Below are 115,343 nucleotides of genomic sequence, written 5' to 3' on the forward strand. Positions count from 1 at the left end.
TGGATGGCTTCCCGAGTGGCCAAAGGGGACAGACTGTAAATCTGCTGCAAATTGCTTCGGTGGTTCGAATCCACCGCCATCCATTCAATTAAATATCGCGGGGTGGAGCAGTCTGGAAGCTCGTCGGGCTCATAACCCGAAGGTCATAGGTTCAAATCCTGTCCCCGCTACTCAATTTGCCTAGATAGCTCAGTTGGTAGAGCAGAGGACTGAAAATCCTCGTGTCCTTGGTTCGATTCCGAGTCTAGGCATCTTTTTTATTAATTTATTTAGCAGTTCGCATTTATTTCAAGTTAGTTTTAATAGTTTAGTTATTGCCTGAGAAATATAGGACAAAGGTATCAAATATCGGAATAATTTTATTAGGTTTAAAGTTTTAGAATGAAAAAAAATATTTTATAGCATGCAAATTTATTATTTTTTTGTTGATATATCTATAAAACCCTTATAAAATTAAATTCGGATTTACTTAAAGGGGCGGTATTTTAAATGACTAGACAGGAAAAATTTGAAAGACATAAGAAAATCAGAGAATTACTTCATAAACATGGGAAGGAAATTCTTTCATCAAGATCTTTTATTTTATCACATGGGTTTATTCAACATGGAGACATGTCAGTATATGAACATAGCATAAATGTTGCTGATCGGGCATTACGTATAAATAGATTCTTACATGTAAAATGTAAAGAAAGAGAATTGGTACGAGGTGCACTTCTCCACGATTACTTCTTATACGATTGGCATAAGGATGGTAAGGATAAGGGTAATGTACATCCAAAATTGCATGGATTTTTTCATCCGGGAACGGCTCTAAAAAATGCTAGTAGGGATTTTGTATTGACACCTCGTGAGAAGGACATAATCAAGAAGCATATGTGGCCATTGACTATCGTTCCACCTCTTTGCAGGGAGGCATGGGTAGTAACCTTAGCTGATAAGTATTGCTCTACTATGGAGACACTCGGTCTTCATAAGGCTAAGATTAAAGTGAAATATATAGATATTCCTGAGCAAGATTAAATATAATAATCTCTATCAGGCTCTCTTTAGATGGGCTTGGTAGAGATTTTTTGTTGTTTTCTTATAATTTAAGACTGAAAAAATGGATGATACTTTATTACTTACAACAAGCTCCATTAGATGTCATTAAAACCATGCTAGGTCTAGTATAAGACCTGAAAATACGTTGACAAATATTCTGCCTAAAACAAAAAATAATATGAGGAGGGGATCAGGTCAAGATTTATGTCTAAACAAAAATCGATTTGACAAGATAACCAAGACAAGGCTTTTACTCAAAAAACAATATGATGGAGGTAACAAAGTCAAAATCTCTGCTGAAACCAAAATCAATTAGACACGGTAATTAAAACAAGATTTCTGTTCAAAAAAAATCCACTTGACGAGGTAACCAGGTCAAGTGGATTTTGTAACTTATGAATTCTTACTTATGTTATAAGTAAATAATATTAAAGCTTAGGGCCAGCAGCTACAAGAGCCTTACCAGCATCGTTGCCTTCATATTTCTTGAAGTTCTTTGTGAATCTCTCTGCAAGATCCTTAGCCTTAGCTTCCCATTCAGAAGCATCTGCATAAGTATCACGAGGATCAAGGATTGCAGGATCAACACCCGGAAGAGATGTAGGTACTTCGAAATCGAAGATCGGGATCTTCTTTGTCTCAGCCTTGTTTACATCGCCATTAAGGATTGCATCGATGATTCCACGAGTATCCTTGATGGAAATTCTCTTACCTGTGCCGTTCCAACCTGTGTTAACAAGGTATGCCTTAGCACCAGACTTCTGCATCTTCTTAACAAGTTCTTCACCGTACTTTGTAGGATGAAGCTCAAGGAATGCCTGGCCGAAGCAAGCTGAGAATGTAGGTGTGGGCTCTGTGATACCACGCTCTGTACCAGCAAGCTTAGCTGTGAATCCTGAAAGGAAGTAGTACTGTGTCTGCTCAGGTGTAAGAATTGATACAGGAGGAAGTACACCGAATGCATCAGCTGAAAGGAAGATAACATTCTTAGCGTCAGGACCTGCAGAAATCTTATTAACCTTCTGAACAATATTATCAATGTGGTTGATAGGATAAGAAACACGAGTATTCTCTGTAACGCTCTTATCATCAAAATCAATCTTACCATCATCAGCTACAGTAACGTTCTCAAGAAGAGCATCTCTCTTGATTGCGTTGTAGATGTCAGGTTCAGCATCCTTGTCGAGGCCGATAACCTTTGCATAGCAACCACCTTCAAAGTTGAATACACCGTTGTCATCCCAACCGTGCTCGTCATCACCGATAAGAAGTCTCTTAGGATCTGTTGAAAGAGTTGTCTTACCTGTTCCGGAAAGACCAAAGAAGATAGCAGTGTTCTTACCTTCCATATCTGTATTAGCTGAGCAGTGCATGGAAGCCATGCCCTTAAGAGGAAGGTAATAGTTCATCATAGAGAACATACCCTTCTTCATCTCTCCGCCGTACCATGTGTTAATAATAACCTGCTCACGGCTTGTGATATTGAAAGCTACGCAAGTCTCAGAATTAAGACCAAGCTCCTTATAGTTCTCAACCTTTGCCTTTGAAGCATTGTATACTACAAAATCAGGCTTGAAATCAGCGAGTTCTTCATCTGAAGGCTGGATGAACATGTTCTTAATGAAATGTGCCTGCCAAGCTACTTCAACGATGAAACGAACTGCCATGCGAGAATCTTTGTTTGCACCGCAGAATGCGTCAACAACGAAAAGTCTCTTATCGCAAAGCTCTTTCTTAGCGATTTCCTTAACTGTATTCCAAGTCTCTTCAGTCATAGGGTGGTTATCATTCTTATATTCTTCAGATGTCCACCAAACTGTATCCTTAGAGTTAGCATCCATAACGATGTATTTATCTTTAGGAGAACGTCCTGTATAGATACCAGTCATTACGTTAACGGCGCCAAGCTCAGTCTCCTGACCCTTTTCATAACCTGTAAGATCTGACTTCATTTCTTCTTCGTATAAAAGCTCATAAGAAGGGTTGTGAACAATCTCAGTTGTTCCGGTAATACCGTACTGTGTTAAATTGATTTCTGCCATTTCTTTAACTCCTTTTCTTTTTCTATTGTGATAGCTGATGTTAAGTAATAATCAGCTAAACGCCCATACACTACATTATACAATATTCTGTTAGAAAAATAACAAAAATAATAGAAATTTAACAAATACTTTAAAATATGGATAAAGTGATAGAAAACTTAAAAAACTTAAAACAGAGCAATTTATGAAGATACATTGGAAACTGAAATAGGTTATAATATTAGAATAGCGGAGAGTTTGTGAAAATTTTTCTCTTTTAATCTAAATCTTTAGGAATCTGCTCGCTATATGAACTATTTCTTCCGGGAGTTAATAAATGCTTGAACGAATTTCGAAATATCTGAAGCATCGACCTCTTCTAAGGAGGTGGCTTTTATTTGGGCTGATAATCATTCTTCTTACAGGCATTGGAATGATTTCTTCAGCTTTTTTTCTGGTACATGAATTATATACAAAAGAGAAAGATCTTCAGGAAAAACTGGTAAGAGAAAAGGCATCAGGAGTGGAAAGTGTTTGTGAGGAGGTTGTACTTGGCGCTCAAACTTTTATATCAAATAGTATGATCAAGGTGACTGCTAAAAGGCATGATGAGACAGTAGAAGACAGGATGAGAATATCTGAACTGTCAAAACTTATGGATGAGTATAGCGCAATTCACAAAACATTTGGAAAGATGTTCCTGTTTTTCCCGGGAGGCCGTCCTTCTGCGTTAACCATGGGGGAATTCATTTATCTTGATAAGGGGATTCATGTAATTTCTGGTCTGGATATTGATGCTGATATTAATAAAAAATTATTTGAAGATGATCTTTACAGCAAATTTAAAATTGTTGGAGTAAAAGATGACAAGCAACTTTATTACTCAATGTCTACACAGTATGCAGATTCATTTGATAATCAGGAAGCAGTACTATTAATTAAACTAGATAAAAATGAAATACGCGGTATCTTGAATGACGTACAAAAGGTGTATCTTGTTGCTGATGATGGAGATTATATTTCCTTTGGTGATGAGGAATATAGCGATGAGTTTATCTCAAAATGTTTTTCATCAGATGGGCAGAGCATAATAGATAAAAAACTCGTGTATTCCTATGAAATAGGAAAGTATGGACTTAAATTCGTTGCTGTTAATGATATAGAGACTGCAAGAGCTTCAATTCAACCTTTCATAATAGGTGTTATTGTATACGGATTCGGACTGCTATTACTTATCGGAATTGCACTGACTCATATGATGAGGGCTCAGTACAGGCCGATTGAATCCCTGATAGAGTTTATGGAAGATCATGATATGGGTGAGAATTCAGGGCAGAACGATGAATTTCAACGAATAGAGAGTTGGATAAGTAATGCAATTAATAGTCTTGAGGTGTCGGAAAATGAATTCAGGAAATTCAAGAGTGATAATGAAACAAGGCTTATCAAGTTACTTAATTATGGAGTTGATACAATTGAAGGTAATAATGAAGAAAACAGATATCTGGTCATAAGTTATGATATAGATAATCCTACTGATAAGCCGATGGAGCAAAAGGAAAGAGATCAGATATGGTTCATAATACACAATGTATCAGAGGAACTTATAGGAAAAGAGCATCTCTTGATTACGGGCGGTTTGGCTCATTGGTTCTATAATATAGTAATGCTTACCGGGGAAAATGATATATCATTTTCTGAACTGACCGAAAAGCTTAATACAGTATGCAGCTTTATTAGAGAGAAATTTGATATAGCTCTTGTTGCAAATGTTTCTGATATTCATCATGGAATTAATTCTATTCCCGCAGCAAACAGAGAATCCATGATTGTAAGAGAGTATAGAATTTATGTAGGTGTACTTAAAAATGTAGCATTTTATAAAGAATTGTCTCTTGATGATGATGGCAAAGCTACTCTTACAAGCTGGGATCAAATGGAACAGATCCAAAACATGTATCGAATGCATAGAGGAATTGAAGCCCAGAGTATGCTGGACGAAATTGTTAATGCAGCGGTAGAGAGCAGTAAAGATATAAATAATAATGAAGTATTGGAACATGAAAGTAACGGAAAGACTATCCAGCTTGTGGAGAAAGCAAGAGAATATGTGGATAAGCAGTTTTCAGATAAAGATATGAATGTTAACAGTGTTGCGAATGAACTTAATGTCAACAATTCATATCTTTCAAGAACATTTAAGCAGGTTTATGGTATTGGAATGCTTGAATATATAAATAATGTAAGACTCGAAAATGCTGAAGCACTGATGGAAAAGGGATGCACAGTTAAAGATGCAGCTGACAAGGTTGGATTTACTACGCCAAGACCACTAATCAGATGCTTTAGGGAAAAGCATGGGACAACTCCCGGAGATTATTATAAAAGTAAATAATTGAAACGGAGGCATCATAAGACTTCTCAGATGAAACAGATAAAATCATATATAAGCAATGTGGTTAAGTATCAGAGAGACAACATAATAAAGCTTGTAGGATGAAGTAAGCAAAAAGTGAATATGTAAAGTTAGGTAATCGATATTCGTGAGGGTTTCCTAAAGTTTGAAACAGACCAGGGGTTGTTAAATCTTTGGTCTGTTTTGATGTTGAGCAGGATACTTGGCGAGGTTTTTCACGAGCTTAGTGCGAGCCAGGCAAGTCCGCTTGACGAGGTATTATCGAATCTGGTGGACCATGTAGAGCAGGGCACGATTTCTGATAAAAAATGCAGGGAAAATGCCTAATTATTGCTATCTTTTTAGCTATTATTGTCTTTTTTTTGCAGATGTACCATTTTTTACTTTATGCCAAAAATCGTACATAAGAGTAAAAAAGAGGTTCTTTTGCCAAAAGTACTACAACAGTATACTTACAATAAATTTAGGGCTAAGGCCCGGGAGAGAACGGAGAAGAAGAGGAAAGGAAAAGGAGTTTATAAGTTATGGAGCAGGTAATGGGTAAAGAAAAACTTATATATTCTGAAAGAGGGCAGAATCGTAAAAAAGAAAAAAATGCTATTCCCTCTACAGGATATGTTGAGCATGCAGGGTTCGCGGGGTTTGTTCATAATTTGAAAACGGACATCACCAGAAACAAGGTTATATACATTATGTGTATACCAATAGTAGTCTGGTACATTATTTTTCATTATATTCCAATGGCAGGAATCATGATGGCATTTCAGAAATACACTCCTGCGCTTGGGATAACAGGAAGCCCCTGGGTGGGACTTGATAATTTTACAAGATTTTTTACAGGACCTTACTTTTTTAGATTACTTAGAAATACAGCAATGATAGGTGTCTTGGATGTAGTATTTGGTTTTCCTGCACCGATCATTTTTGCACTTCTTCTTAATGAGGTAAGAACAAAATTTTTCAAAAAGACAATTCAGACAGTATCTTATATGCCTTACTTCATATCAATGGTTGTTGTATGTGGACTTATAGTTGATTTCACACAGAGTGGGGGACTTATCTCTAATGTAATTGCAAAGCTTACACATACATCAGTACAGAATCTTTTAGCTGACCCGGCAAATTATTGGGCAATTCATATCGCATCAAATATTTGGCAGGGAATGGGATATGGATCAATTATCTATATAGCTGCTCTTTCAGGAGTAGATCAGCAGCTTTATGAGGCAGCAGTACTTGATGGAGCATCCAGATGGCAGAGATGCATCCATATTACAATACCTTCAATTTTACCGACAATTATGATCATGCTCATCTTGAGAATGGGATCACTACTGCAGGTAGGAGCAGATAAAATACTTCTTCTTTATACACCTGCAACTTATGAAACTGCAGATGTTATAAGTACTTATATTTATCGTTGTGGTCTTCAGCAGTATGATTACGGATTTTCAACAGCAGTTGGTTTGTTCAATTCAATAATTGGAACTACATTCCTTTTAGTAACTAACGCTATTTCAAAGAAATATACAGAATCAAGTTTATTCTGATAAAGAACATTAGATCAGTAAGAAAAATTTAAGTGGTCATTATAGAAACTATCTATATCATGACTTTGATTGGAGGATTCAAAATGGTAGTAAAAAAGACAATTGGTGATTGGATTTTTGATTCACTGAACTACTTGCTTCTTGCATTTATAGCATTCTTATGTGTGGTTCCGATTATCCATGTATGCTTTGCATCAATTTCAGAGCCGGCTCTGGTAGATAAGGCATCAAGTTTTATATTGTTGCCACTGGGTAAGCCTTCACTAAATGCTTACAAGATCATTATGAGGTATAAGAACATCTGGATTGGATATAGAAACACAATTTTTTATGTGATAATGCAGTGTCTTATCACAAGCGTACTTTCGGTAATTGCGGGATATATTACATCAAGAAAAAGATTCCGTTACAGAAATGCACTAATGATGTTTCTTGCTTTTACAATGCTTTTCAACGGTGGAATGATCCCTACATATATGGTAGTAAACAGGCTTGGACTTCTTAATACAAGAGCTGCACTTCTTATTCCTCAGGCGATGGGTGTTTTCTACATAATCATCATGAGAACAGCGATTCAGGCTATACCGGATTCTTTGGAAGAATCAGCAAGAATGGATGGTGCTGGTGAATTAACAATCATGTTCAATATTATTTTGCCTCTTTGTAAGGCGACTTTTGCGGTAATAATACTGTTTATCGCTGTAGGAAAGTGGAATGAATGGTTCTCAGCACTTTTGTATTTACCGACAGCAAGGGATAAATATCCTCTTCAGATGTTCATGAGAGAGATCCTTATTTCCGCACAGAACTCTACTAATTCTGTTACAGCAAATGCAGGTGACCTTATGGATAATGCTCAGATGTATAAGACGCTTGTTAAGTATGGTTCAATTGTAGTTTCAACACTTCCTATACTGATGATTTATCCTTTCTGCCAGAAATATTTTGTATCAGGTGTAATGGTTGGATCTGTAAAGGGATGACGCAACGAAAATCTAATATTTGATGAAAAAAGAAAACATTTTAAGTTAAAATATGAAAGAGAGGTTTATGTTTATGAAAAAGAAAGTATTAGCAATGATTCTGACAACAGCGATGCTTGTGGGAACCGTTACAGGATGCGGCAAAGGGGGAAGTGCCGCATCAGCAGAGTCAGCAGGAACTACTGCGGATGCAGCTACAGCAGATGCCGGAGAGTGGACATGGCCACTTTCTGAAAAGAAAGAACTTAGCATATGGATTGTCTGGAGTAATGATTATGTAGAAAATCCTAATGATCTGAAAGCAATCCAGAAGCTTGAGGAACTCACAAACGTTCATGTTAACTGGCAGGTAGTTGACGCAGCATCAGCTCAGGAACAGTTTGGACTTATGCTTGCATCAGGAGAATATCCGGATATCATTCGTGATTGCGGAACATACTATCCCGGTGGAACTGAAAAGGGAGTACAGGACGGCGTTCTTTTAGATCTCACAGAACTTTCTGAAAAATACATGCCTACATATACGGCACTTCGTAAGAGCAGCGAAGCTTTGGAAAAAGATACAGTTACTGATGAAGGCAAAATTGTTGGAACACGTACAATTGCATCATATTTTGGTGATGTAAGAGGTGAAAGAGTTTGGGCAGGTATGGCTCTTCGTGGTGACTGGTTAAAGGATCTTGGACTTGAAGTACCGAGAACCATAGATCAGTGGGAAACAGTTCTTACAGCTTTCAAAGAAAACTATCCTGATTGTGAAGCTCCTCTTATGATTGGTACAAATGGTTATGATTACTTTAGTCATTTCCTTTCAGCTTACGGAGTTCTTGGCGAATTCTATAAGGATGGCGATAAAGTAAAGTATGGTCCCCTGGAAGATGGATATAAACAGTGGCTTACACTTTTCCACGATTGGTATGAGAAAGGACTTATTGATCCTAACTTCATGACAAATGCAGCAGACATGATGAGCCCTGCAGACTATATGGGAACAGGTAAAGCAGGTGCAGGTATCGAACTTTGGGGATTCACAGCAGATGTACTTAAGCAGCAGGGTTACACAACAGATGAGGATTTCAATATCGTAGCTACATCATCACCTGTTCTTAAAGAAGGTGACACACCGGAAATCGGTTTTGCAACATCAGAAATCGTTAAGGAAGAGGTTGGTATTTCCACATCCTGTAAGGATCCCGAGCTTGCATGCAGATACCTTGATTTCTGGTATTCTAATGAAGCTATGATGCTTGATTCACTTGGTATTGAAGGCGAGTCTTACACAAAGGATGGTGACACATATCACCTTACAGATGCTATGCAGGCTATGGTTGATGAAGGAAAAGTTAATACTCTTTCAGAAGCTGTTTACACATACTCACTTGGAACATCTGATTTTGGTCTTTACAACTGGGGAATGTTTGATCCTATTTATGAAGGACAGGATGCGCTTAAAGCTTATGATGAGTTCGATAAGGACAAATTTGATTTAATGCTTCCAAGCTGCATGACAATGACAGATGCTGAGAATTCAGAATATGTAACACTTTATACAGATATTCAGACACTTGTTCAGGAAAATACTGTTAAGTTCATAACAGGTGAGCAGTCACTTGATCAGTATGACAGCTTTGTAGAGCAGTTAAAGACCTATAACATTGATCGCTGCATTGAACTTAAGCAGGCAGCTCTTGACAGATATAACGCACGCTAATAATCGGGGAACTTTAATAGTTGATATAATTCTTGAATCTCAGATTTAAGAATCATAGAAAAAAGTGAAGCGGTCAGTATTATACTTGACCGTTTCACCTTGTATATGGGATGGTAAATAATTATAAAGGGTAAAAATCCAAACACTTGAAGACAAATGACTAAAAGAATGGAGAAGGGATTATGAAATACTTTAAGCAGGATGAATCGACAATTGTAAGTACAAAAAAGGGAAAACTTCAGGGATATTTTTATGATGGCACCTATATTTTTAAGGGAGTACATTACGCAGAGGCTGAGCGTTTCTGCCAGCCAACAGAGGTTGAAGCCTGGGAAGGGGTAAAGGATGCAACAAGTTTTGGCATGGTCTGCCCTCTTATGCACCAGGATGTACCGAGAGGAGAATTGATGGTTCCTCATGCTTACTGGCCTCAGGATGAGCATTGCCAGAATCTGAATATCTGGTCAAAAAAGCTCTGTAAAAACGCAAAAATGCCTGTAATGGTATGGCTACATGGCGGCGGATTTTTTGCGGGATCATCAATAGAGCAGCTTTGCTATGACGGTGCAGCGATGGCTAAGGAAGGTGATGTGGTTGTAGTAACAATTAACCATAGACTGAACCTTCTTGGATATCTTGATCTTTCACCATTTGGAGAAAAGTATAAGAATTCCGGAAACTGCGGAAATGCGGATATGGTTGCAGCGCTTAAGTGGGTTAAGGAGAATATCGCTGAATTTGGCGGTGACCCTGAAAATGTAACTATCTTCGGACAGTCAGGCGGTGGAATGAAGGTTTCTTCACTTATGCAGACACCTGAAGCAGATGGACTTTTCCACAAGGGTATCATCATGAGTGGTGTTCTTGGAAAAGATTTCATGGATACGGGAAAAGGAGATGGAAAACCGATAGTTACGGCTATGCTTAAAGAACTCGGACTTAAGGAGGAAGGGGTTGATGAACTTCAAAAGCTTCCGTACGAAAGACTTGTTGAGGCATATGAAAAGGTAGCTCCCAAGATTAAAAAGCAGGGACTATATACAGGAATGTCTCCCATGATAAATGACTGGTACAAGGGAGAGCCTCAATTTGTAGGCTTTACAGAGAATGCTTCCAGGATTCCTCTTATGATAGGAAGTGTCTTTGGAGAGTTTGCTTTCATGCCGCTTGATTTTGACAAGACAACCATGTCAGAAGAAGAGATGAGTGAGAGAATAAAGAAAGTATATGGCGATAAGGCTGATGAACTTATTGAGAAATTCAGAAAAGCATATCCTGATAAGAAGATCATAGATCTTTTATCTTATGATTCAATATTCAGAGCACCTACAAAAGTGCTGATAGAAGAGGCAAGCAAGAGAACAGAGGCAAATACATATTCATATCTCTTTGCCCTTGAATTCCCTATTCAGCACAACAAACCAGCATGGCACTGCTCAGACATAGCATTTTTCTTCCATAATATTGATCTTGTGCCTGTAGCAAATGTACCGGGAGTATCAGACAAACTTCAGGAACAGATCTTTAAAGCAGTAATTAATTTTGCAAAAACAGGTGATCCTAATCATGAAGAGCTTCCTGTGTGGGATGCTTCAAAGCCCGGTGATGAGGCTACCATGATTTTTGACAGAACCTGTGAGGTCAGACACAATTTTGACAATGAACTTATTGATCTTCATAAATCTATTGTACCGAAGTTTGAATTTGGTGGAGATGTTGAGATCCAGCATTAAATTACATAATTATTTACAGAAAGAGGCTTGTTTTCAGGCCTCTTTTTGAGTAGAGCACTTAGTGAGGTTTTTCACGAGCTTAGTGCGAACCATACAAGTCCACTTAGAGAGGTATTGTCGAGCTTAGTGGAGCTTGTTTGAGTAGAGCACTTAGCGAGGTTTTTCACGAGCTTAGTGCGAACCATACAAGTCCACTTAGAGAGGTATTGTCGAGCTTAGTGGAGCTTGTTTGAGTAGAGCACTTAGCGAGGTTTTTTACGAGCTTAGTGCGAACCATGCGAATCTGCTTAAGGTGTTGCCAAGCTTGTTGTAGCATAAGGAGCGCAGGCGAATTATAATAAAAGCCTAAATGTATTTAAAAGAAAGGCAGTTAAATGGTCAATAAAAATCCTAAGTCTATTAAGAGCAGGCTGGATAGCTTAAATGGAAATGAGCTATATCCGTTTCATATGCCGGGACATAAGAGAAATCCTGATGCAACAGATATGGCAGGCTATATGGATATTGATATAACGGAGATTGATGATTTTGACAATCTTCATGATGCGGATGGAATTATACTTGAGGCTGAAAAGCGTGCAGCAAAGCTATATGGTGCTGATGAGACACATTTTCTTGTTAATGGGAGTACATCAGGCATTCTGGCAGCGGTGTCTGCGGCTGTTCCTGACGGAGGAAAGCTTCTTGCATCCAGAAATTCCCACAAGGCACTTTATCATGCGGCATATATAAGAAGATTAGAGCTTGAGTACTTAAAGCCGGGAAGGATACCTCTGGATAACGACAGAGCTCTATGGGGAAAAACTGATCCAGTCGAGGTATATGAAAAATTAAGAGATGACTCTGATATAAGTGCTGTATTTATAACATCTCCTACTTATGATGGAATATCGTCGGACATAAAGAAAATTGCACAGATATGCCATGAAAAGAACAGAATTCTGATAGTTGATGCGGCCCATGGTGCGCATTTCGGATTATATGAGGACTTCCTCGAAAGTGCAATTACACAGGGAGCGGATCTGGTAATCAATAGTGTTCATAAGACCCTTGCATCTATGACACAGACGGCTCTTATACATGTACAGGGCAATCTTGTTAACAGAGAAAGGTTAAGGAGATTCCTTAGGATTTATCAGTCAAGCAGCCCCTCATACGTATTAATGGCATCCATTGATTCAGCAATAGAAGACATCAGAGAGAGAGGCAATGTAGTTTTTAAGAAGCTTGTGTCATATAAAGAAAGAATTCTTGCTAAAACAGCTGATTGTAAAAAACTTTATGTTCCGGGGATAGATATTATTAATGATCCCTGTAAGATCCTTATCAGCGCTCGGGATGAAGCTATCACAGGGCAGCAGATATATGATATACTTCGATTAAAGTATAAGCTTCAACCTGAGATGGCAGGGGATCATTACGCTCTTTTGATAATTACAGGATATGACACCGAGGACGGTATTAATCGGCTTATTGATGCGATACTTGATCTGGACAAATGCCTATCCGATATAAGAAATGGAGACAATTTAAATATTGGCGAAGAACTCAAAGAGTCAGAAATATCCTGCGATACAGTATCTGAAAATGAGGGTATATGCCATGAAAGTGCTCCAAAAGGTTCAGAATTCTTCCAAGATATGCAGCATAAAAAGACGAACTCTGACATAGAGATACCTGAACTGTCTGAATTTCCGGTAGCTGAACTAACATTGCATAATGCCTGGGATGAGGTACAGAAAGATATTCTATTATCAGAGGCACAAGGGCGTATTTCAGGTGATTTTATTAATTTGTATCCGCCCGGAATTCCCCTTATAGCACCGGGAGAAGTTTTTTCTGAAAGACTTATTTTAAATATAGAAAAGTACATTAATGAAAAAATGAATATCCAGGGAATAAACATTAATGATAATGGAGACATATTCGTTAAGGTAATATGCCGTAGAGATAAATAATATAAATCGAAAGTTGTAAGAGTTGTTTATGGGAAAAATATTTGTGATCATGGGCAGAAGTTCATGTGGTAAGGATACGATATATAAAAATATACTTGAAAGAAAAATAGTTGATTTAAAAAATGTAATCATTTACACCACGAGACCAATGCGCGAAAAAGAACAGGATGGTGTTCAATATTATTTTTGCAATATAGATCGATATGAGGCATTTAAAAAGGACAAAAAGATTATTGAAGAAAGAACATATAACACCATGTATGGACCATGGCACTATTTTACTGTCGATGACGGCCAGATAGATCTTGAGGATGGGAATTATCTTATCATAGGAACTGTAGATATGTATGTTTCCATGAGAAAGTATTTTGGAAAAGAGAAGGTTGTTCCACTAATGATCAGTGCGACGGACGGAGTATTAATGCAAAGAGCTATGAGCAGAGAGCTTAAGCAGGAGGAACCAAAATACGATGAAATGTGCAGGCGTTTTTTGGCGGATAAGGCAGATTATTCTGATGAGAGGCTTAAACAGGCAGAAATAGACAGGACATTTGATAATAATTCTGATCTCATTGATTGTATCGAAGAGATCGAAAAATACATTATAGAAAATAGTTGATTTGGCATAACCATCCTAATTTAAGAGGTGCTTATGGATATCAGGATTGATAATGTTCAGCAAACTTCACAGGTGCAGCAGACAGGTGCCACTCAGGAGGCAAACGGAGATTTTAAGTTTACTCTTACCAGTAAAATAGAGGATTCTACTCTTGCAGAGCGCCTCAACATTATGATGCAGGATATTGTTCAGCAGGGAAAACAGATATCCAAAAAGAATGATATCAGGGATATGCAAAGATACAGGCTTTTAATTAAGGATTTTCTCAATGAGATAGTTACCAGATCCCATGCCTTTTCAAGAGAAAATTTTCTGGACAGACGCGGAAGACACAGAGTTTACGGAATAATAAGGCTTATAGATGAAAATCTTGATGATCTGGCGCAGGAGCTTGTAAAGGACGAGAAGGATAATATCAATATCCTGGCAAAGATAGGACAAATAGAAGGACTTTTGCTTGATATTTTTACATGATAAATGGAAACAGCATAAGTCATAGTACAACATACAGGGGAGGAATTTGCGCTGATGGCGCGTTTTTCAGATATAGTAGATCAGAACCAGATTAAAGAGCATATGCAAAATGCTCTGAGAACAGATAAAATATCCCATGCTTATATAATTTCCGGAGATTCCGGCAGCGGTAAAAAAATGATTGCAGGGGTCTTTGCCCGGACAATTTTGTGTGAGGATAAGCGGGAAATAGACGGTTATATAGAAAGCTGCGGTGAGTGTCATTCCTGCAAGCAGGCAGAAAGTGGATCACATCCGGATATAAGGATGGTCATACATGAAAAACCGACTTCTATTGGTGTAGATGAGATCAGGCAGCAGGTCTGTGATGATGTTTTTATAAAACCCTATTCAGACCATAAAATATATATAATTCCGGACGGAGAACTGATGACACAGCAGGCACAGAATGCTCTATTGAAAACACTGGAAGAACCGCCTGCATATGCTACGATTATTATACTTACTTCCAATATAGATGCATTTCTTCCGACCATTCTGAGCAGATGTATAGTATTCCCCATAAAACCTGTGAGAGATGATTTAATAACCAGGTTCCTTATGGAAAAGAAAAAGGTGGTTGACTATAAGGCACAACTTGCAGTTTCTTTTGCACAAGGGAATGTGGGAAAAGCTATTCTTTTAACTGAAAATGAAGATTTTGAACGTCTGAAAAACGGAGCAATCGATCTTATTTCAAGACTTGAAAGAATACAGATAAGTGAAATGACGGAACGTCTGCAGATGCTTTTGTCACCTCAGGAAGGATCTGACAAAAAAACAGATGTAATACTCATTAATAATTTTCTTGATGTACTGACTTTTTACGTGAGGGATATCCTTGTATATATGGCGGAGGGAAGCGCTGATCACTTGATTTTCGCGGATAAACTGTCGTATATTAGTAGTGTTACGGAAAAATGTTCTTATAAAGAAATTGATAATATGTTAAAGGCAATTGAAAGGGCAAGAGGCAGGATAAGAGCAAATGTTAATAACCTTATGTCCCTGGAGATGCTGATGCTTGATATAAAGGAGAATTTATAATTTATGACCAGAGTTATCGGCGTAAGATTCAGAACAGCCGGCAAGATCTATTATTTTGATCCGGGTAACTTTGATATAAAAAAGGGTGACCACGTTATTGTTGAGACCGCCAGAGGCGTAGAGTACGGAACGGTTCTCTCAGATCCCAGAGATGTGGATGACAGCGAGGTTACAAAGCCGCTCAAAGCTGTTTTAAGAATGGCTAATGAGAAGGATGATGAGCAGGAAAAAAGCAATAAAGTAAGAGAGAAGGAAGCCTTCAGAATCTGTAAGGAAAAGATCATAAAGCATGGTCTTGAGATGAAGCTTATAGATGCTGAATATACTTTTGATAATAATAAGGTACTTTTTTATTTTACCGCTGATGGAAGAATTGATTTCAGAGAGCTGGTCAAAGACCTTGCTTCAGAATTCAAGACAAGGATAGAGCTTAGACAGATTGGTGTTCGTGATGAGACGAAAATAATAGGTGGCTACGGAATTTGCGGTAGACCACTTTGTTGTCATTCATATCTTTCAGATTTTATACCTGTTTCCATTAAGATGGCTAAGGAGCAGAATCTATCACTTAATCCTACAAAAATATCCGGAGTTTGCGGACGACTTATGTGCTGCCTTAAAAATGAAGAGGATGTTTATGAGGAGCTTAATCGCAAAATGCCCGGAATTGGCGATATAGTTCGTACAAACGAAGACCTTGAGGGTGAGGTTGCAAGTGTAAATATTCTGAGGCAGACTGTAAGAATCCTTGTTGATGTTGATGATGAGAAGGAAGTTCACGAAGCCAATGTGGATGATCTTACAGTGGTAAGAAAGAAACAGAAGCATAAGCAGAATGCCTCTAGAGAGAAGGATGCTGATGAAGAGGCAGCAAAGGCACTTGAGCAGCAGGATAAAGACCAAAGCATCTCTGAGAAGCCTGGAAGAAACAGAAACCAGAATAATCAGGCTGGTTCAAATAATCAGAACAGACAGAACAACCAAAACAGGCAGAACAATCAGAATGCTCAGAATAATCAGGGGGCTGAAGGTAAAAAGGAAGATAATGTAAATCAGGCAGCAGCTAACAACAGTAATACTTCTTCAAATCAGACTAATAAAGAGCAGGCCGGTCAAAACAACAAAGAACAGAATGGCCAGAATAATAGAGAACGTGGTCAAAACGGTAAAGACCAAAACGGTCAGAATAGTAAGGAACAGGGCAGCCAGAATAGCAAAGAGCAGAATGGTCATGGCAACAGGGATCAAGGCAGCCAGAACAATAAAGAGCAGGGTGGTCATAATAACAGAGAGCAGGGTGGCCAGAATAGCAAAGAGCAAGGCAATCTGAGCAATAATGGTGACCAGAATAACAATCAGGGAAAAGGCCAGAAAAACTTCGATAAAAAGAATAATAAGAAGAGAAACTTCAATAAGAACAGGAACAGAAATAAAGATAGCAGAAATCGGGATGACAGAAACCAGGACAATAAGGGCCAGGACAACAGAAACCAGGATAAAAGAAATCAGGACAACAGAAGACAGAACCGTGAAGAGGGAGTAAATGGACAAGGCGGAAAACAGGAATGAACTCTTAAAGCCGGGAGAGAGGCTCGATGACCTGCAAAGAAACGGACTCATGATCATTCAGGATCCTGAGAGATTCTGTTTTGGAATGGATGCTGTTTTGCTTTCAGGATTTGCAAGTGCTTCTGATGGAGACAATGTTCTTGATCTTGGAACAGGGACGGGTATAATTCCCATTCTGATGTCTGCAAAAACAAAGGCTAAAAGTCTGGTTGGGCTTGAAATTCAAAAGGATAGTGCGGATATGGCTATGCGCAGCGTAAGGATCAATAACCTTGAAGAACGTGTGCGCATAGTACATGGCGATATAAAAGAGGCGGATAAGTTATTTGAACCTGCCTCTTTTGACGTTATAACGACCAATCCTCCGTATATGATAAAAGGGCATGGATTTACAAACCCCGATAATCCTAAGGCAATAGCCAGGCATGAAGTTCTTTGTGATCTTTCAGATGTCATGGTATGTGCGAAAAAACTACTCCGTCCCGGCGGTAGATTTTATATGGTGCACAGACCTTTCAGACTTGCAGAGATTTTTAAATGTATGTGTGAAAACCGGATTGAGCCTAAAAGAATCAGGATGATCCATCCATATATTGATAAGGAACCGAACATGGTACTTATTGAGGGGCTAAGGGACGGCAAACCAAGATTATCGGTGGAGCCACCACTTATAATATATGATGCTCCGGGGGAGTACTGCAGAGAGATTAAGGAAAATTACGGGTTTTAGAATCTTGCCTGACATGACAATGAGGTTAATGAATATGATAGAAAATAAAGATCAGGGTATGCTTTACCTTTGTGCTACTCCTATTGGAAATTTGAATGACATAACAGCCAGGGTTTTGGAGACGCTTAGCAATGTAGATATAATTGCTGCCGAGGACACCAGAAACAGTATAAAGCTTTTAAATCATTTCGATATCCATACAGAGATGACCAGCTATCATGAGTACAATAAGGTTGAAAAGGCAGAGTATCTGATTGATCTTATGCGTAGCGGCAAAGATATTGCACTGATTACGGATGCCGGAACACCTGCGATATCGGATCCCGGAGAGGTATTGGTGCGTATGTGCCACGAAGCAGGAATAAATGTGACTTCGCTTCCAGGTCCTGCAGCATGCATAACAGCGCTCACTCTTTCAGGACTTAACACCAGAAGGTTTGTTTTCGAAGGCTTTTTACCGGGACAGGATGATAAAAAAGAGAGAAGACGTATTCTGGACCTTTTAAAAGGTGAGCACCGAACAATAATAATGTATGAAGCGCCGCACCATCTGAAGGGAACCCTCAGGGATCTTGGAGAAGCACTGGGGGATAGAAAGCTTACTGTCTGCAGAGAGCTTACAAAGAAATTTGAAGAAGTTATGCCAACTACGATTGACGGGGCAATTTCCTATTACGAGGAGAACGAACCCAGAGGAGAGTACGTACTTGTTATTGAAGGCGTCAGTCTCCAGGAGATAGACAGAAGGCAGCAGGAAGAATGGTCGAAGATGAGCATCGAGGATCATATGGATTATTATGAGAAAAACGGTATGAGCCATAAAGATGCCATGAAGCAGGTTGCTGCTGACAGAGGCGTAGGAAAGCGCGAGATTTATCAGGCGCTTTTACAGAATAAGTGATTTAAGGACATAGGATGATTCAATTAAATAGTACGTTTATAATAGTATCAACGATTATAGCTGTTATAGCTCTGATCGCTCTGCTTACAGTTATAGTGATACTGATAAGAAGAAGAAAACCTCCTCTTATGGATGAACTTGAAGGACATGATTTTGAGTATTACTGTGCGGATCTGCTAAAAGAGAGTGGTTTTACGAATGTGAAGGTTACCAGAGGAAGCGGAGATTTTGGTGCGGATATTCTTGCGAATAAGGATGGCATAAGTTATGCGATTCAGTGCAAATGTTATGATAAACCAATAGGGGTAAAGGCTGTACAGGAGATTTATGCGGGGCGTGATTACTATGACTGCATGGTAGGTGCTGTCATGACAAATCAGTACTTCACTGATCCTGCTGCAGAGCTTGCGAGAAAACTTAAGATCATGCTCTGGGACAGAGATTATGTAGATAACATGGAAAATAAGACAAAATAGTAAAGGCTGACGCATATTTGCGCAGCTTTATTTGAAGCAATGGAGGAAACTTGGGAAGGTATTATCTGGCCTGACAGAGCCCTCGGTGGGTTTAATAAAAACTTTATCCTTTTTATATCGGATTTTTATTAATATCGGTTATGATTCTGTGTAGTTGAAGTATAGTTCTATCATTTAAACAATTCTATTATGTAGGAGGTAACGTAAATGAGGAAAATTCTTTCTGTACTTATGGCAACAACACTATTTTGTGCACTGACAATTACAGCTGGTGCTGCACCGCAGTGTCCTGACAGAATTGTACCCGGTGAGCTGGAGAACAATGCAGTTCTCGGCGCTGAATGGGTAGAGTCAGATACTTTCATTCCTGTTTCCACAGGCGTTGGCGATGTTAAGCGTAGTCGTGATGATGTAACCGGAATGACAGCAGTTATTACACATGTAAATCCTGTTTACACAGGAACTGCTCAGAAGATTGCAAGTAAGCTTGGAGCAAATATTGTTGGTGGTTTCCATATTGTACTGCCTACAGGACTTACTGAAGCAGGCGTTACATTTGATGTAAAGGAAGGCTTCACATTGCCTGAGAATCCTGTATTCATTTCTTTACATGGAAAAGTATTCTGCACACCTAAGATGATTAGAAGAATAAATGACAGAAAGTTTGTTATGATATTCAATGCTTCTGATACAGATTTCTATATGCTTGATGGTGGTTCACTTGCTCTTGACCAGCATACTTCATATAGAGACTTCTTCCAGAATCAGTAATAGTCATAAGACTTTTCTGGTGGAACTTGCTTAATTACAAGTGAGATTATAAAAAAGGGAACCGCAAATATGTCGGTTCCCTTTAAATAATTAATTATCTTATGCCATAGAGTAGTCTTGCCAGTTCTGAATCTTTGTCGAGAATGATGGTCTTTTCTCCTCCTTTTAAGGAGTTCTCAAGTGCATCAAGAGATCTCATAAAGTTGTAAAATTCTGCTTTTTCCGGAGTGTTATAGGCTGCAGAGAGAGTTTTCATATATTCAGCTTCTCCTTCACCCTGAAGGGCAGCAGCCTGCTTTTCTGCGTCAGCTTTCAAAATTGCTACGGTCTTATCGGTCTCGTTCTTTATTTTCTGAGCTTCAGCCTTTCCTTCTGCCTGATAAGATGCGGCGATATTGTTTCTTTCAGAAGTCATTCTTTCATATACAGCTGTTCTGTTATCATCAGGAAGATCAAGTGCTTTGATTTCGGCTGTGACAATCTGAACACCATAACTTTCCATATCTGCATTTGCGTCTTCTGTGATTATTTTTGTGAGTGCCTCACCTCTTGCTTCTATTACTTCATCCTGTGACATGGAAGAAATTGCCGTTTTTGTAGCGTTATAAACCGCAGCTTCGATTCGTTCCTGAGCTCTGGTATCCAGTGCGTTCAAGGTTTGAATGTACTTGATTGGATCTGTTACCTTCCACAGTACATAGGTGTCAGTTATCATTGACTTTTTATCCTTAGTGATTACGTCTGAAGCAGGTATATCATAAATATTTGTTTCTGCTCCGATGATCTGAGTATTCTGAACAAAAGGAGTAATAAACTTAAGTCCGGGTTCTGATTCAACTCTGACGATTTTACCAAACTGCCTTACTGCAACAAATTCCTTTTGGTGTACGGTATAGAATGCATTATTTGCAATTATGATAGCTGCGGCTAATATGACCAGGCCGAAGCTGCCAAATATCTTTTTCTTCATGTATGTTCCTCCAATTAATGTAAGTTCATATGGATAGTTTAATCAGTTTCTATAAAATTGTTTATTTTTATAGATCATGTCATGATATCAGTTTTCTTCTGAGTTCTCAGTAGCTGCAGAAGTTTCTTGTGAAGAATCATTATTTTCTGATACGGATGCACCGGCTATTCCCGCTGCTGCATCGCTAAAACTTTCAATTGGCATTATTTCCTGAGTTTTGCCATCAGTAATTATGAGTTTGGTATCAGGAAGCACATTCTCAATTGCCTCATAGAACATACGCTGCTTTGTTATAAGAGGATATTTGCTATATTCCTCATACATGCTGTTGAATTTTGCAACCTGACCTTCCGCCTCAGCAATACGTGAAGCTTTTTCTGCTTCTGCATTCTGTATGATACGGTCAGCTTCTGCTTCTGCAGCAGGAACCTGCTCGCTTTGATATTTCTTTGCGTTGTTCACGGCAGTTTCTTTGCCCTGTTTTGCAGTTTCAACAGCTTTGAATGCCTGCTTTATTTCATTCGTCGGCGGCTCTGCATCCTGAATTGAAAGGTTTACAGCAACAAGACCTACATCCTCTGTCTGGAGCTTCTTCTGAAGTTTTTCCTTCACATCAGCCTGAATCTGTCCTTTTGCAGTGGTGATGACTTCATCAACAGGATAATTAATTACTGTGGATCTGATACATGAGAGTGCCATGTTTTTCATTATGCTCTCAGGATCGCCTGTGTTGTAGTAATAAGCCACCGGATCACTAACCTTGTATTCAAGATAAAAGTCGATATCTACGAAATTGAAATCTGAAGTGATCATGATTCCTTCGTCTTCTACTGTGATATTCTGGCCATTGTTGTCTATTACGTAACCAATTCCAATGCCATGTGTGGTCATATCTACCTTATGAACTGCCTGGATAAATGGAATCTTAAAATACAACCCGGCGGAATTAGTGGCAACAACCTTGCCGAATTGGGTTACTATTGCCTGTTCCTGCTCGCTGACATTGTAGAATGATCCCATAGCGATAAACAGAACGAATATCCCGATTATGATCGGCAGGATCATTTTTCCGAATCCACTTGCCGTATCTTTTAGTTTACCTGACATATAGATGTCCTCCTCTTTTTGATGGTTTTTGTACCGTTAAGTTTTTGTCATTTAGAATACTATCATATATTGTGCAATATTTTTATAACAAATTGGGCAAAATGGGGATATCTAATTGGATGTTAAGGGAAATAAAAAGTTAAATTGGCAACTTGTACATATACAACTTTTAAAACTTGTACAAAATCACAATACAAATCCGGTTGACCATGGTGTACAACTTGGATATGATAAATAGGTAATTGTACGAAGGACTGCTGTTCAATCTAAAAAAAATTAAAGGCAGAAATTCCTTTCGGAGGGGAGAATTTGGCTAAATATCAGGAGGTCATAGACTGGATTCAGAAGCAGGTGAGCAGTGGAGCGCTGGCACCGGGAGACAAGATTCCGTCAGAGAATGATCTATGTATACAATTTAATATAAGCAGACAGACAGCCAGACATGCCATAGGGATTCTTGTTCAGGAGGGGATACTTACTGCTGAGCGTGGAAGCGGAACATATGTTACCGATGAAAGGGCAAGGAATGGTGAGCGTAGCAGAATTGCTGTAATTACAACTTATGTGGACAGCTATATTTTTCCCAGGACTATTCAGGGAATTGAGAATAAACTTCGTGAACTGGGATATTCCGTACAACTTTTTTTTACCAATAATTCATCTGTGCGAGAGCGGGAAATTCTGACTGAAATTGTTGAGAAGGATGAAGTTGCCGGAATAATTCTGGAACCTACAAGAAGTGCTTTGCCGACGCCGAACACGGATCTTTTAACGAAGATTTCAGGGATGAGGATTCCTATTCTTTTTATGAACAGCTATTATCCGGAGATGTCAAATAAATGGAATCCTGATGATACAAGGAAAATACCGCATGTTTCCATGAATGATGAAAAGAGTGCATATAAAGCTGTAAAAAGCCTTTTGGATAATGGGCACAGAAACATAGGGTGTGTTCTTAAGCTGGACGACAGGCAGGGACTTGACAGATACAGCGGATATCAGGAGGCAATTGCTGAGAAAGGTCTTTCACCGGAAGCGTCCAAAATAATCTGGCTTGATACAGAGGATTTAAAAAGGCAGGACCTGGTAAAGGATAAGATAAAGGAGAGATTATCGGGCTGTACAGCTGTATTTTGTTATAACGATGAGATGGCTGCTCTTGTCATGCAGATTTTGGATGAAAGCGGCATAAAGGTTCCGGAGGATATTTCACTTATCAGCATGGATGACTCGGACCTTGCGAAGCTGACCAGACCGCCGATAGATTCCATACCTCATCCCAAGGAGAAGCTTGGGGAGAGAGCGGCAGAAAATCTGGTAAGACTTATACATCATCCGGGATTTTCTGCAACCTATGAATTTGAGGAAGAAATCAGTGTCAGAGGATCGGTAAGAGCTATAGAACAGCTTTGAAAAATAAAAAAAGATAATAAGATAAGTAACTAAAGTTTATAGAGTTCGGAACCGTTCCGACCGATAGGGCAGGATTACAAAGTAATTGTGCCGGTAAAATAATAAGAGGAGAAAAGGAGAAGGTAATAACATGGGAAATGCAAAACAAGCGATTGCAGAAGGGAAAACTCTTTTAGGAATTGAATTCGGTTCAACCAGAATAAAGGCTGTCCTTACAGATATGGATAATAATCCTATCGCTCAGGGTTCACACAGCTGGGAGAACAGATTGGATAACGGAATATGGACATATACTCTTGAGGATATCTGGGGTGGACTTCAGGATTGCTACAGCAAGCTGGTAATTGATGTTGAACAGCAGTATGGAGAAAAGCTTAAAAAGATCGGAGCCATGGGATTTTCAGCAATGATGCATGGATACATGGCATTTGATAAGGAAGGGAATCTGCTGGTTCCTTTCAGAACCTGGAGAAATACCATCACAGAAAAAGCTTCAGACGAACTTACAGAATTGTTTGGATATCACATTCCCCAGCGTTGGAGTATAGCCCATCTTTATCAGGCAATGCTTAATGGAGAGGAGCATGTGGCAAAGGTTGATTTCTTTACAACACTTGCAGGCTATATTCATTGGCAGCTCACAGGGGAAAAGGTACTTGGCGTAGGCGATGCATCAGGTATGTTTCCGATTGATTCATCAACCTGTGATTACAACGACAAAATGGTTTCACAGTTTGACGAATTAACTGCAAAGAAGGGATATTCATTTAAACTCCGTGATATTCTTCCCAAATCACTTCCTGCAGGAGCAGAGGCAGGAAAACTCACAGCTGATGGAGCAAAATGTCTTGATCCTACAGGCACACTTGAGGCAGGAATCCCTGTATGCCCTCCTGAAGGAGATGCAGGTACTGGAATGGTTGCAACAAATTCTGTTGGAGTAAGAACCGGTAATATTTCAGCAGGAACATCTGTATTTTCAATGGTAGTTCTTGAGCATGACCTTTCAAAGGCATATCCGGAACTTGATCTTGTAACAACACCTTCAGGTGAACAGGTTGCAATGGTACACTGCAACAACTGCACATCTGACCTTAATGCTTATGTTGGTCTTTTCAGAGAGTTTGCAAAGGCTACAGGTTCAGATATTGATGATGACACACTTTATGGAACACTTTATCAAAAAGCCATGGAGGGAGATGCTGATTGTGGCGGACTCCTTGCTTACAACTATTTTTCCGGTGAGAGCATTACAGGATTCAATGAAGGAAGACCTTTGTTTGTAAGAAAGCCTGATGCAAAAATGAATCTTGCAAACTTTATGAGAACTCACCTTTATACAGCACTTGGTGCCCTTAAGGTAGGTAACGATATCCTTATGAAGGAGGAAAATGTTAAGGCAGATTTCTTCTTTGGACAGGGTGGATTTTTCAAGATTAGAGGAGTTGGTGACAGAGTTATGGCAGCAGCTCTCGATACACCTATTAAGCTCATGGAAACTGCCGGTGAAGGCGGCCCTTGGGGACAGGCAATTCTTGCAGGATTCATGCTTAATAAAGAAGATGGTGAGACTCTTGAACAGTACCTTAACAATAAGGTATTCAAGGAAGGCAAGGTTGAGACCTTTGAGCCTGTGGCTGAGGATGTAAAGGGCTTTGATAAGTTCATGGAGGACTATAAGGCTGGACTTAAGATAGAGAGAGCTGCAGTTGACAATCTTAAATAATGAATAAAAACATTTGTTTATAGGTGAGGAGAGAAAGATGCTTGAAGAATTAAAAAAGAAGGTCTATGAAGCAAATATCCTGCTTCCAAAATATGGCCTTGTAACCTTTACATGGGGAAATGTAAGTGAGATCGACAGAGAATCAGGACTTTTTGTAATTAAGCCCAGCGGCGTTGATTATGAGACAATGACTCCGGATGATATGGTTGTTATGGATCTTAATGGCAATAAGGTTGAGGGAAAACTTAATCCTTCTTCCGATACACCCACCCATGTGGAAATCTATAAGGCATTTAAAGAGGTTGGAGGTGTGGTACACACCCACTCATCATATGCTACAAGCTGGGCACAGGCAGGAAGATCAATACCGTGCTATGGAACAACTCACGCAGATTATTTTTACGGTGATATTCCCTGTGTAAGATGTCTTAATAAGGAAGAAATTGAAAATGCCTATGAGGAAAACACCGGCCATCTCATTGTAAATGAATTCAACAGAATGGGAAAAGACCCGGTAGCAGTTCCTGCTGTATTATGTAAAAACCATGGAGTATTTTCATGGGGCAAGGATGCACATGAAGCTGTGCACAACGCAGTAGTAACTGAGGAAGTGGCAAAGATGGCATACAGATGTGAGGTAATAAACCCCAGAGTTATGCCTGCTCCCCAGGAACTCCAGGACAAACACTACTACAGAAAACACGGCGCTAATGCATATTATGGACAAAAGTGAGTACTTGACGAGGCATTATCGAGTCTAGTACGAACTTTGTTCTGGCGAGCGAAGCGAGAGCAGAACTTCCGCCAGTATGGAACCAATGGGGTTTGGTACAAACATTCTCATGGCGAGCGAAGCGAGAGCAGAACTTCCACCAGTAAGAAACCAATGGGTTTTGGTACAAACATCCTCATGGCGAGCGAAGCGAGAGCAGAACTTCCACCAGTATGGAACCAATGGGTTTTGGTACAAACATTCTCATAGCGAGCGAAGCGAGAGCAGAACTTCCGCCAGCGAGGTGTTAGTGAATCTGGTAATAATTTAGTTAACAATATTTAATAACAACACCGCAAAAATGGAATAGTCAGATATTGCGATTTGTGTTACATTTTAACTGCGCTTATGGCGCGCCTCAAAAACGAGGAAAACTTCATATCAATTTAGAAAAGGAAGTGGAGGAATTATGACGAACAAAGAATTGCAGAAGATTGCAAACGAAGTCCGCAAGGGCATTGTCACAGCGGTTCATGCAGCAGGTGCAGGACACCCGGGCGGATCACTGTCAGCAGCAGATATCTATACATATCTGTATTTTGAAGAGATGAATATTGATCCTAAGGATCCGGTTAAGGCAGATCGTGATCGTTTTGTACTTTCAAAAGGACATACAGCACCGGGCCTTTATTCAGTAATGGCTCAGCGCGGATATTTCCCGGTAGAGGAGCTTAAGACTCTTCGTAAACTTGGATCAAGACTTCAGGGACATCCCAGCATGCAGTATCTTCCTGGCCTTGATATGTCTTCAGGTTCTCTTGGACAGGGCATTTCAGTTGCTTGTGGAATGGCACTTTCTGCAAAACTTGATAATAAAGATTTCAGAACATATACACTTTTAGGTGATGGTGAGATTGAGGAAGGACAGGTTTGGGAAGCAGCTATGTTTGCAGGCTTCAGAAAGCTTGATAATCTTGTTGTTATTGTTGATAACAACGGACTCCAGATCGATGGACCTGTTGATCAGGTTTGCTCACCTTATCCTATCGATAAAAAGTTTGAAGCATTTAACTTCCATGTAATCAACATTGATGCACATGATTTTGATGCTATCAGAGCTGCCTTCAAGGAAGCAAGAGAGACAAAGGGTCAGCCTACTGCAATCATTGCACACTCAATAAAGGGTAAGGGCGTATCCTTCATGGAGAATCAGGTTTCATGGCATGGTGTAGCACCTAATGACGAAGAATATGCAAAGGCTATGGAAGATCTTGAAAAGATCGGACAGGCTCTTGAAGCGTAAGTAGGAGGTTAAAATGAGCGAAGTTAAGAAGATAGCTACCAGAGACAGCTATGGTAAAGAACTTATAGAGCTTGCAAAGGTTAATGACAAAGTTGTTGTACTTGACGCCGACCTTGCAGCAGCAACAAGAACAGGCTGGTTTAAGAAGGAATTCCCTGATCGTCACATCGATTGCGGTATTGCAGAGTGTAACATGATGGGTATCGCAGCAGGTCTTGCAACAACAGGTAAGATTCCTTTTGTAAGTACATTTGCTATGTTTGCTACAGGACGTGCTTTTGAGCAGGTTCGTAATTCAATCGGATATCCTCATCTCAATGTAAAGATCGGCGGAACACATGCCGGAATCACAGTTGGTGAAGACGGTGCCAGCCATCAGTGCAACGAGGATCTTGCTCTTATGCGTACAATCCCCGGAATGGTAGTAATGTGTCCTGCAGATGATATCGAGGCAAGAGCTTGTGTTCGTGCAGCAGCTGAGCATGAAGGCCCTGTTTACATCCGTTTTGGTCGTGCAGCTTGCCCTGTAGTTAATGACAGACCTGATTACAAGTTTGAACTTGGTAAAGGAACAGTCCTTCGTGAAGGTACAGATGTCAGCATTATTGCTACAGGTATTGGTGTTGGATCTGCTCTTGAAGCAGCTGAAAAGCTTGCAGCAGATGGAATTAGCGCTGAGGTAGTAAATATCTGCACAATTAAGCCTATCGACAGAGAACTTGTTGTTGCAACAGCAAAGAAGACCGGTAAGGTTGTAACAGTTGAGGAGCACTCTGTAATCGGTGGCCTCGGCAGTGCTGTTTGTGATGTTCTTGCAGAAGAGTGTCCTACAGTAGTTAAGAAGATTGGTATGCAGGATCGTTATGGTGAATCCGGAAGTGCCGCAGATCTTGTAAAGAAATATGGTCTTGATGGTGAAGGCGTATACAATTCTGTTAAAGAATTCCTTAAGTAATTCTACTTTTTAAATGACATTGGTTTTTGATCATATATTGGCACTGCAATTATCTAAGGATAGACGATTGCAGTGTCAACGTGTTATAATATCCATCATTTGAGGTCGTTTCGAACGATAGGGCAGGATTACGAAGTAATCGTGTCGGTTCATTATATAAAAGGAGATGGAAATATGGATTTAATACCTAGCTTTTCAGTTGATCATACTAAGATTGTTCCAGGCATCTTTACCAGCAGAGTAGATGTTCTTGGAGATGAGAAGATTACAACTTATGACATAAGAGTTACAAAGCCCAATGTTGAGCCTGCTGTTGATGTAGCTTCAATGCACTCTCTTGAGCACATCATAGCTACATATTTAAGAAATGATGAAGAGTGGAAGGATCAGGTAATCTATTGGGGCCCTATGGGTTGCCTTACCGGATTTTACCTTATATTAAAGGGAAACCGCGAGCCTAAGGAGATTTATGATCTGCTTCTTGCAGCTTTCAGATCAGTTGAGGATGCAGATGAGGTTCCCGGTGCAACAGCAGAGAACTGCGGAAACTATCAGATGCACAATCTTGAGATTGCTAAGTGGCATGCCCGCAAATTTGCAGATTATCTTGCAAAAAATGCCGGTAAGTCTGAAATCTTTGAATATCCTAAGTCTGAGAGACTTGTAACTGAGGATGGCCGCCAGTTCTTTGATTCATAATTAATAGAAGCTTAAAGAGGATTTTGAGATGAATATCTTGGCACCATCAATTTTGTCTGCTGATTTTACAATACTTGGAAAGCAGATAAAAGAAACTGAGGAGGCAGGAGCAGGATATCTTCATTTTGATGTAATGGATGGTATATTTGTGCCTTCTATTTCCTTTGGACTTCCTGTTTTAAAGACTATTCGCAAAGCTTCCAATCAGATTTATGATGTACATTTAATGATTGAGGAACCAATCAGATATATCGAACAGTTTGCGGAAAGTGGTGCAGACATCATCACTTTTCATGTAGAAGCAGCGTCGGATCCAAGGGAAGTTATAGATAAAATACATAGTTGTGGAAAAAAGGCCGGAATGTCCATAAAACCAAAAACATCAGTTGATGCTCTAAAGCCGTATTTAAAGGATCTTGATATGGTCCTTATAATGACAGTTGAGCCGGGATTTGGTGGACAAAAATACATCGAAGAATGTACTGAAAAAATACGCAAAACAAGGGAAATGATAACAGATATGGGGCTTAATACCGATATTGAAATAGATGGAGGTGTTACCATAGATAATATCAATGTCCCTCTGGAGGCCGGTGCAAATGTAATTGTTGCCGGATCGGCGGTATTTAATGGGGATATAACAGAAAACACACGCAAATTGCTAGAAAAAATGTGAGTGTGTTGGCGTAAATATTTATTGCGCCTGATGATAAATTGTTAAAATATTTGTATGAAAAAATAAAGGGGAGAAGCATAAAGTATGCTTTTCTCCTTAATTTTTTCTAAACTTTCCCTTAATATCGAAATTCAATAATTTCAATATCGTATAATATTATTGTAATCTAGCCATTTTGTGAAAGTATGGGTGACAGCATGGCACATAATGTAAGAAATATATGCATAAATTGTGGAAGAATGTTTACTGCCAGAGAAAGTAATCATGCTTTCTGTTCGCTGGAATGCAAGAAAATGTACTCAAATCATTCAGGATACAGATGCAGAGATTGTAGAAATGCAGGTTGTAAAGTACGTAACGATTCTCTTGTGAATTCACCGCCTAACTGTGAAAATCTTGAGTTACACAAATCTTACAAGGTTCCAAGCGGAAAATAGTACATTGTTTAATATGTCTGAAAATTTCCAAGAATAAAAATATTATAATAAACGTAAAAAATAGTAATAAAGTTTCATAAATTGATACAAAAAAGCAATAATTAACTTGCAATTATCCGAAATAGCGTTATACTATTGTTTGGCTTTAGTTAAAGTTAAACAATGTGATGAAGAAAGGGGAACTATTTATGAAACTCAACAAACATGTAATGGCTATGAATTTAGCCGCAGTAATCGCTTTCGGTGCTGTTGCAGGCATCGTAGCACCTTCAGTAACAGGTGAAAGCGTTGTTTACGCTGCTGTATCTGATGGTGATGCAGCATCTAATGGTAATGCTGAAGATAAGAAGGCAGATGACAAGAAAGCAGATGATAAGAAGGCAACTGAAGATAAGGCTGCTGAAGAAAAAGCTGCTGCTGAAAAGGCTGCTGTAGAGGAAGCTTTCAAGACAGCTGGTAAAGAAGTAAAGGTTGCTGAAAATGATCCTGCTGCTGCAGATCTTAAGGACACAAAGCTTGTATCAAATGGTGATGGCACAGCTACATATGCAGCTGCTAATAAAGAAGCTGAGAAGGTAGTTATACCCGGATCATTTAAGGATGCTAATGGCAATGAGATCAAGATCACATCTATCGATCCTAAGGCATTTGAGGGTTCAAAGGCTAAGTCAATTGATGCTTCTGCTGTAGCACTTACAAAGCTTGTTTCTAAGCAGTTTGCTGGTGCTAAGAAGGCTACATCAATCAAGATAAATGGTAACCAGCTCAAAGCTAAGGACATCAGCACAAAGTTCTTAAAGGGCAACAAGAAACTTAAGAAGCTTACTGTAGTAGCTAAGAGCAGGCAGTTCAAGAAGATTAAGTCAAAGCTTCAGAAGGCTGCTAAGAAGACAGGCTACAAGAAGGGTACAAAGGTTAAGAGAGTTTCAAAGTAATTGAAACATAACCGAAATTATTACAGGCAGGGAGAAATCTCTGCCTGTTTTTAATTTCTTAGGAAATTCTTATTTTATTTAGAAAAAATATGTAATAAATCTCCTTGACATTTGACAATAACTGAGCTTGAAGGCATACTAGATAATAGACTCTATTTATATGTAGTTAGTGTAGAAAGGTCGAATTCATACAATGTATAAAAAGATGGATAGAAATGCACCATGCTGGTGCGGGAGCGGTAAGAAATATAAGGCTTGTCATGAAGCTTTTGATGAGAGAATAATAAGTCTTCAGAGAGAAGGGAAGATCGTTCCTAAAAGGTCTTTATTAAAGACTGAGACAGATATTGAAGGAATCAAGGCCAGCGCCAAGATTAACATGGCATGTCTTGATGAAGTTGGTGCCAGAATAAAGGCAGGCATGTCTACTCAGGATATCGATGATATAGTTGCTGATGTAACCAGGAAGATGGGTGGTATTCCGGCTCCTTTGAATTACGAAGGATTTCCTAAGAGCGTCTGCACTTCAATTAATGATATGGTTTGTCATGGAATACCATCTCCGGATGATATTTTACAGGACGGAGATATTATTAATGTAGATTGTTCTACTATATTAAATGGATATTTTTCAGACTCTTCACGAATGTTTTGCATAGGTGATGTGGATCCTGCATGGAAAAAGCTGGTTGACGTAACTAAAGAAGCTGTGGAGATAGGTGTTAAAAATGTAATTCCATGGACACCTCTCGGAGATATGGGAGATGCTGTACATCAGCATGCACTTAAAAACGGATACACAGTTGTACGTGAGATTGGCGGACACGGCTGCGGAAATGAATTCCATGAGGAGCCCTTTGTCAGCTTCGTAAGTAAGCCGGGTACAGAAATGATCATGGTTCCCGGTATGGTATTCACAATTGAGCCTATGATAAACATGGGAACAGATGAGATTTTTGTTGATGAAGAAAATGACTGGACAGTTTACACAGAGGATGGAGCACCTTCCGCTCAGTGGGAGGTAGAGGTCCTGGTTACTGAGACCGGTTGTGATATATTATGTTGGTAAGGAGACTTAAAGTAAATGCAGAATAAAGGAAAATATTACATTACTACTGCGATAGCCTATACTTCCGGTAAACCGCACATTGGAAACAGTTATGAAATTGTGCTTGCTGATGCTATTGCAAGATACAAGAGAAAAGATGGATATGATGTTCATTTCCAGACTGGATCTGATGAACACGGACAGAAGATTGAGACAAGAGCAATTGAGGCAGGTTGCAGCAGTCCTAAGGAATTTGTAGATGGTGTAGCAGGAACCATTAAGAGCCTTTGGGATATGATGGATACTTCCTATGACAGATTTATCCGAACAACAGATGAGGATCATGTACAACAGGTACAGAAAATATTCAAAAAGTTCTATGATCAGGGTGATATTTATAAGGGATCTTACAAAGGAATGTACTGTACAGAGTGTGAAGCGTTCTATACAGAGTCACAGCTTGTAGATGGAAAATGTCCTGAATGTGGAAGTGATGTACATCCTGCTGAGGAGGAAGCATACTTCTTTAAAATGAGTAAATATGCGCCTCAGCTTATTGAGCATATCAATTCACATCCTGAATTTATTCAGCCTGTTTCCAGAAAGAATGAAATGATGAACAATTTCCTTCTTCCGGGACTTCAGGATCTGTGTGTATCAAGAACCTCATTTAAATGGGGTATACCTGTAAGCTTTGATGAAAAGCATGTTGTATACGTTTGGCTTGATGCACTTACAAACTATATAACCGGAATTGGTTATGATGTTGATTCAAGCAGCGAAGACTATAAAAAGTGGTGGCCTGCAGATCTTCATCTTATAGGTAAAGATATTATCAGATTCCATACTATTTATTGGCCTATTTTCCTTCTTGCACTTGGTGAACCACTTCCTAAGCAGGTATTTGGTCATCCATGGCTCCTTCAGGGCGGTGAGAAGATGAGTAAGTCCAAGGGTAATGTAATTTACGCAGATGATCTTGTAAGCCTTTTTGGAGTTGATCCTGTAAAGTACTTTGTACTTCATGAAATGCCTTATGACAATGATGGTGTAATCACATGGGAGCTCATGGTTGAGCGCTATAACTCAGATCTTGCAAATACACTTGGTAATCTTGTAAACCGTACAATTGCTATGTCTAACAAGTATTTTGATGGTGTTGTTGCAGATAAGGGTGTTGAGGGAGGCGTAGATGCTGATCTTAAGACTGTATGCACAAGTGCATATGAGAAAGTTGAAAAGAAGATGGATGAGCTCAGGGTTGCTGATGCTCTTACAGAAATCTTCACAGTATTCAAGCGTTGCAATAAGTATATAGATGAGACTGAACCGTGGAATCTTGCAAAGGATGAGGCACAGTCAGACAGATTGGCTACTGTACTGTATAACCTTGTAGAAGGTATAACTATTGGTACAAGCCTTCTTGAGCCTTTTATGCCAAGGACAGCAGAGAAGATTTTCAATATGCTTAATACTGAAAGCCGTGATTTCGATACACTTTCTGAGTTTGGTAAGTATGTAAGCGGTACAAAGGTAACTGATGCTCCCGAGCAGACATTTGCGAGAAAGGATCTTAATGAGGTTCTTGCCGAAGCAGCTAAGATTACAGAAAAGCAGAAGGCTGACTTTATTGAGTCTCAGAAAAAGGCCAAGGAAAATCTCACAAAAGCAGGTATGCTCAAGGAAGCTAATGCAATTGTGATTGGTGGTGCAGAGGAGACAGATGAGTCTGTTAATGAGGCTGACGGAATTGATATTCCTGCAAAGGATGAGATCACATTTGATGACTTCATGAAGATGCAGTTCCAGGTTGGTGAGATCATTGCCTGCGAAGCAGTTCCGAAGTCAAAGAAGCTTCTTTGCTCACAGGTTAAGATTGGTAGCCAGACAAGACAGATTGTTTCTGGAATACGTAAATACTATTCTCCTGAGGAAATGGTAGGCAAAAAGGTTATGGTTCTTGTTAATCTTAAGCCTGCAAAGCTTGCCGGTGTACTGTCAGAAGGTATGCTTCTTTGCGCTGAAGATGCTGAGGGGAATCTTGCACTTATGACTCCTGAAAAGGCTATGCCTTCAGGCGCAGAAATTTGCTAATCAGATAATTATAAAGACGGATGTAGTGGAATAATCTGCTACATTCGTTTTTTTTATCTTACAGGAAAATCCTCCGGATTTCCTATAAGATAAAAACACTCCGTGAGGATGCGCACTCGCGCGATAGGAATATGTTGCTTGAAGCAACCGCGCTCGGCGCGAGAATTTTGCTAGCAAAATTCTTATTTTATTGGACAGGAAAATCCTCCGGATTTCTCACTCAAATATGTGTCAATATAACGAATTTACGATTTTTTTACAACTATGATTAGGATATTGTGGTAAAATTGAATAGGAGGAGACGGAATTATCATCCTCTTTTTGAAATATTATAGAATTGTCTGTTTTTAACATTAAATTTTGTGTATAGCACGGAGGGGTTATCATGGCACGTAAAGAGGAAATTACCTACAAATCCAGAGACAGAGAGACGACCATTCATGCAATAAGATGGATTCCTGATGAGAAGCCAATAGCTATTTTGCAGATTATTCATGGAATGCAGGAATATATAGACCGTTATGATGAATTTGCTAATTACATGGCAGGTAATGGTGTCCTTGTTATTGGAAATGATCATCTGGGACATGGCGACTCTGTTTCTACAAAAGTGCCATATGGTTATTTTTGCAAAAATGACCCCGCGACAGTTGTACTTAGGGACGCTCACAGGCTTAAGAAAATGACTCAGGAAGAATATCCTGAAATTCCGGTTGTTCTTATGGGACATAGCTTTGGATCCTTTGTTGCAAGGGAATATCTGACAAGATATGGAACAGGTATACAGGGAGCAATCATACAGGGAACAGGCTGGCAGTCTCCGGGAACCATTAAATCAGGAAAGACAATGTGTGCAATTCTTAGTGCTTTCTTTGGTGAAAAGCATCGTTCGAATTTTCTGAATAACATGGCTTTTAAAGCATACAACAGCAGGATTTCAAGCCCAAGAAGTAAGTTTGACTGGCTATCACACAATGAAGAGAGTGTAAAAAAATATGAAAATGATCCTAAGGACAATTTCGTATTTACCGTAAATGGCTTTGAAACCTTATTTGAGCTACTGTCAAGAGTTCAGGATACCGGAAAAATGGAGGATATTCCAAAGAAGCTTCCTATCCTTCTTACAGCTGGTAAGGAAGATCCCGTAGGTGAGTATGGTAAGGGGGTAGAGCATCTTTACAGCATTTGGAAGGATCAGATAGGACTTCAGAATCTCGAAATAAAATTATATGACGGAATGAGACACGAGCTTCAGCAGGAAATAGGAAGAGAGACTGTATTTGCTGATCAGCTTGCCTGGATAAAAAAGACAATACTTCTCTAAAATTTATAAAATGAAATGCATTTAGCGCTCAAGCATGTTATAGTAATGCTTGAGCGCTTTTTTTGAGCAGAGCACTTAGCGAGGTATTTCACGAGCTTAGTGCGAGCCATGGGTGAACACTTGACGAGGTACTATCGAGTCTAGTGAGAATCCCAAGAGCAGAGCACTTAGCGAGGTTCGTTGAGCTTAGTGCGAGCCATGCAATATAGTTTTATTTTTAGGAGAAGTATATTATGGGAAAATTATTTGATTTAGACAGTCCTATTATGAGAGCACTGAACAGGGTTGCGGATTTGATGATGTTGAATCTTGCAGTACTGCTGTTTGTCCTTATTCCGTTTACCGGAGGAGCATCACTTACAGCGATGCATTATGTTCTTCTTAAGATGGTAAGAGATGAAGAAACATATGTAATCAAGGGATTTTGGAAGTCATTTAAACAGAACTTTAAACAGGCAACAATACTTTGGTTAATTGTATTGGCTATTGCAGCTATAATCGGAGTTGATTTCCTGTGGATAAGAGCTAACACAACAGCAATTCCGGGAATATATATCTATATTATGTTAGGAATAACTTTAATTCTTTACATGATTTCACTCTATATATTCCCGCTTCAGTCCAGATTTGAGAATCCTATCAGAAACACACTTAAAAATGCATGTATGTTTTCGATTCTGGGACTGCCCAGAACAGTTGCGATGGGAGTTATTTCACTGATCCCGCTTCTGCTTTTGTATTTCTTTGATCTTCGCATTGTGCCGCTGCTTATTATGTTCGGATTCACAGGTCCTGCATATCTCATGGCACTTTTGTACAACAGACTTTTCAAAAGATTTGAGCCCAAGGTTGAAGAGGTTGATGAAGAAGAGAGAACAGATGATGACGATGAGGAGCTTCAGGCAGCTATTAAGCGTATGCAGGAAGCAAGAGACAGAAAGTAATCGCTGATATGACATAATTGACAAAGATAAATCGTGATATATAGGTAATCACGAGTGGGCTGAGCAAATTGCACACAAGAATTTATAAAATTTGTGCATATATTCCTAAAGATTTTATAAACAAAAAGTAAATAAGCAATTTTTACAACGATTGTTAAAATCTTTGTATAATACTTGCATAGCCAAAGCCCAGTGCTTTGGCTATACTTTTTTATGTCAGGGACAGATGTCCCACGTATTTGCTAAGAGGAGGAAAATTAAAATGGCAAGTTTAACACTTGAGAATGTTTGCAAAGTATATCCCAATGGGTTCGAAGCAGTAAAGAATTTCAATCTTGATATCCAGGATAAGGAGTTCATCATTTTCGTTGGACCTTCAGGATGTGGTAAGTCAACAACACTTCGTATGATCGCTGGTCTGGAGGATATCTCTTCCGGTACACTTAAAATCGGTGATCGCGTTGTTAACGATGTAGAGCCTAAGGACAGAGATATCGCGATGGTATTCCAGAACTACGCTCTGTATCCTCATATGACAGTATATGATAACATGGCATTTGGTCTTAAGCTTCGTAAGGTTCCGAAGGCTGAGATCGACAAGATGGTTAAGGACGCAGCTAAGATCCTTGATCTTACAAACCTTCTTGATCGTAAGCCGAAGGCTCTTTCCGGTGGTCAGAGACAGCGTGTTGCTATGGGTCGTGCTATCGTTCGTAATCCTAAGGTATTCCTTATGGATGAGCCTCTTTCAAACCTGGATGCTAAGCTCCGTGTTCAGATGAGAACTGAGATTGCTAAGCTTCACCAGAGACTTGGTACCACAATCATCTACGTTACACATGACCAGACAGAGGCTATGACACTTGGTACAAGAATCGTAGTTATGAAGGACGGTGTTGTTCAGCAGGTTGATACACCTCAGAACCTCTATGACAAGCCTACAAACCTTTTCGTTGCTGGATTCATGGGATCACCTCAGATGAACTTCCTTGATGCTGAAGTTGAAGTTGCTGGCGACAAGGCTTGCCTCAAGATTGCTGGTCAGTCTATCGAGCTTCCTCCGGCTAAGGCTAAGAAGGTTATCGAAGGCGGCTACGCTGGAAAGACAGTTACATTTGGTATCCGTCCTGAAGATGTTGATGATTCTGAGATGGTTGTTAGCACATCTAAGGCTGTATTCGAATCAACAATCAACGTATACGAGCTTCTTGGTGCAGAAGTTTATCTGTACTTTGATCTTGCAGGCTTCCCTGTAACAGCACGAGTTGATTCTCGTACAACAGCTCGTCCTGGCGATAAGGTTAAGTTCGCATTCGACGTTGAGAAGATTCACGTATTTGATAAAGAGACAGAGAAGGTTATCACAAACTAATTATATAAAGTAGTAATACTGTAGGGTGGAAGCTATTTAATAGCTTCCGCCTTTTTTTCTCATGAATTGTTTTTAAATTGCAAACTCTTTAAATATATTCTAGAATTGAGTTATACTATAGATTCCGTATGATTTTCCTGATTATTTAGTGAGAATTTATTGGGGTATTTTGATAGAAGAGGAAGGCACATATGATAACATCACAGATTATTCAAAATAGTATTGATGAGCTCTCGGCGATCACAAGGGTTCAGCTCAGCGTAATGGACTTAAAGGGGAGAGTTGTTGCAGCAACTGCAGAAGCGCCTACCTTTGATATGGAGTTTATATCTGATTTTGCAAATTCGCCGGTAGATTCACAGGTCATCGGAGGAATGCACCTGCTGAAAATTCTGGATGAGGGAGAACTGGTTTATGTTCTTCTCGCTGCCGGTAATGGAGAAGATGCATACATGGTTGGAAAAATTTGTGTCAGCCAGCTGCAGAATCTGATTGTAGCATACAAAGAAAAATATGACAGAAATAACTTTTTCCAAAATCTGTTATTAGATAATTTGCTGCTTATTGATATATATAATAGGGCAAAAAAGCTGAGAATAGATGTGACTATTCCCAGAGTCATCATACTTGTCGAGACAAGAGCTGAGAGAGACAGCGGTGCTGCGGAGCTTCTTGGCAGTATGTTTACATCCCAGAATGGGGACTATGTCACGGCTGTGGATGAGACAAGTGTAATTCTGGTAAAATCTCTCAAGGCGGGAGAAAAATACGAAGAAATTGAAAGTATTGCGACAACTATCGTGGATATGATGAACACCGAGGCGATGCTTGATGTAAGAGTATCCTATGGTACAATTGTCAGCGAACTTAAGGATCTGAGCAAGTCCTATAAAGAAGCTAAGATGGCCCTTGATGTAGGAAAAATATTCTATGCTGAAAAGCATGTGATAGCTTACAATACACTTGGAATAGGAAGGCTTATTTATCAGCTCCCTATAAACCTGTGCAGAATCTTTATTGATGAGATATTCGGAGGACGTGAGATACCTGAGAATCTCGACGAAGAAACACTTAATACAATAAACAAATTCTTTGAGAATAACCTTAATGTATCAGAAACTTCGAGACAGCTTTTTGTACATAGAAATACCCTGGTATATAGAATTGAAAAGCTTGAAAAAACTACCGGGCTTGATATAAGAACATTTGATGAGGCGCTGACATTTAAAATTGCGCTGATGGTTATAAGTTATATGAAATATGTAGATTCAAATCAGTTTTAAAAAGTGGGGCTTCTTTTATAAGAGCCCCACTCTATTAATCTAGAAGATTACCTGATATGAAATTTGATGGATTGTCAGGCGTTCTTGGCCAAATCAGCGGTTTGTTTTACAAGATCCTGAAGGGTGTAGCTGTTGACATAGTCGTTAACAACACGGTCAAGTCCGACCCAGAACTCAATAGTTGGGCATTCGTTGACTTTAGGACATAAAACTTCCTCACCCTGTATGCAACCTATCGGTGCAAGATCACCTTCCATAATTCTCAGGACATCACCTATGCAAATCTCTGAGGGTGCCTTGGCAAGTCTGTGTCCGCCGTTATTACCGCGCATGCTTTGTAAAAAACCTGCTTTGCCCAAAGGGGAAACGATCTGTTCCAAATATTTAACTGTGAGATTTTGTCTTGCAGATATGTCCTTTAATGATATGTATTCACCTGTGTTGTGAAGTGCAAGATCAATTAGTACCCTGAGTGCATATCTGCCTTTTGTTGATATTTTCATATAATACTTAGAACCGACTTATAAGATGTAAGGGTCGGTATTTTCCTTTCAAGTAGTTATAGATTTATGTTTTTCTAAGGAAAAACAGGAATCTATAGGTTTTTGTTTTTCTTCAGAAATTCAATAATCTATAATAACAAAAATACTAGTAAATTGGTAGGGTTTAAATAAATGAGAGATTATCCTGAATTAAAAGTAAAAACTCCGGAGGAGCGCCTTGATGAGAAATACATGAGAGCAGCCCTTAAGCAGGCAAGAAAAGCAATTGATATCGGAGAAGTGCCGATAGGATGCGTAATAGTATATGAAGGAAAAATTATAGGCAGAGGTTATAACCGCAGAAATACTGATAAATCAGTGCTCTGTCATGCGGAAATAACTGCCATAAAAAAGGCTTGCAAGAAAATAGGCGACTGGAGACTTGAAGACTGTACACTTTATGTAACCCTGGAGCCCTGTCAGATGTGTGCCGGTGCCATAGTTCAGTCAAGAATTCCCAGATTGGTTATGGGGGCAAGCAGTCCTAAATCAGGCTGCGGCGGAACTGTCCTTAATATACTTGAAAATCCGGAATTTAATCATCAGGTGGATGTGTCCAGAGGCGTCCTTGAAAATGACTGCAGCGATATATTAAAGGAATTTTTTACTGAGCTTAGGAAAAGGAATAAGGCTGAAAAGGAAGCAAGAAAAGAAGCTGAGAGATTACAGGCAGAGGCTGAGAGTACTGATGATGAATGAAATGATGAACAAGTGTATGCTTTGTCCCAGAAAATGCGGTGTAAACCGGTTGGAGAACGAACTTGGGTATTGCGGGCAAGGTGCAACTCTTACAGCTGCAAGGGCATACCTTCACGCCTGGGAGGAGCCGTGCATTTCCGGAGAGAATGGATCCGGGACTGTATTTTTTTCAGGCTGCAATATGAGATGTGTCTTTTGCCAAAATGCTGAGATAGCAAAGGGAGATGTAGCGAAGGCGATATCTTCAGAAAGACTTGCAGAGATTTTTCTTGAGTTACAGGAGAAGAAGGCGTCAAACATCAATCTTGTGACTCCGACACATTTTGTGCCGCTGATAATACCTGCAATTGAGAGTGCAAAACGGCAGGGGCTTATCATCCCTGTTTTATACAATACAAGTGCTTATGAAAATGTGGAAACTCTTAAGATGCTGGAAGGGTTAATTGATATATATCTTCCTGATTGCAAGTATTATTATGATGATCTTGCAGTTAAATACAGTAATGCTGCAGGCTATTTTGATATTTCCATAAAAGCAATTGAAGAGATGCTAAGGCAGGTTGGAGAACCGGAATTTTTTAATGACGGAGTAATCCCTAGAGCTGATAAAGGGGCATTTTACGAGGAAAAACATGTTCTAACCGCAGCAGAGTACAACGAATATATTGAAAATGCAGAGGATGATTACCTTGGACCTCTTATGAAAAAAGGCGTCATAATAAGACACCTGATGCTTCCGGGATGTCTTGAAGATTCAAAGAAGGTTATAGAAGAACTTCTGACAAGATTTGGAGACAAAGTATACCTTAGTGTTATGAATCAGTTTACGCCTCATGGGGATCTTGGTCGATTTCCGGAGTTGATGCAGGGTGTAAAGACTTCTGATTATGACGAACTTATCGACTATGCGATAGATCTTGGAATCGAGAATGGATTTTTCCAGGGGGAGGGAACCGACTCTGAGAGCTTTATACCTGCCTTTGATTTCGAGGGACTTTAAAATAAATATCCAGTGCTGCTGTCACCAAATAAGTTGACTTTATTACTTGTCTAAATTGTCCTCTGCTGCGTTGTCGTCAATCGCCGTACCGCCCGGTACGACTCATTCCTCCGCCTTGCAGAAGAACAATTTATACTTCGTAAAAAGTCGAGGTATTTAATGAAAGCAGCACTATAGTGTAGCTGATTCTTATTTTATCTAAATAATATAGTCGGGAAAATTCTTAGAGCTCATTTATCAGAGCATAATTCACAATTAAAAAGTAAATATTTAACCACATATGTGCAAAAGGTAAGAAATGTGCTTGATAAGGTAAAAGATTTACATTCAATATTCACAAAGGATTGTTTATATTTATTTTAGAAATTAAAAAGATTCACACAATACTTACAAGAATATTTCTTAAATTATTGGAAATTTTAAATGCTTTCCAAGTTTTCATTTAAAAACTTACCTGACAATGATTTTCACTTCAAATTCAAGATATTAAATTTTATTTTTCAATAAAGAAGGCACCACAATGAGAATTACAAAGAGCATTAGAAAGTTAGCAACCGTAATGGCAATGCTTGCTGCAGTAATGACAATAGCAACAGGTTGCGGAAAAAAAACAGAGAGCTGGGCCTACTCCCATGAGCCTGACAAAGAGACTATTGCACTTTACGATAACGGCAAAGCTGTCTATAAGGGAAAAGAGTATAAATATACAAAGGATGATTCCTGCATAACCCTTACCGATAAAGAAAAGAAGGAGATAAAGCTTCGCTACATTAAAGATGGCGATTCCATGACATTGTACGAGAAATCCGTATACAAGCTGAGTTCTGAAGAGGACCATGATGGAATAGTAGGTACATGGATTCAGGACAATGGATGGTCTTATGTTTTTACAAAAGATGGGGAATTTAGTGAAGAGGGTATCTTTTTTGGACATTATAGCGTAGATGAGAAGGAAAACTGCATTAAGCTCATGTATAACGATCCGATTGAAGATGCATATTTATATTACACACTGAATGATGATGAACTTATAATCGATTATCCATGGCCAATGACTGCCATAAACCCGGACAACTGATGTCAATGCATATGGATTATAAGAGGGGTATTTATCTGATTACTAACATGCCGGATAAACGGGGTTTACCATGATCCAAAGCACATTTGTGCTTGAGATAGTAAAGTTAATTGCAGGAAACTGCACAAAAAAGAAGGAGAGGTATGTTATGAAAATGAAACGTGTTGTTTCAATGTTGCTTACGAGTGTTATGACATTATCACTCGTTGGTTGCGGGGGAAGCCAGAGTGCACCGGCTACAGATACTGCATCTGAGTCAGCACCGGCAGCAACTGAAGAAAAAAGCACAGAGAGTACTGAGGCAGCAGAGGCTGACAGTACTACAGAAGAAGCACAGGCTACATCTGATGCCGGTGATGGCGAAGCTATCGATCTGACAATGTGGTGCATTGCTACAGAGAGTGATTCAAACCGTCATTCTTATGAAGCTGCTATCGCAGATATGGCAGAGAAGTATCCTAATGTCAATTTCACATGGGAGGCTTTTGAAAACCAGTCTTACAAGACCAAGATCAAGGCTGCTGTTGCTGCAGACGAAATGCCTGACATCTTCTTTACATGGTCATGTGCATTCCTTGGTGATTTCGTTGAAGCCGGAAAGGTTTACTGCCTGGATGACACTTATGAAAATTATAAGAGCGAGCTTCCCGAAGTTATGATGGGCAACTCCACATATGACGGAAAACACTATGGTGTGCCGCTTACTATGAACATTGTTGGTCTTTTCGCAAACATGGAGCTTCTGAAGGAAGCAGGATATGAAGAGATCCCCGGAACATATGATGAATTCATTGCTTGCTGTGATGCTCTTAAGGAAAAAGGAATCATTCCTTTTGGCTGTGCAGGAAAAGAAACATGGTGTGTAACAGAGTATCTTGAGTCTGTAATTGAGAAGAGCGCAGGCGCTGATACACTTAATGACATCTTTGCAGGAAAAGCAACATGGAATAATCAGGATGTAGCAGATGCTGTTGATACTTTCCAGAAGCTTGTAAACAATGGCTATTTTGATCCTTCAGGAATCGGCCTTACAAATGACGAAGTTAAGAATAACTTCATGGCAGGAAAATATGCATTCTATATGAATGGTACATGGAACTGCGCAGACTTTGCAGCTAATGAAGAGTTCTTCCCTAAGGTAAAGGTTGGCGAATTCCCTGTAATCAACGCTGATAAGGCTAAGCTTGGCCAGCTTATCGGTGGACCTTCTGATACACTTGCTGTTGCAGCATCTTCACCTCACGCAAAGGAAGCAGCAGAGTACGCATTTGAACTTGGTAAGCTTATCTGCCACTATGGCTACCTTGATGGTTGCGGACTTCCTGCTTGGACACCTTACGGCGATACAAGTTCTGTAAACGAACTTACACAGACAGTTGCAGGTATCGTAGCTGATGCTGATACAATGGTACTCTTTGGTGATACAGCTATGAATGCTGATTCAGCTAATACATATCTTTCATATGTAGATCAGGTTTACGGATGCCTTCTTGATGGCAAACAGTTTATAGAGGGACTTTCAAAAGATATTCAGTAATAAAAACAAATAAGTCAGTGTAGACTTTATGGTCCTCCGTGACTTCTAAATAATCAGAAGACAGGGAGGACCATTTTTCGCAAAAGCACTACCAATTATATGGGAAGGTTTGTGTATGAATAAGCATGATATAAAAAAGGGATTAACCATTTTTGTTTTTCTCCTTCCGGGATTACTTCTGTTTGTGAGTATTTTGATTGCTCCGATAGCCGTGTCTGTTTACAGAAGTTTGTATGACTGGAATGGTTTTTCTGAGGGAACTTTTATAGGATTTGATAACTATATAGAACTATTCACCAACGGGTCCATCAAATTTATAACATCCTTGAAAAACTCGTTGATACTGGCATTTTTCTCCGTGTTTGTACAGCTGCCGTTTGCATTGTTTCTGGCACTTTTGCTCGGCAGAAGAGAGAGTAGAAAAGAAAGAATTTATCTGAGCATTTTCTTTATGCCAGTTTTGATCTCAACTGTGGTTATTGGTCAGCTTTGGCTTAAAATATATAATCCGGATTATGGTCTTTTGAACAGATTTCTGGATTTGGTAAAACTTGGGGATTTAAAGCATGTATGGGTAGGAGATGTAAAAACAGCCCTTGGAAGTGTAATTGTTCCCACAGTATGGCAGTATATCGGATATCACATGCTGCTTATGTATGCAGGAGTAAAGGGCGTTGATACAGATCTTAGAGAAGCTGCAATGCTGGATGGTGCTACAAAGTGGCAGGTTGACAGATATGTGGTAATACCGATCATCAAACCCATTATCAGAGTCAGCGTTATCTTTGCGGTAACCGGATCTCTTAAAACCTATGACCTGGTAAGAATACTTACTGAAGGTGGTCCGTTCCAATCCACAGAAGTGCCCAGTACACTTTTGGAAAATATGTTGTTCCTAAGGAACAGATATGGAATGGGCAGTACGATTTCAGTTATGTTGATAATTATGTGCTTTGCCTTTGCACTTCTTATAAGCGCAGCATTTAAAGAGAAGGAAGATTGATATGGAAAGCAATTCGATTAAGGAAACAAACCCTGCTTTTAAGGTTATTACAAATATATTTTTAGCAATATGGGCCATAATAAACTTATTTCCTATATACTTTATGTTTACTTTTTCACTCAAATCAAATGACGAGATTTTTGGTGAAAATGTGATCGGACTTCCCAAAAAATGGCTGTGGTCAAACTTCACAACTGCTATGGGAACAGGAAATATGGGACTGTATTTCTTTAACAGTCTGCTTGTTACAACAATCGCAATTGCAATCTCTATTATGGCTGCGATGATGGCAACCTATGCGATTACCAGAATCAGATGGAAGGGAAGTAAGCTGACAAATGCATTTTTTATGCTGGGGCTCACTATACCTATTCAGGCATCGATTGTACCGGTATATGTAGTATTGTCAAAGCTTCATTGGTTAAATAAGTATTCAACCCTCATAATTCCTTATGCTGCCTTTGCGCTTTCAATGGCAATACTTATCTGTACCGGATTTATGTCTGAGATACCGTATGCACTGGATGAAGCCGCAAGAATAGATGGCTGTGGATTGTTTGGAACATTCTTCAGAATCATTCTTCCTCTTATGAAACCGGCTGTTTCAACCGTAGGCGTTTATTCTTACCTTCAGTGCTGGAATGAGTTCATGTTTGCCAACGTCTTCATATCTGATTCTGTGCATAGGACATTGCCGGTTGGTATCAAGGCTTTGTCAGGACAGCATACCACGGAATGGGGACCTATCGGAGCTGCGCTTGTTATAGCGACGTTCCCGACACTTATTGTCTATATCTTCCTTAGCAAAAAGATTCAGGCAAGCTTTATTGCAGGTGCTGTTAAGGGATGATAAATGGTTTATAATAGAATAGTTAGTTATTTAAAGACACTAAGCTTTGCAATATAAAGCTTAGTGTACTTGTGCATTAGGGGAAAATATGAACCGTCCGGGGAGTCTGTCTCGAATAAATAAAGATAAAGAATCACTGTCTCTTAGTCTAAAGAAGCTTATCTATGGGATAGTTTTTCTTGTTATTGCTTCGTTTGTTATATCCATGTATATAGTCACCGAAAGAGAGAGAAGGGATTATGGCATACGGGATACGGACAACGTTCTGAAAACTCTTTCAAGTAATGTCAGCTCAGACATAGAAAAATATAAATCCCTTTCGAGACTCATTATGATTGAGTCCAGAGTCGTTGATTTTCTTCGTGCAAGTGAACCAAGCGTAGATATAGGAATGATAAATGATGCCAGATACGGAATCATGGATATTCTGAACGCTACGGAGGGCGTTGATTCTGTGATGATCTTCAGGGAAGATATGATCATGGTGGCAACAAACAGGTTTACTTATAAATATGATTATGAGCTTATGAACAGTGATTCCTGGCGGAAGGATATAAATGACGGAAATGGTGGGGCTGTCGTGTCACTCAACAGTAATGGAGTGGCTGCGAAGTCAGACGGAAGACCTGTTGTGACGATAGGAAGAGAGATCAATGATATAGACACTCAGAAAAGAACCGGACTTTTGATGATGAACATATCCACCAGCGTTTTTGAGAGAATGCTGCTTAGACTTGGATATAACGACATCTGTATAATGGGTGTCGACGGCACTTATCTTGCGGGAAACTATGAATACAGTGAGTACTTTGGACCTGATTTTATAAATGAAAAAATAGAGTACAAAGATATAATCCTTGGAGGAGAGGAAGCCTTACTTGCAGGGTGTACCGTAAAGGATCTTCCAATAGTGATTCTGAGAGTGTCTCCATATGGAAAGGAAGGTATTCCGTTCAGGATTTTGTTTGTTCTCTTGTTTTTGCTTGTGGTATTGACTGTTCTTGCTATATTTGTAGGCGTTTTTATAAGAAAAAATATAACCGATCCGATTTTTGGATTATCTGCAGCAATGGAGAGAAACAAGAAATCTGGTGTGCTTAAAAAGATTGAGGTTCAAGTTCCGTACAGTGAGTTTGGCATGCTCGAGGATGATTATAATAGTATGATCGATCATGTAAATGAACTGTTTGACAAGCTTGTGGAGAAAGAAAAGACCTTGCAGAAAGCAGAGATGAGAGTCTTGCAGGAGCAGATAAAGCCTCACTTTTTATATAATTCGATAGAAACCATAGGATTTATGGCACTGGATTCAGGGGCAGAGAGTGTACATGATGCTCTTGAGACATTGGGAAGCTTTTACAGAAACTTCCTCAGTAAAGGTGGAAGAGAGATACCGCTTGAGAGGGAGGTTCAAATTGTGAAAGATTATTTATCGCTTCAGAAATTGCGATATGGAGATATTCTGGAGGATGAATATGACATAGATGAGGATACGTTGTCGTTTATTGTACCTAAACTGATACTTCAGCCTTTGGTTGAAAACTGTATATATCATGGGATACGCATGAAGGGAGAAAAGGGTACAATAAAAGTATCGGCAAAGCTCATAGACGGGGAACTGCATCTGACAATAAAAGATACAGGGGTAGGTATGGATGCAGATAAGATAGAGAGCATTTTGTCAGCAAAGGGTGCTACCAATGATCAGAACACAGAGAGCTTTGGTCTGTGGGGCACAATTGAGAGAATCAGGTTTTATACCGGCAGAGAGGATGTAGTAAGAATCAGAAGTGAGATTGGGGAATACACTGAGATTGAAATTTTGATCCCCAATACGCTTTAGGGGTGGTTGTATGTACAGAGTTATGATTATAGATGATGAAGAATCCGCAAGGAAGCTTATGAGAGCAGCAATAGATTACAAAAGCCTTGATATGGAGGTTGTCGGAGAGGCGGCAAGCGGAATTGAGGCCATAAATATTATTGATGACATAAGACCGGATATTGCTTTTGTGGATATTTCCATGCCCTTTATGGACGGGATAGAATTCACAGAAACAGCCACGAAGCGCTATCCAAATCTGATAATAATCATAATGACTGCAATTGATAAGTTTGAATATGCCAGAAAATGTGTAAGTCTGCCTGTATTTGACTACATGCTTAAGCCTATGGTCCGCGCAGAGGTAACAAAGGTTTTGGAGAAGGTAAAGGATAAGCTGGACAGTGAAGGAAACAGAGCATCTGATTTTGAAGAAAATGAAGAGGAGCTTATTCCTGAGGAGACAGATTCCACAGAGCTTATAAAGAAATATGTGAAGGAAAATATCACTGACTCCACACTTAATCTTGCTTTTGTGGCACAGAATTTTGGCTTTAGCGCCAGCTATCTTTCAAGGAAATTCAAACAGGATACCGGGAAAAATTTTGCAAAGTATCTGAATGATCTTCGAATGAAAAAAGCTATCAAATATGCAGAACTTGGCTACAAGATGTATCAGACTGCAGCGAAGGTCGGAATACCTGACCCTAATTATTTTGGCAGATGCTTTAAGAAATATGTGGGAATGAGTTATTCGGATTATGTAATTGAAAAATGCCAGGTTGACAAGTAAGTGACAACTGCGTATTATAAACAAATGACGGTCCTGTAACGGGTGCACGCTCGTGTGGGATTGGGTCTTATGCAATGAGAGCCTGCGAACCGTGTCAGGTCGGGAACGAAGCAGCACTAAGCGGAATCTCTCATGTGTTGTAAGGTCGCCTGATTTCACCTTGCGTGTGTCCATTACAGGACCGTATTTTTACATTTTCTTTGCAGCAAGAATTTCTTATTTTGCACACCAATACATGTTTCTGAATTCTGTAGGTGTACATCCCTTGATGATTTTGAACATTCTGATAAATGATGACAAAGACGGAAATCCGCAGTTTAACGCAACATCCGTAACTGAATTACTGGGATCGGTTAAAAAGGTTTCAGCTTTTGCTATACGCTTCTGATTGACATACTTATAGAAGGAAACATTGGTGAATTGTTTAAACCTTCTTGAAAAGTAGAATTTACTAAAGCCGCTTTTGTCAGCAATCTCATCAAGGCTTAAGTCTTCGGAGCAGTGATCCTGAATATAATCACATATCTCCAGGAATTTTCCAAAGTATTCGTCGCCGCGCTGGTATTCCATAAAGTTGGAGTTCTCACGCTTATCGACATAGTTCTTCCCTATTAGTGACAAAAATGCCAAAAGTTTGCAGAAAATATCAACCTCCGAGAAGGAATCATTTTTGCTGTAGATTTCGTTTATCTCAAGAAGCAGAGATTTTGCATGGTCATGTATTTGAGGATACTCCTCAGGGGTCACTATGGTATAAGGTGACATGAGATTAATCAGTCCGTCTATCTCATGCATAAATCTAAGTTCGGTAGTGTCGGGCTGAAAAATTATACGCTTTCCGATTTCGGGAGCTTTGATTGAATGAATACATCCGGGACAGATGATGATAATATCTTCCTCGCGCAAAACAATATCTTCACCTGCACAGTTTAAATAATAAAGATTGCTGGTGGGCATGATGATTTCTATTGCAGCATGCCAATGTGCAGGATAATCCTCATACTCATTGTTGTTATAAAGCTTTACTGATGTACTTTGGTTGAAATTAACAGTTTCAATTAGTCCGTTTAATGTTTCAATCATAGCTTCTCTCCGAAAAATAAACGTCAACATGGTCACAAATTGCGTTAGCAATATTTGCTAATAACTAATAAAATTCTATTACAAAATGGTGCCTGCGCGACAATCAAATGTTGCCTTGTAATTGCTAAATGTTGCGATTTAACTTAATTTTATTGTGAATTATTTACAATAGTTCCACCCAAATAAAATTGAGATTCGACAAAGTGTGCATTTTGGACAAAATATAGAGAGCAATTATTTATAACCAACAAACAATTATTGAAAAGATGATTCTATTTGTATGTGTTATTTTATGCTAAGAGAATTTTATAGACATTATTGCATGAACGAAGTCAGAAAAAATGTTCAGGAATTTGTATGATCATAATCAAAGGACTAAGTGATTAGAGGAGTATTTATGAGTAAAGAGAGAGAACCCTTAGTAACAAATATTTTTACTGCAGATCCTTCTGCACATGTATTTAATGGAAGAATATATGTATATCCGTCACATGATGTTCCGCATAATGGAGAGGATAATGATAACGGAGATGAGTATCAGATGGAAGACTACCATATTCTTTCCATGGATAAGATCGGCGGTGAAGTAACAGACCATGGCGTAGCACTTAGCATGCACGATGTTCCGTGGGTAAGAGATCAGATGTGGGCACCTGATGCGGTTTTCACAAATGATAAATATTATCTGGTATTTCCGGCAAGAGACAAGGAAGGAAATTTCAGACTTGGTATTGCTGTAAGTGATAAGCCTGAGGGTCCCTTCAAGCCTGAGGAGGACTGCATCGAGGGAAGCTTTAGTATTGATCCCTGCTCATTTAAGGATGATGATGGCAAAGTATATGTATACTTTGGTGGTCTTTGGGGCGGTCAGCTTGAAAAGTACAGAACCGGTAAGTTTGATCCTGAAGGAACAGAGCCTGAAAAGGACGAACCGGCAGTTTGCCCTAAATGTGCGCTTATGACAGAGGATATGAAAGCTTTTGCAGAAAAGCCCGTAGATATTCAGATACTTGATGAAAACGGAAAGCCTCTGCTTGCAGGTGATGAGGATCGCAGATATTTTGAGGGTCCCTGGATGCACAAATTTAATGGGAAGTATTATTTTTCATATTCTACAGGTACAACACACTATCTTTGCTATGCAGAGAGTGATTCCCCTTATGGACCATTTACTTATAAGGGACGTATCATGGAGCCTGTAATAGGCTGGACTACACATCACTCAATAGTTGAGGTTGATGGTGAGTGGTATCTGTTCTACCATGATGCTGAGTTTTCAGGTGGTATAAATCACAGAAGATGCGTAAAGTATACAAAGCTCAATATCGCAGCTGATGGAACGATAGAGACAATTCATCCCTATGATCACAAAGAAGCCTGAGAACAAAATGAAATAAAGCGGGAAATATTCTATGAAATAATAAGCCCTGTCTGATACGGTTTCGGAATTTAATAAATAACATAAAAAAGCCATGACAAAAAAATTTCACTTTGTCATGGCTTATTTTGTAATTAAGTTGTGTTTTTGGCGAGGCTCTTTACGAGCCTTGTAGAGCAAATAATTGATTGTAAATACTTTAGTTTTCTACATTTGTCATATCGAGACCACTCATCTGATCAAGAAGCTTCATCTTTGTGTCATAAAGTCTTCTTGAAAGGTCCACATGAACCTCGTGAGGGTTGAAAAGACGTCTTGTCTCATCCCAAAGAGTATCCTGTTCCTTGAGGCAGTATTCACGGATATCCATTGTCTTTGGAGATGTGTATACACATTCACCGTTTTTAAAGATGGGTACCATGATCTCACGAAGAGTAAAGCTGCCTGCAGGGAGAAGTGTCTTCTTCCAGGGTTCCTGAGGATCGAAGATAAGAAGCTGTTTATCCTCGGTAAAGGTCTCGTTTTCAAGACATATGAGATCTGCTTTAAGTTTGCCGCTGGCTTTTTCATATATTCTGTAGATTTTTTTGTTTCCCGGATTTGTAACCTTCTCAGAGTTCTCGGATAATTTGATTTTGGGAATGAATTCTCCGTCCTCGCTCTTTATAGCCGCAAGCTTATACACGCCACCGAAGGATGGATTGTCCTTGGCAGTGATGAGGTGGGTTCCTACACCCCAGGAAGTGATTGCAGCACCCTGAGTTTTAAGGGAAGAGATAAGGTACTCATCAAGGTCGTTTGAAGCAGAAATAACGGCATCAGGGAAACCGGCTTCATCCAGCATTTTCCTTGCCTTTTTGGAAAGGTATGCAAGGTCGCCGCTATCAAGTCTTATGCCATAGAAGGAAAGGTCTATGCCTTCTTCTTTCATCTCTTTAAATACACGGATAGCGTTGGGAACACCTGAATTTAAGGTGTCATATGTATCAACAAGAAGAATACAAGCTGAAGGATAAAGTTTGGCGTAGGTCTTAAATGCTGTGTATTCATCAGGGAAACTCATGATCCAGCTGTGAGCGTGGGTTCCCTTAACAGGTATATCAAAAAGCTGACCACAAAGAACGTTACTTGTTCCTATACATCCGCCGATTACGGCAGCTCTGGCACCATAGGTTCCTGCATCGGGACCCTGGGCGCGTCTTAAACCAAATTCCATTATGCCGTCACCCTGGGCTGCATAACAGATTCGTGCTGCCTTGGTGGCTATAAGGGACTGATGATTGATGATGTTGAGAATTGCAGTTTCTACAAGCTGCGCTTCCATTATGGGCGCGATAACTTTTACCAGGGGTTCTCTGGGGAAAATAAGTGTGCCTTCCGGAATAGAGTAGATGTCTCCACTAAACTTAAAGTCTCTTAAGTAGTCGAGGAAATCTTCATCAAATATTCCTACGCTCCTTAAGTAATTGATGTCCTCTTCATCAAAATGCAGCTCTTTAATATAATTTATGAGCTGTTCAAGGCCTGCCATGATTGAATAACCGCCACCAAAGGGATTATTTCTGAAAAACGCATCAAAAATAACGGTTTCGTTCTGGGATTTGTTCTTGAAATATCCCTGCATCATAGTCAGTTCGTAGAGGTCGGTTAATAGTGTCAGATTTTGTCTGTCCATATAAAGTACCTTCTTCTTAAATGTGTATTTTTTTAAAAAAGCTTCAAAAACAATAATACCACAAATAATCGGTAAATATTATGCAAAATACGCAAAATAGGAAGGCCGAAGAAGCGCTCAGTGTCATTGTTTTTTAGTTCATCTTATTATAAAATGGAAACGATTAATTTTTTAAACAATATCATTAAAATAGAGATAATTTTGATTTATGGGATGGACAGGTAGTTATGGGAGAGTACGATAAAATTTATAATGCCGGAAATAAAATATTAAAAGAAGTAACTAAGGCGGTTGAAACCGGTGATTATAACAATCTTAGTGCTTCACTTAAGGATGCGGTTAATACTGCAAAAGCTAATTCTTCACAGAATTTCAGAGGAACTGCTTCAGCTACAAGAACCGTCCGTTATGCAGGTGCTGCAAGAAGAACCCCCTTTTTTACGAGAAAAGTAAGTTTTAATACAGGTGTGGGGAAGATTGTACTTGGTGTACTGGGAGCTTCATTTTTCGGACTTTCAGCGCTTGGAATGATGATGGATGCAGCTATATGGCCGGCAGTTGTATTACTTGCAATCACTGCAGGTTTTGGATATCTGATAAAAAGCGGTCAGGATGATAAGAAGCTTGCCAGAATCTTTAATAAATATGGAAGAATACTTGGTAATGCAGAGTATTTTGCAGTTGGAGACCTTGCCATAGCTGCGGGAGAGAGATCGGATGATGTTCTTAAGAATATAAAGAAGATGATCGGAAAGGATTTTCTTCCCACTGCCAGACTTGATCAGAATGAAACAACCGTAATGCTTTCAGAGAGAGCATTCGCACAGTATTTACAGGCTGAAAAGGCAAGACGTGAACGCGAATTTGCCGAGAATCAGAATTCGCTGAAGAATGCAGCAGAGATGAAGCAAAATGAACGTTTCCAGGCAGAGAGCATGGAAGGCGTAACAGATAATGGTGTTAAAGCGATAATCAGGGAAGGCAATGAATATCTGGAAACAATTCGCAGAATCAATGATGCGATTCCGGGTGAGGAGATGTCTGAAAAGTTATATCAGCTTGAGAATATCATGAGGAAAATATTCAAGCAGGTTGAGAAAGAGCCTGAATGTGCTGATGAACTGAAGAAATTCATGAATTATTATCTGCCTACTACAACAAAGCTTCTCAATGCATATGTTGATCTGGATAAGCAGCCTGAGGCCGGTAATAATATAACTCAGACCAAGAGAGATATAGAGGATGCCATAGAGGTTATAAATGAAGCTTTTGAAAATCTGCTTGATAGTCTTTTCCAGGATATGGCATGGGATATTTCATCTGATATATCAGTAATGAAGACCATGATGGCTCAGGACGGACTTACACCTGATGGATTTGCAAAAGTCCAGAGTTCTCAGCAGGGAGCTGTAGCTTTTCAGAGTGCTCCGGTATCCCAGGAGTTTCAGGCAGCAGAACTGGCACAGACAGCTGAAGCAATTCAGAACGCCGCTACAGGAAGTGCACAGGCAGCAGAGGATGATAAGGTACAACTCAGATTTTGATTATAAGGGAATCGATTATATTTAGTCGGAAATGTATGTTTTTTGCAACATTTTGAAAATAAATATTTAGTTGGAGGAAGTAAAATGGGAGACGAGTTTAAGGAGTTTGAAAATTCAGCACCGACATTGTCATTTGATATGCCGGCAGCTGATGGGGCAGGAGCTGCAGCAGCTGTTCAGGAGGAGCCCAAGGCTGAGGAAGTACAGCCTAAGGAAGCTCAGCTCACAGAAGAAGAAATGAAGCAGGTTGATGCTTTTGTAGATCAGATCGACCTTACAAATTCTCAGGGCATAATGAACTATGGTGCAGGCACACAGAAGAAGATGGCTGACTTTTCAGAGAAGGCTATAGACAATGTACGCACTAAAGACATGGGACAGGTTGGTGATATGATTGCCGGTCTTGTAACAGAGCTTAAGAACTTTGAAGTAGAGGAAGATGAAAAGGGAATCAAGGCATTTTTCAAAAAGAGCACAAACAAGGTAACTGCTCTTAAAGCCAGATATACCAGTGTTGAGAAAAATGTTGAGACAATAAGCAGCGAGCTTGAGCGTCATCAGGTTCAGCTTATGAAAGACGTTGCAACATTAGACAATATGTATAAGCTCAATCTTAACTATTACAAAGAGCTTTCAATGTACATTATCGCAGGTAAGAAGAAGCTTGAGCAGGTAAGAGCTAATGAGCTCGTTGAGGCTCAGAAGAAAGCTGAGCAGTCAGGACTTCCTGAGGATGCACAGGCTGCAAAGGATCTTGCTTCACTTTGCGACAGATTTGAAAAGAAGATCTATGATCTTGAGCTTACCCGTACCATCGCTATGCAGACAGGCCCTCAGATCCGTATGGTTCAGAGTGCTGACACAGCAATGGCTGAGAAGATCCAGTCAACTATCGTAAATACAATTCCGCTTTGGAAGAACCAGATGGTTATTGCTATAGGTATCGAGCATTCAGCACAGGCTGCAAAGGCTGAGCGTGAAGTCAACGACATGACCAATGCTCTTCTTAAAAAGAATGCTGATATGCTTAAAGTAGCATCTGTCGAAGCTGCCAAGGAGTCTGAGAGAGGTATTGTTGATATGGAGACACTTAAGCATACAAATGAAACTCTGATCTCAACTCTTGATGAAGTTATGAAGATTCAGACAGAGGGTAAGGAAAGAAGAAAGACAGCAGAGGCAGAGCTTGAGCAGATTGAGGGTCAGCTTCGTGAAAAGCTCCTGCAGGCTGCAAAGAATTAATATAAGTGGGAAGGTTGATTTTTTAAGATGGAACAGAACATGAAAGAAGAAGTTTTAAGGGGATTTGAAGAGCAGTACGGCAAAAATGACAGTGTTAAAGCTTATTTTGCACCCGGAAGAGTTAATCTTATAGGTGAGCACACTGATTATAACGGAGGACACGTTTTCCCCTGCGCGCTCACTATCGGTACTTATGCAGCCGCAGCAAAAAGAGATGACAGAAAGATGCGTTTCTTTTCCATGAACTTTGATAATTCAAGAGTAATAGAGGCTTCTCTGGATGATCTTGAAGCATATAAGACTGCGGGCTGGACAGCATATCCTATCGGAGTTGTATGGGCCTTTGAAAAGAGAGGATTCAAGCTTGATAAAGGCTTTGATATGGTAGTCTATGGAAATATCCCAAATGGATCAGGTCTTTCATCTTCTGCATCACTTGAAGTTTTGACCGGATTTATTCTTAGAGAACTGTATGGCTTTGATGTAACTAATCAGGATCTTGCACTTATCGGACAGTATTCTGAAAACAATTTTAATGGATGCAATTGTGGTATTATGGACCAGTTTGCTGTTGCCATGGGAAAAGAAGACAATGCTATTTTCCTGGATACTGCAGATCTTTCATTTGAGTATGCACCTATTAAACTAGATGGAGCAAAGATTATTATTAGCAATACTAATAAGAAGCATAAGCTCACAGACTCTGCTTATAATGATAGAAGAAGTGCTTGTGAGAAGGCACTTGAAGAGCTTAAGACAGTTGTTGATATTGATGGACTTGGAGACCTCACCGAAGAGGAATTTGAAGCTCATAAAGATGTCATCAAAGATGCTGACAGACAGTTAAAGGCTAAGCATGCTGTTTATGAGAATCAGAGAGCAATCAACGCAGTTGCTGCGCTTAAGGAAGGTAACCTTGAGAAGTTTGGTGAGCTCATGAAGCAGTCACACATCTCATTACGTGACGATTATGATGTTACAGGAATCGAACTTGATACTCTTGCAGAGGAAGCTTGGAAGATTCCGGGAGTCATTGGCTCAAGAATGACAGGCGGCGGTTTTGGCGGCTGCACGGTTTCAATTGTTAAGGATGAAGCAGTTGAAGACTTTAAAAAGAAGGTCGGAGACGCTTATCGTGAAAAAATAGGTTATGATGCAAGCTTCTACACCGTTTCAATAGGTGGAGGCCCGGCAGTAATCTGACTTTAAAAGAAAAGCAGTCGATTGAAATACAATCGGCTGCTTTTATATGAAACAGATCTGGTAAAACAAGTATTAGCTTATTTCACTCAGTGTATTGTCATCCAGGTATTCATTGAGAATACTTATTATATTATCTTTGCTTAAAGAATTAAGTGATCTTGCTATGGGAAGAAGGCTCTCGATTTTTTTATGAATATCGGGATTTTCCAGGGATAGCTTGTTTTTATACATGTCACACAGAAGCCTGTAGGTTGCTGTTACATCACTCTTTGTAGATATGGAAAACTCGAGGAGTTCAGTTGCTTCCTTATATAAACCTGCATCATATAATTCCTTGGCCCATTTTTGCAGGGTGGTAACAAGGGTAGTATAATTCTGATCATATATTGTGAGTTCCGTAATATTGGGAGCACCGTATTGAAGTTTTAAGTCGGTATTTGTTATTCCTGTAAAATTGACTATTTTCTGGTCTGAGAGATTTTTAATGTTTCTTTCGCAAAAATCAATCTCATGGTTGCCGGATACAACACCAAAAGGCAGCCTTTCAATGGGAATGGTAATGTAGTCAAGCGAATCAAGACTTTTACGTCTTGTACTGTTCGCACGAAGCTCTTTGTTCCAGAAATCATCTTCATTTTTACGGGCCTTTCGATTGCTTCTGTGAATGGCAATATTGGTAAAAATTACAAAGAGTATGAAACTTGTAAAAAAGGGTAATCTCATTTATAATATCCTTTCAGAAAATGAGGAGAATGATTTTATGTTATTAAAATTTTTTAATTCCGGTAAAAACAGAAAAGTTATTTCTGCAATAATAATCATTGTTTTGATACTTGCACTGGTTATTCCGCTGGCAAGCAGTCTTTCATTTTGATTATATATCACCGGAATTTGCCAGAAAAGTGGCGAAATGGAGAAGTTTATGAAAAAATTTATGTTTCTTTGTCTGATGGCGCTTCTACTTGTTCTTGTAGCACCGGCAAGTAGAGCAGAGGCTGCTTCAGATACTATTCATCAAGGCGTTTTTATTGGTGATGTTGATGTTTCGGGCATGACAACTGCGCAGGCGACTGAAGCTGTTAATCAGTACATTGAGCAGCTGCGAGCAAAGAACGTAACTCTTAAGGGGAAGGATGAAGGCCAGAGTGTTACCGTTACTATGGCTGATTTCGGACTTGGATGGGCTAACACTGAAGTAATCGATGAAGCATTTTCTCTCTGCAGAGAGGGCAATGTCATAGAGCGATATAAAGCGATCAAGGATCTTGAACATAGTACACAGAGATATAATATTGAGTACTCGTTTAATGATGACGCAATTTTTCAGATTCTTGAAGTTAATTGTGCTCCTTTTAATGTTTCAAAGGTTAATTATACTTTGCAGAAAACTGCTAGCGGATTCACAGTAAGTGACGGGCAGGTGGGATATATTCTGGATGAGCAGGATTCCTTGAAGAACATCAAGAACTTTGTTCAGAATGAATGGAACCATGAGGATTGCGCGATTGATGTAGTTATTGATGAGGACCAGCCTCAGGGAAGTTATGAACAACTGAGCAAGGTCGGGGATGTTCTTGGAACCTATACAACGAGTTATTCCAGTTCCGGAGCAGCGAGAAGTGCAAATGTAGCTAATGGCTGTAAGCTTATTGATGGAACTACATTGTATCCCGGAGAAGAGTTCTCTGTACTTGGGAAGATCACTCCTTTTACAGAGGCTAACGGATATTTTCCTGCCGGATCATACTTAAATGGTATCGTGGTTGAGAGTATTGGTGGTGGAATTTGTCAGGTGTCAACGACTCTTTACAATGCAGTACTTAATGCAGAGCTTGAGGTTACTGAACGTCACAATCATTCCATGATCATTAATTATGTTAAGCCATCAATGGATGCGGCTATTGCTGAAAGTGGCGGTAAGAATTTCAGATTTGTTAACAGTACGGATTATCCTATATATATAGAAGGAACTACAAATTCAAGTAAACAGATCACATTTACAATTTATGGTGTTGAAACAAGACCTTCAACTCATAAGGTCGCATATGAGAGCGAAGTACTTGAGACCATACCTGCAGGACCTGATCAGATTGTTGCAAATGGCGGAGCACCGATAGGTGCTATCAGTACGCAGAGTGCACATATCGGATATAAGGCACAGCTCTGGAAGATAACTTATGAGAATGGTGCAGAAACCGGAAGAGAAGTAGTTAATAAGAGTAATTACAAGATGGTACCCAGAATAGTAACTGTTGGTACAGCTACCGGTGATCCGACAGCTGCAGCACAGATGGCTACTGCGATGGCTACAGGAGATATCAACCAGATTAAGGCTGTATCAGGAGCAATAGCAGCAGTTCAGCAGGCAGCAGCTAGCGGAGGAGATGTTGAGGCAGCTCAGGCAGCAGCGGCGGCTCAGGCAGCTTCTGCACAGGCTCAGCTTCAGGCACAACAGGATGCAGCGGCTGCGGCTGCGGCAGCAGCACAAGCACCTGCTGAAGCGGCACCGGCACCGACTGAGGCAGCACCGGCACCTGCTGAAGCAGCACCGGCACCGGCTGAGGCGACACCGGCACCTGCTGAGGCGACACCGGCACCTGCTGAGGCAGCACCTGCTCCTGCAGAGACTCCCGCACCGGCAGAGGAACCTGCTCCTGAAGGTTGATTTATATAATAAAGGTGAAAATAATATAATGAGAATCGGAAAAGTTACAGAGAGTGTATTAAAGCGCTCAGTGTTAAAACTTATAAAAAGTGATTCTAATAGAGAAAGCGCAGCTGCTAAATCAGACTGCGCTTATTCTATAGATGAAGATGGAAGCGTTCTGCTTTCTTCGGTGTCCACTATGACCGTGAAAACTGATGAGGCAGGATTCTTTGCAGTGCATAATGCTGCAAACAATGTTTTTTGTATGGGCGGAAAGCCCACAATGGCAGTACTGAATATCTTATTAGCTGCTGATGCTGAAGAATCAGAACTAAAAAAAGTTATGAGAAGCGCGATAAAAGCTGCAAACGACCTGGGTATTGCAATAGAAGGCGGTCATACAGAGGTTACTGATGCAGTAGAGAGAACAGTTGTAAGCGCTATCGTTACCGGAATATCTAAGGCAAAAAGCAATAGCAAGGCTTTGGAAAAAGATGATAAAACTTTTCTTAATAATATCGAGGGGAAGTTAAAGGACAGCTGCGATATTATAATTACTAAATGGATTGCTCTGGAAGGGACAGCTATTTTGGCTGCAAATGAAGCTGATAAGTTAAAAGGAAGGCTTCCGGATTATATGATAAAGGAAGCAGCCGGATATAAGAGGCTTGTTTCTGTGAAAAACGATGCCCAGATAGCGTTGTCATCCGGTGCTCTTGTGACACATGATGTTTCCATGGGAGGAATATTTGCTGCATTATGGGATATATCTGAGAGGGCAGGCTGCGGAATGGAAGTGGACCTTAAGAAGATACCGATAAGGCAGGAAACTGTTGAGATAACCAATTATCTGGGATTAAATCCGTATCAGATGATTTCGGGTGGCTCTCTTTTGATAATTGCGCCCGATGGAGACAGAGTTGTAAGAAGCCTTGAAGATGCAGGAATAAATGCAACTATTATAGGTGTTACTACTAATAAAAATGATAAGATAATAAGAAATGAAGATGAAATAAGATATCTGGATAAGCCAATGGCAGATGAGATTTTAAAGATAAACAATTATTGATTACATCAGAAACCGGGTATTAATATTTTCAGGATTATATCGATGGATTAAAGTGGTATCGGAAAATATGTATTTTAAAGACTTTTCGAATAAAACCTGCATCCGTGGTATAATTAAACGAATATTGTAAAAAAGTTGGAGGATAGATCACATGGTAAACAGAGAAGAACTACTTCGTACTATTGACAAGAACAGCCGAATCGGGGTTTCAGAGCTGGCGGTACTTTTATCAGCGCCCGAAATTGAAGTCGCGAATGAGCTTCGTGCCCTTGAGGACGAAGGAGTCATCTGTGGTTATCACACCATGATTGACTGGTCCAAGACTTCTATAGATAAGGTAATGGCACTTATTGAGGTTAAGGTTACTCCTCAGAGAGGAATAGGCTTTGACTCTATAGCAGAGCGTATTTACAAGTATCCGGAAGTAACAAGTGTTTATCTTATGTCAGGTGGTTTCGATCTTATGGTAATGCTTGAGGGCAAGACTCTGAAGGAAGTGGCAAGCTTTGTAACTAACAAGCTTTCACCGCTTGATACTGTTCTTAGCTGCTCTACACATTTCATTTTGCAGAAATATAAAGAGCATGGAACAATACTTGCTAAAAAATTTGACGATACAAGGGAGATAATTACACCATGAGGAATCCGCTATCTGAGAAAATTGTAGAAATAAAGCCCTCTGGTATCCGTAAGTTTTTTGATGTGGTTAAGACCATAGACGGTGCAATATCCCTTGGTGTGGGCGAACCGGATTTTGACACACCATGGCATATCAGAGATGAGGGTATATATTCACTTGAAAAAGGACGTACCTTTTATACATCAAATTCAGGTTTGATGGAGCTGAAAGAAGAAATCTGCAACTATATTAAGAGAAAGCAGAACACTACCTACAATCCGTCCAATCAGGTACTTGTGACTGTAGGAGGTTCTGAAGCTATCGATCTTGCCATAAGAGCAATGGTTGATCCGGGGGATGAAGTACTCATTCCGCAGCCCAGTTATGTGTCTTATGAGCCCTGTGCCATTCTTGCCGGAGCAAAGCCTGTAATAATCGAGCTTAAGGAAGAGAATGAGTTCAGACTTACTGCTGAGGAACTGCTTGAGAATATTACAGATAAGACCAAACTGCTGGTTCTTCCTTTTCCCAATAATCCTACGGGAGCTATTATGGAGAAAAAGGACCTTGAAGCAATTGCTAAGGTAATAATTGAAAAAGATATCTATGTTTTATCAGATGAGATATATAGTGAGCTAACATATACTGATAAGCATATTTCGATAGTTGAGATTCCCGGTATGTATGAGAGAACCATCCTGATCAATGGATTTTCAAAGTCCTATGCGATGACGGGATGGAGACTTGGCTATGCCTGCGGACCTGAGATTATCATTGCGCAGATGACTAAAATCCATCAGTTTGCCATAATGTGTGCACCCACAACCAGTCAGTACGCAGCGGTTGAAGCTCTTAAAAATGGTGATGAAGATGTGAATATGATGAGAGAAGAGTACAATCACAGACGCCGCTACCTGATAAAAGAGCTGAGGGATATTGGGCTTCCATGTTTTGAACCCTTCGGTGCTTTTTATATTTTCCCATGCATAAAGCAGTTTGGGATGAGCAGTGATGAGTTTGCGACAAGATTACTGCAGGAGGAGAAGCTGGCAGTCGTACCCGGGAACGCCTTTGGTGACTGCGGGGAAGGCTTTATCAGAATATCCTACGCATATTCTCTGGATGATCTTAAGAAAGCTATGGAGAGACTTAGAAGATTCATTCAGAAGCTGAACTGATAAATATCCGGATCAGAGGAAATTATGGAAGATAAAAATAATAATTCTGAAGATGTAAGACTGGATCCTGAAAAAAGCCCTATAAAAAGGGTGGATTTCATGAGGGAAAAGATAAAGCAGCGTCCGATAAATAAGAAAAAGCTTCTTAGAAGAACGCTGATCACCGTGACATTAGCGGTTGTATTTGGTGCTGTGGCATGCCTGACCTTTGTGTTTCTCTCACCGGTTATAAATAATAAGCTTTATCCCGAGGAGACACCTGCGCCGATTGCACTTCCAGAGGAGACTGTTACTGATGAGATGCAGCCGGAGGATATGTATGCGGATGACAACGCGATAGTTGAAGAGGCTGCCAGCAAGGCCATAGATATGGCTTCATCTGAGCTTTCCAGAATGCAGCAGGAGATGAATTCATATCACATAGATTCATCTGATTATATTGAGATGTACTCTTCACTGAGGAGTGTTGCCAATAGTACTGCGAAAGGCGTAGTTACAGTAACTGCTATCTCATCTGATACCAGCTGGATAAACAGCCCTTATGAAAGTGAAGGACAGAGTTCCGGAGTCATTGTTGCCGATAACGGAGCGGAGTATATGGTACTGGCGCTTACGTCTGCCATAAAGGATGCAGAGTCAATTCAGGTAACATTTTTTGACGGGAATACGGCAGAAGCTTACCTTAAAATGAGTGATAACATAACAGGCTTTAGTATAATAGCTGTTAAAAACAGTTCAGTTCCTGATAAGACTAAGGAAAATATCATAGTAGCACCACTTGGAAGCTCAAATTCCGGAGTGGTTACAGGAACACCGGTTATAGCAATAGGCAGCCCTACTGGTATACAAGGGTCAATAACCTATGGATTTGTTACCTCAGGAAATACGGCTATTGATCTGGCTGATTCTAATTATATGCTGCTTACGACAGATATGAACGGAAGTAGTAATGCCAGTGGTGCCATTATAAATCTTGCCGGGGCTGTGGTTGGATTCATAGACATGAATTATCACAATGCGAACATGCCTAATGCTCTGTGTGCAGTGGGAGTTACTGAGCTTCGTTCTCTCATAGAGGATCTTTCCAATAAAAAGGAAAGGGCATACTTGGGAATACACGGACAAACTGTTCCCGAAGAGGTTCAGGAAAGCGAGAATATTCCTAAAGGAGTGTATGTAATCAGAACAGACATGGATTCACCGGCGATGCTTGCAGGCGTACAGAGCGGAGACATCATAACGGAAATAAACGGAGAGAGTGTTGAAAGCTATGACACGTTTATTTCAAATCTCAGGTCTGTAAAGGCGGGCTCAAATGTTTATTTGACACTTATGAGGCAGGCAGCAGAGGGCTATGCTGAGCTCTCAATAGAAATAGATACAGCTAATTCAGCTGTTAGCGAGGAGTAAAGATGAAATTTATCAAAGATTTTAATTCAGGTGACAGAGTAGCAGATATATATTTCTGCAAGCATATTCAGACTGCTACAACAAAAAATGGAAAGACATACTACTCTGTGACCTTGCAGGATAAAACCGGAATAGTGGATGCTAAGGTCTGGGATCCCAACAGTGAAGGAATAGATGATTTTGACTCACTTGATTACATTGATGTATATGGCGAGGTGACAAGCTTTAATGGAGCACTTCAGGTAAATATCAAAAGAGCACGTCTCTGCCATGAAGGTGAGTATGATGAATCTTTATATCTTCCTGTATCATCCAAGAATAATGATGAGATGTTCAAAGATCTGCTTTCACTGATCAATACTGTTAACAATCAGTATTTAAGGGCTCTTCTTGATTCTCTTTTTGTAAAGGATGAGGAATTCATAAAAGCATTTAGAAAATCATCTGCAGCAAAATCTGTTCATCACGGTTTTGTAGGAGGCCTGTTGGAGCATACATTAAGTGTTACCAGAATGTGCGATTATTTTTCAAAGGCATATCCTGCTATTAACAGAGACCTTCTGATCACAGCTGCTATATGCCACGATATAGGAAAAACCAGAGAACTTTCACTTTTCCCGATGAATGATTACACGGATGAAGGTCAGTTCCTTGGACATATTGTAGTGGGCAGTGAAATGATCGCCGAGAAGATAAGAGATATCGATGGTTTCCCGATTCTTTTGAAGCAGGAGCTCCAGCACTGTATTTTGTCTCATCATGGAAAATATGAATATGGATCACCAAAGGTGCCGGCTATAATTGAGGCACTTGCGCTTCATCTTGCAGACAATACAGATGCCAAGCTCGAAACATTTACAGAGATACTTGAAAACACAAATGAAGTAGGTTGGCTAGGATTTAACAGATTACTAGAGAGCAACCTTTTTGATACCAGGGTTGAATCATAATGAATGCAAAAGTTTTACACGTACTTGAATATGATAAGATTATCGAGCAGCTATCAGAACATGCAACATCTGAACCCGGAAAGAGAATGTGCAGGGAGCTTCTGCCATCATCTGACATAAGGGAGATTCAGAGGAATCAGAAAAAGACTGAAGCTGCCATATCAAGAATTTTTAAAAAGGGATCGGTTTCCTTTGGAAGTAACAAGGATTTATCCGGCTATCTCAAAGCATTGAAGATAGGAAGCTCCCTTGATGCTCCACAGCTTTTAAATATTGCAGGTTTTCTGGACAATGTTAACAGAGTAAAAAGCTATGGAAGAGCAGATAAGGTTGAAGACACAAGAGATGTTCTTTCAGATCTTTTTGATGGTCTTGAACCGCTTACTCCAATTGCTGCTGAGATAAGGCGCTGCATAATATCAGAAGACGAGATATCTTCTGATGCAAGTGCCAACTTAAGGCATATCAGGAGAGATATCCAGATAACCGGTGACAGGATTCATGACCAGCTGGGTAAAATGGTAAATGGTTCCCTGAGGACATACCTGCAGGAAGCAGTTGTTACAATGAGAGGAGACCGTTATTGCATTCCTGTTAGAGCTGAGTATAAAAATCAGGTTAACGGAATTGTACATGATCAGTCATCCACAGGTTCCACACTTTTTATTGAGCCTGCAGTTATAGTAGAGCTTAATAATAAGCTTAGAGAGTTGGCAGGGATGGAGAAGGCTGAGATAGAAGTGATACTTGCCAGGATTTCAGAGGAAGTAGGAAGCTATCTTACGGCCTTATCAGATGATGCGGCTATTATGACAGAGCTGGATTTTGTATTTGCAAAAGCATCCCTTGCTTTATCACAAAATGCAATAACGCCTATTTTTAATGAGAATCATTATTTCAATATTATCAAGGGAAGGCATCCTCTTCTTGATAAAAAGAAGGCAGTCCCGATAGATGTTTATGCCGGAAAAGATTTCGACATGATTATAATAACAGGTCCCAATACCGGTGGTAAGACAGTCACACTTAAAACAGTAGGACTCCTTACACTTATGGGACAGGCAGGAATGGCAATTCCTGCAGGAGACAGATCAGAACTCTCAGTATTTAATGAGATTTATGCAGATATTGGTGATGAGCAGAGTATTGAGCAGAGTCTTTCAACGTTCTCTTCTCACATGACGAATACTGTACACATTTTGGAGAATGCTGATGAGAATTCTCTGTGTCTTTTTGACGAGCTTGGAGCAGGAACTGATCCTACAGAGGGAGCTGCTCTTGCTATCTCAATACTAAACCACTTGCATGAGCGCGGAATCAGAACCATGGCTACTACTCACTACAGTGAGCTTAAGGTTTACGCACTTACAACCAATGGAATACAGAATGCAAGCTGCGAGTTTGATGTCGAATCCTTAAGACCAACATATAGATTGCTTATTGGCATTCCCGGAAAGAGTAATGCGTTTGCAATCTCCAAGAGACTCGGACTTCCTCAGGAGATCATTGATGCCGCAGGGGAGCAGATAAGTCAGGATAACCGTAAGTTTGAAGATCTTCTGACAGATCTTGAAAACAGCAGGGTTACTATAGAAAATGAACGCCTGGAGATAGAGCGTTACCGTAAAGAGGTTGAGAAACTTAAGGAAGAACTTCAGGGTAAACAGAATAAGCTGGATGAATCCAGAGAGAAAATACTTCGCGAGGCCAATGAAGAAGCCAAGGCTATTTTACAGGAAGCCAAGGATACTGCTGATGAGACCATAAGAATCATGCGAAAGGCCGAAGCCGGAATATCTATGCAGGATCTGGAAAAGGCCAGACAGAGTGTAAATAAAAAGATATCTGACAAGAACCAGAAACTTTCAATTAAGAATAAGCCTCAGACTGCGGGCCACAAGAAGCTGAAGCCCACACAGATTCATATTGGTGATACCGTAAGAATCATTTCAATGGGAATGAAGGGAACAATAAGCACTAAGCCTGACAAAGACGGTAATGTAATGGTGCAGTGTGGTATCATGAAATCAAGGGCGCATATTGACGATCTTGAGCTTATTAAGGAAGAGTCCGGAAAAGAACAGATGAAGAAGTTCTACGGACAGCATAAGATGGATCTGTCCGGAGCGCGAAACATCAGAACAGAAATAAATCTTATTGGACTAAACAGTGCGGATGCAATAGCAGAGCTTGATAAATATCTGGACAGTGCATATGTATCCCATCTTCCTTCTGTGAGAGTTGTTCATGGCAAGGGATCTGGAATACTGCGACAGGCAGTCCATGATCTTTTAAAGTCAGCTCCTTATGTTAAGTCCTTTAAGCTTGGAGAATTTGGAGAAGGTGATTCCGGAGTAACGATAGTTACCTTTATTAAGTAAACTGGGGGAAAAATGGTAGCAAAACAAAAAATACTAATTGTCGATGATGATAGCAACATTGCAGAACTTATATCACTTTATCTTGTAAAAGAGTGTTTTGATACTCTGATTGTAGGGGATGGAGAGTCAGCACTTGCAGCATTTGATACTTTTGAGCCAAATCTGGTTCTTCTTGATCTGATGCTTCCCGGAATAGACGGTTATCAGGTCTGCAGAGAACTTAGAACCAAGTCACAGACACCTATAATAATGCTTTCAGCTAAGGGAGAAGTTTTTGATAAGGTATTGGGACTTGAGATGGGGGCTGACGATTATATGGAAAAGCCCTTTGATTCAAAGGAACTTGTGGCAAGAGTTAAGGCAGTGCTTAGACGTTACAAGCCCATTGTGACTGAGGTTGAGGCTTCTGATGATAAGGTTGTAAAATATCAGGACCTTGAAATCAATATGACTAACTATTCAGTTAATTATCAGGGTTCACGAATAGACATGCCACCAAAGGAACTGGAGCTTTTATATTTCCTTGCTTCATCACCAAACCGCGTATTTACGAGAGAACAACTGCTCGATCAGATTTGGGGATATGAATATGTAGGAGATACCAGAACCGTAGATGTTCATATAAAAAGGCTTCGTGAAAAAATAAAAGATCACGAAACCTGGAGAATAGCTACAATCTGGGGCATTGGCTACAAATTTGAAGTATCATGATTTACATGGAACTGCTTCTTTTACTGCGATACTGCAGGGGAGTGGTTCCATATTTTTTATTGAAATATGTGATAAAACTGCTTGTTGAAGGAAATGCCAGAAGGTCAGAAACGGAACTTACAGGAAGGTCAGTTGTTTCAAGCATTACCCTGGCATACTCAAGCTTCTTATCCCTTATGAAAATTGTTGGGCGAACACCAAGCTCCTTCTGAAAAAGATCTGAAATATAATTCGGGGATCTATGAGTAAGCTCGGCGAGAGTCTTCATTCTTATATCATCGTGAAGGTGACGAAGAATAAAGTCGCAGCAGTTTTTGGTAATAAGACTGCAATTTCTGTAATTGTAATCATGGACTGCGTAAGTAAGAGTGCGCAGAGCCTTATTGCTAAGCATATTTATTTTCTGTATATTGGTCTGCTTGTCCATATGTCTAAGGAATCCATCACTTATGGCATAAGCTATATGTTCTGCAAGACCGCCATCTATAGCGGCTCTTGTGGCCAGAGTTACACTGGCTATGAGCATATATTTTGAGTAAAGAAGAGGATCCTCAGAAACATCACCATATATGTTATTGTCCAGAGTTGGAAGCTTGTCTGAGTTTTCTACAGATATAGCTACGATCTCATCTATTTTTGTGATATCCCCTGAAGATACGTAGTAATATAATGCCTTTTCCTGGATTCGTCTTGTGCCGGTATCGGCGCCGGGGGTGTCCTGAGTCATAAAAATATGATCATCTACGGAGCTTATTATCTCCTTATAATCATCTCTTATGGATTTTTCGAGAAAAGCAAGATTTTTCTGTAGCTCCTTAGGATCATTGAAGTCCAGGGCTTTTGAGGGTTTCGAACTTGGCTTTGGGTCTATATGTGATTTAGCGGTTTTCTTAGTCATAAATGCCTCGAATTATGTTAAATAAAGGTAAAATCCCGTTTTTGATTCCGAAATTATAACGACAATTTCAACAGGGATTTACCTCAAATTTTACAAGTGAAATCTTATATTTTAATGTGATTTATTATATCATGTGACGCCTCTCAATACTATCATAATGATGTTGGATTTATTATTAAATGAAAGGAAAATTGCTGTGAACACCGTAAGGGGTGAACAGTATAAAAGGAAGGAACCATGGCTACAGACGTAAAAAAACTAGTATCAGAGATGACACTTGAAGAAAAAGCCGGACTTTGCGGAGGCGCAGATTTTTGGCATACAAAGGCTGTTGAAAGGCTTGGTATTCCAAAGTTTATGATGTCAGATGGACCTCACGGTCTTCGTAAACAGGATGAAGAGGGTGATCACCTTGGAATTAATGACAGTATTAAAGCAGTATGTTTTCCGGCAGCTTGTGCTACAGCATCAAGCTTTGATACTGAAATGATAGGAAAAATGGGTGAGGCAATCGGTGATGAGTGTCAGGCAGAGAATTTATCAATAGTTCTCGGACCTGCAGTAAATATAAAGAGAAGCCCTCTTTGTGGTAGAAACTTTGAGTATTTTTCAGAAGATCCTTACCTTGCCGGTAAGATGGCAGCAGCTTATATAAACGGTGTTCAGAGCCGTCATGTGGGCACAAGCATCAAACATTTTGCACTCAACAACCAGGAGTATTTCCGTATGAGCAATTCTTCTGAGGTTTCAGAGAGAACCATGCGTGAAATATACTTCCCGCCTTTTGAGATAGCAGTTAAGGAAGCACAGCCCAAGACTGTAATGTGCTCATACAACAAGATAAATGGCACATATTCAGCTGATAACGAATGGCTTCTCACCAAGGTTTTAAGAGATGATTGGGGATTTGAAGGCTTCGTAATGACAGACTGGGGCGCAATTAATGACAGAGTACAGGGAATAAGAGCAGGTCTCGAACTCGAGATGCCCGGTGACTCATCAGTTAACGACGCTAAGATAGTAGCTGCAGTCAAGGACGGAAGCCTTGATGAAAAGCTGGTAGACAGAGCTTGTGAAAGAATTCTTACAGTAGTATATGACTACCTGGACAATAAGAAGGAAGGCGTAGTATTCGATAGAGATGCGGATCATGAAAAAGCTGTATCAGCAGCAACTGAGTGCGGTGTTCTTCTTGAGAACAATGGTATTCTTCCTCTTGATCCTGCTAAAAAGATAGTCTATATCGGTGAATATGCAGAAAGGCCAAGATATCAGGGCGGTGGTTCAAGCCACATAAATTCATCAAAGGTTACAAGTGCTCTTGATTCCGCAAAGGCAAAGGGAAGAAACGTAGAATATGTAATGGGATTCCCGGGACAGAAGGACGAGCCTCTTGATAAGGCAGAGCTCGACAAGGCTATTGCTGCTGCTAAGGGCGCAGATGTTGTAGTAATTTTTGCGGGTCTTCCGGACGTTATAGAGTCTGAGGGATATGACCGTGCAAACATGAACATGCCTGCTGCACAAAATGAGCTTATTGAAGCAGTTGCTGCAGTAAATGAAAACACAGTAGTTGTTCTTCACAATGGTAGCCCTGTTGAAACTCCCTGGGCAGATGATGTAGCAGCTATTCTTGAAATGTACCTTGCAGGCCAGGGTGTAGGCGAGGCAACAGATCAGCTTTTATATGGTGAAAAGAATCCCAGCGGACATCTGGCAGAGACTTTCCCTTTTAGAGTACAGGATAATCCTTCATACCTTAACTTCAACACTGATCCTGTTAAGTGCAACTATGCAGAGGGTGTTTATGTCGGATATCGTTACTATGATAAGAAGATGATGCCTGTAAGATGGGCATTCGGACATGGACTTTCATACACAACCTTTGAGCTTTCAAACATGAAGCTTTCATCAGACAAGATGACTGATGAAACAACAATCAAGGTTTGTGTTGATGTAAAGAATACAGGAAATGTCACAGGTAAAGAGGTTGTTCAGCTCTATGTTGGTGATTTGAACGGAACCTTTGACAGACCGGTTAAAGAGCTTAAGGGATTCGCTAAGGTCGAAGTTGCACCCGGTGAGACCAAGACCGTAGAGATGGAAATCGATGCAAGATCACTTTCATATTTCGAAGAGAGCATGGGTGACTGGTTTGCTCCTTCAGGAAAATATGAGCTTCTTGTAGGTAATTCCAGTGATAATATCACTCTTCGTGAAGAGATAAGCTTTGAAACAAAGAAGGTTAAGCCCATGAGATGTGATACTTCTCTTACTGTTGGAGAACTCATGGCTAACCCTGTTACTAAGCCCATCGTTGATGAGATGATGAGGAAGGCAGCTGAAAATTCACCCTTTGGCGATTCAAATGAAGCAGTAGGAGATGCTATGATGCAGGCAATGATGAGATTTATGCCTATCAAATCTCTTATGTCCTTTGGAATGTTAAATGAGGAAGGTATGGAGCAGCTTTTGAGCGCAATAGGCGCTGCACTTGGCCAAAAGTAAGGAGCTCTATAACTAAAGACTATCAGAACGCCAATACTCTTTTGGGTTCACACAGTCTTAAGATATAGTATTTAGGGAATACTGTATCACTATATTTCGGGCAGGACGATCGTCCTGCCCTATTTCTTTGCCAGTAGAGAGCTTAGTTGCTATAATGATTGATGATAAGGACAAAAGTAAATGAGTGATGGCTGAGAATCATGAAAAGAACACTATATCTAAAATTTTTAATAGCATACTTACTGTTTGCCATATTTGGCTTTATTATGGTGGCAACCTTTGTATCAAATATGACAATGGAGCACTGCCGAAGGGAAAAGGCTGAGAGCCTATATTCCGAGGCTACGCAGATTGCAAATACTTACGCTGCTGATCTTTATAACAGTGAAACTTCACTGGATACGGTACAGAGACAGCTATATGCGCTATCTAAATACATGGACGGAGCGAGGATATGGATAGTCAACCCTTCAGGAAGACTTGTTCTTGACTCATCAACTGTGATAGAGCAGGGCGAAGAGATCAAGATAGAAGGCTTTGACCCCACTGCCACAGGTGGTACTTATTATACCATCGGTGATTTCTGGGGATATTTTCAAGAGGATACATTAAGCGTCTTTGCTCCGATAACAGCAAGCTATAAGGTGCAGGCTTATGTAATCATTCATACTCCGATGAGTGAGATTCGCAAAACTGCAGATGAATATTTAAACATCTCATATCTGATGCTTATAGTGCTGTTCCTTCTTTCACTGATAATACTGATCTTTTTCACAGAGCTTGTTTATATCCCTTTAAGGCGTATTACACAGGCAACTGAAGAATATGCCGCTGGAAATATGGACTACGAGTTCTCGGTGGAATCAGAGGACGAAATGGGATATCTTGCTGCATCCCTTTCCTATATGGCTGGTGAAATAGCAAGACAGGAGGATGATCAGAAGAAGTTTGTTGCAAATGTATCCCATGATTTCAGGTCTCCGTTAACTTCAATACGTGGTTATATTGAGGCCATGCTTGACGGGACGATTCCTCTTGAAATGCACGAAAAATATCTGGGAATAGTTTTAAATGAGACTGAGCGACTTACCAAGCTGACCAACGGGCTCCTCACTCTCAATAATCTTAATGCCAGAGGAATGCTTCTTGAAAAGGCTGATTTTGACATAAATCAGGTAATAAGAAATACAGCAGCTTCTTTTGAGATGACATGCCTTGAAAAGAAAATTGCGATAGAGCTTGTGCTCACGGATGATAAGATGCTGGTAAATGCTGATATGAGTAAGATTCAGCAGGTTTTATATAATCTTCTTGATAATGCGATTAAATTCAGCCATCATGATTCGGTGATAAAGATAGAGACCACTGAGAAAAAGAGCAAGGTTTTCGTATCTGTAAAAGATAGCGGGATCGGAATTCCAAAGGAAGATCAGAAGATGGTCTTCGAGAGATTTTATAAATCCGATTCATCGAGAGGTAAGGACAAGAAAGGTACAGGACTTGGCCTTTCCATAGTAAAAGAAATCATTAAAGCACATGGAGAAAACATTAATTGTATATCGACAGTCGGAGTGGGTACTGAGTTTATTTTCTCAATACCAAAGGCTGCATCCATGGATAGCGACGAGGATTAAAAGGAGTTTTTATGCATATAGTTTTACATCAGCCGGAGATACCGCAAAATACCGGCAATATAGGAAGAACCTGCGTGGCAACAGGAAGTACACTTCATTTAATAGAGCCTCTTGGATTTGCGCTTCATGGTAAGGATTTGAAGAGGGCAGGAATGGATTACTGGGATAAGCTGGACTATACGAGATATACCAATTATGAAGATTTTAAGGAAAAGCATCCCGGTGCAAAGGTATGGCTTGCTACTACCAAGGCGAAACGGTCCTACACGGAAGTTTCCTTTGGCCCCGATGATTACATAATGTTTGGAAAAGAAAGCGCCGGAATTCCGGAAGAGATACTGGTTGATAATGAGGAGGACTGTATCAGAATACCCATGGGTCATGATATCAGGTCCCTTAATTTATCTAATTCAGTAGCAATTGTGCTTTATGAAGCCCTTAGACAGAACGGTTTTCCCGGAATGGAGGAAGAAGGGGAGCTGCACAGATTGCACTGGAAAGAGTGAATGTTACTTAACGAACAATATAAAGGAATTGAGAGTAGGAGTGCGTAGTGGCAAATAAGAGTAATGGGAATTTCACATATAAAAAGGGTGATATCCTGACAGTAAGAATAGAAGATATAGGTAACGACGGAGAGGGTATTGGCAAGGTAGAGGGCTATACCCTTTTTGTGAAAGACGCTGTTATTGGTGATCTTGTTAAGGTCAGCATAATGAAAAGTAAGAAAAATTATGCTTATGCTCATTTGGATGAGATCATAGAAGCTTCAAAATACCGCGTGGAGCCAAAGTGTCCTGTCTCAAGAGCTTGTGGAGGCTGTCAGATTCAGAATCTTGATTACAAGAAACAGCTTGAATTTAAGAAAAATAAGGTAAGAAACAACCTGGTGAGACTTGGCAGTTTTGATGCTGAATTTGTTGATAGCATTATGGAGCCTATAATTGGCATGGAAGATTCTGATCTGGACAATAGCAAAGATAATGATGTTCCGGCTTATTTTAGATACAGGAACAAGGCTCAGTTTCCAATTGGAACAGATAAAAACGGTAATCCTAAAGCAGGTTTTTATGCCGGAAGGACTCATTCAATTATTCCTGTTGAGGACTGTCTCCTTGGAGTAAAAGAGAACAAAGAAATTCTTGATATTGTCATCGATCACATGAAAAAACACAATATCAAAGCCTATGACGAAGCTACCGGTAAAGGAGTTTTCCGCCATGTTCTTATCCGCAAAGGCTTTACCAGCGGTGAAATCATGGTTTGCTTTGTTATCAATTCACAAAAAGGAAACAAGAAACAAAAGGGTTCTGAGAAAAGAGAGAATGATCGTAAGGAATCTTATATTACAGGGCAGCAGGAGCTGATAGACAGACTGCTTAGAATAAATGGCATCAAGAGTATCACAGTTAATATTAACAATGAAAAGACCAATGTAATCCTTGGAAAAGAAATCCACACTTTATGGGGGGAGGATTATATTACAGATACTCTTTGTGGCATAGAATTCAGGATTTCACCACTTTCATTTTATCAGGTGAATCCTGTCCAGACTGAAAAACTCTACAATACAGCAATTAATTATGCAAACCTTACAGGTAATGAGACAGTATGGGACCTGTATTGCGGGATAGGAACAATCAGTCTTTCCATGGCAAGGACAGCAGGGCACGTATACGGGGTGGAAGTTATCCCACAGGCCATTGAAAATGCCAGAGAAAATGCGGCAAATAATAATATAGATAATGCAACATTCTTTGTTGGAAAAGCAGAGGAAGTTCTTCCTGCTTTTTATGATGGAAAATTAAATGCCATAGGCGATGGCAATCCGGAAATAAACAGCTCTGATGAAGAAAAACGTAAACGCGCATTGTCTCCTGATGTAATAGTTGTAGACCCACCAAGAAAAGGTTGTGACATAAACTGCCTCGAAACGATGTTAAAAATGCATCCTGAGAAGATTGTTTACGTAAGCTGCGACTCAGCAACCCTTGCCAGAGACTTAAGGATCCTGGTTGACGGCGGCTATGTGTTAAAGAATGTAACGCCCTGCGATCTCTTTCCAAACACTGTGCATGTAGAAAGCTGCGTGCTCCTCGAGCGTGTGAGCAACCGAAAAGCGGATTCTTATGTGAAACTGAATGTGAAGATGGAAGATTATTATCGGATTAAGGACGAGGAGAAGAAAACGGATGAATAAAGAGTGGTCAGAGCTCAACAAGCTCATGCAAAGTCAGATAAAGAAAAGAGATACCTATGAAGAAGGTATCGATATACTTCTTGCATTACGTGACGCTCTTTGGGACACTGTCAGCTCTTTCAAAGAAGAATTAAACAGGGAAGAGTTCAATGCAATTCCATTCATCAACGCAGAAGGGTATCATAGCAAGACTATTGCATATTCGTTGTGGCATATCTTTCGTATTGAGGATATCGTGGCTCACACATTGATCAAAGGGGATGAGCAGGTATTTTTCAGAGAAGAATATCAAAAGAGAATTAACTCACCTGTCATCACCACAGGAAATGAACTGGTTAAGCACGAGATTGCTGACTTTTCAGAGCAACTCGATCTGGATGAATTATATTCGTATCTTTCCGATGTGAAGCAGAGTACAGAATCCATATTACGGGATTTATCATATGATGATCTGAGGAAAAAGATATCCGCAGAACGAAAAGAACGGCTGGAATCACTTTCTGTTGTCAGTAAGGAGGAGAGTGCGATATGGCTTATAGATTACTGGTGCAATAAAGATGTTCGCGGTCTTATTCAAATGCCGCTTTCAAGACATTGGATCATGCATATAGAGGCATGTTTAAGGATAGAGAAGAAAATCCACCCGTAATGCATTTGATTTGAATAGGTTGTGACATAACCACGCATTGCGGTTCGAATATGTGATATACTTTGAATATCAACACGCAATGCGAGGAAAAAGAATATGGATATAGCTAAAACGATAAAAGAACTACGAGAAAGCACAGGGATGTCGCGTAAAGACTTTTCAGAGCATACGGGGATCCCTGTTCGCACTTTGGAAGACTGGGAAGCGGGAAGGAGAACACCACCGGAATACATTCCCAGACTTATTGCTTACCAGTTGAAGTATGAGGAATTGGTGAAAGGGAAGGAGGATAACCTTCTATGAGAGATTTTGATAAGCAGATGGAAATGGTTCTCTATCATTCAGATGAAGGAGATGTTTCTGTTGATGCATACATAATGAATGACAGCCTGTGGATCTCTCAAAAGGCTATGGCAGAATTGTTTGGGGTTGATAAATCCGGCATCAGCAGACATCTGAAGAAGATATTTGAGAGTGGAGAACTGGATGAAAAAGTGGTTGTTGCAAAAATTGCAACAACCAGTCCGCATGGAGCAATCCCCGGTAAAACACAAGATAAAGAATCAATGTTTTATAATTTGGACGCAATTATTTCTGTTGGATATCGTGTAAATTCAATTAAAGCAACAAAATTTCGCATCTGGGCGACTACAGTTCTTAAGGAATACATGACAAAAGGTTTTGTTCTGGATGACGCTATCAAAATTGTTAGAGGGATTGACATAATAGTTTATCTGGGATAATAATTATGTTATCGAAAAAATATAAAAGAAAGAGAGGTAATCATGATGAGTGTTGTGAAAATAGAGATTGTAACTGTAAATAGTATGATGACCTCGGTTTCTGCCTTTTAATTAGTATTCAGATGATTTTGGGTTTTGACCGTGGCTTGTTTGTCACGGTTTTCTTTTGTCTTTTTTAGGCGGTTTTCCGTTATAGAAGGTCTCCATACTATCAAGATAATTGCGAATTTATCAAGTAAGATATATAAAGGAGACAAAAAATTGAATAATATTATAATCAGAAAAGAAACAAAGGATGATTATTATGCTACTGAACTAATGACAATGCGAGCTTTCTGGAATATACACGGTCCTGGGTGTAATGAGCATCTGCTTGTAAATAAGCTTCGCCATGCTGATGAGTATTTACCTGATCTTAGCCGAATTGCAGAGCTTGACGGAAAAGTAGTAGGGGCTGTTTTTTATTCCAGAGCCAAGGTGGTAGATGGAGATAAGGAGCATGAAGTACTGACATTCGGCCCGCTTGCAGTGGAACCTACCTGCTTCAGTATGGGGATAGGTGCGCTTCTGTTAAAAGAAACTTTGCCTTTGGCAAAGGCAGCCGGATATAAAGGAATTGTGATTTGTGGTGAACCGGAGTATTATCCAAAACACGGCTTTTTGACCTGTGATCACTTTGATATTCATCATCCGGCATTTGGAAATTCTGATGCTTTTATGGCACTTCCGCTGAATGAAGAATTTGAAGATATTCATGGATATTTTTATGAAGCGCCTGTCTTTGAAACGTGTGAGGATGAGAAAGAAATAGAAGATTTTACGAAGGGATTTCCTTATTACAAGCCATTAAAGCTTTCCTGTCAGTGGCTTCATGTTGAAAAATTGGGAAGAATTTCAGAGGTTAACAAAAACAGCTATAAGATCATGTTCTGGGAGCAGGAGATTCCGGCAAAGCTGAAAGGGAGTTTTTATGAGGAAGACGCAGAAAAGCTTCCGGTTGTAGGCGACTATGTGACATTTTTGTATAACAGGCAGGGGGATTCCGTGATCTTGTCTGTTTGTGAGAGGCAAAATTTTTTGCAGCGGCCTGATCAGGCTAAAACAGGAGTCATGCAATATATGGCAGCAAATGTGGATTACCTGTTTATCGTTACTTCCCTTAATGAAGACTACAGCTATAATCGTATAGCCAGATATGTAAGCATTGCCATTCAGGGAGGAACTGAGCCTGTTGTTATTCTTACAAAATCCGATCTTTGCACAAGTCCCGGAAGATATGTGCGCGAAGTGGAACAGATTTCCGACAAAGTGCGTGCTCATGCAATTTCTGCAATTTACGGTATTGGCCTTGAGGAACTGGGGGATTACATGACACCCGGAACTACCATTTGCCTGATGGGATCTTCAGGTGCTGGAAAATCAACGCTGATAAATTCCATTACCGGCGAAGAGACCATGAAGACATCTGAGATCAGAGAAGATGATGACAAGGGAAGACACACAACCACATATCGGAAGCTGATTGAACTTTCAAATGGTGTTACGATCATAGATACGCCAGGTATGCGAGAAGTCGGAATGGCCAATGTGCAGGATGGAATTGATGAAACATTTTCAGATATTGTGGAATTGGAGAGCAGATGCCGGTTCAGTAATTGCAGGCACGATACAGAACCGGGTTGTGCGATCAAAGCAGCCATCGCAAGCGGAGAACTGTCTGCAAAGAGGTATGAACTATACAAAAATCTGGGCAGGGAGAATACAAACAACCATGCTATGAAAAAAGAAATATCCAAATGGGCAAAAGCCTATAAAAAGAATAATAAGAGAAATATGTGGGATTGACGGAGAGAAGTGTTGATGATGGACATAGATAAAAACAGAAAAAGTTCACCGGGAGAGTATCTGAAGGATGCGAATTTTTTTGGTTTATTGGAGGATTTGCACAGGAAATTGTATGATCTTCAGGATCTGAAGTATCGTGATATGCAGATAAAAATCATACCTAATGTAAATCCGGAGTCAATAATCGGAGTGAGGACTCCGGAGCTTAAGACAATGGCAAAAGAAATTTTAAAGGCCGGAAATTATAAAGATTTTCTTGGAGCATTACCTCATAAATATTTTGAGGAAAACCAGCTGCATGCCTTTATCATCTCCGGTATAAAAGATCTGAATGATTGTATGGAGGAGCTGGAGAAGTTTCTACCCTATGTAGATAACTGGGCTACGTGTGATCAGATGTCTCCAAAGATTTTTAAGAAGCATAAAGAGGAGCTGTTTATACACATAAAGGAATGGCTCAGCTCAGAAAAGACGTATACCATAAGATTCGGAGTGGGCATGTTGATGGAGCATTTTCTGGATGAGGACTATGATTCCAAGTATCCTGAGATGGTGGCTAAACTCAGATCAGAAGAGTATTACGTCAATATGATGATCGCGTGGTATTTTGCGACTGCCCTCGCCAAGCAGTATGAAAGTATCATTCCTTTTATAGAGGAGAAAAGGCTTGATGACTGGACTCATAACAAAGCAATTCAGAAAAGCGTGGAGAGCAGAAGAATTACAGATGAGCAGAAGAAGTATCTGAAATCCCTGAAAGTATGATGTTAACGGGGTATAGTCAGTTCTGCTCAGTGCACTGGCTGTGCTGAGGGCAAGAATTTCAGCCAGTGCACTAACGCAAATGCAAAAATTGTCAAAAGCGTTAGGGAGAATTTCAATCAGTCCAGTACCGCAAATGCAAAAATGACAAAAAGAGTTAGAAAGAAGATTTTCCAGCGCCCTACCGCAAAATAGAATTTAGAAGAATGAGGCAGAATAAGTCCGAATTAAAAAAGTCGAAAAAGATTTCTATACTATATCCATATCAAGTTTAACTTAGCTGATACTCATCATTGAGCCCCACGTTCTAATCTGTTAGAATTCATCATATGGGGACACAGGAATCATCAGATAAATCATCATCAAAATTTAATAAGCAGAATTTGCTGCTGATTATAACTGTGCTCTTTACCCTTGCAACACTTGTGGTGGGAGCACTTGTTTTTCGCTTTTATATGGCAGATTTCAGGAAGGCATCGGACGTAACGCAATATGATAAATATTACGTAATGATAACCGATAATTACAAGTCTGACTTCTGGCAATCGATATATAAAGGCGCTTTTGATGCTGCTCAAAAAGAGAATATCTACGTGGATCTCCTTGGGCAGAATCTTGCAGGAGATTACAGCTGTGAGCAGCTTATGAAAATAGCCATAGCTTCAAATGTAGATGGAATAATAGTTTTTGCAAATGAGTCAGATGAAATGACACAGCTCATAAATGATGCAGATGGGAAGGGGATCCCGGTTGTAACACTTTACGGAGACAGCACTCATTCCAAGAGGCTGAGTTTTATTGGCGTGGGAAGCTATAATATCGGAAGAGAATACGGCAGGCAGATCTTCAATATTATCAAGGAAAAGAGAAGAGAAGATTTTATAGAGTCTGCAAAAATGGGACACCGCAAGACTATGCAGATAGCAGTTCTTGTCAATACAGATACCCAGGACAGTGGACAGAATATTATAATATCGGGACTTCAGGAGACTCTGGATCAGGAAAATGCGACAAATTCAGAGTTTGCAATATCAATAGTACCTGTAGATAATAAGAATCCATTTTCTGTTGAAGAGTCCATAAGAGATATTTTCCTCAAGAAAAGCATTCCGGATGTAATCGTATGTTTAAATGAGCTGAATACTGTCTGTGCATACCAGGCGGTTGTTGATTTTAATAAAGTTGGCGATGTGAATATTCTCGGATACTACAACTCTGAATCCATTGTCAGCGCGATTGAGAAAAATATCGTATATGCCACAATTTCCATAGATACACCTCAGATGGGAGAATATTGCATAGAAGCGTTATCGGACTACTACGAATTTGGAAATACAAGTGAGTATTTCACCGCAGATGTTACGCTAATCAACAAGAATAATGTGTCAGATTATTTAGAATCGGAGGAGAATGATGAATAAATTTTTTAATCTTCCCCTTCAAAAAAAGGTAGTCGGAATATATCTGGCTGCAAATATGATAATCTTCATAGTTAATGTATTTCTCATCCTGGGCATTAATAAAATGGCCATAGATATGGAATTGGTATACCAGGACAATAGGCAGTTGAACGAACTGACTGACTCTCTGACAGAGGTTCAGGATAATATGACTGTGTACCTTAGTTCGAAGACGACGGATTCCCTGGAAAACTACTATAAAAGCGCGCAAACCTTGCAGATGCTTTCCGATGAGCTAGGAGATGAGGTAACTGATCTTGCCTTTAGCAGGATGAGGAGAAATATAAAAAACATGACCGGGCAGTATCTTGAGGAAGTATCTTTGACTGTCGAGGCAAAACGAGGAAGAAACGTAGAGAAATACAGAAACTATTACGAGAGTGCAACAGAATTGTATGAATATATAAATGCCTATATTTCGAGACTTAACAATGAGCAGTTTATCAGCAATTCTGAGAGATATACAGAGCTTGCCACAGCCTTTAGAACCTTTGAAAGTATAAGCGTAATGGTTCTAACGCTGGTCATGACCGGAAACATCATCAGTATCATCACAATAGTAGGCATGATGATCGAGCCTCTTAAGAAGCTTGCGGTTTCAGCCAATGAGATAGCGGAAGGAAATTTTGATACAAATATACCTCAGACAAAATATCATGATGAGATAGGTATAGTCATCGGTGCCTTTAACAAGATGATAATAAGCATCAAGGAGTATATTATCAGACAGCGTGAGAGCATGGAAAAGGAACGCCTTATGCAGGAAAAAGAGCTTACAATGGAGGCACATCTTAAGGATGCTCAGCTCAAGTACCTTCAGGCACAGATAAATCCGCACTTTTTGTTTAATACACTAAATGCGGGAGCTCAGCTGGCAATGATGGAATCTGCGGATAGAACTTATGAATATGTCCAGACTGTGGCAGATTTTTTCAGATATAATGTTAAAAACCATGACACAGAGGTCACTATTGGGGAAGAAATGACGTTGGTGGACAATTACATAAGGATATTGAATGTAAGATTTTCAGGGGATATCAAGTATCACAAGCAGATTGATGAGAGGCTTTTGAAAATACCAATGCCTAACATGATTCTGCAACCTGTGGTGGAAAATGCAGTAAATCACGGAATAAGGGAAATGGGAGATAAGGGAACCATTACTCTTAAGATTTACAGGGAAGACAGCGATGCCTGCATCAGTGTCAGTGATAACGGGAAAGGTATTGAGCAGGAGGATATAGAGAAAATTCTTGTAGGAAACTGGAGTAAAAAGGAAGGTCAGTACGACAATAACGGTATCGGAATGGACAATGTAATATCAAGGCTAAGGATATTTACCGGAAAAGAAGATGCCGTGACAATAAAAAGTGAAGGTATAGACAAGGGGTGCGAAGTTATAATAAGACTTCCGCTTCCCAATGTTGAAAACAAATAAACTTTATGTTCTGATGAGCCTAAATAAAAAAGATGCTCATATTTCAGAATTCAAAAATGAGCTCAAATAAAAAGATGCTCATATTTCAGAATCCCAAAATGAGCCAAATAAAAATGCTCGTAATTTAAGAATTAAAATTTGGGATTCAAGAATAAAGCTTATAAAAAGAAATAAAGGGTATAGGATTGGGGTAATATGTACAGAATAATGCTTGCAGACGATGAGGGTATCGTCATTGACTCGATGAAATTCATAATAGAGAAGGAGTTTGGGAATCAGTGCGATGTTGAATTTGCCAAGACAGGGAGAAATGTCATAGAGCTGGCAGAGCGCTTCAGACCGGATATTGCAGTGATGGATATTCACATGCCGGGTATAAATGGTATTGAAGCCATGAAGGAAATTAAGAAGTTTTCCGCAAATACTATTTTCATAGTTATGACTGCCTATGATAAATTCGACTACGCAAAAGAGGCCATAAAGCTCGGGGTTCTTGACTATATAAATAAGCCTGTCGATAAAATGAAGATCATTGAAGTCCTGAAAAAGGCCATGGCGCAGATAGATAGAGAGCGGGAAAAGCGAAGCAGCGACCTTTTAATCAGAGAAAAGCTTGAAACTGTCGAGCCTATTATTGAAAACGGACTTATCTACGATATTCTTTTGCAGGAGCATTTTGAGGAGGATATAGATAACTACAAAACAATTCTTGGAATTAAAGAGGATTATGGATACATGATGGCAATAGTCAGCGGTGATGCTCAGGAGGGCAATCACATGACTAATGCCATCGGAAGCTCTGTTAAAGTTTCCGGAAAATATCAGGAAATACGAGAGTGTGTAAAGGAATTTTTTGACTGTAAGATCGGAAACGTTATGGCAAATAAGATAGCGGTTCTGGTTCCGACATCAGAGCATAAAATGGATTATGCCACCAGATCGGAAGTAGTCGATAGGGCAAGGGAGCTTGCAAGGTACTTAAGGAAAAGGACTGATATTAAATTCCGAATCGGAGTGGGCAAGATCAAACCACTTCTGGAGCTTGGGGATTCCTATCATGAAGCATTAAATGCACTGATTGCGACCACCGGAACGGTTGCGCATGTTGAGGATCTTCCTATTAACTGCGATTATGATGAGGGATATCCAATCGATTTGGAAAAACCCCTGTTTGATGCGGTTTCAAAGGGTGATATCGATGAATCCATAGCCATAGCGGAGAAATACGCTGACTGGATGACTCAGGTTAGCAGCAACGGTGACATAATGGCGATGCGCCTTAAGGTGCTGGAATTTTCCCTTTATGCGGAGCACCTTATGTATTTAAACGGTGGGCAGACCTATCATTACTCAGGAAGAAATCACTATCTTCCTGAAATAATGGCGCTTGAGACGGCAGATGAGCTCAAGGAATGGTTTATGAAAAAAATCTCGGATGCCTGCAAAAATGTTTTCATAAAACGTGCGGAAAAATCCACTGACGCCATCAAGACTGCAAAGAAATACATAGAAGAGAACTACTCCAGGGATATCTCACTGGATGATGTATCAAGAGTTGTTAATATATCGCCATATTATTTCAGCAAGATTTTTAAAGATGAGAGTGGATCCAATTTTATAGAATATCTCACCAGTGTCAGGATTGAAAAAGCAAAGGATCTTTTGCTTAATTCTGATAAATCAATGAAAGAGATATGTCTTATGTGCGGCTATGCAGATCCTAACTACTTTAGCCGAAGCTTCAAGAAAAACGTAGGACTTACGCCAACAGAATATAAGGATAGGAAGACTGTGAACAGATGAAAATACTAGCTAAACGAATAATGCAGGCTCTTATAATTATACTTGTACTTTGTATTTTCCCCGTTGGATGCGGAAGTGAAGAGACTTTGCAGGGAACTCAGGGAAAGGATGAGGAAAAGAAGATACAGATAGGTGTGACCTTTGATTCTTTTGTCATTGAGAGATGGCAGAGAGACAGAGATGTGTTTGTTTCCATGGCTAAAGAGCTTGGAGCAGATGTAAATATTCAAAATGCAAATGGAGATGTTGCAGAGCAAAAAAAGCAGATAGAATATTTTATTAAAAAGAAAATGGATGTAATAGTGATCGTCTGTATTGACTCTCAGGCTTTAAAGACAAATATCAAAAAGGCAAAGGATGCAGGTGTAAAAGTCATAGCATATGACAGACTGATAAGCGATTCAGATGTGGATCTCTATATATCTTTTGATAATGAGAAGGTCGGAGAGCTTATGGGACAGGCTCTGGTGGACAATGGACTTGTGGGCGGAAAAGTAACAATGATAAATGGTTCTCCCAAGGACAATAATGTACCAATGGTCTGCGACGGCTTCAAATCCGTTATGGAAGAAAATGGAAACGAAATAGTGGATTCGTATTATTGTGATGGCTGGAAAGCGGAGCTTGCAGGCGAATACATGTATAAAAACATGGATGTGGTTTCGGAATGTGATGCGATCATGTGCGGCAATGATGATCTTGCAAGCAGGGTTGTTACAGCACTTTCCGAGAAGCGCCTGGCTGGAAAGATTATGGTGGTGGGACAGGATGCAGATCTTGAGGCGTGCCAGAGAATAGTTGAAGGCACACAGCTTATGACAGTTTATAAGCCCATTGAAAAACTTGCCCAGAGAGCTGCTGAATGCGCAGTAAATCTTGCGAAGGAAGAACAGATCGGAACAGGAGAAAATGATCTCTCGACCATATCTGATGGAACCTATAGTATTCCCTACTTAAAGATCGATCCCGTCAGTGTGACCAAGGAAAACATGGATGAAGTGATAATAAACAGTGGCTTCCACTTAAAAGAGGATGTATATCTGAATGTTCCCTCACAAATAGAGGAATAAAAAAGTGCTATAGCCTAATGACTTTCTTAATGATTTTCTTGGCAGCAGAAAATTATTACTATTGTAATTAGCAGATATACCCGGTGTTTTATTACTATCGTAAATGGCATATATATCTGAGGTTTACAATAAATAGCACATTTTTATACCACAAATACCCTTATGGCAAAAAAATGCTATAAGGGTATTTTTTTACAAACTTTAATTATAAAAATTTGAAGAACTTCATAAATTATTACTAATATTTTTATGTTAAAGTCTAAGCTGTAAACGACGGGGGTTACACCCGATAACAATTTCTCACTAGGGAGGGAAACAAAATGAAGAGAAAATTAGTTAGTACTTTTCTGACAGTAGCGATGGCTGCATCATTGCTTGTTGGATGTGGTGGCGGAAATACATCTGCTCCTGCTTCAACTGACACAGAGACAAAGACAGAGGCAACAACTGATACATCAACAGAAGCTGAGGCTACAGAAACCACAGCATCCGGCGGCGGTAAGGTTGGTGTTGCGATGCCTACAAAGGACCTTCAGAGATGGAACCAGGACGGTGAGAACATGCAGAAGCTGCTTCAGGAAGCCGGCTATGAGGTTGACCTTCAGTATGCATCAAACGACATAGCTACACAGGTTTCTCAGATTGAGAACATGATCAGCTCAGGAGCACAGGTTCTTGTTATCGCATCTATCGATGGTGATTCTCTTGGAACAGTTCTTGAGCAGGCTAAGGAACAGAACGTTAAGGTTATTGCTTATGACCGTCTTATCATGAATTCAGACGCAGTAAGTTATTATGCAACATTCGATAACTACATGGTAGGAACAAAGCAGGGCGAGTACATCAGAGATCAGCTTGATCTTGATAACGCTGCAGGTCCTTTCAACATGGAAATCTTCACTGGTGATCCCGGTGACAACAACGCAAGATTCTTCTACGGCGGTGCAATTGACGTACTTAAAAAGTACATCGACGAAGGCAAGATTGTTGTTAAGTCCGGACAGGTTGACTTCGATAACGTAGCAACAGCTAACTGGGCAACAGAGACAGCGCAGTCAAGAATGGATGCTATCATTTCTGCTAACTATGCTGATGGAACAAAGCTTGATGCAGTTCTTTGCTCAAACGACTCTACAGCACTTGGTGTTACAAACTCACTTGAAGCTAACTACACAGGCGATTGGCCGATCATCACAGGTCAGGACTGTGACGTAGCAAACGTTAAGAACATGATCGCAGGCAAGCAGTCAATGTCTATCTTCAAGGATACACGTACACTTGCAGCTAAGACAGTTGAGATGGTTGACGCTATCATGAAGGGCACAGAAGCTCCTGTAAACGATACAGAGACATATGACAACGGCACAGGAATTATTCCTTCATACCTTTGCGAGCCCGTATTTGCAGACGTTAACAACTACAAGGAACTTCTTATCGACTCTGGTTACTACACAGAGGATCAGCTTCAGTAATACTAATTAAATGTATTCTCATGAGGCGGGTTATTTAACCCGCCTCTAACCACGAAAAAATATATTTGGGTATCTTAATAATGGAAAAGCATAATAGGAAAAGGAGGGGTTAACTTGGCGAAGATATTACTTGAGATGAAAAGTATCACCAAAATTTTCCCCGGTGTGAAAGCCCTGGATAATGTAAATCTCCAGGTTGAAGAAGGCGAAATTCACGCACTGGTAGGTGAAAATGGAGCAGGTAAATCCACACTGATGAATGTACTAAGCGGAGTTTATCCGTATGGAACCTACACAGGCGATATTATATATGACGGCAAAGTGTGTGAGTTCAATGATATTAAGGATAGCGAAGGAAAAGGAATCGTTATCATTCATCAGGAGCTTGCACTTATTCCATATATGACAATTGCAGAGAATATGTTCCTTGGAAATGAAAGAGGAACAAAGTTCAGAATCAACTGGAATGAGACCAGTGATCTGGCACGTGAATATCTTGATATTGTCGGATTAAAGGACAGTACGGAAACTCTTATCAAGGATATCGGTGTTGGTAAGCAGCAGCTGGTAGAGATAGCAAAGGCACTTTCAAAGAATGCGAGACTTCTCATACTGGATGAGCCCACATCATCGCTTAATGAAACTGATTCAAAAGCATTGCTGGATCTTTTGTTGAAGCTTAAGAAAGAGCGTGGACTTACATCTATCATTATTTCTCATAAGTTGAACGAGATTTCTTATGTTGCAGATAAGATAACGGTTATCCGAGATGGTTCAACAATTGAGACCATGACAAAAGGTATTGATGATTTCTCAGAATCAAGAATAATCAAGGGAATGGTTGGCCGTGAGCTTTCAGACCGTTTCCCCAAGAGAGAACACAATATCGGCGAAGTAATGATGGAGGTAAAGAATTGGAATGTTTACCATCCATTATATAAGGATAGAAAAGTCGTAAAGGATGTCAACATCAACGTTAGAAAAGGTGAGGTTGTTGGTATCTCAGGACTTATGGGAGCGGGAAGAACAGAACTTGCCATGAGTATTTTCGGAAAGAGCTATGGCGAAAACATTTCAGGTCAGCTCCTTATAAATGGAGAAGAGGTTAATCTTAAGAACGTACAGAGCGCCATAAAGCATGGACTTGCTTATGTAACAGAGGATAGAAAGGGTAATGGTCTTATCCTTACCAATCCCATAAAGATCAATACAACTCTTGCCAATTTGGAAGAGGTAAGCCACAGAAAAGTAATAAACAAGGATAAAGAGTATCAGGTAGCTGTGGATTATAAGAAAAAGCTCAACACTAAAGCTCCTACAGTTGAGCAGAATGTCGGAAATCTTTCCGGTGGTAACCAGCAGAAGGTACTGCTTGCAAAGTGGATGTTCGCAGACCCGGAAATTCTGATACTTGATGAGCCTACAAGAGGTATTGACGTAGGTGCTAAATACGAGATTTATTGCATTATTAACCAGCTGGTATCTGAGGGTAAATCAGTGATCATGATTTCCTCTGAGTTGCCTGAGATTCTTGGAATGTGCGACAGAATTTATGTCATGAACGAAGGCAGAATGGTCGGGGAACTTGATGGTAAAGATGCAACTCAGGAAAAAATTATGACTTATATCTTACAGTCAGCCGGAAATAAGGAGGTTAAACATGAGTAAGAATCAGATACTTGGCTTTTTAAAGAAAAACACCATGATAATTGTACTTATCATAGTTGTTGCTTTCTTTTCTTGGAGAACAGGCGGAGCTATCCTTCTGCCGATGAATGTTAGTAACTTGATTTCACAGAACGCTTACGTGTTTGTTCTTGCAACAGGTATGCTGCTTTGTATATTGACCGGTGGTAACATCGATCTTTCAGTTGGTTCAGTTGTCTGCTTCGTAGGTGCTGTCGGAGCGATTTTGATGGTCAACTTAAATGTACCAATCTGGATCGCAATAATCGTAATGATCATCATCGGAACAGCAATCGGTGCATTCCAGGGATTCTGGATTGCATTCGTAAGAATTCCTCCTTTCATCGTAACACTGGCAGGAATGCTTGTTTTCAGAGGACTTTCAAACGTAGTACTTAACGGGCTTACAGTTTCAATCAAGGATAAGACATTCTTCGTAAACCTCTTTGGTGGTGGTGCTGACTGTTATGTTAAAGATTTCATTGGTAACGGAACTCTTAACCTTACCTGCTTCTTTGCAGGTCTTGTTGCAACTGCTCTTTTCATTATGATTCAGGTTAGCAATCGTATGAAGAGAACAAGAAAGAACTATGAGGTTGAGATGTTTGGTGCATTTATTGCAAAGCTTGTTGCAATCTCAGCAGTTATTGTTGTCTTTTCCTACAAGCTTGCTCAGCACAAGGGTATTCCTACAGTACTTATCTGGGTTCTTGTTGTAGTTCTTGTTTATGGCTACATCACAAGCAACACAACAGTAGGTCGTTATTTCTACGCAGTTGGTGGAAATGAAAAGGCTACAAAGCTTTCAGGTATCAACACAAACAAGGTTTACTTCCTTGCTTATACAAATATGGGATTTCTTGCAGCCCTTGCAGGAATGATCACAATTGCAAGACTTACATCTGCACAGCCCACATATGGACAGAACTACGAGATGGACGCTATCGGTTCCTGCTTTATCGGTGGAGCTTCTGCCTACGGTGGAATCGGAACTGTTCCCGGAGTTATCGTTGGTGCGGTTCTTATGGGTGTTATCAACCTTGGTATGTCACTTATGGGTGTCGATGCAAACATGCAGAAGGTGGTAAAGGGTATCGTTCTTCTGGCAGCAGTTATCTTTGATGTTGTTTCCAAGCGCGGCGGAAAGATGATCGTAAAGAACTGATATTAATTAGAAGATAGTGCTAAAGGTTCATTACACGATTATGCCTGTAAATTTGCATTATAATATGGTTTAATTGCAGAAAGCTGTTACATACGGATAGGTGTAACAGCTTTCTTTATTTTCTTTTTACTATTCCGAATATTGTTATGTGGTAGAATAAACATAGATTTCTTATGTGCAAGTAATGAATCCCTGAATTATTGGATTTATAGTTAAATCAGGAGGCAGGCTAATGAATCCGGAAAAATCTACCTATGAGAAATACAAAATAATAGCTCAGTCAGTAGAGAACCCTTGTGCCATTATCTCAGTAACCAGAAATGACGATGGTGAACTTGAAGAGATCAGACTTTTTGCTACTAATGAAAAGTTCAGTATGACAGGTGAAGACGTGGAGGGAGAACTCTATACAAAGTACATCCCTAAAGAACCTGAGTTTGAAGACATGTGCTACAGGGTAGCTTTCAAAGGAGAGAAATATCATACCTATGTGAATACTACAAAGATGCTTGGAGCATGGTCAGAGAATCTTCTTTTGCCTTTAAAGCCTGAGGAAGATGGCAAAACCGGATATTGTCAGTTTATATATGAGCTTACAAAGGAGATGGATGCCGGCAAATTTTCAACAATTTCGCCAACTATAGCCGGATTTGTTATAAAGAGCTGCCTTGAACTTAGAAATGACAATGATTTTAAGACAAATCTAAAGCAGGTAATTGACAGCATCAGGGAGTATACAAGAGCGTCATCTGCCTGTGTAATTTCTATAAATCCTGATAAGGAAGAGGCTGAAATAATAAGTCAAAGCAGTAATAATGATATTTTTGCAGCAGGTCACTTTGCTATGACAGTACCATACAGTATAGCTGATGAATGGGCAGAGCTTATAGGTGAGAGTGACTGCTTTATTATGAGGAATAAGGATGATTTTGAGAGAATAGAGGAGACTATGCCGGAGTGGGCCAATAAGCTAAGGCTTGAGAATACCACCAGCCTTTGTCTTATGCCTTTATTACAGAGAAAGAGAGTTTTGGGTTATATTTTATTATCTGATTTCAATGTGGATAATGCCCTTACAATTAAAGAAACTTTGGAAATACTTTCACTTTTCCTGTCCTCCGAAATGGCAAATAATCAATTCATAAACCGTCTGGAATGGCTCACTAGTGTGGATATGAGAACGGGTGTAAGAAACCGTGCCGCCATGAACAGAGTGGTTGATGAATATGCAGAGCAGCTAAAGTGGGTAAAGAGTCCCTTCGGTGTGGCATTTTTCAAGATGAACGGACTTAAGGCTCTGAATGATAATCACGGCCATGACGCCGGGAACAAAGCTCTTGAGGAAGCAGGAGAGATTTTACTTGATGTTTTTGATGAAACAGAAGTGTTCAGATCAGGCGGTGAAGAATTTGCAGTTATATGTGAAAATGCCTGTGAGAAGGATTTTATAGAAAAGATAGAGAAGGTCAGAGAAAGGGGAAGTAATCCAGAAGGAGTTTATTTTGCGATAGGCTATTCCTTTGATAACACTGAAGGAGACTTAAGGAAAGCTCTCAGACTGGCAAATAAACAGACACTTGAGGAAAAAGAAGCATTCTTTGAAAAGTATCCTGAAAAAAGAAGAGGTTGAATATTTTATGACGCACCGGGCATTCAAGCCCGGTGTTTTTTTGAGCAAAAGTACTTAAAGGGTTTCTTTACGAGCTTTTGCCTGGCTAAGCACTATATATAAAAATTCCTCTGTAAATAAGGAAAAATATTTGATTTTCACTAATTTGCATAGAATTTTCAAGAACGAGAGAAGAATTCTCTATGTTTTATGAAAACTTGTACTGATAAAATATCCACTGTAAACAAAAACATGTGCACTTTGACGAATGGATGCACAAATGTATAGGAGGACACAATAATTATGAAAAAGAAAATAGTAAGTCTTTTGACAGTGGCAACACTTTCAATGTCAATGCTTGCAGGCTGCTCATCAGCATCAAACACAGCTGACAACGCAGCAAGTACAGCTTCATCAGCTGCAGAGGAAGTAGCTGATACAGCAGAAGAAGTTGCTGATGCAGTTGAGGAAACAGCAGAAGAGGTTGTAAACGCAGCAAGCGGCGACCTGGCAGATAAGAAGGTTGGTGTATGTATTTATCAGTTCTCTGATAACTTCATGACACTTTTCAGAAACGAACTTCAGAGCTACCTCGTAGCACAGGGCTTTACAGCTGACAACATCACAATCGTTGATGGTGCTAACGATCAGGCAACTCAGACAAACCAGATTCAGAACTTTATCACAAGTGGTGTTGACGTACTTATCATCAACCCTGTTAACTCTTCATCAGCTGCAACAATTACAGACCTTGTAGTTGGCGCTAACATCCCGCTCGTTTATATCAACCGTGAGCCCGATGCAGACGAAGAGCAGAGATGGGAAGATAACAACTGGAACGTATGCTATGTAGGATGTGATGCTCGTCAGTCCGGTACATACCAGGGTGAGATCATCGTTGATCTTGGTCTTGACACAGTTGATCTTAACAAGGATGGCAAGGTTCAGTACATCATGATCGAAGGTGACCCGGAGAACGTAGATGCTCAGTATCGTACAGAGTTCTCAATCAAGGCTCTTGAGGATGCAGGCCTTGAAGTTGAGTGCCTTGATGACGAGGTAGGTAACTGGGATCAGGCTACTGCTCAGCAGCTTGTTGCTAACGCACTTTCAGCTCATCCTGAGACAGAAGTTGTATTCTGCAACAACGATGCTATGGCACTTGGTGCTCTTCAGTCAATCCAGGCTGCTAACAGAACAGTTGGTTCTGATATCTATCTTGTAGGTGTTGATGCTCTTTCAGAGGCACTTGAGGATGTTATCGCAGGAACAATGACAGGTACAGTATTCAACGATCACTTCTCACAGTCACATAGCGCAGCAGATGCAGCTATCAACTACCTTACAGGTGGTACAAATGATCGTTACATCGGATGTGACTATGTAAAGGTTACAGCTGACAACGCTCAGGAGATTCTTGACGCTGTTAAGTAATCACTTAGCGAGGTATTTTTAAGCGAATACAACTACTTAGTTAAAACTTTTATGGTGCGGATGCACAGGATGTATCCGCACCATTTACATGAAGAACGGATTTTGTAAAAGAATATAGCGAAAGATTTACTTGAGCAAAGCACTTGGCAGGATTATCTGTTATTTAGTGCAAACCATTGAGGCCACCCGGCAAGGGATCATGCTGGCCGGTGGAGGTTATGAAGGCTATTTAATCGTTAATTTAGGAGGGATTATGGCATCAGAATACAAATTGGAATTGAGGGGTGTATCCAAGTCATTTCCCGGCGTTAAGGCACTTGATAACGTACAGTTATCAATTCGTCCCGGAACTGTTCATGCACTTATGGGTGAAAACGGTGCCGGAAAATCCACGCTTATGAAATGTTTGTTCGGAATCTATAAGATGGATGCCGGTGAGGTGCTTATAGATGGACAGAAAGTAATTATAAATAATCCTGATGAGGCTATGAAAATGGGAATAGCCATGGTGCATCAGGAATTGCAGCCGATACCTGCAAGAAGTGTCGGTGAAAACATGTACCTTGGAAGGTTCCCTGTTAAGAAAATAGGACCTATTCAGGTGATTGATCATAAAACAATGTACGAAGAAACAGAGAAGTGGCTGAATGAAGTTGATATGCATTTCGACCCTAAGGCAATGCTTTCTACTTTATCAATCGGACAGATGCAGTCAGTGGAAATTGCGAAAGCTGTTTCTCACGATGCAAAGGTAATCATCTTCGATGAGCCAACATCTTCTCTTTCAGATAATGAAGTTGAAACACTTTTCAAGATTATGGAAAAACTCAGAAGCAGAGGAGTTGCCATGATCTACATCTCCCATAAGATGGATGAGATCAAGCGCATAGCTGATGACATCACAATCATGCGAGATGGAACATATATCGGAACATGGCCTGCAGCCGAGATGTCAATGGATGACATTATTGCCAAGATGGTAGGACGTGAGCTGACAAACATCTATCCGCCTAAGGACAGAGAATTCGGTGAAGTTATCATGGAAGTTGATGGATTATCTTCAATCCATGCAAGATCATTCCAGAATGTGTCCTTTAAGCTCAGAAAGGGTGAAATCCTTGGATTTGGCGGTCTGGTAGGTGCACAGAGAACAGAACTCATGGAAGGTATCTTTGGAATAAGAAATATTTCAAAGGGAGAAATTAAGATTCATGGCAAAAAGGTTGATATTAAAACCTCGAGAGATGCCATGAAGGCCGGAATAGGAATGATAACAGAAGATAGAAGAGCCAGAGGTATTTTCGGATGTCTTTCCATAAAGGATAACGTTGGCGTATCTGTTTATAACAAATTCCTTCAGGCAGGATTTGTACTTGATCATGCGAGAATCAACAAGGTTGTTGATGACAGCATTAACAAGCTCAGAATTAAGACACCAAACATGCAGGAGCACATTGCAAACCTTTCAGGTGGTAACCAGCAGAAAGTTATCATATCAAGATGGCTGGCAAATGATCCCGATATCCTTATAATGGATGAACCTACAAGAGGTATCGATATCGGTGCTAAGCATGAAATATATGAAATAATGACAGATCTTGCAAAGCAGGGTAAGGCAATCATCATGATTTCCTCTGAAATGCCGGAACTTCTCGGAATGAGCGACCGCGTGATTGTAATGTGTAACGGCAAGAAGACTGGAGAGATCGATAATGAGGCAGATATGACTCAGGAAAAAGTAATGAGTTACGCAACACAGTTCAACTGATTCCTTGAAGAGGTTATTTCAAGCTTTTTAGGATAAAAAAGGAGATAAAAATGGAAAAGACAAAGCAGCAGAAAATGAGAGATTTTCTGATAAATAACGGAGTTATCATTGTTATGTTTATCCTGGTTATATATACAGGTTTTACAAACAAGAACTTTATCACACCCGGTAACTTCTTAAATATTCTTACAAACATGGCACCCAGACTTGTAATCGCACTTGGTATTGCAGGATGCGTTATTACAGCAGGTTGTGACCTTTCAGCAGGTCGTATGATCGGTTTTGCAGCATGTATCGCAGGTACACTTCTTCAGAAGCTGGATTATTCAGGAAAATTCTTCCCTGACATGAAGCCTTTGAATGTATTTGTTGTTCTTCTCATTGTACTTGCAATTACAGGATTCTTTGGAGCAATCACAGGATTCTTTATCGCATTCCTTCACGTTCCGCCATTCATCGCAACACTTGCTATGATGGAAATCGTTTATGGTCTTGCTCTTATCTATACAAATGCAACACCTCTTGGTGGATATGTAAAGCAGTACACAGATATTGCAACAGGTAATATCTTCGGAATAAGCTATCTGGTAATTATTGCTATTTTAGTTGCAGCTATCACATGGTTCATATTCAACATGACCCGTCATGGTAAATATATGTATGCAATCGGTGGAAATCCGCAGGCAGCAGAGGTTGCCGGTGTTCCGGTTAAGCTTACAATGGTACTCATCTACATGAAGGCAGCTATGATGTATGGTCTTGCAGGTTTCATGCTCGGTGCAAAGGCCGGTGGTGCATCTGTTAACCTTGGTTACGGTTATGAGATGGAAGCTATCGCAGCCTGCACAATCGGTGGTGTATCAGTTACAGGTGGACGTGGTAAGGTTTCAAGTGCTATCATCGGTGTAGCAGTATTCGAACTCTTAAAGGCTGCTCTTCAGTACCTTGGAGTAAATGCAAACGCACAGTACATCGCAATCGGTATTGTTATCTTCGTGGCTATTTCACTTGATATCAGAAAGTACGTTGCTAAGAAATAATTTAATTAAGATATTTGCCTGTAGATGCAATATTTGTATTGACCTGACACGGGCATAAATGAAATAATAAAGAACATTGAAAATGGGGTGAGGTCTTCTTATATAGAAGAAATCGTCCCATTTTCTTTTTATAATTAGCAGAGTACTTGACGGAACTTGCTAAAATATAGATGTAATGAAAATAAAGAGAGTGACATATGGACTTTAATACAATTTTACAAAATTCAGGTATATCAATTTTATTATTTGTTATTTGCGCTTATTATGCCTATAAGCTTCTTGTTCTGAAGGATTACAAGTCAGTCCGCAGTAGAGAGGAAAAGCCTCCGAAGGATATTGATGGCTATTGCAGGGCAGCAGGGCTGATAGTTGTGTTTTTTGGAATTTCCACACTTGTGATGGCAGGACTTGTTTTATTTAGTCCTTTGGCCGGACTTGTGCAGATTATAATCTGCACCGCAATAATGGCAGTTATGTGGAAAAAGGTAACAGATAAGTATGTTTAGATTTTCGTTTTTTTCTTTAGAAAAACGAAAATCGTATTGAGATGATTCATACATTTGAGGAAGTGATCAAATGAAATATTCCGTATTGCTTGTGGATGATGAGGAAGAGGTTACACAAGCCATAAAAAGAAAACTTAATTGGGATGAAATGGGATTTGAGGATCCGTTATACGCAAGGAATGGTCTTGAAGCTCTTGAAGCTGCGGAGCTTCGCACACCTGATGTGGTAATGACAGATATACAGATGCCTTACATGACAGGACTTGAGCTTGCTAAACGGTTGAAGGAACTTTATCCCGGAATACGTATCATCATTTTTTCAGGCTATGATGAATTCGAATATGCCAAAGAAGCAATAAGACTTGAGGCCGAGGAATATATACTAAAACCCATCGATGCAGGTGAGCTCAAAAGTGTATTTGAGAGAATTCATGAATCTCTTGATAAAGAGCGTGATGAGAGGCAGAACCTGGAAAAGCTGACCAATTATTACATGGAATCACTGCCGCTTTTGCAGGAAGATTTTTTTGCAGCTCTTCTTGACGGTAAGGTTGAGGAAAAAAGGATACCGAAATACCTTGAGGATTATCAGATAAAATTGGAAGGGCCTTTTTACTGTGTTGCAATACTTCATATCAGTACCGGAGACCTGCCTGAGGGCGTAAGTCATGTTCTGTTATCCTTGTCAGTCAGGAGACTGGCAGAAGAGAGAATAGATGCAGCCTATAATGCAAGGCTATTTTCATACCGTGGGAGCACTGTACTGATAGCCCAGATAACTTCCACCGATTCCAAGAATAAATTTACCGATGATATGGACAGATTCTGCAGACTTGCCAAGACCGTTTGTAAAGCCAATGTCACAGTAGGAATCGGAGAAATTGTGGGAAGCATCGAGAACCTTAAGGAATCCTATAACGGAGCTAAGGATGCTGTGGCATACAGGGTGCTTTACGGAACCACAAAGGCTATCAATATATCTGAGATTGCACCGCCTGCCGTAAAACAAAGTAAAGCAGAGGATATGGACCTCCATGAGATATTTAAGAAGATCAAAATGGAGGATGAGACCGCCCTTATTAAGTCAGTAGAGGATTATATTGAAGGCGGAACTTCGGCTGACATGTCGGTTTCGGAGTATAAATTCTTCGTGCTGGAAATGATAAGCGAGATTTATCGTTTTATGCGTGGTAATCAGCTTGAAATCGAGACGGTATTTAATCTTGAAGAAGACGTATATGATGTGGTTTCACAGCTTGAAAAAACGCAGCTTTGTGAATGGCTCAAGGAAACCTGCGTAAAGCTTCAGAATCTGCTTCGGGAAAAGCGTACCGACACCACAAAGTCCTTTGTAAAAAAAGCGATAGAATACGTGAATGATCATTATGCTGATCAGGATCTGTCAGTGGACAGAGTCTGCATGGAACTTTCAGTAAGCAGTGCTTATTTTTCCACTGTGTTTAAGAAAGAGACAGGTAAGACCTTTGTTACTTATCTCACGGATTATCGCATGGAGAAAGCACTTCAGCTACTTATAGAAAAAGACGAAAAGACCTACGTAATTGCTCAGCAGGTCGGTTATGGAGACCCCAACTATTTTAGCTATGTTTTCAAAAAACAATTCGGAACATCGCCATCTAAATACAAACAGGGATTATCTTAAAAAATATCTGCTTAAGTTATATCCCCGCACAATACAGAGCATCATCCTGATATCCTTCACATTGGTATCATCAGTTTGTATGCTCTTTTTGGGGATGTCCATGTATCAGAGATTTGAGGGAAGATCCCGGCAGATGATGACGGATAATTCACTGCTTATGCTCTCAAGGACCACGGACAGTATCGAGGATTACCTTAGAAGAATGCGAAGGATTTCCGATGCCATGTACTATGACATCATTAAGGATATGGATTTTGAAAGCGAGGACCTTTCATCTGAGATAAATCTTTTGTATGAAGCAAATAAGGATAATCTGGTGAGTTTTGCCCTTTTTGCAAGTAATGGCGATCTCATCAGTGCAGCGCCTATAGCCTTGCAAAAAGAAATGGCAAATGTCACGGAACAAAACTGGTTTACTACTGCGTTCAACAAAATGGAAAATCTCCATTTTTCAACGCCCCATGTTCAGAACCTTTTCATGGATGAAACGGATTATCGTTATCACTGGGTTATATCTCTTAGTCGTGCGGTTGACCTGAACTATGGCGGAAAACCGAGGATGGGTGTCCTTTTGGTGGACATGAATTATGAGACCATACAGCAGATGCTTGAAGGTGTAAATCAGGCGAATTCATCACAGTATGTATATCTCATAACAGGTAACGGACAGCTTATTTACCATCCCAAAGCTGAACAGATCTCTTTGGGAATTCATGATGAGAACTTTGCTCAGGCAGCAGGCTATGATGACGGAGTATATGAAGAGAGCTTCGAGGGTGAAAAGCGAATAGTTGTGGTCGATACTGTAAGCTACACCGGATGGAAGCTTGTAAGCGTAACTCCTGTAAGAAATTTCTACCTTGGCATGAAAAGTACCAGATATTTCGTTATTCTGGTTGCTGCACTTACCGGCCTTGCCATGATCATAATGAATCAGCTTGTTACCTGGAGAGTTACAGAGCCTCTTTTAAAGCTAAATGAATCCATTAAAAACATGGAAGCGGGGAATTCTGATTCTGCAATATATATTGGCGGAACATATGAGGTTGAACACCTGGGAAAAACCCTACAGCGTTCGCTTGATGAGATAAACAGGCTGATGAAGGACATAGTCATAGAGCAGGAGGAAAAGAGGAAGAGTGAGCTTGATGCTTTGCAATCTCAGATAAATCCGCACTTTTTATATAACACACTTGATTCTATAGTCTGGATGATCGAGGGAGAACATTACGAGGAAGCGGTTTTCATGATAACCCAGCTTGCAAGTCTGTTCAGGGTGTCTCTAAGTAAGGGGCGCACTATTATTCCTATTGAGGATGAGCTTCGTCATGCAGAAAATTATATGAACATACAAAAGGTAAGATTTAAAAATGCCTTTGTAATGAACTATGAAATAGATCCGGAGATTAAGGGATGTCTCACAGTTAAGCTTATTGTTCAGCCTATTCTGGAAAATGCGATTTACTACGGAGTAAAGAACATGGACGAGGATGGAGAGATAACTCTTAAGGGATATCGTAAGGATGATGATATTTTCATAGAAGTAATAGATAACGGCTATGGAATTCCTTCTGAAAAGCTGCCATATCTTCTGACTGAAGACAAGAGAGCCAGCAAGAACGGCTCAGGTGTCGGACTTATAAACGTTCATAAGAGAATTCAGCTCAGATTTGGTGATAGCTATGGTCTTCATATTGAAAGTGAACCTGATGAAGGGACAAAGGTGACAATACATCTTCCGGCAATACCCGCTACAGAGGAAAACAGAGAGATGCTGGAGAAGGGAGGCCTGCGCTATGAATAAGAACAGGCACTTGTTTTTTATAGGTGTCACGATACTTCTGGTGCTTGGAATCATAGTTTCTGCATACTCTCTGGTAGGTGGTTCCTCTGAGGATGATGTTTATAATATTTCCGTGGTGGTGGAAAACAGCCAGAGCGAGAAGTGGACATCATTTATAGCCGGGGCAGAGAGCGCTGCAGCGGATTACAATGCAATTATTGATCTTGTGACAACCTCTGAATTTGAAAATGGTGATGATGAGTTTTCAGTTATAGATGATCAGATAATCAATGGTGCCAATGCGGTTGTGACAGAGCTTGTATCCAGTGAAGGCACGGCAGAATCAATAAAAGACATAAGCGGAAAAGCGGTTCTTGCCCTTACAGGGACAGATGCCCAGACTGATGTTGATATTGAGGGTAAGTTTGCCACTATTGCACCGGATAATTATCAGATAGGAAGAGCCTTGGGCAATGAGGTGCTGTTAAGACATCAGACCGGACTATCAGAGAAAAGGATAGGTATTATCTGCAATAGAATTACGACTAATGCAGCAAAGGAGAGGCTCAACGGACTTTTTGATGTACTTAGGGTCAAAAAGGCCACTGCGGTTTGGTGCATTATTCTTGATAAAAAAGCTGATGCAGATAAAGAGCCGGGTAACTATGAGGAAAGTGAAAACTCCGGCCAGACTGGCAGGGATTTTTTACAGTCATTTGGACTCTCCGGTGAGAATATCATTGAAAACACTCTGCCGGAAGAAAACGGATATCTTGTTAAGGAAACTTATAAGGAAAAGCCGGTAGATATCCTTGTTGCGCTGGATGATGAGAGCCTTCAGACATCTGCGGAGTTTTTTGCTGAAATAGAAAATGCCTTCAAAACAAAATCAACAGCCTATAAATATGAGACAGATAAGGACGGAAAACTAATAAGACCTATAGAGATATATGGAGAAGGAACATCACTTAGAAATATCTCATACCTGGATAGGGGAAAAATTGTGAGCATGATAGTTCCAAACGAGTTTCGAATGGGATATGTTGCAGTTGAGAAGGCTGTAGCGAAGCTGGAACACAAACTATCTCCCATGGAGGATGAGACTGTAGAATACCGAGTTATCAATCAGGAGAGTGTTTTTAAAGATGACAATCAGAAATACCTTTTTACAACAATGCAATAGATTCCGTTTTTTTGTCCGGATTCTTGTTTTGCTAGTGTTATCTGTTTCACTTACAGGGTGTGCCAGAACACAATCCACACATAAGGAAATAAAGATAGGAGTATGCGCCTATGATCAGTATGATACCTTTCTTACGCAGCTTATAGATTGTTTTGATGAAAATGTTGAGGACGGAGTAAGTGTTGAGTATGCCTATGCTTCCCAGAGTCAGATAACGCAAAATGAGCAGGTTCGGAAAATGATCGAAAAGGGCGTTGATGTACTCTGTGTGAACCTTGTGGACAGGACTGCTCCCAACACCATAATCGATCTTGGTAAGAAAAATGATGTTCCGATAATTTTCTTCAACAGAGAGTTGGTGGAAGAGGACATTACACAGTGGCCAAAGCTGTATTACGTGGGTGCTGATGCCTTTGAGTCAGGAATAATGCAGGGAGAACTGGCTGCCAACATGATAAGAAGAGAGTCATTAAATGCTGATAAAAATGGAGACGGAAAGATTCAGTATGTAGTCCTTGAGGGAGAAGCAGGGCACCAGGATTCCATAGTAAGGACAGAGTATTCGGTAAAAACGCTGGTTGACGAAGGAATAGATGTTGATAAGGTGGGCTATGCCATAGCAAATTGGAACAGAGCCCAGGCCCAGACTAAGATGGCTCAGCTTATTGAACGAAATGACGAGGCCATAGAGCTTGTACTTGCTAACAATGATGATATGGCCCTTGGTGCGGTTGATGCCTATAATAGTGCAAAGATCTCTGCTGTAGACAGACCGATCATAATTGGAATTGATGGAACAGATGTGGGACTTGAAGCTGTAGTTAATAAGACCATTGCAGGTACAATTTACAATGATAAGGAAGGTCAGGCTAAAGCCATGTATGATCTTTCCATATTGCTGGCAAGGGAAGAGCCTTTAAACAGTCTTGGTATGGAGGATGGAAGATATATAAGACTTCCATATCAGAAGGTTGACGCTTCAAATGTTTTGCAGTTTATTCATAAGTAGGATTTACTTAGTTGTTTGAGGTTGTAAATCCTGAATGAAGCAGGTTTGATCCTTTGATTTAAGAAAATTCGTAAATACAGGAGTTTAGTTGTAATTAAATGATAATAGAAGTAAGAGACGATTTTGATCTTAAAAAAATCCAGATAAGTGGACAGTGTTTCCGTGTAAAGGAAGCAGGTTCCGGGATTTTTATGTTTATTACCGGTGAGCATGTTGTTTTTATAAAAGAACTCGGAGATAAAAAGTTTGAGGTGTCCTGTTCTGAAAAAGAATGGGAAGAAATCTGGACCGCATATTTTGATCTGGACAGGAGCTACGAAGATATATGCAGGAAAGAATACGGTAAGCATGATTTTACCGACAAAGCCATAGACTTTGGAAGGGGACTCAGAATTTTAAGACAGGATAAGTGGGAGATGCTGGTTTCCTTTATCATTTCTCAAAGAAAGAGCATACCTGCCATTTCAAGTGCTGTGGAAGCATTATGCAGAAAATTCGGAAGTGAAATTGATGTAACAGACGTGCATTTTGAAGAAGATGGTGAGTGGAGTACTGATGAAGCTTGTAAGGATCCCATATATTCATTCCCTACACCGGAGCAGATGGCGGGTGCCACCCTTGATGATTTTAAGGAATGCGGACTTGGATACAGAGCTCCATATGTTTATGATGCTATCAGAAAGGTTTTAAGTGGAGAGCTTGACCTTGAGGAGATTTGCAGACTGGATGATGAAGCACTTTTTGAAAAGCTTATGACGGTTCATGGGGTTGGAATAAAGGTGTCCAACTGCGTCTGCCTTTTTGCATATTCAAGAATGGGCAGAGCTCCCATCGATGTTTGGATTAAAAGGGCTATTGATGAAGAATATGGTGGCGTAGATCCATTTCCTGAATATGGAGAAAACGCAGGTATCATTCAGCAGTATATTTTTTATTATGAAAAGAATGGTGCAAAACAGTTACTGAAATGATAGCAAGTAGAAAGCTTTGTTAATATAAACAGCTATATTAGAGTTTATGAGGTGGAATGTTATGCAGAAAAATAGATACAGATGGATATGGCAAAAGCGTTTATCAGCTTTGCCTGTGATACTTTTTTATGTGGCAGCAGTTATCTGTAGCTTATTTTTGGCACCGGGGATGTCTGCCGGCGCAAAATATATTGTGGATGTGGAATCCCCTGACGGACCGCTTGGATATGGTGTTTACATCGGAGCAACAGCAGAACAGCTTCATGCTAAGCTCGATAATGACAAGGATATAGGTCTTGCGATAATAGATGCACAGTATGTTTCCTCTGAGGATATGATCTCTTTAAAATCCGGTGGAAGAAGGGTATACAGTTATCTCAATATCGGATCCATAGAGGAATTCAGGGATTATTACAGCTCTTTTTCAGACATTACACTCGCACCTTATGAAAACTGGCCCGGAGAATATTGGATAGATGTTTCAGAGGAGAAATGGCAGGATTATATCTGCGACAATATTGCGGCAGAACTGGTTCTTAAAGGAGTGGACGGATTTTTCATAGATAATTGTGATGTCTACTATATGTATAATCACAGCTGGATATATAAAGGAATCGTGAAAATCCTTACAAGACTGAAAAATACCTATAATCTTCCGATAATCATAAACGGCGGTAATGATTTCGTCACAGCCCTCCTTAATAGTGGCAACCAAAATCTCATAGACGGAGTAAATCAGGAATCGGTTTACAGCACCATTGAGGATTATGAGAAGAAAGTATTTGGTGAGCGAAAAGCCCTGGACAGAGCATTCTATGAAGAATATCTTGCAAGAGCTAAAAAAGAAGGACTTATAGTGTATATGATAGAGTACACAAGAGACATGCGGCTTGTTGAAAAGATAAAGGAATTCTGTCAGCAAAACGGCTATAAATGTTATGTTACGGATTCCCTAGCTCTGGACGGCAATGTGAAGCTTTGATATTCTGCGGAAAAGTTAATGAAACCCGCAGGAAGCAGGCTTTGCCTGATATGCCGGGGCAGTACGTTTTTGTGGTCAAAATAAAATACGAGGAAAAAATATGAGTAAATGTGTAATTGTTGGTGGGGCACTAATTGAAAATTACAGCTTTGTCCGTGGTCATATAAAGAAGGATGACTTTGTCATTTACTGTGACTGTGGGCTTTTGCATATGGAAAAGCTTGGAGCCTGGCCTTCACTTATTGTTGGGGATTTTGATTCCCATGAGAATCCGCATCTTGATGTGGAGACCATAACTTTACCTACTGAAAAGGATGATACGGATACGGTCTATGCAGTAAAAGAAGGCATGAGCCGAGGTTTTACTGACTTTCTCATAGTCGGAGCCCTTGGAAAAAGGTTTGATCATACCCTGGGAAATCTTGCGATTTTAATGATGCTTGAATCCAAAGGGTTAACGGGAATGATAGTTGATGATTATTCAGAGATAGTTGTGATATCTGGAAGGGAGAACACAACATATAAAGTTTCAGATGATTGTAAATATTTCTCAATCCTTGCAGCAGGAGGGGATGCAGGCGGAGTTACCATAAAGAATGCAAAATACAATATTACCGATGCAGATATTATTACGGATTTTCCTCTTGGAGTTTCAAACGAAGTACCCAAGGGCAATACTGCTGAGATAAGCATTAGAGAAGGCAGAGCTTTTCTGATTAAAGTTTATACAGAGTAGAAGAATCTATATGTACAGAAAATCATGGGGAATATGTATAATTATTAGGGTAAAAAAAACTTCTAAAATCTCACAAAATTACATGGTCAGAAATACTTATAATTAAGAGAGGGCATACGATGATTTTTCTAAATGACAAAGGCGTTCTTATAGCAAAAAGACAGGGTGAGACTCTTAGAATTGAGAGCTGGGGCAAAAATGCCCTGAGAGTCCGCACTACTATGTATCCTGAATTTACAGGAAGAAACTGGGCTCTTACAGAAGAAGTTAATAAGGATCAGGATGGCGCTAAGACCATTATCAGCATTACACAAAGGGAGGATGGCCCTTTTGCTGAGATAACAAATGGCAGAGTAAAGGCAACCGTGAACTTTGCCGGTGTCATCACCTATTATAAGGATGACAAAATGTTCCTTAGAGAGTACTTCCGCTGCTATGGCGGCACAGAGTCAAAGGAATCAAGATGCCTTAAATATATAAACAGAGATTACAGACCTCATGTTGGAGGAGATTACCGCATTACACAGAAATTCGAAAGTAATGATGGCGAGAAAATCTTCGGAATGGGTCAGTATCAGCATGCATACACAGATCTTAAGGGATGTATCCTGGATCTTGAGCAGAGGAATTCACAGGTTTCAATTCCTTTTGCCGTATCAAGCCTTGGCTACGGATTTTTATGGAATAATCCCGCTGTTGGACGTGCTGCTTTCGGTAATAACTACACAGAGTGGGTTGCAGAGTCAACAAAGGAACTTGATTATTGGATCACTGTTGCAGATACACCCAGAGAAATCGTTGAGAATTATACAGAGGTTACAGGACGTTCTCCTGAGATGCCTGATGATCTTCTTGGTCTTTGGCAGTGCAAGCTTCGCTACCGTACACAGGAGGAGGTACTTAAGGTTGCTCATGATTGCAAGGAGCACGGAGTTCCGATCGACTGCATCGTAATCGACTTCTTCCACTGGACAGTACAGGGCGACTGGAAATTTGACAAGACCTACTGGCCGGATCCCAAGGCAATGGTGGATGAACTTCACAGCATGGGAATCAAGGTTGTTGTTTCAGTATGGCCCACCGTTGATAAGAGAAGTGAGCACTTCTACGACATGCTGGAGAGAGGCCTTCTTGTGAAAAATGAGAGAGGCGGACTTCAGAACTATGACTTCGAGGGTGACTGCACTGTTTTCGATGCTACAAACCCTGAAGCCAGAGAGTATGTATGGGACGTTTGCAAGAAGAACTACTATGATCTTGGAATCGATATGTTCTGGCTTGATAACTCAGAGCCTGATCTTGTGAAGTATGATTTTGATTCACTCAGATATTACATGGGACCTGCTCTTGAAGTAAGTAATATATATCCTCAGTTCTACAGCCGTGTGTTCTATGATCACATGACAAAGCTTCAGGATAAACCTGTAGTCAGCCTTCTTCGTTCTGCATGGGCAGGAAGCCAGAAGTATGGAAATGTTGTATGGTCAGGTGATGTGCCAAGTACATTTGAAGCACTTCGCGATCAGGTGGCAGCAGGACTGAACATGGGACTTGCAGGAATATCCTGGTGGACTACTGATATCGGAGGATTCATGACAGATGATGTAAATGATCCTGATTTCAGACAGCTTCTTATCAGATGGTATGAGTTTGCGGTATTTTCACCGATTCTCAGAATCCACGGAGACCGCGGACCTTACAATATTCCTCCGCTTGATAACAGAAGTTTTGGCGGCGGTTACCTCCACACAGGTCAGGACAATGAGCTTTGGAGCTACGGTGAGGACAACTTCAAGATCATGAAGGATCAGTTAAACCTTCGCCATGAGTTAAAGCCTTACATCAAAACTCTTTATGAGGAGACTAGTAAGAACGGTTCACCTATCTTAAGAACACTCTTCTACGAGTTCCCTGAGGACAAGAAGTGCTGGGAAATCTATGATGAGTACATGTTTGGTGATAAATATCTTGTTGCTCCAATCCTTGAGCTCAATCAGTTTGAGAGAGAGGTTTATCTCCCTGAAGGAAAATGGGAAGACATTCGTGACAACAAGGTTTATGAAGGCGGTCAGACCATTAAGGCAGCTGCTCCCATCGAATCAATACCGGTATTTAAAAGAGTTTAATTAAAGAAAGCGATTTAATATCGCCGACAGATAATATGAAAAAATCATTAGTTGCAACAATTTCATTTCTTCTTTCAGTCTGCATCCTGACAGGGTGCAGACTTCCTTTTAGTGTAGATAACAGGACAGAAGGCGAGCACAAGTATCCTGAGTTCTTAACAATAGATGTCTATGACACCCAGGCAAATACACAGGGTCTCCAGAGAGGCTGGTTTGCCAAAATTGTTCGGGATAAGTTCAACATGCAGCTTAATATAATCTCCACAAATATAGATGACAATTCAGATGCAACCTATGAGACCATGCGTGCTTCAGGTAATCTTGGAGACATTATCATCACCAACGTAGATCATGGAAGACTCTCAGATCTTGTGAGAGAAGGTCTCGTACTGGATATGACCGGGTACCTTGAAAAATGCGATAACCTTAATAAATTTAAAGATCAGATTGCTGTCACATCAGCGTTTGCAGGCGTTGATGGAAATTGGGCGGTGCCAAGTGAAATAGCTGAATATCCTGCAACTGAGCCTTCAGAAGCGATAGAACCAACTAATGCTCCCACAATAAGATGGGATTTATATAAAAGAGCCGGCTATCCGAAGGTTAACACTTTGGAGGATTTACTTCCTGTTCTTAGAAAGATGCAGAATCTGGCAATACAGAGTGATATTGGCAGAGATGTATATGCATTTAGTCTGTTTGGCGACTGGGATGGTGCAATCATGCAGAATGCAGGAGCTTTGGCATCTCTATACGGATATGATCCCCAGGAATTTATTATGTTAAACCCTGAGACCGGTGAGATACAGGATATAACTGACAGCGACTCAATTTATTTCAAAATGCTGCATTTCCTTTTTGAAGCAAACCAAATGGGACTTGTGGATCCGGATTCTCCATATCAGAACTATGAAACCGTTGCAGCGAAATTCAGGGAAGGCGCTGTTTTGTATTCGTTCTGGCCCTGGATGGGAGAATCCTTATATAACTCAGATGAACACCTGGCAGTGGGTAAAGGCTTTGCTTCCATAGGAATAGAGGATGCAAGCTACATTTGCTGGGGTAATGATCCAAATGGTAAGCAGAGCTTTTCAATAATGGTTGGGCAGACCACCAAGGATCCCCAGAGAATGGTGGATTTTATAGACTGGCTCTACTCGGATGAAGGAACTGAGTGCTGCGGCTCTCCCACGGGAGACTTCAGGGGACCCAGATCTCTTACCTGGGAAAGCACTGAAGATGGGCCGATTCTTACGCAGTTTGGAATAGATGCCTTCATAACTATGGATGAAAATCTTGAGGTTCCGGAGGAGTTTGGCGGAGGAACCTGGAAGGAAGGCGTATCAGCCCTGAATTTCAAGCCTGTTGATATGAAGAATATCGATAGTGATGGAGTACCATTTTCCTATCAGGCCTTTGATGATTATCAGGAAAAAACTGCCAGCAGTATATCAGATGACTGGCAGAGGCATTATAAAACGGATAAGACACCGATAGAATACTTTGAGGAAAGGGAAATGATATCCGTTATTCCGGGAACAGAGTGGGCAGCAGGAGATTATCCTGAATACCTGAAAACTGTGGAGCTCCAGTGCAGACAGACCGTCAATGACTACTCCTGGAAAATGGTTTTTGCAGAGTCTGAGGAGGAATTCGAGAATTTAAAGGAGACAATGATAAGTACCCTTGTACGACTTGGCTCTGATAAGGTAGTAGAAATAAACCGGGAAAATGCAAAGAATAGATATGAGATTTTAAGGAATGCCGCCGGAGGTAAGTCATGAAGCGCCATGGAAGAGTCGGCAGGCAGATGTACAGGATACTTTTGCTGACTCTTATTATTCCTATAGGTATCATCGGAACTATAGCGGCAGTCCTGCTTCTAAGACAAATGAATAACAGATATGAGGAGCAGGTGAAGGCAGATAATATTCGCGTGAAATCCATTTTATTTGATGTGACTTCAAGCCTTTACACTAATCTTGAGCCCATTGTGTCTGTTCAATCCTATCGTGACATGTTTTCACAGGTGGATTTTGATGACAATGCCAGATACCAGTATAATCAGGTGATAAATACCATTACTTCATTAAAGAGGTCCACTGCAGGAATATCCACGATAAATATTTATACCAATAATCCTGTAATTCCGACGGATAATTACATTATAAATGTAGGGACCACAGGACTTGAGGAAGCGGGAGATGTGGCAGAAGTAGCCGCAGGAAGCGGAGATATAAATGATCCTTTTTCGCGCTACGAGTGGTACAGGAAAATAGATCCTAATGCATGGGATTCATACACCTGCACTCATGTTCCGCTTAACGAGTATGAGGACGCCTTCGAACTTACTCTTGTACGGCGCTTTAATACAGGTGAATCAGAAAACAGAGCCTATGTGGTTGCCACGGTCAGTACGAATTATCTGAGGAACCGCCTTATCACAACTGACAACTACATGCTTGCATCCCTGTCCGGTGAGCCAGCTTTTTTCTCATCAGAATATGATGACAGAGAAAAGGAGATGCCGGATATAATTTCAGAAAACACAGAGAACTTTAATTATACCGGTAATATGATGCTGGATGGAAAGATGGCCCTCACCTATGTTTCCAGCTTTGTACCTTATAAGGTAGATAAAAGATTTTTCGTTCTTGTGGGAGACTATAAGGCCAGCGATTCTGTAAGGGATATTCTTAGAAGATTCATTTTTGTGATGATTCTTGCAATCGCGGGACCTGTGATATCAATAGTTTTGTATTCAAGATATTTTACAGGCAGGGTATATACCCTTAGAGAAGCGATGCACAGAGCAAGCACAGGTGACTACGATATTATCGAGAGCATAAGCGGTGATGATGAGCTTTCAGATACTTTTAATGACTTGAAACTGACTACAGAGCAGATAAGAGAAAATGAGTCAAAATATTATGAAGCCAGAATCCGTGAGCAGGAGCTTGTGAACATGCAGCAGAACATGGAATTCAAGATGCTCGCCGGTCAGATAAATCCGCATTTTCTGTATAACACCTTAGAGGCCATAAGAATGCAGGCCATAAGAGGCGGAGACAGGGATGTGGCAACCTCGGTTAAATATCTTGCAAAAATAATGCACTATGTTCTGGAAAGCACCGGCACTTCAACCTCGAAATTGTCCGATGAATTAAAGCATGTGGAGAGTTACCTTCAGATACAAAGACTTAGATTTGGAGAAAAGGTGGCGTGGAATTTTTATATATCTGATGATGTGGATACGGATAAGTACAGGATTCTGCCGCTTCTCATTCAACCTATAGTTGAAAATGCCATAAGCCATGGACTTAAGGAAATGGATAAAAACGGTCATATCAGTATTGTGGCGGAGTATGAAAACAGAAACACAAATGGGGCTTCTGATGGTGAAGCAGAGGAGAGACAGCTTATTATCACTATTAATGATGATGGCAAGGGCATGACTGAGGAAGAGGTTTTGGCTTTAAATAAATCTCTTGATGAAAAGAGGAATGACAGCGATGGAAGAGGTGCAGCCAGCATAGGACTTTACAATATCCATCAGAGGATAAAGCTTCACTATGGTGAAAACTATGGAATGACCATCCGCTCACAGGAAGGCAGAGGCACAAGCGTTGAGCTAAGACTTCCTGAGAGTTCAGAGTGAAAAAATTAGATTTTTGAATTAGTAAAAGAGCGTACAATAAAAATTTGGAAGTATAGAAAAACTTATATCAATGGAACTTGGAGGAGAAAATGAAAGACAAACAACAATTATTACAAAACTGCATGGACAAAATGATCGAAGCAAAGGAGCTTGTGGGTGTTAACGTTCTTGTTCTTAAGGACGGAGAAGAAGAGATGTATGCCGAAGCAGGCATGGCAAATCTTGAAGAGAAAAAGCCTTTTAAGAGAGACACAATCGTTCGCCTCTATTCACAGAGTAAACCAATCACAGCTGCAGCTGCCATGATCCTTTTTCAGGAAGGTGTTATTGACCTGTACGAGCCTGTAGGGAATTATATAGAGAGCTTTAAAAACCAGGAAATTGTTGAAGGCGGAGACAGACGCCCCGTAAGATGGGATCGTCCGATGCTGATTAAAGACCTCCTGGATATGACTTCCGGACTTGTATATCCTTTTATTAATTCACCTGCTGAGATCGAGACAGGTAATCTCTACAATGAGATGATCGATAGATTTTCATCAGATAACATGATGAGCACCATGGAATTTGCTGACCGACTTGGAAAGATTCCGCTTGCCTTCCAGCCCGGTGATCACTTTAGATATGGAACAAGCGCAGATATTCTTGGTGCTGTAGTTGAGAAGGCATCAGGGAAAAAGTTCGGAGAGTTCCTGAAGGAAAGAATTTTTGATCCGCTTAATATGAAGGATACAGCCTTCTATGTGCCTGAGGAAAAAATGGACAGATATGCCATGGCTTACAACTGTTATGGTGAAGAGCCTGTTGCCTACAGCGGAAATAACTTGGGAATCCGTGATGATGGTAAAAAGAACGCTTTTGAATCAGGCGGAGCAGGTCTTTTCTCCACAATTGATGATTATGCAAACTTCGCCAGAATGCTTATGAATGACGGAATCTTTGAGGGAAAGGAAATCCTTACAAAGAGAGCAGTTCGCTTCATGACAAGCCCTCAGCTTTCTGATGCACAGCAAAATGATCTTAATTCCAACTGGCCACTGCTTGGAGGATTCTCATACGGAAACCTTATGAGAATCATGAAGAATCCTGACCGCAGCGGAATTATGGCAGGTAAGGGTGAATACGGCTGGGACGGCTGGCTCGGACCTTATTTCTGCAATGATCCTGAGAGCAGAACAACCTTCCTTATGCTGACACAGCGTGTGGATTACGGAACAGGTATGGCTACAAGAAAGTTCAGAAACATTGTATTCTCATAAATGTCATGTACAAAATGTACAGTGTTTTATGTAAAAATATTTAGGTACTTGAAAATATAAAATTCTTCTAAACTAACACTCGTAGGAAATGCAGTTAAACTGCTGAGCCTGCGGGTGTTTTTTTGTCTTATATATAGCACTTTGTCAGGTATGGAGTATTTAGGGAGGATAAAAAATTGAAAAAAGAAAAAGTGGCACAGATTGCCTACTACCCCTACAGAATTATTTCAGTAGCACTTCTTGTAATCCTGTTTTTTCCCGGATTAAACGTAGCAAGAGTAAGTGGTTTGATCAATAGAAGCACATCGCTTCTGACTTCAGGTTTTTCTTATGGAAACTTAATTGCAAACTTTGGAAGAGCTTTCAAGAAGGGCTGGGTACTTGAGTCCACAATGAGACTTCTCAATCTTTCAAGTCTTGCAATTTGTATCGGAATTATTGCATGTGCTGTTGGAGCGTGTCTTTCACTTGGAAACAGAAAGTGCAAATTCACAGGAAATCTTTTCAGCACAGTCGGAGCTGTAATTTCAGCTTGTGCAATGGGTGGAATATGGTCAGCATACTTCCAGATAGCTGCAACAACAAAGCCTTCAAAGGTTGAGCCGATGTTCCAGAATTTCTTCTACATCATGCTGATACTTCTTGTGGCTATGGCAGTTATATCAATTGCAGTACTTGTCCTGACAGGAAGACCCGGCAAGGAAGAAAAGTTTGAGATGGAAACAAGATTTAAACTTTTCCTTATGTTCCTTCCGTTCATACTTCTGACATTTGTGTTCTGCTACCTTCCTCTTTGGGGATGGAGATATGCATTCTTCGATTATAAGTCAGGTGACACACTGAGCATGGCAAACTTTGCCGGATTCAAGTGGTTCGGACAGCTTGTAAGAAATAAATCAACAACGAGAGACATTGTTAATGTCATGAAAAATACACTGGCAATGAGCGGTCTTGGAATAGCAACCAGCTGGATGCCCATGGCATTTGCAATTTTCCTCTCAGAGATAAAAAATCCCAGATTCAGGAGATTCGTACAGACATTTACAACAATTCCTAACTTCATAAGCTGGGTTTTGGTATTCGCAATTGCATTTTGTATCTTTTCAACAGACGGATTCATTAGCTCAATGATGATCAATCTTGGTGTATGGAGTGAAGGTAAAAACTTCCTTATGAGTGGTTCACACACATGGCTGAAGATGCTTCTGTGGGGACTGTGGAAGGGACTTGGATGGAGCGCAATTATTTACATAGCCGGCATCTCAGGTATTGACCAGCAGCTTTATGAAGCAGCAACAGTTGACGGCGCAGGACGTTTCCAGAAGATGTGGCATGTAACTGTTCCCGGACTTATGCCTACCTTCTATGTTCTGTTGCTGATGGCTGTAGCCGGTATCCTTTCAAACGGAATGGATCAGTACCTGGTTTTTGAAAATTCTTCAAATACAGCTCAGATAACTGTTCTTGATCTTTATGTTTATAAGATGGGTATCGTTAAGGGCGCAATTCCGCTGTCAACTGTGGTTGGTATGCTGAAATCAGTTATTAGTGTAACACTCTTATATGTTGCAAATACAATCAGTAAAGTACTTCGCGGAGAGACTATTGTTTAAGCGTTAGGTAACTAATAATCGTTATGGAATTGTAAAGGAGTAAAAATGACAAGCATGGCTAATGCAGCAAGACTTGAGGCGAAGGCTGAGAGGGAATATGAAAAAAGACATAACAAAATGATGATGAAAAAGCCCGGCGATATTGTGTTCAATATCATAAACTATGCGGTATTTACAATCTTCACCATCATATGTATTTTCCCGTTCTATTATCTTTTCATTAACACCATAAGTGACAATGAATTGGTTAGAAAAGGACTGATAAACTTTGTACCTCAGGGAATACATTTCGAGAACTATATAAGACTTCTTCAGGTAAATGACCTGTTCGGATCCTTTGGAATAACAATTGCAAGAACAATCCTTGGAACACTTTTCATGGTATTGGCATCAGCTTTTGTGGGATTTCTTGTAACACAAAAGGACATGTGGGGAAGGAGCTTCTGGTACAGATTCCTCGTTATCACAATGTACTTCAATGCAGGAATCATCCCCTGGTATCTGAACATGGCTATGCTGGGTCTGACAAATTCCTTCTGGGCATACATCATCCCCGGAATCGTTGCACCCTACAACATAATCCTTGTTAAGACCTATATTGAATCAGCAATCCCAGGAGAGCTTCAGGAAAGTGCATCACTGGATGGTGCATCACATCTTAAGATTTTCTGGACAATAATCCTTCCGCTGTCCAAGCCGATACTTGCAACTATTGCAATCTTTGGCGCAGTAGGACACTGGAACTCATTCCAGGATTCACTGATCCTTATGCAGTCAGCTCCAAAGCTTTATACACTGCAGCACAGACTTTACATCTACCTTAATACAACAAGTAACCTTTCTGCTCTCATGAGCGCCGGCAGCACATCAGGAATCAGCAAGAGCGTTCTTGATTCAGCCTTAAACGGAAAGGTAATCAAATACACAATAGCAATGGTAACAATCATCCCGATCCTTTTGGTATATCCCTTCATGCAACGCTACTTTGAAAAGGGTATCATGATTGGAGCAGTAAAGGGTTGAGCAGAGCACTTAACGAGGTCCTTTCGAGTTTAGTGCGAGCCATGGGTGAACACTTGGCGAGGTGTTTTCGAGCCTAGTGAGAATCCCAGAGAGCACAGTGCCCGAGATCGGAACTTCCTTATTAAGTGTGGATTATTCAAAATATTCAGTCAACAAACCTTACGGTTTCAAATATAAAGGAGGAACAAAATGAAAAAGAAGGTTTTATCAATTCTACTTGCATCTACAATGGTGTTTTCACTGACAGCCTGCGGAACAAGCAATCCTGCAGGAACAGCTGTAGATGCCGGAAAAGCTGAAGACGAAGGCGATACAGCCGATGAGTCTGAGGATGAAGCAAAAGACGAAGCAGAGGATGCTGACAGTGATGCAGCAGAGGATACTGCAGAGGCTTCAGATGATGCAGAGGAAGCAGCAGAAGATGCTGATGATACTGCAAAAGCACAGGGTGATATCGAAGGCGATTTATCTGACATCATTCCTGAGGAGACAGTAACACTTGATGTTTACGATCAGCTTGCAAACTACTCAGGTGAGCAGACTGGCTGGTTTGGAAAGGTTATGCTTGATAAGTTCAATGTAAAGCTTAACATCATCCCTGAAAATGATGGCGTATTTGATACACGTATGGAATCCGGCAACCTTGGCGACCTGGTAATCTGGGGAAGCGATGGTGAGCAGTATCAGCAGGCAGTAGATAAGGGAATGCTCTTTGACTGGGAAGAGGATGACCTTATTAAGGAATATGGCCCTTACATCGATGCTAACATGGCACCTGCACTTGAAAAGAACAAGGGTATTTCATCAGACGGAAAGCTTTACGGTTTTGGTTTTGATGTAACAAGATCTGCTAAGGACCCCGGTTCATTCATGTACACATGGGATCTTCGTTATGATCTTTACAAGGAAATCGGTTCACCTGAAATTAAGGACCTGGATGGCCTTGTAGATGTACTTGCACAGATGAAGGAAGCTTGCCCTACAGATGATAATGGCAACCCGACCTACGGTGTATCACTTTTCAATGACTGGGACGGCGACATGGTAATGTTCGTTAAGTCTACAGCTACAGCTTACTACGGATATGATGAGTTCGGTCTTGGACTTTATGATCCATCAACACAGACCTTCCATCCCGTACTTGAGGAGAATGGTCCTTACCTTACAGCACTTAAATTCTACAACACACTTTACCAGAAGGGTCTTCTTGATCCCGATTCACAGACACAGGGCTTCAATGGTATGCAGGAAGATTATCAGAACGGAACAGCTTTCTTAAATGTATTTAACTTCATGGGTTCTGCTCTTTACAACACACCTGATCACCTCGCAGACGGCAAGGGAATGTTCCCTGTAAAGCCTACAGATGCTAAGCCTATCAGATATGGTCTTAACGTATACGGCGGTAACAGAATCTGGTCAATCGGTGCAAACACAGAGTATCCTGAACTTTGCATGGCTATCATCAACTGGCTCTCAACTCCTGAGGGACGTATGATTTCTGAGTATGGTCCTAAGGATGTATGCTGGTACTATGATGAAAACGGCAACACATGCTTCACAGAGACAGGTCTTGCATGCAAGACAGATATCTCAACAGAGATGGGCAATGGTTATGACGGAACATATGATGACGGTTCTTTCAAGATGAACAACTCAACATGGGCACTTGATGCTCCTAACCCTGACAGTAACGGTGAGACCTTCAACTATCGTAACTGGGCAAGCTACTCAACAGAGGCTGGTTCAGATATTGAAAAAGACTGGAGAGAATTCGCAGGTGCTAACACTCCTGACCTCTATCTTGATAAGCAGGATTACATCCTTGCACCCGGAACAATGTACACAGGTGGCGTTCATTCAGATGAACTCCAGGTTGTTTGGGATCAGGTTGCAACCTGTGTGAAGGACAACTCATGGAAGGCTATCTACGCTGAGTCAGATGAAGAATTTGACAAGATTGTAGACGACATGATTCAGCAGGCTAACGAGTATGGCTATGATGAGTGCATCGAGTTCCAGGAGAACGAAGCTAAGCTTCGTGCAGAGGCTGAGAACGCAGCACTTGCTGAGTAATAATAAACATCTTTTTGAGGCTGCGGCACGTGTTGGCCGCAGCCTTATTTAATACTTTTTTTACTAATTTAATAAATTCGGTATGTTAGAATGATAATTGGCAAACTAGAATTTTCG

92 protein-coding genes, 3 tRNA genes and 1 other RNA gene are annotated in these 115,343 nt (G+C 40.2%); 88 read left to right on the top strand and 8 right to left on the bottom strand.

The window, feature by feature from the left end:
* Position 1: 1 nt before the first annotated feature.
* The 4 genes from G622_RS0106745 (at position 2) to G622_RS21980 (ending at position 1,023) form a co-directional block, all read left to right on the top strand.
* Positions 2–83, top strand: a tRNA-Tyr gene (locus G622_RS0106745).
* 13 nt (positions 84–96) lie between these two features.
* Positions 97–170: transfer RNA gene (locus tag G622_RS0106750), tRNA-Met, on the top strand.
* Positions 171–178: 8 nt separating this feature from the next.
* Positions 179–251 (top strand) — tRNA-Phe (locus tag G622_RS0106755).
* 238 nt (positions 252–489) lie between these two features.
* Positions 490–1,023 carry an HD domain-containing protein gene (locus G622_RS21980; protein WP_044916431.1) on the top strand — a complete coding sequence of 178 codons (534 nt, stop codon included), beginning with the start codon at positions 490–492 and terminating at the stop codon, positions 1,021–1,023.
* A 449-nt stretch (positions 1,024–1,472) separates the two neighbouring features.
* Here the strand turns inward: G622_RS21980 and pckA are convergent, their stop codons facing one another.
* Positions 1,473–3,086: a phosphoenolpyruvate carboxykinase (ATP) gene (gene pckA, locus G622_RS0106765; RefSeq protein WP_026510071.1), complete on the bottom strand. Its 1,614-nt coding sequence runs from the start codon at positions 3,084–3,086 to the stop codon at positions 1,473–1,475.
* Between the two features lie 316 nt (positions 3,087–3,402).
* On the opposite strand from pckA, the gene G622_RS0106770 reads away from it, so the two are divergent.
* The 14 genes from G622_RS0106770 (at position 3,403) to G622_RS0106835 (ending at position 20,042) form a co-directional block, all read left to right on the top strand.
* Complete coding sequence (locus tag G622_RS0106770; protein WP_026510072.1) at positions 3,403–5,460, top strand: helix-turn-helix domain-containing protein; 2,058 nt, start codon at positions 3,403–3,405, stop codon at positions 5,458–5,460.
* 545 nt (positions 5,461–6,005) lie between these two features.
* Positions 6,006–7,031, top strand: a complete 1,026-nt coding sequence (locus tag G622_RS0106775) for an ABC transporter permease (RefSeq protein WP_242832973.1) — start codon at positions 6,006–6,008, stop codon at positions 7,029–7,031.
* 83 nt (positions 7,032–7,114) lie between these two features.
* The gene (locus G622_RS0106780; protein ID WP_026510074.1) at positions 7,115–8,014 is read left to right on the top strand and encodes a carbohydrate ABC transporter permease; all 900 of its coding nucleotides are present in this window, start codon (positions 7,115–7,117) and stop codon (positions 8,012–8,014) included.
* A 73-nt stretch (positions 8,015–8,087) separates the two neighbouring features.
* Positions 8,088–9,725: an extracellular solute-binding protein gene (locus tag G622_RS0106785; protein WP_196814188.1), complete on the top strand. Its 1,638-nt coding sequence runs from the start codon at positions 8,088–8,090 to the stop codon at positions 9,723–9,725.
* A 182-nt stretch (positions 9,726–9,907) separates the two neighbouring features.
* Entirely contained in the window at positions 9,908–11,458 is a 1,551-nt protein-coding gene (locus tag G622_RS0106790; RefSeq protein ID WP_196814189.1) for a carboxylesterase/lipase family protein, read from the top strand.
* 374 nt (positions 11,459–11,832) lie between these two features.
* The gene (locus G622_RS21985; RefSeq protein WP_044957274.1) at positions 11,833–13,416 is read left to right on the top strand and encodes an aminotransferase class I/II-fold pyridoxal phosphate-dependent enzyme; all 1,584 of its coding nucleotides are present in this window, start codon (positions 11,833–11,835) and stop codon (positions 13,414–13,416) included.
* A 28-nt stretch (positions 13,417–13,444) separates the two neighbouring features.
* Complete coding sequence (locus G622_RS0106800; protein ID WP_026510077.1) at positions 13,445–14,035, top strand: guanylate kinase; 591 nt, start codon at positions 13,445–13,447, stop codon at positions 14,033–14,035.
* 33 nt (positions 14,036–14,068) lie between these two features.
* Positions 14,069–14,509, top strand: coding sequence for a YaaR family protein (locus tag G622_RS0106805; RefSeq protein WP_026510078.1), 441 nt, complete (start codon positions 14,069–14,071; stop codon positions 14,507–14,509).
* A gap of 54 nt (positions 14,510–14,563) precedes the next feature.
* Positions 14,564–15,595: a DNA polymerase III subunit gene (locus G622_RS0106810; RefSeq protein WP_026510079.1), complete on the top strand. Its 1,032-nt coding sequence runs from the start codon at positions 14,564–14,566 to the stop codon at positions 15,593–15,595.
* A 3-nt stretch (positions 15,596–15,598) separates the two neighbouring features.
* Positions 15,599–17,164: a regulatory iron-sulfur-containing complex subunit RicT gene (ricT, locus tag G622_RS26785; protein ID WP_081675215.1), complete on the top strand. Its 1,566-nt coding sequence runs from the start codon at positions 15,599–15,601 to the stop codon at positions 17,162–17,164.
* A complete protein-coding gene (locus tag G622_RS0106820) occupies positions 17,139–17,894 on the top strand; it encodes a tRNA1(Val) (adenine(37)-N6)-methyltransferase (RefSeq protein ID WP_026510080.1) in 756 nt (251 codons plus the stop codon). The genes ricT and G622_RS0106820 overlap by 26 nt, the downstream gene beginning before the upstream one ends.
* Before the next feature lie 34 nt (positions 17,895–17,928).
* Positions 17,929–18,795, top strand: a complete 867-nt coding sequence (gene rsmI, locus G622_RS0106825) for a 16S rRNA (cytidine(1402)-2'-O)-methyltransferase (protein WP_081675216.1) — start codon at positions 17,929–17,931, stop codon at positions 18,793–18,795.
* Between the two features lie 14 nt (positions 18,796–18,809).
* Positions 18,810–19,271, top strand: coding sequence for a restriction endonuclease (locus tag G622_RS0106830; RefSeq protein WP_026510082.1), 462 nt, complete (start codon positions 18,810–18,812; stop codon positions 19,269–19,271).
* Between the two features lie 207 nt (positions 19,272–19,478).
* Entirely contained in the window at positions 19,479–20,042 is a 564-nt protein-coding gene (locus G622_RS0106835; protein WP_026510083.1) for a hypothetical protein, read from the top strand.
* A gap of 94 nt (positions 20,043–20,136) precedes the next feature.
* Here G622_RS0106835 and hflC read toward each other — a convergent pair whose 3' ends face one another.
* The gene (gene hflC / locus G622_RS0106840) at positions 20,137–21,012 is read right to left on the bottom strand and encodes a protease modulator HflC (protein WP_026510084.1); all 876 of its coding nucleotides are present in this window, start codon (positions 21,010–21,012) and stop codon (positions 20,137–20,139) included.
* 87 nt (positions 21,013–21,099) lie between these two features.
* A complete protein-coding gene (gene hflK / locus G622_RS21995; RefSeq protein ID WP_044916461.1) occupies positions 21,100–22,119 on the bottom strand; it encodes an FtsH protease activity modulator HflK in 1,020 nt (339 codons plus the stop codon).
* A gap of 309 nt (positions 22,120–22,428) precedes the next feature.
* On the opposite strand from hflK, the gene G622_RS0106855 reads away from it, so the two are divergent.
* The 14 genes from G622_RS0106855 (at position 22,429) to G622_RS0106930 (ending at position 39,040) form a co-directional block, all read left to right on the top strand.
* Positions 22,429–23,532 (top strand): GntR family transcriptional regulator, encoded by a 1,104-nt coding sequence (locus G622_RS0106855; RefSeq protein WP_081675217.1) that lies wholly within the window; start codon positions 22,429–22,431, stop codon positions 23,530–23,532.
* Between the two features lie 130 nt (positions 23,533–23,662).
* Positions 23,663–25,258 carry a xylulokinase gene (locus G622_RS0106860; protein ID WP_026510086.1) on the top strand — a complete coding sequence of 532 codons (1,596 nt, stop codon included), beginning with the start codon at positions 23,663–23,665 and terminating at the stop codon, positions 25,256–25,258.
* Between the two features lie 37 nt (positions 25,259–25,295).
* Entirely contained in the window at positions 25,296–25,991 is a 696-nt protein-coding gene (locus tag G622_RS0106865; RefSeq protein ID WP_026510087.1) for an L-ribulose-5-phosphate 4-epimerase, read from the top strand.
* Positions 25,992–26,439: 448 nt separating this feature from the next.
* Positions 26,440–27,273 carry a transketolase gene (locus tag G622_RS0106875; RefSeq protein ID WP_026510089.1) on the top strand — a complete coding sequence of 278 codons (834 nt, stop codon included), beginning with the start codon at positions 26,440–26,442 and terminating at the stop codon, positions 27,271–27,273.
* A 13-nt stretch (positions 27,274–27,286) separates the two neighbouring features.
* On the top strand, positions 27,287–28,228 hold the full coding sequence (locus G622_RS0106880) for a transketolase family protein (RefSeq protein ID WP_026510090.1): 942 nt from the start codon (positions 27,287–27,289) through the stop codon (positions 28,226–28,228).
* A gap of 174 nt (positions 28,229–28,402) precedes the next feature.
* Positions 28,403–28,927: an S-ribosylhomocysteine lyase gene (locus G622_RS0106885; protein ID WP_026510091.1), complete on the top strand. Its 525-nt coding sequence runs from the start codon at positions 28,403–28,405 to the stop codon at positions 28,925–28,927.
* 28 nt (positions 28,928–28,955) lie between these two features.
* Positions 28,956–29,603 carry a ribulose-phosphate 3-epimerase gene (gene rpe, locus G622_RS0106890; protein WP_026510092.1) on the top strand — a complete coding sequence of 216 codons (648 nt, stop codon included), beginning with the start codon at positions 28,956–28,958 and terminating at the stop codon, positions 29,601–29,603.
* A 625-nt stretch (positions 29,604–30,228) separates the two neighbouring features.
* Positions 30,229–30,975 carry a hypothetical protein gene (locus G622_RS0106900; RefSeq protein WP_026510094.1) on the top strand — a complete coding sequence of 249 codons (747 nt, stop codon included), beginning with the start codon at positions 30,229–30,231 and terminating at the stop codon, positions 30,973–30,975.
* A gap of 193 nt (positions 30,976–31,168) precedes the next feature.
* Positions 31,169–32,044: a methionyl aminopeptidase gene (locus G622_RS0106905; RefSeq protein WP_026510095.1), complete on the top strand. Its 876-nt coding sequence runs from the start codon at positions 31,169–31,171 to the stop codon at positions 32,042–32,044.
* Between the two features lie 15 nt (positions 32,045–32,059).
* Entirely contained in the window at positions 32,060–34,117 is a 2,058-nt protein-coding gene (gene metG, locus G622_RS0106910; RefSeq protein WP_026510096.1) for a methionine--tRNA ligase, read from the top strand.
* Between the two features lie 385 nt (positions 34,118–34,502).
* Positions 34,503–35,441 (top strand): alpha/beta fold hydrolase, encoded by a 939-nt coding sequence (locus G622_RS0106915; RefSeq protein ID WP_026510097.1) that lies wholly within the window; start codon positions 34,503–34,505, stop codon positions 35,439–35,441.
* A gap of 233 nt (positions 35,442–35,674) precedes the next feature.
* Entirely contained in the window at positions 35,675–36,385 is a 711-nt protein-coding gene (locus G622_RS22000; protein ID WP_044957279.1) for a YesL family protein, read from the top strand.
* Between the two features lie 262 nt (positions 36,386–36,647).
* Entirely contained in the window at positions 36,648–37,757 is a 1,110-nt protein-coding gene (locus G622_RS0106925) for an ABC transporter ATP-binding protein (RefSeq protein WP_026510098.1), read from the top strand.
* 191 nt (positions 37,758–37,948) lie between these two features.
* Entirely contained in the window at positions 37,949–39,040 is a 1,092-nt protein-coding gene (locus G622_RS0106930; protein WP_026510099.1) for a PucR family transcriptional regulator, read from the top strand.
* 74 nt (positions 39,041–39,114) lie between these two features.
* Here G622_RS0106930 and G622_RS0106935 read toward each other — a convergent pair whose 3' ends face one another.
* Positions 39,115–39,543: an RrF2 family transcriptional regulator gene (locus tag G622_RS0106935; RefSeq protein ID WP_026510100.1), complete on the bottom strand. Its 429-nt coding sequence runs from the start codon at positions 39,541–39,543 to the stop codon at positions 39,115–39,117.
* A 171-nt stretch (positions 39,544–39,714) separates the two neighbouring features.
* On the opposite strand from G622_RS0106935, the gene tadA reads away from it, so the two are divergent.
* The 9 genes from tadA (at position 39,715) to ffs (ending at position 48,522) form a co-directional block, all read left to right on the top strand.
* Entirely contained in the window at positions 39,715–40,281 is a 567-nt protein-coding gene (gene tadA, locus G622_RS22005) for a tRNA adenosine(34) deaminase TadA (protein WP_044914301.1), read from the top strand.
* Positions 40,271–41,281: a radical SAM protein gene (locus tag G622_RS0106945; protein WP_242832974.1), complete on the top strand. Its 1,011-nt coding sequence runs from the start codon at positions 40,271–40,273 to the stop codon at positions 41,279–41,281. Before tadA ends, G622_RS0106945 begins: the two co-directional genes overlap by 11 nt.
* Before the next feature lie 520 nt (positions 41,282–41,801).
* Complete coding sequence (locus tag G622_RS0106950) at positions 41,802–42,359, top strand: hypothetical protein (RefSeq protein WP_026510102.1); 558 nt, start codon at positions 41,802–41,804, stop codon at positions 42,357–42,359.
* 148 nt (positions 42,360–42,507) lie between these two features.
* Positions 42,508–43,896, top strand: coding sequence for an ABC transporter substrate-binding protein (locus tag G622_RS0106955; RefSeq protein WP_196814190.1), 1,389 nt, complete (start codon positions 42,508–42,510; stop codon positions 43,894–43,896).
* A 115-nt stretch (positions 43,897–44,011) separates the two neighbouring features.
* A complete protein-coding gene (locus G622_RS0106960) occupies positions 44,012–44,899 on the top strand; it encodes a carbohydrate ABC transporter permease (protein WP_026510104.1) in 888 nt (295 codons plus the stop codon).
* A 1-nt stretch (position 44,900) separates the two neighbouring features.
* The gene (locus G622_RS0106965; protein WP_026510105.1) at positions 44,901–45,749 is read left to right on the top strand and encodes a carbohydrate ABC transporter permease; all 849 of its coding nucleotides are present in this window, start codon (positions 44,901–44,903) and stop codon (positions 45,747–45,749) included.
* An 88-nt stretch (positions 45,750–45,837) separates the two neighbouring features.
* On the top strand, positions 45,838–47,592 hold the full coding sequence (locus G622_RS0106970; protein ID WP_026510106.1) for a cache domain-containing sensor histidine kinase: 1,755 nt from the start codon (positions 45,838–45,840) through the stop codon (positions 47,590–47,592).
* A 10-nt stretch (positions 47,593–47,602) separates the two neighbouring features.
* Entirely contained in the window at positions 47,603–48,364 is a 762-nt protein-coding gene (locus tag G622_RS0106975; protein ID WP_026510107.1) for a response regulator transcription factor, read from the top strand.
* 58 nt (positions 48,365–48,422) lie between these two features.
* Positions 48,423–48,522: signal recognition particle sRNA small type (gene ffs / locus G622_RS25210), an RNA gene on the top strand.
* Between the two features lie 58 nt (positions 48,523–48,580).
* Here ffs and G622_RS0106980 read toward each other — a convergent pair.
* Positions 48,581–49,447: a helix-turn-helix domain-containing protein gene (locus G622_RS0106980; protein ID WP_026510108.1), complete on the bottom strand. Its 867-nt coding sequence runs from the start codon at positions 49,445–49,447 to the stop codon at positions 48,581–48,583.
* A 397-nt stretch (positions 49,448–49,844) separates the two neighbouring features.
* Between G622_RS0106980 and G622_RS0106985 the strand changes: the two genes are divergently transcribed.
* Positions 49,845–50,828 carry a glycoside hydrolase family 43 protein gene (locus tag G622_RS0106985; protein ID WP_044957280.1) on the top strand — a complete coding sequence of 328 codons (984 nt, stop codon included), beginning with the start codon at positions 49,845–49,847 and terminating at the stop codon, positions 50,826–50,828.
* Positions 50,829–51,024: 196 nt separating this feature from the next.
* Here the strand turns inward: G622_RS0106985 and G622_RS0106990 are convergent, their stop codons facing one another.
* A complete protein-coding gene (locus tag G622_RS0106990) occupies positions 51,025–52,500 on the bottom strand; it encodes a nicotinate phosphoribosyltransferase (RefSeq protein WP_026510110.1) in 1,476 nt (491 codons plus the stop codon).
* A gap of 227 nt (positions 52,501–52,727) precedes the next feature.
* On the opposite strand from G622_RS0106990, the gene G622_RS22010 reads away from it, so the two are divergent.
* The 3 genes from G622_RS22010 (at position 52,728) to G622_RS0107005 (ending at position 56,489) form a co-directional block, all read left to right on the top strand.
* Positions 52,728–54,044: a 5-bromo-4-chloroindolyl phosphate hydrolysis family protein gene (locus G622_RS22010; RefSeq protein ID WP_049945729.1), complete on the top strand. Its 1,317-nt coding sequence runs from the start codon at positions 52,728–52,730 to the stop codon at positions 54,042–54,044.
* Positions 54,045–54,128: 84 nt separating this feature from the next.
* Positions 54,129–55,286 carry a toxic anion resistance protein gene (locus G622_RS0107000; protein WP_026510111.1) on the top strand — a complete coding sequence of 386 codons (1,158 nt, stop codon included), beginning with the start codon at positions 54,129–54,131 and terminating at the stop codon, positions 55,284–55,286.
* A 39-nt stretch (positions 55,287–55,325) separates the two neighbouring features.
* The gene (locus G622_RS0107005; protein WP_026510112.1) at positions 55,326–56,489 is read left to right on the top strand and encodes a galactokinase; all 1,164 of its coding nucleotides are present in this window, start codon (positions 55,326–55,328) and stop codon (positions 56,487–56,489) included.
* Positions 56,490–56,561: 72 nt separating this feature from the next.
* Here G622_RS0107005 and G622_RS0107010 read toward each other — a convergent pair whose 3' ends face one another.
* The gene (locus tag G622_RS0107010; protein WP_049945730.1) at positions 56,562–57,212 is read right to left on the bottom strand and encodes a hypothetical protein; all 651 of its coding nucleotides are present in this window, start codon (positions 57,210–57,212) and stop codon (positions 56,562–56,564) included.
* Positions 57,213–57,411: 199 nt separating this feature from the next.
* Between G622_RS0107010 and G622_RS22015 the strand changes: the two genes are divergently transcribed.
* From G622_RS22015 to G622_RS0107055, 8 genes are all read left to right on the top strand, one after another.
* The gene (locus tag G622_RS22015; protein WP_155831430.1) at positions 57,412–59,154 is read left to right on the top strand and encodes a VanW family protein; all 1,743 of its coding nucleotides are present in this window, start codon (positions 57,412–57,414) and stop codon (positions 59,152–59,154) included.
* A gap of 28 nt (positions 59,155–59,182) precedes the next feature.
* On the top strand, positions 59,183–60,205 hold the full coding sequence (locus G622_RS0107025; protein WP_026510114.1) for an AIR synthase-related protein: 1,023 nt from the start codon (positions 59,183–59,185) through the stop codon (positions 60,203–60,205).
* Positions 60,206–60,356: 151 nt separating this feature from the next.
* Positions 60,357–60,845 (top strand): Lrp/AsnC family transcriptional regulator, encoded by a 489-nt coding sequence (locus tag G622_RS0107030; RefSeq protein WP_026510115.1) that lies wholly within the window; start codon positions 60,357–60,359, stop codon positions 60,843–60,845.
* Positions 60,842–62,002 (top strand): pyridoxal phosphate-dependent aminotransferase, encoded by a 1,161-nt coding sequence (locus tag G622_RS0107035; RefSeq protein WP_026510116.1) that lies wholly within the window; start codon positions 60,842–60,844, stop codon positions 62,000–62,002. The genes G622_RS0107030 and G622_RS0107035 overlap by 4 nt, the downstream gene beginning before the upstream one ends.
* 24 nt (positions 62,003–62,026) lie before the next feature.
* Positions 62,027–63,412 (top strand): S1C family serine protease, encoded by a 1,386-nt coding sequence (locus G622_RS22020; protein ID WP_049945731.1) that lies wholly within the window; start codon positions 62,027–62,029, stop codon positions 63,410–63,412.
* Positions 63,413–63,414: 2 nt separating this feature from the next.
* Positions 63,415–64,362 carry a 3'-5' exoribonuclease YhaM family protein gene (locus tag G622_RS0107045; RefSeq protein WP_026510117.1) on the top strand — a complete coding sequence of 316 codons (948 nt, stop codon included), beginning with the start codon at positions 63,415–63,417 and terminating at the stop codon, positions 64,360–64,362.
* A complete protein-coding gene (locus G622_RS0107050; protein ID WP_026510118.1) occupies positions 64,362–66,743 on the top strand; it encodes an endonuclease MutS2 in 2,382 nt (793 codons plus the stop codon). The genes G622_RS0107045 and G622_RS0107050 overlap by 1 nt, the downstream gene beginning before the upstream one ends.
* 12 nt (positions 66,744–66,755) lie before the next feature.
* The gene (locus tag G622_RS0107055) at positions 66,756–67,454 is read left to right on the top strand and encodes a response regulator transcription factor (protein WP_026510119.1); all 699 of its coding nucleotides are present in this window, start codon (positions 66,756–66,758) and stop codon (positions 67,452–67,454) included.
* A gap of 1 nt (position 67,455) precedes the next feature.
* Here G622_RS0107055 and G622_RS0107060 read toward each other — a convergent pair whose 3' ends face one another.
* Complete coding sequence (locus G622_RS0107060; RefSeq protein WP_026510120.1) at positions 67,456–68,352, bottom strand: helix-turn-helix transcriptional regulator; 897 nt, start codon at positions 68,350–68,352, stop codon at positions 67,456–67,458.
* Positions 68,353–68,589: 237 nt separating this feature from the next.
* Here G622_RS0107060 and G622_RS0107065 point away from each other — a divergent pair, with 237 nt between their 5' ends.
* The 35 genes from G622_RS0107065 (at position 68,590) to G622_RS0107235 (ending at position 115,226) form a co-directional block, all read left to right on the top strand.
* Complete coding sequence (locus tag G622_RS0107065; protein ID WP_026510121.1) at positions 68,590–70,860, top strand: glycoside hydrolase family 3 C-terminal domain-containing protein; 2,271 nt, start codon at positions 68,590–68,592, stop codon at positions 70,858–70,860.
* A 200-nt stretch (positions 70,861–71,060) separates the two neighbouring features.
* Positions 71,061–72,494, top strand: a complete 1,434-nt coding sequence (locus G622_RS0107070) for a HAMP domain-containing sensor histidine kinase (RefSeq protein ID WP_026510122.1) — start codon at positions 71,061–71,063, stop codon at positions 72,492–72,494.
* 11 nt (positions 72,495–72,505) lie between these two features.
* A complete protein-coding gene (locus tag G622_RS0107075; protein ID WP_026510123.1) occupies positions 72,506–73,000 on the top strand; it encodes a tRNA (cytidine(34)-2'-O)-methyltransferase in 495 nt (164 codons plus the stop codon).
* A 47-nt stretch (positions 73,001–73,047) separates the two neighbouring features.
* Positions 73,048–74,694 carry a 23S rRNA (uracil(1939)-C(5))-methyltransferase RlmD gene (gene rlmD / locus G622_RS22025; RefSeq protein ID WP_081675218.1) on the top strand — a complete coding sequence of 549 codons (1,647 nt, stop codon included), beginning with the start codon at positions 73,048–73,050 and terminating at the stop codon, positions 74,692–74,694.
* Positions 74,687–75,343, top strand: coding sequence for a DinB family protein (locus G622_RS0107085; RefSeq protein WP_026510124.1), 657 nt, complete (start codon positions 74,687–74,689; stop codon positions 75,341–75,343). The genes rlmD and G622_RS0107085 overlap by 8 nt, the downstream gene beginning before the upstream one ends.
* Before the next feature lie 96 nt (positions 75,344–75,439).
* Entirely contained in the window at positions 75,440–75,646 is a 207-nt protein-coding gene (locus tag G622_RS0107090; protein WP_026510125.1) for a helix-turn-helix domain-containing protein, read from the top strand.
* Positions 75,643–76,086: a virulence RhuM family protein gene (locus G622_RS22030; protein WP_196814191.1), complete on the top strand. Its 444-nt coding sequence runs from the start codon at positions 75,643–75,645 to the stop codon at positions 76,084–76,086. Before G622_RS0107090 ends, G622_RS22030 begins: the two co-directional genes overlap by 4 nt.
* A 261-nt stretch (positions 76,087–76,347) precedes the next feature.
* Positions 76,348–77,931, top strand: a complete 1,584-nt coding sequence (gene rsgA, locus G622_RS24460; protein ID WP_049945732.1) for a ribosome small subunit-dependent GTPase A — start codon at positions 76,348–76,350, stop codon at positions 77,929–77,931.
* Positions 77,932–78,072: 141 nt separating this feature from the next.
* On the top strand, positions 78,073–78,696 hold the full coding sequence (locus G622_RS0107105; protein ID WP_044957305.1) for a DNA alkylation repair protein: 624 nt from the start codon (positions 78,073–78,075) through the stop codon (positions 78,694–78,696).
* A 326-nt stretch (positions 78,697–79,022) separates the two neighbouring features.
* Positions 79,023–80,114 (top strand): substrate-binding domain-containing protein, encoded by a 1,092-nt coding sequence (locus G622_RS0107110; protein WP_026510127.1) that lies wholly within the window; start codon positions 79,023–79,025, stop codon positions 80,112–80,114.
* Positions 80,104–81,591 (top strand): histidine kinase, encoded by a 1,488-nt coding sequence (locus G622_RS0107115; protein WP_044957282.1) that lies wholly within the window; start codon positions 80,104–80,106, stop codon positions 81,589–81,591. The genes G622_RS0107110 and G622_RS0107115 overlap by 11 nt, the downstream gene beginning before the upstream one ends.
* A gap of 195 nt (positions 81,592–81,786) precedes the next feature.
* Positions 81,787–83,394, top strand: a complete 1,608-nt coding sequence (locus G622_RS0107120; RefSeq protein ID WP_026510129.1) for a helix-turn-helix domain-containing protein — start codon at positions 81,787–81,789, stop codon at positions 83,392–83,394.
* Complete coding sequence (locus G622_RS0107125; RefSeq protein ID WP_026510130.1) at positions 83,391–84,464, top strand: sugar ABC transporter substrate-binding protein; 1,074 nt, start codon at positions 83,391–83,393, stop codon at positions 84,462–84,464. Before G622_RS0107120 ends, G622_RS0107125 begins: the two co-directional genes overlap by 4 nt.
* 320 nt (positions 84,465–84,784) lie before the next feature.
* Complete coding sequence (chvE, locus tag G622_RS0107130) at positions 84,785–85,936, top strand: multiple monosaccharide ABC transporter substrate-binding protein (protein ID WP_026510131.1); 1,152 nt, start codon at positions 84,785–84,787, stop codon at positions 85,934–85,936.
* Positions 85,937–86,050: 114 nt separating this feature from the next.
* Entirely contained in the window at positions 86,051–87,604 is a 1,554-nt protein-coding gene (gene mmsA / locus G622_RS0107135) for a multiple monosaccharide ABC transporter ATP-binding protein (protein WP_026510132.1), read from the top strand.
* On the top strand, positions 87,597–88,787 hold the full coding sequence (gene mmsB / locus G622_RS0107140; protein ID WP_026510133.1) for a multiple monosaccharide ABC transporter permease: 1,191 nt from the start codon (positions 87,597–87,599) through the stop codon (positions 88,785–88,787). Before mmsA ends, mmsB begins: the two co-directional genes overlap by 8 nt.
* Positions 88,788–89,019: 232 nt before the next feature.
* Positions 89,020–90,417 (top strand): GGDEF domain-containing protein, encoded by a 1,398-nt coding sequence (locus tag G622_RS0107145; RefSeq protein WP_026510134.1) that lies wholly within the window; start codon positions 89,020–89,022, stop codon positions 90,415–90,417.
* A gap of 282 nt (positions 90,418–90,699) precedes the next feature.
* Entirely contained in the window at positions 90,700–91,830 is a 1,131-nt protein-coding gene (locus G622_RS0107150) for a galactose ABC transporter substrate-binding protein (protein WP_026510135.1), read from the top strand.
* A 253-nt stretch (positions 91,831–92,083) separates the two neighbouring features.
* Positions 92,084–93,598 carry a sugar ABC transporter ATP-binding protein gene (locus G622_RS0107155; RefSeq protein WP_026510136.1) on the top strand — a complete coding sequence of 505 codons (1,515 nt, stop codon included), beginning with the start codon at positions 92,084–92,086 and terminating at the stop codon, positions 93,596–93,598.
* Positions 93,599–93,648: 50 nt separating this feature from the next.
* Positions 93,649–94,638, top strand: a complete 990-nt coding sequence (locus G622_RS0107160; protein ID WP_026510137.1) for a galactose/methyl galactoside ABC transporter permease MglC — start codon at positions 93,649–93,651, stop codon at positions 94,636–94,638.
* A gap of 197 nt (positions 94,639–94,835) precedes the next feature.
* Entirely contained in the window at positions 94,836–95,144 is a 309-nt protein-coding gene (locus G622_RS0107165) for a hypothetical protein (protein WP_026510138.1), read from the top strand.
* A gap of 70 nt (positions 95,145–95,214) precedes the next feature.
* Complete coding sequence (locus G622_RS0107170; RefSeq protein WP_026510139.1) at positions 95,215–96,807, top strand: response regulator; 1,593 nt, start codon at positions 95,215–95,217, stop codon at positions 96,805–96,807.
* A complete protein-coding gene (locus tag G622_RS0107175) occupies positions 96,725–98,611 on the top strand; it encodes a sensor histidine kinase (protein ID WP_242832976.1) in 1,887 nt (628 codons plus the stop codon). The genes G622_RS0107170 and G622_RS0107175 overlap by 83 nt, the downstream gene beginning before the upstream one ends.
* Positions 98,604–99,773: a substrate-binding domain-containing protein gene (locus tag G622_RS0107180; RefSeq protein WP_026510141.1), complete on the top strand. Its 1,170-nt coding sequence runs from the start codon at positions 98,604–98,606 to the stop codon at positions 99,771–99,773. The genes G622_RS0107175 and G622_RS0107180 overlap by 8 nt, the downstream gene beginning before the upstream one ends.
* Positions 99,736–100,782, top strand: a complete 1,047-nt coding sequence (locus G622_RS0107185; RefSeq protein WP_044957286.1) for a galactose ABC transporter substrate-binding protein — start codon at positions 99,736–99,738, stop codon at positions 100,780–100,782. The genes G622_RS0107180 and G622_RS0107185 overlap by 38 nt, the downstream gene beginning before the upstream one ends.
* 98 nt (positions 100,783–100,880) lie before the next feature.
* The gene (locus G622_RS0107190; protein ID WP_026510143.1) at positions 100,881–101,753 is read left to right on the top strand and encodes a DNA-3-methyladenine glycosylase family protein; all 873 of its coding nucleotides are present in this window, start codon (positions 100,881–100,883) and stop codon (positions 101,751–101,753) included.
* 61 nt (positions 101,754–101,814) lie between these two features.
* Positions 101,815–102,735 carry an endo alpha-1,4 polygalactosaminidase gene (locus G622_RS0107195; protein ID WP_049945733.1) on the top strand — a complete coding sequence of 307 codons (921 nt, stop codon included), beginning with the start codon at positions 101,815–101,817 and terminating at the stop codon, positions 102,733–102,735.
* A 100-nt stretch (positions 102,736–102,835) separates the two neighbouring features.
* Positions 102,836–103,471 carry a thiamine diphosphokinase gene (locus G622_RS0107200; protein WP_026510145.1) on the top strand — a complete coding sequence of 212 codons (636 nt, stop codon included), beginning with the start codon at positions 102,836–102,838 and terminating at the stop codon, positions 103,469–103,471.
* Between the two features lie 119 nt (positions 103,472–103,590).
* A complete protein-coding gene (locus G622_RS0107205; protein ID WP_026510146.1) occupies positions 103,591–105,597 on the top strand; it encodes a glycoside hydrolase family 31 protein in 2,007 nt (668 codons plus the stop codon).
* A 35-nt stretch (positions 105,598–105,632) separates the two neighbouring features.
* Complete coding sequence (locus G622_RS0107210) at positions 105,633–107,381, top strand: extracellular solute-binding protein (RefSeq protein ID WP_026510147.1); 1,749 nt, start codon at positions 105,633–105,635, stop codon at positions 107,379–107,381.
* Positions 107,378–109,255 (top strand): sensor histidine kinase, encoded by a 1,878-nt coding sequence (locus G622_RS0107215; RefSeq protein WP_026510148.1) that lies wholly within the window; start codon positions 107,378–107,380, stop codon positions 109,253–109,255. Before G622_RS0107210 ends, G622_RS0107215 begins: the two co-directional genes overlap by 4 nt.
* A gap of 89 nt (positions 109,256–109,344) precedes the next feature.
* The gene (locus tag G622_RS0107220; RefSeq protein ID WP_026510149.1) at positions 109,345–110,514 is read left to right on the top strand and encodes a serine hydrolase domain-containing protein; all 1,170 of its coding nucleotides are present in this window, start codon (positions 109,345–109,347) and stop codon (positions 110,512–110,514) included.
* 176 nt (positions 110,515–110,690) lie between these two features.
* Positions 110,691–112,127 (top strand): ABC transporter permease subunit, encoded by a 1,437-nt coding sequence (locus G622_RS26840; protein WP_081675220.1) that lies wholly within the window; start codon positions 110,691–110,693, stop codon positions 112,125–112,127.
* A 54-nt stretch (positions 112,128–112,181) separates the two neighbouring features.
* On the top strand, positions 112,182–113,150 hold the full coding sequence (locus G622_RS0107230) for a carbohydrate ABC transporter permease (RefSeq protein WP_044914322.1): 969 nt from the start codon (positions 112,182–112,184) through the stop codon (positions 113,148–113,150).
* Positions 113,151–113,339: 189 nt separating this feature from the next.
* Positions 113,340–115,226: a cytochrome c oxidase subunit IV gene (locus G622_RS0107235; RefSeq protein WP_026510152.1), complete on the top strand. Its 1,887-nt coding sequence runs from the start codon at positions 113,340–113,342 to the stop codon at positions 115,224–115,226.
* Positions 115,227–115,343 lie beyond the last annotated feature (117 nt).

Origin of the sequence: Butyrivibrio sp. LC3010 (assembly GCF_000424385.1) — a bacterium.
Classification (GTDB): Bacteria; Bacillota; Clostridia; order Lachnospirales; family Lachnospiraceae; genus Butyrivibrio.

Coding starts and splice junctions, on each gene's coding strand:
- G622_RS21980 (WP_044916431.1), top strand. CDS start 490: ATGACTAGACAGGAAAAATTTGAAAGACATAAGAAAATCAGAGAATTA.
- pckA (WP_026510071.1), bottom strand. CDS start 3,086: ATGGCAGAAATCAATTTAACACAGTACGGTATTACCGGAACAACTGAG.
- G622_RS0106770 (WP_026510072.1), top strand. CDS start 3,403: ATGCTTGAACGAATTTCGAAATATCTGAAGCATCGACCTCTTCTAAGG.
- G622_RS0106775 (WP_242832973.1), top strand. CDS start 6,006: ATGGAGCAGGTAATGGGTAAAGAAAAACTTATATATTCTGAAAGAGGG.
- G622_RS0106780 (WP_026510074.1), top strand. CDS start 7,115: ATGGTAGTAAAAAAGACAATTGGTGATTGGATTTTTGATTCACTGAAC.
- G622_RS0106785 (WP_196814188.1), top strand. CDS start 8,088: ATGAAAAAGAAAGTATTAGCAATGATTCTGACAACAGCGATGCTTGTG.
- G622_RS0106790 (WP_196814189.1), top strand. CDS start 9,908: ATGAAATACTTTAAGCAGGATGAATCGACAATTGTAAGTACAAAAAAG.
- G622_RS21985 (WP_044957274.1), top strand. CDS start 11,833: ATGGTCAATAAAAATCCTAAGTCTATTAAGAGCAGGCTGGATAGCTTA.
- G622_RS0106800 (WP_026510077.1), top strand. CDS start 13,445: ATGGGAAAAATATTTGTGATCATGGGCAGAAGTTCATGTGGTAAGGAT.
- G622_RS0106805 (WP_026510078.1), top strand. CDS start 14,069: ATGGATATCAGGATTGATAATGTTCAGCAAACTTCACAGGTGCAGCAG.
- G622_RS0106810 (WP_026510079.1), top strand. CDS start 14,564: ATGGCGCGTTTTTCAGATATAGTAGATCAGAACCAGATTAAAGAGCAT.
- ricT (WP_081675215.1), top strand. CDS start 15,599: ATGACCAGAGTTATCGGCGTAAGATTCAGAACAGCCGGCAAGATCTAT.
- G622_RS0106820 (WP_026510080.1), top strand. CDS start 17,139: ATGGACAAGGCGGAAAACAGGAATGAACTCTTAAAGCCGGGAGAGAGG.
- rsmI (WP_081675216.1), top strand. CDS start 17,929: ATGATAGAAAATAAAGATCAGGGTATGCTTTACCTTTGTGCTACTCCT.
- G622_RS0106830 (WP_026510082.1), top strand. CDS start 18,810: ATGATTCAATTAAATAGTACGTTTATAATAGTATCAACGATTATAGCT.
- G622_RS0106835 (WP_026510083.1), top strand. CDS start 19,479: ATGAGGAAAATTCTTTCTGTACTTATGGCAACAACACTATTTTGTGCA.
- hflC (WP_026510084.1), bottom strand. CDS start 21,012: ATGAAGAAAAAGATATTTGGCAGCTTCGGCCTGGTCATATTAGCCGCA.
- hflK (WP_044916461.1), bottom strand. CDS start 22,119: ATGTCAGGTAAACTAAAAGATACGGCAAGTGGATTCGGAAAAATGATC.
- G622_RS0106860 (WP_026510086.1), top strand. CDS start 23,663: ATGGGAAATGCAAAACAAGCGATTGCAGAAGGGAAAACTCTTTTAGGA.
- G622_RS0106865 (WP_026510087.1), top strand. CDS start 25,296: ATGCTTGAAGAATTAAAAAAGAAGGTCTATGAAGCAAATATCCTGCTT.
- G622_RS0106875 (WP_026510089.1), top strand. CDS start 26,440: ATGACGAACAAAGAATTGCAGAAGATTGCAAACGAAGTCCGCAAGGGC.
- G622_RS0106880 (WP_026510090.1), top strand. CDS start 27,287: ATGAGCGAAGTTAAGAAGATAGCTACCAGAGACAGCTATGGTAAAGAA.
- G622_RS0106885 (WP_026510091.1), top strand. CDS start 28,403: ATGGATTTAATACCTAGCTTTTCAGTTGATCATACTAAGATTGTTCCA.
- rpe (WP_026510092.1), top strand. CDS start 28,956: ATGAATATCTTGGCACCATCAATTTTGTCTGCTGATTTTACAATACTT.
- G622_RS0106900 (WP_026510094.1), top strand. CDS start 30,229: ATGAAACTCAACAAACATGTAATGGCTATGAATTTAGCCGCAGTAATC.
- G622_RS0106905 (WP_026510095.1), top strand. CDS start 31,169: ATGTATAAAAAGATGGATAGAAATGCACCATGCTGGTGCGGGAGCGGT.
- metG (WP_026510096.1), top strand. CDS start 32,060: ATGCAGAATAAAGGAAAATATTACATTACTACTGCGATAGCCTATACT.
- G622_RS0106915 (WP_026510097.1), top strand. CDS start 34,503: ATGGCACGTAAAGAGGAAATTACCTACAAATCCAGAGACAGAGAGACG.
- G622_RS22000 (WP_044957279.1), top strand. CDS start 35,675: ATGGGAAAATTATTTGATTTAGACAGTCCTATTATGAGAGCACTGAAC.
- G622_RS0106925 (WP_026510098.1), top strand. CDS start 36,648: ATGGCAAGTTTAACACTTGAGAATGTTTGCAAAGTATATCCCAATGGG.
- G622_RS0106930 (WP_026510099.1), top strand. CDS start 37,949: ATGATAACATCACAGATTATTCAAAATAGTATTGATGAGCTCTCGGCG.
- G622_RS0106935 (WP_026510100.1), bottom strand. CDS start 39,543: ATGAAAATATCAACAAAAGGCAGATATGCACTCAGGGTACTAATTGAT.
- tadA (WP_044914301.1), top strand. CDS start 39,715: ATGAGAGATTATCCTGAATTAAAAGTAAAAACTCCGGAGGAGCGCCTT.
- G622_RS0106945 (WP_242832974.1), top strand. CDS start 40,271: ATGATGAATGAAATGATGAACAAGTGTATGCTTTGTCCCAGAAAATGC.
- G622_RS0106950 (WP_026510102.1), top strand. CDS start 41,802: ATGAGAATTACAAAGAGCATTAGAAAGTTAGCAACCGTAATGGCAATG.
- G622_RS0106955 (WP_196814190.1), top strand. CDS start 42,508: ATGAAAATGAAACGTGTTGTTTCAATGTTGCTTACGAGTGTTATGACA.
- G622_RS0106960 (WP_026510104.1), top strand. CDS start 44,012: ATGAATAAGCATGATATAAAAAAGGGATTAACCATTTTTGTTTTTCTC.
- G622_RS0106965 (WP_026510105.1), top strand. CDS start 44,901: ATGGAAAGCAATTCGATTAAGGAAACAAACCCTGCTTTTAAGGTTATT.
- G622_RS0106970 (WP_026510106.1), top strand. CDS start 45,838: ATGAACCGTCCGGGGAGTCTGTCTCGAATAAATAAAGATAAAGAATCA.
- G622_RS0106975 (WP_026510107.1), top strand. CDS start 47,603: ATGTACAGAGTTATGATTATAGATGATGAAGAATCCGCAAGGAAGCTT.
- G622_RS0106980 (WP_026510108.1), bottom strand. CDS start 49,447: ATGATTGAAACATTAAACGGACTAATTGAAACTGTTAATTTCAACCAA.
- G622_RS0106985 (WP_044957280.1), top strand. CDS start 49,845: ATGAGTAAAGAGAGAGAACCCTTAGTAACAAATATTTTTACTGCAGAT.
- G622_RS0106990 (WP_026510110.1), bottom strand. CDS start 52,500: ATGGACAGACAAAATCTGACACTATTAACCGACCTCTACGAACTGACT.
- G622_RS22010 (WP_049945729.1), top strand. CDS start 52,728: ATGGGAGAGTACGATAAAATTTATAATGCCGGAAATAAAATATTAAAA.
- G622_RS0107000 (WP_026510111.1), top strand. CDS start 54,129: ATGGGAGACGAGTTTAAGGAGTTTGAAAATTCAGCACCGACATTGTCA.
- G622_RS0107005 (WP_026510112.1), top strand. CDS start 55,326: ATGAAAGAAGAAGTTTTAAGGGGATTTGAAGAGCAGTACGGCAAAAAT.
- G622_RS0107010 (WP_049945730.1), bottom strand. CDS start 57,212: ATGAGATTACCCTTTTTTACAAGTTTCATACTCTTTGTAATTTTTACC.
- G622_RS22015 (WP_155831430.1), top strand. CDS start 57,412: ATGAAAAAATTTATGTTTCTTTGTCTGATGGCGCTTCTACTTGTTCTT.
- G622_RS0107025 (WP_026510114.1), top strand. CDS start 59,183: ATGAGAATCGGAAAAGTTACAGAGAGTGTATTAAAGCGCTCAGTGTTA.
- G622_RS0107030 (WP_026510115.1), top strand. CDS start 60,357: ATGGTAAACAGAGAAGAACTACTTCGTACTATTGACAAGAACAGCCGA.
- G622_RS0107035 (WP_026510116.1), top strand. CDS start 60,842: ATGAGGAATCCGCTATCTGAGAAAATTGTAGAAATAAAGCCCTCTGGT.
- G622_RS22020 (WP_049945731.1), top strand. CDS start 62,027: ATGGAAGATAAAAATAATAATTCTGAAGATGTAAGACTGGATCCTGAA.
- G622_RS0107045 (WP_026510117.1), top strand. CDS start 63,415: ATGAAATTTATCAAAGATTTTAATTCAGGTGACAGAGTAGCAGATATA.
- G622_RS0107050 (WP_026510118.1), top strand. CDS start 64,362: ATGAATGCAAAAGTTTTACACGTACTTGAATATGATAAGATTATCGAG.
- G622_RS0107055 (WP_026510119.1), top strand. CDS start 66,756: ATGGTAGCAAAACAAAAAATACTAATTGTCGATGATGATAGCAACATT.
- G622_RS0107060 (WP_026510120.1), bottom strand. CDS start 68,352: ATGACTAAGAAAACCGCTAAATCACATATAGACCCAAAGCCAAGTTCG.
- G622_RS0107065 (WP_026510121.1), top strand. CDS start 68,590: ATGGCTACAGACGTAAAAAAACTAGTATCAGAGATGACACTTGAAGAA.
- G622_RS0107070 (WP_026510122.1), top strand. CDS start 71,061: ATGAAAAGAACACTATATCTAAAATTTTTAATAGCATACTTACTGTTT.
- G622_RS0107075 (WP_026510123.1), top strand. CDS start 72,506: ATGCATATAGTTTTACATCAGCCGGAGATACCGCAAAATACCGGCAAT.
- G622_RS0107085 (WP_026510124.1), top strand. CDS start 74,687: ATGAATAAAGAGTGGTCAGAGCTCAACAAGCTCATGCAAAGTCAGATA.
- G622_RS0107090 (WP_026510125.1), top strand. CDS start 75,440: ATGGATATAGCTAAAACGATAAAAGAACTACGAGAAAGCACAGGGATG.
- G622_RS22030 (WP_196814191.1), top strand. CDS start 75,643: ATGAGAGATTTTGATAAGCAGATGGAAATGGTTCTCTATCATTCAGAT.
- G622_RS0107105 (WP_044957305.1), top strand. CDS start 78,073: ATGCAGATAAAAATCATACCTAATGTAAATCCGGAGTCAATAATCGGA.
- G622_RS0107110 (WP_026510127.1), top strand. CDS start 79,023: ATGGGGACACAGGAATCATCAGATAAATCATCATCAAAATTTAATAAG.
- G622_RS0107115 (WP_044957282.1), top strand. CDS start 80,104: ATGATGAATAAATTTTTTAATCTTCCCCTTCAAAAAAAGGTAGTCGGA.
- G622_RS0107120 (WP_026510129.1), top strand. CDS start 81,787: ATGTACAGAATAATGCTTGCAGACGATGAGGGTATCGTCATTGACTCG.
- G622_RS0107125 (WP_026510130.1), top strand. CDS start 83,391: ATGAAAATACTAGCTAAACGAATAATGCAGGCTCTTATAATTATACTT.
- chvE (WP_026510131.1), top strand. CDS start 84,785: ATGAAGAGAAAATTAGTTAGTACTTTTCTGACAGTAGCGATGGCTGCA.
- mmsB (WP_026510133.1), top strand. CDS start 87,597: ATGAGTAAGAATCAGATACTTGGCTTTTTAAAGAAAAACACCATGATA.
- G622_RS0107145 (WP_026510134.1), top strand. CDS start 89,020: ATGAATCCGGAAAAATCTACCTATGAGAAATACAAAATAATAGCTCAG.
- G622_RS0107150 (WP_026510135.1), top strand. CDS start 90,700: ATGAAAAAGAAAATAGTAAGTCTTTTGACAGTGGCAACACTTTCAATG.
- G622_RS0107155 (WP_026510136.1), top strand. CDS start 92,084: ATGGCATCAGAATACAAATTGGAATTGAGGGGTGTATCCAAGTCATTT.
- G622_RS0107160 (WP_026510137.1), top strand. CDS start 93,649: ATGGAAAAGACAAAGCAGCAGAAAATGAGAGATTTTCTGATAAATAAC.
- G622_RS0107165 (WP_026510138.1), top strand. CDS start 94,836: ATGGACTTTAATACAATTTTACAAAATTCAGGTATATCAATTTTATTA.
- G622_RS0107170 (WP_026510139.1), top strand. CDS start 95,215: ATGAAATATTCCGTATTGCTTGTGGATGATGAGGAAGAGGTTACACAA.
- G622_RS0107175 (WP_242832976.1), top strand. CDS start 96,725: ATGGAGACCCCAACTATTTTAGCTATGTTTTCAAAAAACAATTCGGAA.
- G622_RS0107180 (WP_026510141.1), top strand. CDS start 98,604: ATGAATAAGAACAGGCACTTGTTTTTTATAGGTGTCACGATACTTCTG.
- G622_RS0107185 (WP_044957286.1), top strand. CDS start 99,736: ATGACAATCAGAAATACCTTTTTACAACAATGCAATAGATTCCGTTTT.
- G622_RS0107190 (WP_026510143.1), top strand. CDS start 100,881: ATGATAATAGAAGTAAGAGACGATTTTGATCTTAAAAAAATCCAGATA.
- G622_RS0107195 (WP_049945733.1), top strand. CDS start 101,815: ATGCAGAAAAATAGATACAGATGGATATGGCAAAAGCGTTTATCAGCT.
- G622_RS0107200 (WP_026510145.1), top strand. CDS start 102,836: ATGAGTAAATGTGTAATTGTTGGTGGGGCACTAATTGAAAATTACAGC.
- G622_RS0107205 (WP_026510146.1), top strand. CDS start 103,591: ATGATTTTTCTAAATGACAAAGGCGTTCTTATAGCAAAAAGACAGGGT.
- G622_RS0107210 (WP_026510147.1), top strand. CDS start 105,633: ATGAAAAAATCATTAGTTGCAACAATTTCATTTCTTCTTTCAGTCTGC.
- G622_RS0107215 (WP_026510148.1), top strand. CDS start 107,378: ATGAAGCGCCATGGAAGAGTCGGCAGGCAGATGTACAGGATACTTTTG.
- G622_RS0107220 (WP_026510149.1), top strand. CDS start 109,345: ATGAAAGACAAACAACAATTATTACAAAACTGCATGGACAAAATGATC.
- G622_RS0107230 (WP_044914322.1), top strand. CDS start 112,182: ATGGCTAATGCAGCAAGACTTGAGGCGAAGGCTGAGAGGGAATATGAA.
- G622_RS0107235 (WP_026510152.1), top strand. CDS start 113,340: ATGAAAAAGAAGGTTTTATCAATTCTACTTGCATCTACAATGGTGTTT.